Source organism: Oceanicaulis sp. HTCC2633 (assembly GCF_000152745.1).
Lineage (GTDB): Bacteria > Pseudomonadota > Alphaproteobacteria > Caulobacterales > Maricaulaceae > Oceanicaulis.
The window spans coordinates 418,540-533,882 of sequence record NZ_CH672428.1; the positions used below are offsets into that span (position 1 = coordinate 418,540).

97 protein-coding genes, 2 tRNA genes and 2 pseudogenes (2 of these 101 only partly in view) are annotated in these 115,343 nt (G+C 60.4%); 48 read left to right on the forward strand and 53 right to left on the reverse strand.

The genetic code is table 11. The features are described 5' to 3' along the window. The 3 genes from OA2633_RS02130 to OA2633_RS02140 all read left to right on the forward strand — a co-directional run. Nucleotides 1–130, forward strand: partial view of an ETC complex I subunit gene (locus OA2633_RS02130; RefSeq protein ID WP_009800828.1) — the 3' end only. The gene continues 176 nt to the left of window position 1, outside the view; the window shows 130 of its 306 coding nt (coding positions 177–306); its start codon lies beyond the left edge, outside the window; its stop codon occupies nt 128–130. Nucleotides 131–228: 98 nt separating this feature from the next. Next, nucleotides 229–305: transfer RNA gene (locus tag OA2633_RS02135), tRNA-Arg, on the forward strand. A 24-nt stretch (nt 306–329) separates the two neighbouring features. Next, complete coding sequence (locus tag OA2633_RS02140) at nt 330–761, forward strand: hypothetical protein (RefSeq protein ID WP_009800829.1); 432 nt, start codon at nt 330–332, stop codon at nt 759–761. Here the strand turns inward: OA2633_RS02140 and OA2633_RS02145 are convergent. Continuing rightward, the gene (locus OA2633_RS02145; RefSeq protein WP_009800830.1) at nt 758–2,395 is read right to left on the reverse strand and encodes a SulP family inorganic anion transporter; all 1,638 of its coding nucleotides are present in this window, start codon (nt 2,393–2,395) and stop codon (nt 758–760) included. The two genes, OA2633_RS02140 and OA2633_RS02145, sit on opposite strands and share 4 nt — an antisense overlap. A gap of 278 nt (nt 2,396–2,673) precedes the next feature. On the opposite strand from OA2633_RS02145, the gene OA2633_RS02150 reads away from it, so the two are divergent. From OA2633_RS02150 to OA2633_RS02165, 4 genes are read left to right on the forward strand one after another with little or no spacing between them, the layout of a single operon-like run. Continuing rightward, on the forward strand, nt 2,674–3,720 hold the full coding sequence (locus OA2633_RS02150) for an efflux RND transporter periplasmic adaptor subunit (RefSeq protein ID WP_009800831.1): 1,047 nt from the start codon (nt 2,674–2,676) through the stop codon (nt 3,718–3,720). 36 nt (nt 3,721–3,756) lie between these two features. Continuing rightward, nucleotides 3,757–4,449, forward strand: coding sequence for an ABC transporter ATP-binding protein (locus OA2633_RS02155; protein WP_009800832.1), 693 nt, complete (start codon nt 3,757–3,759; stop codon nt 4,447–4,449). Then, the gene (locus OA2633_RS02160) at nt 4,446–5,603 is read left to right on the forward strand and encodes an ABC transporter permease (RefSeq protein ID WP_009800833.1); all 1,158 of its coding nucleotides are present in this window, start codon (nt 4,446–4,448) and stop codon (nt 5,601–5,603) included. The genes OA2633_RS02155 and OA2633_RS02160 overlap by 4 nt, the downstream gene beginning before the upstream one ends. 4 nt (nt 5,604–5,607) lie before the next feature. Beyond that, complete coding sequence (locus OA2633_RS02165; protein ID WP_009800834.1) at nt 5,608–6,783, forward strand: ABC transporter permease; 1,176 nt, start codon at nt 5,608–5,610, stop codon at nt 6,781–6,783. Between the two features lie 19 nt (nt 6,784–6,802). Here OA2633_RS02165 and metC read toward each other — a convergent pair whose 3' ends face one another. Next, nucleotides 6,803–7,948 (reverse strand): cystathionine beta-lyase, encoded by a 1,146-nt coding sequence (metC, locus tag OA2633_RS02170; protein ID WP_009800835.1) that lies wholly within the window; start codon nt 7,946–7,948, stop codon nt 6,803–6,805. Between the two features lie 67 nt (nt 7,949–8,015). Between metC and OA2633_RS02175 the strand changes: the two genes are divergently transcribed. Continuing rightward, nucleotides 8,016–9,077, forward strand: a complete 1,062-nt coding sequence (locus tag OA2633_RS02175) for an amino acid ABC transporter substrate-binding protein (protein ID WP_009800836.1) — start codon at nt 8,016–8,018, stop codon at nt 9,075–9,077. Nucleotides 9,078–9,084: 7 nt separating this feature from the next. Here the strand turns inward: OA2633_RS02175 and OA2633_RS02180 are convergent, their stop codons facing one another. After that, nucleotides 9,085–10,092: a cysteine synthase A gene (locus OA2633_RS02180; RefSeq protein WP_009800837.1), complete on the reverse strand. Its 1,008-nt coding sequence runs from the start codon at nt 10,090–10,092 to the stop codon at nt 9,085–9,087. 140 nt (nt 10,093–10,232) lie between these two features. Between OA2633_RS02180 and OA2633_RS15105 the strand changes: the two genes are divergently transcribed. The 4 genes from OA2633_RS15105 to OA2633_RS02200 are packed head-to-tail and all read left to right on the forward strand — an operon-like array spanning nt 10,233 to nt 13,939. Beyond that, nucleotides 10,233–10,892 (forward strand): cupin domain-containing protein, encoded by a 660-nt coding sequence (locus OA2633_RS15105; RefSeq protein WP_009800838.1) that lies wholly within the window; start codon nt 10,233–10,235, stop codon nt 10,890–10,892. Between the two features lie 21 nt (nt 10,893–10,913). Continuing rightward, on the forward strand, nt 10,914–11,612 hold the full coding sequence (locus OA2633_RS02190) for a DUF6134 family protein (RefSeq protein WP_009800839.1): 699 nt from the start codon (nt 10,914–10,916) through the stop codon (nt 11,610–11,612). Continuing rightward, nucleotides 11,612–13,141, forward strand: coding sequence for a cryptochrome/photolyase family protein (locus tag OA2633_RS02195; protein WP_009800840.1), 1,530 nt, complete (start codon nt 11,612–11,614; stop codon nt 13,139–13,141). The genes OA2633_RS02190 and OA2633_RS02195 overlap by 1 nt, the downstream gene beginning before the upstream one ends. A 9-nt stretch (nt 13,142–13,150) precedes the next feature. Beyond that, nucleotides 13,151–13,939, forward strand: a complete 789-nt coding sequence (locus OA2633_RS02200; protein WP_009800841.1) for an SDR family oxidoreductase — start codon at nt 13,151–13,153, stop codon at nt 13,937–13,939. Nucleotides 13,940–13,984: 45 nt separating this feature from the next. Here the strand turns inward: OA2633_RS02200 and OA2633_RS02205 are convergent, their stop codons facing one another. The 4 genes from OA2633_RS02205 to OA2633_RS02220 are packed head-to-tail and all read right to left on the reverse strand — an operon-like array spanning nt 13,985 to nt 18,897. After that, nucleotides 13,985–15,226 (reverse strand): cyclopropane-fatty-acyl-phospholipid synthase family protein, encoded by a 1,242-nt coding sequence (locus tag OA2633_RS02205; RefSeq protein ID WP_009800842.1) that lies wholly within the window; start codon nt 15,224–15,226, stop codon nt 13,985–13,987. A gap of 47 nt (nt 15,227–15,273) precedes the next feature. Then, nucleotides 15,274–16,095, reverse strand: coding sequence for a DUF1365 domain-containing protein (locus OA2633_RS02210; RefSeq protein ID WP_009800843.1), 822 nt, complete (start codon nt 16,093–16,095; stop codon nt 15,274–15,276). Between the two features lies 1 nt (nt 16,096). Further along, complete coding sequence (locus tag OA2633_RS02215; protein WP_009800844.1) at nt 16,097–17,458, reverse strand: NAD(P)/FAD-dependent oxidoreductase; 1,362 nt, start codon at nt 17,456–17,458, stop codon at nt 16,097–16,099. After that, on the reverse strand, nt 17,455–18,897 hold the full coding sequence (locus tag OA2633_RS02220) for a deoxyribodipyrimidine photo-lyase (protein WP_009800845.1): 1,443 nt from the start codon (nt 18,895–18,897) through the stop codon (nt 17,455–17,457). The genes OA2633_RS02215 and OA2633_RS02220 overlap by 4 nt, the downstream gene beginning before the upstream one ends. Before the next feature lie 122 nt (nt 18,898–19,019). Between OA2633_RS02220 and kdsA the strand changes: the two genes are divergently transcribed. Together kdsA and rfaE2 are read left to right on the forward strand one after the other, a co-directional pair. Further along, nucleotides 19,020–19,880 carry a 3-deoxy-8-phosphooctulonate synthase gene (gene kdsA, locus OA2633_RS02225; protein WP_009800846.1) on the forward strand — a complete coding sequence of 287 codons (861 nt, stop codon included), beginning with the start codon at nt 19,020–19,022 and terminating at the stop codon, nt 19,878–19,880. Nucleotides 19,881–19,897: 17 nt separating this feature from the next. Further along, the gene (gene rfaE2, locus OA2633_RS02230) at nt 19,898–21,364 is read left to right on the forward strand and encodes a D-glycero-beta-D-manno-heptose 1-phosphate adenylyltransferase (protein ID WP_009800847.1); all 1,467 of its coding nucleotides are present in this window, start codon (nt 19,898–19,900) and stop codon (nt 21,362–21,364) included. On the opposite strand, the gene OA2633_RS02235 is transcribed toward rfaE2, so the two are convergent. Further along, nucleotides 21,361–22,515 (reverse strand): DUF3089 domain-containing protein, encoded by a 1,155-nt coding sequence (locus OA2633_RS02235; RefSeq protein ID WP_162010957.1) that lies wholly within the window; start codon nt 22,513–22,515, stop codon nt 21,361–21,363. The genes rfaE2 and OA2633_RS02235 overlap by 4 nt on opposite strands. Before the next feature lie 178 nt (nt 22,516–22,693). Here OA2633_RS02235 and OA2633_RS02240 point away from each other — a divergent pair, with 178 nt between their 5' ends. Then, a complete protein-coding gene (locus OA2633_RS02240; RefSeq protein ID WP_009800849.1) occupies nt 22,694–23,416 on the forward strand; it encodes a DUF502 domain-containing protein in 723 nt (240 codons plus the stop codon). A gap of 53 nt (nt 23,417–23,469) precedes the next feature. Here OA2633_RS02240 and OA2633_RS02245 read toward each other — a convergent pair whose 3' ends face one another. Both OA2633_RS02245 and recG read right to left on the reverse strand, forming a co-directional pair. Beyond that, entirely contained in the window at nt 23,470–23,682 is a 213-nt protein-coding gene (locus OA2633_RS02245; protein ID WP_009800850.1) for a cold-shock protein, read from the reverse strand. 176 nt (nt 23,683–23,858) lie between these two features. Then, on the reverse strand, nt 23,859–25,952 hold the full coding sequence (recG, locus tag OA2633_RS02250; protein WP_009800851.1) for an ATP-dependent DNA helicase RecG: 2,094 nt from the start codon (nt 25,950–25,952) through the stop codon (nt 23,859–23,861). 80 nt (nt 25,953–26,032) lie between these two features. Between recG and OA2633_RS02255 the strand changes: the two genes are divergently transcribed. Both OA2633_RS02255 and mfd read left to right on the forward strand, forming a co-directional pair. After that, complete coding sequence (locus OA2633_RS02255) at nt 26,033–26,356, forward strand: succinate dehydrogenase assembly factor 2 (RefSeq protein WP_009800852.1); 324 nt, start codon at nt 26,033–26,035, stop codon at nt 26,354–26,356. Nucleotides 26,357–26,503: 147 nt separating this feature from the next. Next, nucleotides 26,504–29,992 carry a transcription-repair coupling factor gene (gene mfd / locus OA2633_RS02260; protein WP_009800853.1) on the forward strand — a complete coding sequence of 1,163 codons (3,489 nt, stop codon included), beginning with the start codon at nt 26,504–26,506 and terminating at the stop codon, nt 29,990–29,992. Here the strand turns inward: mfd and OA2633_RS02265 are convergent. Next, nucleotides 29,989–31,224: a diguanylate cyclase domain-containing protein gene (locus tag OA2633_RS02265; protein WP_009800854.1), complete on the reverse strand. Its 1,236-nt coding sequence runs from the start codon at nt 31,222–31,224 to the stop codon at nt 29,989–29,991. The two genes, mfd and OA2633_RS02265, sit on opposite strands and share 4 nt — an antisense overlap. A gap of 102 nt (nt 31,225–31,326) precedes the next feature. Between OA2633_RS02265 and OA2633_RS02270 the strand changes: the two genes are divergently transcribed. The 4 genes from OA2633_RS02270 (at nt 31,327) to OA2633_RS02285 (ending at nt 34,924) form a co-directional block, all read left to right on the forward strand. Continuing rightward, nucleotides 31,327–32,475, forward strand: a complete 1,149-nt coding sequence (locus OA2633_RS02270; protein ID WP_040612370.1) for a CaiB/BaiF CoA-transferase family protein — start codon at nt 31,327–31,329, stop codon at nt 32,473–32,475. 89 nt (nt 32,476–32,564) lie between these two features. Then, a complete protein-coding gene (locus OA2633_RS02275) occupies nt 32,565–33,482 on the forward strand; it encodes a YihY/virulence factor BrkB family protein (protein WP_009800856.1) in 918 nt (305 codons plus the stop codon). An 82-nt stretch (nt 33,483–33,564) separates the two neighbouring features. Next, the gene (locus OA2633_RS02280; protein ID WP_040612372.1) at nt 33,565–34,260 is read left to right on the forward strand and encodes a CoA transferase subunit A; all 696 of its coding nucleotides are present in this window, start codon (nt 33,565–33,567) and stop codon (nt 34,258–34,260) included. Between the two features lie 16 nt (nt 34,261–34,276). Then, complete coding sequence (locus tag OA2633_RS02285) at nt 34,277–34,924, forward strand: CoA transferase subunit B (protein ID WP_009800858.1); 648 nt, start codon at nt 34,277–34,279, stop codon at nt 34,922–34,924. A 77-nt stretch (nt 34,925–35,001) separates the two neighbouring features. On the opposite strand, the gene OA2633_RS02290 is transcribed toward OA2633_RS02285, so the two are convergent. The 4 genes from OA2633_RS02290 to OA2633_RS02305 form a co-directional block, all read right to left on the reverse strand. Then, a complete protein-coding gene (locus tag OA2633_RS02290) occupies nt 35,002–36,387 on the reverse strand; it encodes an L-serine ammonia-lyase (RefSeq protein ID WP_009800859.1) in 1,386 nt (461 codons plus the stop codon). Between the two features lie 2 nt (nt 36,388–36,389). Continuing rightward, a complete protein-coding gene (locus OA2633_RS02295; protein ID WP_009800860.1) occupies nt 36,390–36,656 on the reverse strand; it encodes an Lrp/AsnC ligand binding domain-containing protein in 267 nt (88 codons plus the stop codon). Nucleotides 36,657–36,669: 13 nt separating this feature from the next. Further along, entirely contained in the window at nt 36,670–37,518 is an 849-nt protein-coding gene (gene kynA / locus OA2633_RS02300) for a tryptophan 2,3-dioxygenase (RefSeq protein WP_009800861.1), read from the reverse strand. 106 nt (nt 37,519–37,624) lie between these two features. Further along, on the reverse strand, nt 37,625–38,299 hold the full coding sequence (locus tag OA2633_RS02305; RefSeq protein WP_009800862.1) for a fumarylacetoacetate hydrolase family protein: 675 nt from the start codon (nt 38,297–38,299) through the stop codon (nt 37,625–37,627). 124 nt (nt 38,300–38,423) lie between these two features. Between OA2633_RS02305 and OA2633_RS02310 the strand changes: the two genes are divergently transcribed. Together OA2633_RS02310 and OA2633_RS02315 are read left to right on the forward strand one after the other, a co-directional pair. Further along, complete coding sequence (locus tag OA2633_RS02310) at nt 38,424–39,632, forward strand: NAD(P)/FAD-dependent oxidoreductase (protein ID WP_009800863.1); 1,209 nt, start codon at nt 38,424–38,426, stop codon at nt 39,630–39,632. A 7-nt stretch (nt 39,633–39,639) separates the two neighbouring features. Then, nucleotides 39,640–40,143 carry a hypothetical protein gene (locus OA2633_RS02315; protein WP_009800864.1) on the forward strand — a complete coding sequence of 168 codons (504 nt, stop codon included), beginning with the start codon at nt 39,640–39,642 and terminating at the stop codon, nt 40,141–40,143. Nucleotides 40,144–40,150: 7 nt separating this feature from the next. Here the strand turns inward: OA2633_RS02315 and OA2633_RS02320 are convergent, their stop codons facing one another. The 3 genes from OA2633_RS02320 to OA2633_RS02330 form a co-directional block, all read right to left on the reverse strand. Then, nucleotides 40,151–41,647 (reverse strand): acetyl-CoA hydrolase/transferase family protein, encoded by a 1,497-nt coding sequence (locus OA2633_RS02320; protein WP_371262342.1) that lies wholly within the window; start codon nt 41,645–41,647, stop codon nt 40,151–40,153. Nucleotides 41,648–41,738: 91 nt separating this feature from the next. Further along, nucleotides 41,739–42,440 carry a VIT family protein gene (locus OA2633_RS02325; protein WP_009800866.1) on the reverse strand — a complete coding sequence of 234 codons (702 nt, stop codon included), beginning with the start codon at nt 42,438–42,440 and terminating at the stop codon, nt 41,739–41,741. A gap of 94 nt (nt 42,441–42,534) precedes the next feature. Beyond that, a complete protein-coding gene (locus tag OA2633_RS02330; RefSeq protein WP_040612376.1) occupies nt 42,535–43,965 on the reverse strand; it encodes a DUF1254 domain-containing protein in 1,431 nt (476 codons plus the stop codon). An 84-nt stretch (nt 43,966–44,049) separates the two neighbouring features. Between OA2633_RS02330 and OA2633_RS02335 the strand changes: the two genes are divergently transcribed. Then, the gene (locus OA2633_RS02335) at nt 44,050–44,688 is read left to right on the forward strand and encodes a TetR/AcrR family transcriptional regulator (protein WP_009800868.1); all 639 of its coding nucleotides are present in this window, start codon (nt 44,050–44,052) and stop codon (nt 44,686–44,688) included. 53 nt (nt 44,689–44,741) lie between these two features. On the opposite strand, the gene OA2633_RS02340 is transcribed toward OA2633_RS02335, so the two are convergent. Then, nucleotides 44,742–44,829, reverse strand: a tRNA-Ser gene (locus OA2633_RS02340). A 312-nt stretch (nt 44,830–45,141) separates the two neighbouring features. Here OA2633_RS02340 and katG point away from each other — a divergent pair. The 15 genes from katG to OA2633_RS15705 all read left to right on the forward strand — a co-directional run bounded on the left by katG (nt 45,142) and on the right by OA2633_RS15705 (nt 63,957). Continuing rightward, nucleotides 45,142–47,460 (forward strand): catalase/peroxidase HPI, encoded by a 2,319-nt coding sequence (katG, locus tag OA2633_RS02345; RefSeq protein WP_009800869.1) that lies wholly within the window; start codon nt 45,142–45,144, stop codon nt 47,458–47,460. Nucleotides 47,461–47,599: 139 nt separating this feature from the next. Continuing rightward, entirely contained in the window at nt 47,600–48,193 is a 594-nt protein-coding gene (locus OA2633_RS02350) for a septal ring lytic transglycosylase RlpA family protein (protein WP_009800870.1), read from the forward strand. 55 nt (nt 48,194–48,248) lie between these two features. Further along, the gene (locus OA2633_RS02355; protein WP_050752889.1) at nt 48,249–49,394 is read left to right on the forward strand and encodes a D-alanyl-D-alanine carboxypeptidase family protein; all 1,146 of its coding nucleotides are present in this window, start codon (nt 48,249–48,251) and stop codon (nt 49,392–49,394) included. Between the two features lie 3 nt (nt 49,395–49,397). Then, complete coding sequence (gene tmk / locus OA2633_RS02360; protein WP_009800872.1) at nt 49,398–50,033, forward strand: dTMP kinase; 636 nt, start codon at nt 49,398–49,400, stop codon at nt 50,031–50,033. Next, nucleotides 50,030–51,070 (forward strand): DNA polymerase III subunit delta', encoded by a 1,041-nt coding sequence (locus OA2633_RS02365; protein ID WP_009800873.1) that lies wholly within the window; start codon nt 50,030–50,032, stop codon nt 51,068–51,070. The genes tmk and OA2633_RS02365 overlap by 4 nt, the downstream gene beginning before the upstream one ends. A gap of 6 nt (nt 51,071–51,076) precedes the next feature. Continuing rightward, nucleotides 51,077–51,859, forward strand: a complete 783-nt coding sequence (locus OA2633_RS02370; RefSeq protein ID WP_009800874.1) for a TatD family hydrolase — start codon at nt 51,077–51,079, stop codon at nt 51,857–51,859. Nucleotides 51,860–51,990: 131 nt separating this feature from the next. Beyond that, entirely contained in the window at nt 51,991–52,719 is a 729-nt protein-coding gene (locus OA2633_RS02375) for an MBL fold metallo-hydrolase (protein WP_009800875.1), read from the forward strand. A 618-nt stretch (nt 52,720–53,337) separates the two neighbouring features. Then, a complete protein-coding gene (locus OA2633_RS02380; RefSeq protein WP_162010958.1) occupies nt 53,338–54,399 on the forward strand; it encodes a site-specific integrase in 1,062 nt (353 codons plus the stop codon). Then, on the forward strand, nt 54,387–55,952 hold the full coding sequence (locus OA2633_RS15110; RefSeq protein WP_009800877.1) for a site-specific integrase: 1,566 nt from the start codon (nt 54,387–54,389) through the stop codon (nt 55,950–55,952). Before OA2633_RS02380 ends, OA2633_RS15110 begins: the two co-directional genes overlap by 13 nt. After that, nucleotides 55,949–58,246 carry a hypothetical protein gene (locus tag OA2633_RS15115; RefSeq protein WP_009800878.1) on the forward strand — a complete coding sequence of 766 codons (2,298 nt, stop codon included), beginning with the start codon at nt 55,949–55,951 and terminating at the stop codon, nt 58,244–58,246. Before OA2633_RS15110 ends, OA2633_RS15115 begins: the two co-directional genes overlap by 4 nt. Next, nucleotides 58,243–58,755, forward strand: coding sequence for a hypothetical protein (locus OA2633_RS15120; protein WP_009800879.1), 513 nt, complete (start codon nt 58,243–58,245; stop codon nt 58,753–58,755). The genes OA2633_RS15115 and OA2633_RS15120 overlap by 4 nt, the downstream gene beginning before the upstream one ends. Nucleotides 58,756–59,713: 958 nt before the next feature. Beyond that, nucleotides 59,714–59,911, forward strand: coding sequence for a hypothetical protein (locus OA2633_RS15995; RefSeq protein WP_156776054.1), 198 nt, complete (start codon nt 59,714–59,716; stop codon nt 59,909–59,911). A gap of 65 nt (nt 59,912–59,976) precedes the next feature. Beyond that, the gene (locus OA2633_RS15700) at nt 59,977–61,170 is read left to right on the forward strand and encodes a radical SAM protein (RefSeq protein WP_083783167.1); all 1,194 of its coding nucleotides are present in this window, start codon (nt 59,977–59,979) and stop codon (nt 61,168–61,170) included. Then, nucleotides 61,148–62,803, forward strand: coding sequence for a hypothetical protein (locus tag OA2633_RS16000; RefSeq protein WP_156776056.1), 1,656 nt, complete (start codon nt 61,148–61,150; stop codon nt 62,801–62,803). The genes OA2633_RS15700 and OA2633_RS16000 overlap by 23 nt, the downstream gene beginning before the upstream one ends. Continuing rightward, nucleotides 62,788–63,957, forward strand: a complete 1,170-nt coding sequence (locus OA2633_RS15705) for a JmjC domain-containing protein (RefSeq protein ID WP_083783168.1) — start codon at nt 62,788–62,790, stop codon at nt 63,955–63,957. Before OA2633_RS16000 ends, OA2633_RS15705 begins: the two co-directional genes overlap by 16 nt. A gap of 199 nt (nt 63,958–64,156) precedes the next feature. Here OA2633_RS15705 and OA2633_RS16675 read toward each other — a convergent pair. From OA2633_RS16675 to OA2633_RS15130, 6 genes and pseudogenes are all read right to left on the reverse strand, one after another. After that, nucleotides 64,157–64,252: pseudogene (locus OA2633_RS16675) on the reverse strand (integrase core domain-containing protein); the annotation flags it as partial. A gap of 663 nt (nt 64,253–64,915) precedes the next feature. Then, nucleotides 64,916–65,767: a Fic family protein gene (locus OA2633_RS15710; RefSeq protein ID WP_083783169.1), complete on the reverse strand. Its 852-nt coding sequence runs from the start codon at nt 65,765–65,767 to the stop codon at nt 64,916–64,918. Nucleotides 65,768–66,485: 718 nt separating this feature from the next. Next, nucleotides 66,486–68,636, reverse strand: coding sequence for a peptidase domain-containing ABC transporter (locus OA2633_RS02420; protein ID WP_009800884.1), 2,151 nt, complete (start codon nt 68,634–68,636; stop codon nt 66,486–66,488). A 70-nt stretch (nt 68,637–68,706) separates the two neighbouring features. Further along, nucleotides 68,707–69,951: an HlyD family secretion protein gene (locus tag OA2633_RS02425; RefSeq protein ID WP_009800885.1), complete on the reverse strand. Its 1,245-nt coding sequence runs from the start codon at nt 69,949–69,951 to the stop codon at nt 68,707–68,709. A gap of 768 nt (nt 69,952–70,719) precedes the next feature. Beyond that, nucleotides 70,720–72,978 carry a hypothetical protein gene (locus OA2633_RS15125; protein WP_009800886.1) on the reverse strand — a complete coding sequence of 753 codons (2,259 nt, stop codon included), beginning with the start codon at nt 72,976–72,978 and terminating at the stop codon, nt 70,720–70,722. Continuing rightward, entirely contained in the window at nt 72,948–75,026 is a 2,079-nt protein-coding gene (locus tag OA2633_RS15130) for a hypothetical protein (RefSeq protein WP_009800887.1), read from the reverse strand. Before OA2633_RS15130 ends, OA2633_RS15125 begins: the two co-directional genes overlap by 31 nt. A 567-nt stretch (nt 75,027–75,593) precedes the next feature. On the opposite strand from OA2633_RS15130, the gene OA2633_RS02435 reads away from it, so the two are divergent. Both OA2633_RS02435 and OA2633_RS15135 read left to right on the forward strand, forming a co-directional pair. After that, nucleotides 75,594–76,358, forward strand: coding sequence for a response regulator (locus tag OA2633_RS02435; protein ID WP_009800888.1), 765 nt, complete (start codon nt 75,594–75,596; stop codon nt 76,356–76,358). A 70-nt stretch (nt 76,359–76,428) separates the two neighbouring features. Next, on the forward strand, nt 76,429–77,232 hold the full coding sequence (locus OA2633_RS15135) for a response regulator (RefSeq protein ID WP_256377098.1): 804 nt from the start codon (nt 76,429–76,431) through the stop codon (nt 77,230–77,232). On the opposite strand, the gene OA2633_RS02445 is transcribed toward OA2633_RS15135, so the two are convergent. After that, nucleotides 77,229–77,612: a response regulator gene (locus OA2633_RS02445; protein WP_009800890.1), complete on the reverse strand. Its 384-nt coding sequence runs from the start codon at nt 77,610–77,612 to the stop codon at nt 77,229–77,231. The two genes, OA2633_RS15135 and OA2633_RS02445, sit on opposite strands and share 4 nt — an antisense overlap. Nucleotides 77,613–77,619: 7 nt before the next feature. Continuing rightward, a complete protein-coding gene (locus tag OA2633_RS15140) occupies nt 77,620–79,932 on the reverse strand; it encodes an ATP-binding protein (protein WP_009800891.1) in 2,313 nt (770 codons plus the stop codon). Nucleotides 79,933–80,065: 133 nt separating this feature from the next. Here OA2633_RS15140 and mazG point away from each other — a divergent pair, with 133 nt between their 5' ends. After that, the gene (gene mazG / locus OA2633_RS02455; protein ID WP_009800892.1) at nt 80,066–80,938 is read left to right on the forward strand and encodes a nucleoside triphosphate pyrophosphohydrolase; all 873 of its coding nucleotides are present in this window, start codon (nt 80,066–80,068) and stop codon (nt 80,936–80,938) included. Here the strand turns inward: mazG and hflX are convergent. The 9 genes from hflX to dusB all read right to left on the reverse strand — a co-directional run bounded on the left by hflX (nt 80,935) and on the right by dusB (nt 92,457). Then, nucleotides 80,935–82,266 (reverse strand): GTPase HflX, encoded by a 1,332-nt coding sequence (hflX, locus tag OA2633_RS02460; RefSeq protein ID WP_009800893.1) that lies wholly within the window; start codon nt 82,264–82,266, stop codon nt 80,935–80,937. The genes mazG and hflX overlap by 4 nt on opposite strands. Beyond that, nucleotides 82,263–82,520, reverse strand: a complete 258-nt coding sequence (gene hfq / locus OA2633_RS02465) for an RNA chaperone Hfq (protein ID WP_009800894.1) — start codon at nt 82,518–82,520, stop codon at nt 82,263–82,265. Before hfq ends, hflX begins: the two co-directional genes overlap by 4 nt. A gap of 100 nt (nt 82,521–82,620) precedes the next feature. Continuing rightward, nucleotides 82,621–84,015 (reverse strand): potassium transporter TrkG, encoded by a 1,395-nt coding sequence (locus OA2633_RS02470; RefSeq protein WP_009800895.1) that lies wholly within the window; start codon nt 84,013–84,015, stop codon nt 82,621–82,623. Between the two features lie 4 nt (nt 84,016–84,019). Next, a complete protein-coding gene (gene trkA, locus OA2633_RS02475) occupies nt 84,020–85,393 on the reverse strand; it encodes a Trk system potassium transporter TrkA (RefSeq protein WP_009800896.1) in 1,374 nt (457 codons plus the stop codon). Nucleotides 85,394–85,412: 19 nt separating this feature from the next. Beyond that, on the reverse strand, nt 85,413–86,822 hold the full coding sequence (locus OA2633_RS02480) for a sigma-54 dependent transcriptional regulator (protein WP_009800897.1): 1,410 nt from the start codon (nt 86,820–86,822) through the stop codon (nt 85,413–85,415). A gap of 5 nt (nt 86,823–86,827) precedes the next feature. Then, entirely contained in the window at nt 86,828–89,050 is a 2,223-nt protein-coding gene (locus tag OA2633_RS02485; protein WP_009800898.1) for a PAS domain-containing sensor histidine kinase, read from the reverse strand. A 73-nt stretch (nt 89,051–89,123) separates the two neighbouring features. Beyond that, the gene (locus OA2633_RS02490; protein WP_009800899.1) at nt 89,124–90,395 is read right to left on the reverse strand and encodes a response regulator; all 1,272 of its coding nucleotides are present in this window, start codon (nt 90,393–90,395) and stop codon (nt 89,124–89,126) included. After that, nucleotides 90,395–91,441, reverse strand: coding sequence for a nitrogen regulation protein NR(II) (locus OA2633_RS02495; RefSeq protein WP_009800900.1), 1,047 nt, complete (start codon nt 91,439–91,441; stop codon nt 90,395–90,397). The genes OA2633_RS02490 and OA2633_RS02495 overlap by 1 nt, the downstream gene beginning before the upstream one ends. After that, the gene (dusB, locus tag OA2633_RS02500) at nt 91,438–92,457 is read right to left on the reverse strand and encodes a tRNA dihydrouridine synthase DusB (protein WP_009800901.1); all 1,020 of its coding nucleotides are present in this window, start codon (nt 92,455–92,457) and stop codon (nt 91,438–91,440) included. The genes OA2633_RS02495 and dusB overlap by 4 nt, the downstream gene beginning before the upstream one ends. Nucleotides 92,458–92,627: 170 nt before the next feature. Here dusB and OA2633_RS02505 point away from each other — a divergent pair, with 170 nt between their 5' ends. From OA2633_RS02505 to OA2633_RS02515, 3 genes are all read left to right on the forward strand, one after another. Further along, complete coding sequence (locus OA2633_RS02505) at nt 92,628–92,831, forward strand: hypothetical protein (protein WP_009800902.1); 204 nt, start codon at nt 92,628–92,630, stop codon at nt 92,829–92,831. Nucleotides 92,832–92,944: 113 nt separating this feature from the next. After that, a complete protein-coding gene (locus OA2633_RS02510; RefSeq protein WP_009800903.1) occupies nt 92,945–94,090 on the forward strand; it encodes a bifunctional 2-C-methyl-D-erythritol 4-phosphate cytidylyltransferase/2-C-methyl-D-erythritol 2,4-cyclodiphosphate synthase in 1,146 nt (381 codons plus the stop codon). Further along, the gene (locus OA2633_RS02515) at nt 94,087–94,572 is read left to right on the forward strand and encodes a CinA family protein (RefSeq protein WP_009800904.1); all 486 of its coding nucleotides are present in this window, start codon (nt 94,087–94,089) and stop codon (nt 94,570–94,572) included. Before OA2633_RS02510 ends, OA2633_RS02515 begins: the two co-directional genes overlap by 4 nt. Here the strand turns inward: OA2633_RS02515 and OA2633_RS02520 are convergent. Both OA2633_RS02520 and lipA read right to left on the reverse strand, forming a co-directional pair. Further along, complete coding sequence (locus OA2633_RS02520) at nt 94,564–95,085, reverse strand: type II toxin-antitoxin system RatA family toxin (RefSeq protein WP_009800905.1); 522 nt, start codon at nt 95,083–95,085, stop codon at nt 94,564–94,566. The two genes, OA2633_RS02515 and OA2633_RS02520, sit on opposite strands and share 9 nt — an antisense overlap. Nucleotides 95,086–95,093: 8 nt before the next feature. After that, entirely contained in the window at nt 95,094–96,074 is a 981-nt protein-coding gene (gene lipA / locus OA2633_RS02525; protein ID WP_009800906.1) for a lipoyl synthase, read from the reverse strand. Between the two features lie 124 nt (nt 96,075–96,198). Here lipA and OA2633_RS02530 point away from each other — a divergent pair, with 124 nt between their 5' ends. From OA2633_RS02530 to OA2633_RS02540, 3 genes are all read left to right on the forward strand, one after another. Beyond that, nucleotides 96,199–96,495: an autorepressor SdpR family transcription factor gene (locus OA2633_RS02530; protein ID WP_040612384.1), complete on the forward strand. Its 297-nt coding sequence runs from the start codon at nt 96,199–96,201 to the stop codon at nt 96,493–96,495. After that, nucleotides 96,492–97,088 carry a hypothetical protein gene (locus tag OA2633_RS02535; protein ID WP_040612387.1) on the forward strand — a complete coding sequence of 199 codons (597 nt, stop codon included), beginning with the start codon at nt 96,492–96,494 and terminating at the stop codon, nt 97,086–97,088. The genes OA2633_RS02530 and OA2633_RS02535 overlap by 4 nt, the downstream gene beginning before the upstream one ends. Nucleotides 97,089–97,203: 115 nt before the next feature. Then, a complete protein-coding gene (locus OA2633_RS02540; protein WP_009800909.1) occupies nt 97,204–98,934 on the forward strand; it encodes a S9 family peptidase in 1,731 nt (576 codons plus the stop codon). On the opposite strand, the gene OA2633_RS02545 is transcribed toward OA2633_RS02540, so the two are convergent. The 15 genes and pseudogenes from OA2633_RS02545 to OA2633_RS02615 form a co-directional block, all read right to left on the reverse strand. Continuing rightward, on the reverse strand, nt 98,931–99,437 hold the full coding sequence (locus OA2633_RS02545; protein ID WP_009800910.1) for a DUF6702 family protein: 507 nt from the start codon (nt 99,435–99,437) through the stop codon (nt 98,931–98,933). The genes OA2633_RS02540 and OA2633_RS02545 overlap by 4 nt on opposite strands. After that, nucleotides 99,437–101,878, reverse strand: a complete 2,442-nt coding sequence (locus tag OA2633_RS02550; RefSeq protein WP_009800912.1) for a M1 family metallopeptidase — start codon at nt 101,876–101,878, stop codon at nt 99,437–99,439. The genes OA2633_RS02545 and OA2633_RS02550 overlap by 1 nt, the downstream gene beginning before the upstream one ends. Nucleotides 101,879–101,995: 117 nt before the next feature. Further along, nucleotides 101,996–103,249, reverse strand: coding sequence for a polymer-forming cytoskeletal protein (locus OA2633_RS02555; protein ID WP_009800913.1), 1,254 nt, complete (start codon nt 103,247–103,249; stop codon nt 101,996–101,998). 12 nt (nt 103,250–103,261) lie between these two features. After that, nucleotides 103,262–104,113, reverse strand: coding sequence for a hypothetical protein (locus OA2633_RS02560; RefSeq protein WP_009800914.1), 852 nt, complete (start codon nt 104,111–104,113; stop codon nt 103,262–103,264). Between the two features lie 189 nt (nt 104,114–104,302). Continuing rightward, a complete protein-coding gene (locus OA2633_RS02565) occupies nt 104,303–104,959 on the reverse strand; it encodes a hypothetical protein (RefSeq protein ID WP_156776060.1) in 657 nt (218 codons plus the stop codon). Nucleotides 104,960–105,082: 123 nt separating this feature from the next. Continuing rightward, nucleotides 105,083–106,531, reverse strand: a complete 1,449-nt coding sequence (lpdA, locus tag OA2633_RS02570; protein WP_009800916.1) for a dihydrolipoyl dehydrogenase — start codon at nt 106,529–106,531, stop codon at nt 105,083–105,085. 15 nt (nt 106,532–106,546) lie between these two features. Beyond that, complete coding sequence (locus OA2633_RS02575) at nt 106,547–108,016, reverse strand: alpha/beta fold hydrolase (RefSeq protein ID WP_009800917.1); 1,470 nt, start codon at nt 108,014–108,016, stop codon at nt 106,547–106,549. A 57-nt stretch (nt 108,017–108,073) separates the two neighbouring features. Further along, nucleotides 108,074–109,434, reverse strand: a pseudogene (locus tag OA2633_RS02580) (pyruvate dehydrogenase complex dihydrolipoamide acetyltransferase). A 12-nt stretch (nt 109,435–109,446) separates the two neighbouring features. Then, nucleotides 109,447–109,878: a hypothetical protein gene (locus OA2633_RS02585; protein ID WP_009800921.1), complete on the reverse strand. Its 432-nt coding sequence runs from the start codon at nt 109,876–109,878 to the stop codon at nt 109,447–109,449. Nucleotides 109,879–109,889: 11 nt separating this feature from the next. Next, nucleotides 109,890–111,314 (reverse strand): pyruvate dehydrogenase complex E1 component subunit beta, encoded by a 1,425-nt coding sequence (locus tag OA2633_RS02590; RefSeq protein ID WP_009800922.1) that lies wholly within the window; start codon nt 111,312–111,314, stop codon nt 109,890–109,892. Between the two features lie 5 nt (nt 111,315–111,319). Further along, nucleotides 111,320–112,348: a pyruvate dehydrogenase (acetyl-transferring) E1 component subunit alpha gene (pdhA, locus tag OA2633_RS02595; RefSeq protein ID WP_009800923.1), complete on the reverse strand. Its 1,029-nt coding sequence runs from the start codon at nt 112,346–112,348 to the stop codon at nt 111,320–111,322. A 130-nt stretch (nt 112,349–112,478) separates the two neighbouring features. Next, nucleotides 112,479–112,811, reverse strand: coding sequence for a septum formation initiator family protein (locus OA2633_RS02600; protein WP_009800924.1), 333 nt, complete (start codon nt 112,809–112,811; stop codon nt 112,479–112,481). A gap of 176 nt (nt 112,812–112,987) precedes the next feature. Beyond that, nucleotides 112,988–114,265, reverse strand: a complete 1,278-nt coding sequence (gene eno / locus OA2633_RS02605; protein ID WP_009800925.1) for a phosphopyruvate hydratase — start codon at nt 114,263–114,265, stop codon at nt 112,988–112,990. Nucleotides 114,266–114,435: 170 nt separating this feature from the next. Next, nucleotides 114,436–114,618 carry a 50S ribosomal protein L32 gene (gene rpmF / locus OA2633_RS02610; protein ID WP_009800926.1) on the reverse strand — a complete coding sequence of 61 codons (183 nt, stop codon included), beginning with the start codon at nt 114,616–114,618 and terminating at the stop codon, nt 114,436–114,438. Nucleotides 114,619–114,729: 111 nt separating this feature from the next. Next, nucleotides 114,730–115,343 carry the 3' portion of a CTP synthase gene (locus tag OA2633_RS02615; RefSeq protein ID WP_009800927.1) on the reverse strand. The gene runs 1,015 nt beyond the window's last position, so 614 of the gene's 1,629 nt are visible here — the last part of the coding sequence; its start codon lies off the right edge, out of view; its stop codon occupies nt 114,730–114,732.

The following is a 115,343-nucleotide window of genomic DNA, read 5'->3' on the forward strand; positions in this document are numbered from 1 at the left end:
TGAAGCGGTGTCCTACGCCCAGCGTCACGGCATCGCCTTCCAGGTGCGCGAGGCGCGCGAGACGCCGCGCAAGATCAAGTCCTACGCCTCCAATTTTGATGCGGACCGCAAGGAACCCTGGTCGCACTAGCGGCCGGCTTCGCCGCCTCGGGGCTTGCAACAAAGCCCTATCGCAACGCCGCGTCTTCACAGGGTGCGGCGTTTCGCATATCAGACCCCCTCAAACACGGCCCCGTAGCTCAACTGGATAGAGCACCGGACTTCTAATCCGACGGTTGTAGGTTCGAGTCCTACCGGGGTCGCCATGGGCTGTGGGTCTGGGGGCCGGCATGACAGATGACACGAAGGATGCACCGCACCGCCTGCGGTTCACGTTTCACGAGGATCGCGACATTCTCGAGGTCGCCTATCCGTCCATCATGGATGCGGATGCCGTGGCCGAGGCCATGGGCTACATGAAGACGGGGCGGATTTCGTCTCAGGGGCGGGCGCTGATTGATCTGACCGATGTGGAAGCAATCACCCTGACGTCTGAGGACCTTGTGCGGTTCGCCAATGAGCGCGCACGGGATTTCGGCGATCGCAGCCGCACCCGCCAGTTCAACGCCTTTTACGGCATTTCCGACAGCATCCGCCCGACGCTCGACGCCTGGACGCGTTTCTTCCCCACGGGCGGCGGCCCGGTCGAGATGCGCCTGTTCGAGGCGCGCCACGACGCCATTTACTGGCTGATGGGACGCAAGGCGCAGTCCGAGGGCTAGTGCCCGCCGCCGAAGACTCCCGTGCGCACCGAATAGTCGGCCGCGACCTGATAGTCGGGGTCATCATCGGAATCGATCATCAGCTGACCGGCTTTCTTCAGAAGCTGGTGGCAGTCGCGCGACAGGTGACGCAGGCGCAGCTCCTTGCCCTTGGACTCATATTTCAGGGCCAAGTCCTCGATCGCCTGCAAGGCGGACTGGTCAACCACGCGAGAGCGCTTGAAGTCCACGATCACCACATCGGGGTCATGCTCGATGTCGAACAGCTCGGAGAAATTATCGGTCGAGGCGAAAAACAGCGGTCCATCCAGTTCATAGGTCTTCGCGCCCGGCACGGTGTGGCTGTCATGGGCGGAGATGTGCAGGCGCTTGGCCGACCGCCAGGCGTAGACCAGCGCCGAGACGATCACGCCCGCCACGACGGCCACCGCGAGGTCGTATTGCACCGTCACCACGGTCACCAGGATGATCACCAGCGCGTCCGAGCGCGGGATCTTCAGAAGGATGCGGAACGAGTTCCAGGCGAACGTGCCGATCACCACCATGAACATCACGCCTGTCAGCGCGGCGAGGGGGATCTGCTCGATCAGCGGCGCGGCGAACAGGATGAAGCTCAGCAGGAAGAGCGCCGCCATGATCGCGGCCAGGCGCGTCCGGGCGCCCGATTGTACATTGATCATGGACTGGCCGATCATGGCGCAACCGCCCATGCCGCCAAAGAAGCCGGTGATGAGGTTGGCCGCGCCCTGCGCCACGCATTCCTGGGAGGCTCCGCCGCGCTTGCCCGTCAGCTCGCCTACGAGATTGAGCGTCAGAAGGCTCTCGATCAGGCCGATGGCGGCGAGGATCACCGCATAGGGGAAGATGATCTTCAGCGTTTCGAAATTGAGCGGGACCATCGGGATGTGAAAGCCCGGAAGTCCGCCCTGAATGCTGGCGAGATCACCCACGCGCGGCGCGTCGAGACCGAAGCCGATGACAATGGCGGCGGTGACGGCAATGCCGGCAAGCGGGGCCGGGATCGCCTTGGTGACTTTCGGCAGCCCCCAGATCACCAGCATGGTCAGGCCGGTCAGGCCCAGCATCACCAGAAGCGGCATGCCGGTCAGCCATTCGCCGCCCGCCATGCCATGACCGCCGCTGGCGTGTTCGGAGCCGGGGACCTTGAACTGACCCAGCTGGGCCATGAAGATCACGATGGCGAGGCCGTTCACGAAGCCCAGCATCACGGGCGTCGGCACCAACCGGATGAACTTGCCCAGCTTGAAGATGCCCGCGCCCAGCTGGAGGATGCCCATCAGCACGACCGTGGCGAACAGGTATTCCACGCCGTGCTCGGCCACGAGAGCCACCATGACCACCGCAAGCGCGCCGGTGGCGCCCGAGATCATCCCGGGGCGGCCGCCGATCACCGCGGTGACCAGACCGACGATGAACGCTGCGTAGAGGCCCACCAGCGGGTGGACGCCCGCGACGAAGGCGAACGCCACCGCTTCGGGGACCAGAGCCAGCGCGACGGTCAGCCCGGCCAGGATCTCGGTTTTCAGCCGTTGCGGATCCTTGAGCGACAGGCTGGCGTCATTGCTTGTCAGGGACAGGCGATCGACGAGCGCGTTCAGGGTGGCTTTGACCATGTCAGATCTTCCGGCTGGTGGAGACGAGATTGCGCCAAAGGGTCGCAAGTTGGCTGCGTGCTCTGACACGGGGCTTGCTGCAACGCAACACTTGGCCGGGAATATTTGCTGCTCTTGAACCTGATTTACTCCGGGTGACACCTGTCACTAACGCAGACCGGCCGGGCGATCGTATCCATGAGGCAAGGGATGAGCGACCGGACGCGTTCGATTTCGCGTTCGCCTGTTCCATGAAGTGATACACTGCTCGCGCGAACAGCGCACAGGGGGCAAGACGCATGACTGACCAACGCACCGAGCAATTGCACTCGCTGACGATCGACCGTGGCGAGAGCGGCGGAGACGGATCAGGAGGACCGGGATGGGCGGCGCTGTTGATCGCCATCGTCCTGGCGGGGGGAGCCGGCGCTGGTGCGGCCTGGTTCCTGATTCCGCGCCCCGAAGCGGCGCTGGTCGTGCAGGCCGAGCGTCCCGCGCCCTCTCAAGGCGCACAAGCCGAAACCGCCAGTTCAGCCAGCGTCGCGCCCGCCGCGCGTCCCGCCTCAAGCTCGGGACTGGTGGCCTCCGGCTATGTGGTCGCGCGGCGTCAGGCGACGGTGTCCGCCGAGATCACCGGGCGCATTCGCGATGTCCTGATCGAGGAGGGCGCCGTGGTCGAGCAGGGCGAGGTCCTGGCCTATCTCGATGACGATCGCGCCCGGATTGATCTCGATCTGTATGAAGCTCAGGAATCCGCGACCCGAGAGCGCGCCCAGTCGCTCGCCGCCCAGCTCAATGAGGCGCGCACCGTTCTGGAGCGCACGGAACGCCTGATTGAATCCGGCTACGCCACGGATTCCCGCCGCACCGCCGAGCAGGCCCAGGTTGACAGCCTGCGCGCCCAGCTCAGCGCTGCGAGGGCGGATCTGGCGGCGGCCGAAGTCCGCGTGCGCAGCCAGCGCGATTATGTGGATCGTCACATCGTCCGCGCGCCCTTTGGCGGCGTGGTCATCGCCAAGAACGCTCAGGTCGGCGAGATCCTGTCGCCGGTATCCGCTGGCGGCGGCTTTACCCGGACCGGTATCGCAACCCTTGTGGACATGGAGAGTCTCGAGCTCGAAGTGGATGTCAACGAGGGGCAGATCCAGCGAGTCAGCGCGGGCCAGCGGGTCGAGGCCATCCTCGACGCCTACCCGGACTGGCGCATTCCCGCTCATGTGGAAGCTATCATTCCGACAGCCGATCGCGCGCGAGCGACCATTCGCGTCCGCGTGGCGCTTGGCGAACGTGACGCGCGCATCCTGCCGGACATGGCGGCGCGCGTGACCTTTCTCGACGACAACTGAATCACCGATCCCAGCACAAGGCGATAGGGACAGATCATGACCGACGTGCTTTACGAACTCACCGATCTTTCAAAGAAATATACGCGCGGCAAGGAAAGCGTCGCCATCTTTGAAGATCTGACCATGACCATCAATCGCGGCGATTTCATCGCGATCATGGGGCCGTCAGGCTCGGGCAAGACAACCTTGCTGAACCTTTTGGGCGGCATCGACAAGCCCTCGGGCGGGCAGGTGGTCTGCAATGGCTTGAGGATCGACAATCTCAGCCAGGCCAGGCTGGCCAAATGGCGCTCAAGCCATGTGGGCTTCATCTTCCAGTTCTACAATCTGATGCCGACGCTGACGGCGGCCCAGAATGTCGAGCTTCCCCTGCTGTTGACGAAGCTGTCGGGCAAGGAGCGCAAGCGTCGGGTCCAGACCGCGCTGGAAGTGGTCAAGCTGGCCGAGCGCGCCAAGCACCGCCCACGCCAATTGTCTGGCGGCCAGCAGCAGCGGGTCGCAATCGCCCGAGCTCTGGTGGCGGACCCGGATGTGCTGCTGTGTGACGAACCGACGGGTGATCTGGATCGTGCGACCGCGGACGAAATCCTGGAAACGCTGCAGCTTCTGAACTCGGAGCTGGGCAAGACCATCGTCATGGTCACCCACGACCCGGCGGCGGCGAAGTATGCCCGACGCGAACTGCACCTTGATAAGGGCCGCTTTGTGGAAAGCGGAGCGATGGCATGAATGACCTCACGCTCATACGCAAATCCCTGTTCAGGAAGAAAACCCGCGCGATCCTTCTGATCCTCTCGATCATGACGGCCTTCCTGATCTTCGGCGCACTCGCCTCGATCGACCGGGTGCTCAATTCTTCTGAAGAACTGTCCCGGGCGGACCGCCTGGTGACAGTGAACAAGATCAACTTCACCCAGACCCTGCCTTACGCCTATTGGGGGCGGGTTCAGGGCGTGGACGGCGTGCAGGCCGTCACCCATGCGTCCTGGTTCGGCGGCTATTTCCAGGATGTGCGCAATTTCGTCCAGGCCTTCGCCGTGGATATGGACAGCTATCTAGAGGTCTATCCCGAACTGGAAATCACGGCCGATCAGCGCGCCGCTCTGGCGGAACGCCGTGATTGCGTGGCGGTCGGGGCGGATCTCGCGGAGCAGTATGACTGGAATGTGGGGGACCGGTTCCCGCTCAGCTCGAACATCTGGCGACAGGATAACGGCTCGAGCGCCTGGGATGTGGAGGTCTGTGCGATCATGACCATCACGGGTCAGGATCTGCCAACCAACTATCTGCTGTTGCAGTATGATTATTACAATGAGGCGCTGGCGTTCAATCGCGACCAGATCGGCTGGATGATCATGCTGACGGGTGATCCCGGTCTCAATGACGGCGTCTCGCAGCGCATTGACGAGATGTTCGCCAACTCACCGGCGGAAACCGAAACCACCACCGAAGCCGCTTTCTCCCAGGCCTTCGTCGAACAGTTGGGCAATATCGGATTGATCCTGTCGCTGGTGGTCAGCGCAGCCTTCGCGACCATTCTGATGATCGTGGGCACGACCATGGTGATGGCCATCAACGAGCGGACCAAGGAAGTGGGCGTTATGAAGACGCTCGGCTTCTCCTCCTCGCGCATCTTCACCCATGTCCTCTCGGAATCGGTCCTGCTCAGCCTTGTGGGTGGCTTGTTGGGACTGGGGCTGGCTGTCCTGCTGCTCGGCGGCATAGCCCAGGTCGCAGGCGGGCAATTGCCCGGGCTCGGCGTGGGGCGCGAGACCTGGATCCAGGCGCTCGGTCTGATGCTCGCCTTCGGCCTGGTGACGGGCTTTGTGCCGGCGTTGAACGCCATGCGTCTGAAAATCGTCGACGCGCTCGGGAAGGAGTAACCCCATGTTCTCTCAAATTGCAGCGGTCACCTCGATCAATCTGCGCTCCATCCCGCAACGCTGGGGCATGTCGCTGGCGACCATCCTGTCCATTGCGCTCGTTGTCGGCGTGCTTCTGGGCTTCCTCGCCATGGCCAACGGCTTCCGCGCAACGGTCAACGGCACGGGTTCGGAAAGCATTGCGGTCCTTCTGCGCTCGGGCTCCCAGGCGGAACTCAACTCCGGCTTCGGGCGGGATACGGTGCGCCTGATCGAAACAGCGCCCGGGATCTCACGGGATGCGGACGGCGCCGCCATCCTGTCCGCCGAACTCTATGTCATCACGGACGCCACCAAGCGCTCGACCGGCAATGACGCCAGCCTGTCCCTGCGGGGCGTGGATGAAATGGCGCCGCGACTGCGGGAGAATTTCCAGATGGTCGAGGGCCGGATGTTCGCGGAAGGCTCGAATGAAATCATCGTGGGCGAAGGCGTCATCCGGGAATTCTCGGGCTTCAACCTGGGAGAGACGATCCGCATGGGCCCGAATGAATGGCGCGTGGTCGGCGTGTTCTCGACCGGCGGCTCGGTGTTTGACTCTGAAATCTGGGCCGATGTCGGCACAGTTCAGAACCTCTACAATCGCGGCGCCAGCTATCAGTCGATCCGGGTCCGGCTGGACGGTGAGAACGGTTTGTCAGAGCTCCAGGCGTACGCCGAGAACGAACCGCGGCTTGATCTGGATGTGACCACGGAGAAGGAATTCTTCGCCCAGTCTGCGGGCGGTCTGTCTAACCTGATCATGTATCTGGGCTGGCCATTGGCGATCATCATGGCGGTGGGCGCGCTCGCCGGCGCCTGGAACGCCATGTACGCCTCGGTGGACTCCCGGGTGCGGGAGATCGCCACGCTCCGGACGCTCGGCTTTTCCGGCTTTGCGGCCTTTGTCGGCACGCTGGTGGAATCGCTGATGCTCGCCTTCATTGGCGGGCTGGTGGGCGCACTGATCACCTATTTCGTCTTTGACGGGGTCAGCGCCTCGACCATGGGCGGAAGCTTCACCCAGGTGGTCTTCTCCTTCGCCGTGACGATCCAGTCGGTGATCAGCGGCGTGATCCTCGCCCTTGTCGTCGGCCTGTTCGGCGGCTTCTTCCCGGCATTGCGCGCCTCACGCGTGCCGCTGCTGGAAGTTCATGGCTAACCCGTGCGGGCGGGCCGGCTCAGCCCAGGGCTTGAGCCAGGTCCGCCCACAGGTCTTCCGCATCCTCAAGGCCGACCGACAGGCGTAGAAGCGCGCCTTCGGCCTGCCACGCAACAGCTGTTCGACGGATCTGCCGATCACAGGGCAGGATCAGGCTCTCATAGCCGCCCCAGCTGAAGCCCAGCCGGAAGAGATGGCAGGCTTCGGCCATCGCCTCGCTGTCCCGCGCGTTCACGCCATCAAGAACAAAGGCGAAGCAGCCTGATGCGCCCGTGAACTGGCTGTTGAACAGGGCATGGTCCGGATGGCTTTGAAGGCCGGGGTGGAGCACCCGCGCGATCTTGGGATGCGCTTCAAGCTGTCTGGCGATATGAAGGCCGGATGCGCCGGAGCGCTCAATGCGCAGGAGCAGGGTGCGCAGGCCCCGCAGGCACAGATAGGCGTCATCGGGTGAGACATGGCCGCCAAAAAGAACATCCTTGTCCTTGAGACGCGCCGCAGACTCGCCTCTCGCCGCCACGGATCCCATCAGGAAGTCGGAATGTCCCCCGGCGTATTTCGTCAGCGCCTGAGCCGCGTAATCAACGCCGAGCTCGAGCGGGTTCATCAGTACGCCCGCGCTCCAGGTATCATCGATGACCGTCGCCACGCCCGCCTTGCGGGCGGCGCCGGCGATGGCGGGAATGTCCTGCACCTCGAAGGTCAGCGAACCTGGGCTTTCGAGCAGGACGACGGCGGTCGGCTTGTCGAGAAGCTCTGCGACGCCAGCGCCGATGCGGGGGTCATAATAGACCGGCGTGACGCCGTAACGAGGCAGTTCCTCATCACAGAAGCGCCGGACCGGACCATAGGCGGAGTCGGTGATGAGCGCCTGCATCCCGGCCGGATTCTCGGGCAGGGCGGTCCGAAGCGCCAGGATGACGCTGGCGAGACCGGACTGGGCCAGCGAGACGTGATCCGCGCCGTACAGCTCACCGATCGCCTCGCGCAACTCCATGTTCGGGCTCAACCCGCCGCGTCCATAGTGCCGACGGGGCGGTGTAGGGTTGTACAGCTCCGCCGTCGTGGGCGCGACCACGGTGGACGCGCGCTCGATTGGCGGGTTCACCAGATCATCGTTGCGGCGGGGCTGTCCGGAATGGATCAGTCGGGTGTCGCGTTTCATGTCGACGCGCTCCCTTCTCTTCGTTACATCTGAGGCTTGGATTTCAGCATGTAAGGCGGTTGGACCGATGACGCCAGCGTCTTTGTTCGACCTGATGGACCCCCGGCGCCTCGCCAAGGGCGCTGCGGCGTTTGCATTGGGCTTCACGGTTTCACACAGTGATCTGGACAGCGTGACCTCTCATATGGACGAGGTGCAAAGGCGCGGCGTGCTCAGATGCGGCGTTGATACGGGGCTGGTGGGCTTCGCCCAGACCGATGAGACGGGGAGCTGGAGCGGCTTCGAGGTGGAGTTGTGCCGGGCCTATGCCGCCGCCTTCCTCAACGATCCTGATCGCGCCGAGTTCATTCCCACCACGACGCTGGATCGGTTCCGCGCCGTACGCGAGGGCGAGGTGGATATCCTGCTGCGCAACACCAGCTGGACTTTGTCGCGGGCGACTTTGCAGGGCGTGCGCTTTGCCGGCATCTATTATTATGACGGGCAGGGCTTCCTCACTCCGGCGGATCTCGGTCTGACATCCGCCCAGGAATTGAGCGGCGCGCGGATCTGCGTTCAACCCGAGACGACAAGCGCGCTCAATCTTGACGACTACGCTGAACGCTACGGGCTCGATTTCACAATCGTCTCAGTTGAGACGGTTGCGGATGCGCGCACAGCCTATGAGGCGGGTCAGTGCGATGCCTTTACAAGCGATGTGTCGCGGCTGGCCGGTTTCCGCCGCTCTCTGAGCGAACCGGATCGACACATGGTTCTGCCCGACGTGATCTCCAAGGAGCCCCTGAGCCCTGTCGTGAGGGATGATGATGACGCATTCGCCATGGCCGTGGAATGGGTGCTGACCTCCCTGATCGCTGCAGAGGAGTATGGCGTCACCCAAAGTCAGGCCGCCAGTGCGGACCAGACGTCGAGCCGTCCGGAAGTCCGCAGGCTTCTCGAGGTTGATGAAGAAGTTGCCGCAAGCCTAGGCCTTGAAAACGATTTTGCGCGACAGGCCATTGCTGTGGGCGGTCATTATGGCGAACTCTTCGAGCGCAATCTGGGCGAAGCGTCACAGCTGCAACTTGAGCGCGGCCTGAATGCGCAATGGAAAGAGGGCGGCCTGCTGTACGCGCCGCCGGTCCGCTAGCGCCGACCTAGTCCAGCCAGGGCGGGGTCGGCAGGCCTTTCTCGCGCAGGAATTCAGGGTTGTAGAGCTTGGACTGATAGCGGGATCCGTGATCGCACAGAATGGTCACGAGGGTGTGGCCCGGCCCCATCTTGCGCGCGAGGCGCACTGCGCCAGCGATGTTCACGCCGGCTGACCCGCCCAGGCACAGACCTTCCTCCATCACGAGATCATAGAGAATGCCCAGCGCTTCCTCATCTGGAATGCGGAAGGCTTCATCGATCTGCGCGCCTTCGAGATTGGCGGTGATCCGGCTCTGTCCGATGCCTTCGGTGATGGACGTGCCTTCGGCCTTGAGCTCGCCATGCGCGTAATAGCCGTAAAGCGCCGCGCCGCCCGGATCGGCCAGGGCGATGGTCACATCTTGGTTCTTCGCCTTGAGCGCGTCCGACACCCCCGCCAGCGTGCCGCCGGAACCGACCGCGGCGACAAAGCCGTCTACCTTGCCGCCCGTCTGCTCCCAGATCTCCGGCCCGGTGGTCTCGGCATGGGCGCGACGGTTGGCGGTGTTGTCAAACTGGTTCGCCCAGATCGCGCCATTCGGCTCGGTCTTGTTCAGCTCTTCGGCCAGCGCGCCGGAATAGCGCGCATAATGGTTCGGATTGGAATAGGGGACCGCGTCCACTTCGATCAGTTCGGCGCCCATCAGGCGGATCGCGGCGGCCTTCTCGCGTGATTGCGTGCGCGGGAAGACGATGACCACCTTGTAGCCGAGAGCCCGACCGACCATTGCGAGCCCGATTCCGGTGTTGCCCGCCGTGCCTTCGACAATCGTGCCGCCGGGCTTGAGCGCGCCGCTGGCTTCCGCCTCGCGGATGATGCCCAGGGCGGCGCGATCCTTTACCGAACCGCCGGGATTCATGAATTCCGCCTTGCCCAGAATCTCGCATCCGGTTGCGTCAGAAACCTTGTTGAGGCGGACGAGCGGCGTATCTCCGATCAGATCGATGACAGAGCGGGCGGGGCGGACAGTCATGGCGGGCCTCATCTGATATTATGAGCCCAAGTTAGGAGCTGGTCGGGTCAGCTGCAATCAGTCACCGCCCACTGGATGCAGGCGTGATCCAGTTTGCTGCGGCGCACGTAGGATATCTCATGAAGACTGGAGTGCCGTGAATGCACATGCTTGACGCCCCCTGGATGGTCGATGTGGCCAGTGGCGCCGCCCCGAAGGCGGTGCAGGTCCTGGCTGCCTGCCACGCCGAAATGAATGCTGACGCTTTCCGCCTGCTCAATCAGGCTGAACAGGTCATGGGCTCCTTGCTGGAAGACACCGAGCCCGTCGCGCTCCGTCCGGGTGCGTTCGAGGCGATCAGCCGTGAGCTGGGCGGGTTCCAGGATGCGGTCGAGACCAAGGCCGAACCTCAGCTTGAAGGCCTTTTCAATCATTTGCCGACAGCGCTTCGGTCGGTCCTGGACCATCACCCGCACCCGATCTGGATGAACAAGATTGGCGGCGTCCAGGAAATGCCGCTCGAGACGCTCGAGGAAGAGGGCGTCCGGGTCCGGCTCCTCAGCCTGCCTCCCGGGCGCGGCGTTGCAGAGCATACCCATGAGTCAGAAGAGCTGACGCTGGTTCTGCAAGGCGGCTTCAATGACGGACACGCCGACTATTTCCGGGGCGATGTCTGTCACGCCAGTCCGGAGCTGACGCACAATCCGCGTGCGCATGAAGACGGACCCTGTATCTGCCTGACGGTGGAAATGGGGCGGCTGAAGTTCACCCATCCCGTGATCGCCATGGCGAACATGATGCTGGGCTGGGACCGGTCCTGAACCCAAATGAAGGAGAACGGCATGTTTCGGAGCCTGATCTTGGCGGCGGCAGCCGTCGCCACCTGCACGCCACTGGCCTTTGGCGCTTTTGAGGACGGGCCGGTCATGCCGTTGCCCGATGCGGGCGAGCGCATTGTCTTTGACGTCTATCGGAACGGGGACACCCGCTTTGGCACGCACGCGTTAAGCTTCACTCAGGACGGCCAGGACCTTCTTGTGAATATCGACATCGAATTGCGCGCCGGTCTCGGTCCGGTCACGGTTTTCCGATATGAGCACCAATCCACGGAACGCTGGCGCGAGGGTCAGCTCGTCGGGCTCGTGTCGGAAACCCTGAAGGACGGCGACACCTATGAGGTCTCCGCGCAGAGCTCGGGCGAGGCTTTGGACGTTCAGGGCATGGCACCGGAAGACGGTCCGATCTCGCTGGAATTGCCGCTCTCCATCCTTCCAAGCTCGCACTGGCACGGCTATCGCCCTGGCGAATATGACATTCTGAATACCGAGTACGGCAATGAGCTGGATGTCACGGTCGAATACCTCGGAGAGGAGATGCTGGAGGCGGACGGCGAACGCATCCCGGCCCGTCGCTATCGTCTCATCAGTGATCTGACTGTCGACCTCTGGTATGACGAGAATGGCCGTTGGGCCGGATGCGAGTTCGAGGCTCGGGGCCAGACGGTCCGTTATGTGCGTCGCGCTGATCCGCTGGAAGGCTGATGCCTGCTCTGCGTCTGGTGCTGGGCGACCAGCTGACTCCTTCCATCGCCAGTCTCGCGGATTATGAGGATGGCGATCTGATCGTGATGGCGGAAGTGGCTGAAGAAGTCAGCTATGTTCCTCATCACCGCAAGAAAATCGCATTCCTGTTCTCCGCCATGCGCCATTTCGCCTCCCGACTGGAAGGGGGCGGCAAGTCGGTTCGATATGTGCGACTGGATGACCCGGACAATACCGGGTCTCTCAAAGGCGAGATGGAGCGTGCGCTCAAGGCGGGCGCCTTTGACGAAGTCGTCGTTGTCGAGCCCGGCGAATACCGTCTCAAGGCCGAATTTGAACAATGGGCGGACACTTTCGATGTGCCGGTCCGGATGCGCCGGGATGACCGGTTCATCTGTACGCTCGACCGCTTCAACGCCTGGGCGGAGGGTCGGAAGCGCCTGACGATGGAGTATTTCTATCGCGAGATGCGGCGCGAAACCGGCCTGTTGATGGACGGTGACGAGCCGGAAGGCGGGCAGTGGAACTTCGACAAGGACAATCGCAAGGCGCTGCCGGATGAGCTGACGCCGCCTGAGCGCGCCTTCATCGAGCCGGACGCCTTGACCCGCGAGGTCCTGGCCCTGGTCGAGGCGCGGTTTCCGGACCAGTTCGGGGATCTTGAAGCCTTCGGATATGCGGTGACCCAGGAAGACGCCGCGGCCCAGCTCGACTGGTTCATTGAAAACGGTCTGCCCTGCTTTGGCGATTATCAGGACGCCCTGAAACAGGAAGAGGCCTTCCTGTTCCATTCGGTGCTGTCGCTGTATCTCAATTGCGGCTTGCTGGACCCGCTGGAAGTCTGCCGCAGGGCTGAAGCCGCCTACAAGCAAGGTCAGGCGCCGCTGAATGCGGTTGAGGGCTTCATCCGTCAGATACTCGGATGGCGCGAATATGTGCGCGGCGTCTACTGGCGTTTCATGCCCGATTATCTTGAACGCAATGCGCTTGAGGCCAAGCGCAATCTGCCGGATTTCTACTGGTCAGCGGACACGGATATGGCGTGCGTGCGTGATGTCATCATCACCACCCGCAAGCATGCCTATGCGCACCATATCCAGCGTCTGATGGTGACGGGCAATTTCGCCTTGCTCGCCGGCGTCGACCCCAAAGCGGTCAATGAATGGTATCTGGCGGTCTATGCCGACGCCTATGAATGGGTCGAGGCTCCAAACACACATGGCATGGCGCTGTTTGCAGACGGCGGGCTGATGGGGACCAAGCCCTATGCAGCGTCCGGCAGTTATATCAACAAGATGAGTGATCACTGCAAGCAGTGCAGCTATGCGGTGAGCAAGAAGAACGGCCCCAAGGCCTGCCCGTTCAATTATCTCTATTGGAACTTCCTGATGGAGAACCGGGATCGGCTAGAGGGCAATCACCGTTTGTCCATGATCTACAAGACGTTGGACCGGATGAGTGACGAAAAGCGTGCGGCGGTCCGCGATGACAGCCAGCGTTTCTTCAAACGGATCGGCATTGAGCCATGAGGATTTGTGATGAGTGCGCCTGAACCTGCGAAACCCTCTGATGGCGTGTGCTGGCTGACCGGGGCCAGCTCCGGCATTGGCGAGGCCCTGATCGCTGATCTCGTTAAAGAGGGTTGGCGGATAGCAATCTCGGCCCGGAGTGAAGACAAGCTCAAGGCGCTGGCGGACCAGTACCCCGGCTTTGTGTTCGCTTATCCCGTCGACATCACCGATGACGCTGCTGTCGCCCGGACCGTTTCGAAGATCGAAACGGATCACGGTCCGATCGCCCGTGCGATCCTGAATGCGGGCGTCTATCTTTCCATCAACGCCGAGAGGCCCAACTTCGACGATTACGCCAAGACCTTTGATGTGAATCTGAAGGGCGCGGCCGCGTGCATATGCGCGCTGACGCCGCTCATGTGCGAGCGTCGATCCGGTCAGATCGTCATCGTTTCCTCCGCCACCGCTTTCGGCGGCATGCCGACCTCCACCGCCTATGGCGCAACCAAGGCCGGGCTCCTGAACATGGCGGAAGGCCTCGCGATCGAGCTGCACCGTTATGGCGTTCACATCCAGTGCGTTACGCCGGGCTTCGTCGATACGCCCGCCCAGGATGACAATGACTTTCCCAAACCCTTCATGGTCAGCGCCGAAACCGCTGCGGCACGCATCTGCAAGGGCATGCGAAAGACGGGCTTCGAGATCACATTCCCGCGCCGTTTCACCTGGGCCTTGAAACTGATCTATGCGCTGCCACGCGACTGGCACATCGCGCTGGTGCGCAAACAGACCGGCTGGAACAAGCCGCCAGAATGAGAAAAGCCCGCTCTCGAGCGGGCTTTTCCTTATCCGGTAACGCGCCTAGCCTCGTGACAGCGTGAACTGGCCGACATCGATCCGGCCGGTGCGGAACCCCGCCTCGCAATAGGCGAGGTAGAAATCCCACATGCATTTGAACCGGTCATCAAAACCCATGGGTTTGATGGTGGACCAGGCGTCATTGAACCGGTCTTTCCAGACCTTGAGCGTGTCGGCGTAGTCGAGCCCGAACTGATCGGTCTTGACCAGTTCAAGGTCTGCGGTGCGGAAGCAGTCTTCCAGCTTCTCCACGCTGGGCATCATGCCGCCCGGGAAGATGTAGCGCTGGATGAAGTCGGCGCGCTTGGAATAGGTGTCGAAGAGATCATCCCGGATTGTGATGATCTGGAGCCCGGCCTTGCCGCCCGGCTGGAGAACGTCCGAGACCTTGGAGAAGAAGCTTGGCCAGAATTCCTGACCCACCGCTTCAAACATCTCGATCGAGGCGACCCGGTCATAGGTTCCGGTCTCGTCGCGATAATCCTGAAGCTTGATCTCGACCTTGTCGGACAGGCCCAGGCGCTCCATGCGCGCGATGGCGTAATCGCGCTGCGCCGGCGACAGGGTGAGGCATGTGACCCGTGCGCCGATTTCGCCTGCGGCGTATTCGGCGAAGCCGCCCCAGCCGCAGCCGATTTCCAGCACGTGATGCTCCGCCTTCAGGTCCATGGAGCGGGCGAGGGCGGCGTATTTTTCGGTCTGCGCGTCCTTGAGGGCCGTGACGCCGCCGGTAAAACGCGCCGACGAATAGGTCATCGTCTCGTCCAGCCACAGCGCGTAGAAGTCGTTGCCGAGGTCGTAATGGGCCTCGATATTCTTGCGCGCTTGGGTTTTCGTATTCGCGCGGCTCAGATGATAGAGCCAGTGGAAGAAGCGCGTGATCGGTCCGCCGCGTGTAATGTGCGCCATCTCGTCAAGATTGGCGGAAAAGACGGTCAGGACTGCAGCGAGATCCGGCGTGGTCCAGTCACCATCCATGTAGCTCTCTGCAAAACCCACATCTCCGCCAGCGATCACCTTGCGAACAACGGAGTAATTGCTGAGCTCCATGACCGCATCAGGGCCGGGTCGTCGCCCCTCGAACTGGATCGCGCGGCCGTCCGGCAAGCGAACGGTCAGGGTTCCCACCTTCAGCTTGAGCAGCATGCGCAGGGTCAGACGCACCCCGCGCGGCACACCCTTGAGGCGGTCGATAACAGCCGAAGAATCAGCCCGCACCAGCGGGTCGGCGGCGAAGTCGGTCATTGGCGGCTCCGTCGGTTACGCACTCGCGTATAACGTTAAGTTTACAATTAATTCCGTCCGACGCCAAATCCAGAGCGATCCGAACGGGAAACGGGACGGGCTGTGGACGCTTCAGGGTGAGAGGCGTCACGGCTGTGATAGACCGCGCCCTTGATCCATAAACGCAAGGCTTCCCAGTGGATGGCCAGGATGGTCTTGAGGCTGGAGAAGGGCTGGGTCACGAATAGTTTCACAAGGCGAGAAGAAGTCAGCGCCTCGCGTTTCATCGCCATGGTCGCGAGGAAATCCGGACCTTCATCACGCTGTTTGAAGATGGTCAGATGAAAGCGATCGCCGGGCTCGCGCAGGGTGAACTCATAGCGTCCCGCCCGGTCAAAGAAGGGCGAAACGTGAAAGACCTTATCCGCGTCATGGGTCTGTAGGTCGCCCGGTTGGGCCTTCGCCACATAGCAATGGCTGTCGCCGAACGTGTTGTGGACCTGATAGATCACACCCTTCAGCCGTCCATCAGGGCTGCAGGCGAAATAGATCGACAGCGGATTGAACTGATAGCCGAGCACCCGAGGTGCGCTCAGCAGCGTGATGGTGTCGGATTCGGTCAGTTCAATCGCGTGTTCGGATAGAAGCCGCCGCGCCCAGCCTGACAGATCACCACCATCGCGCGGGCCATGATCCCGGGGCTCGAAGCTGAAGAGATTGAACCGACCGATCGAGAAGAGCCGGCTCAAACGACTGGCCTCCGGCAAGCGGTCCAGATCCAGCAGGATCGACCCCAGCCGGTAGCTGAACCGGTGCAGGAAAGGCGCACGGCGCTCGTGCACGGTCTTGCCGATGTATAGCGCGCCAGGAGGGGGAGCGGCGACAGCCATATTACTCGGCCGCGACATGGGCGGCGGCGGGTTTGCAGGGGGCGGGGCGGGCCCAGTGTCCGCCGTCCACATCGCCTTCGACGAACGCCCAAGGAATCTGGCCGCCCAGCCTCAGGGCCACGCGAAGGCCGGAGCGGAAACCGTCCTCATGGAAGCCATAACCGAGCCAGGCGCCGGCGAACCAGGTATGGCGCACGCCCTGGATTGAATTGAAGATCCGTTGCGCGGCCAGCGCCGGCGCATTGAATTGCGGGTGATCGTACTGATAGCGCCCGAACACCGTCTCCTCGCGCGGCTGGCGCACCGGGTTCAGCGTCACGAACAGCGGCCTGTCGGACCGGATGCCCTGCAATCGATTCATGTCATAGGTGACCGCCGCTTCTTCACCCCCTTCGCGCAGATAGGTCCAGGCGGCCTGCGCGCCCTTTCGGGCTGGAGTCAGGGTGGTGTCGCAGTGCAGGACCGCTTCGTTAGCGCCATAATGGATCGCGCCCAGCATCTGACGCTCGTTCTCGTCCGCGTCCGAAAGCAGGCGCAGCGCCTGATCGGAATGGCAGGCGAGGATGACTTCATCGAACTGATGGCTTTGCCCGGTCGCGTCGGTGACGGTAACGCCAGTCGCATCACGGCGAACGCTGACAGCCTCGCTGCGGAAGGCGACACCCGCATCGTGAAGATCAGCTTCGATCTTGCGCACATAGGTTCGGCTGCCACCCTTGACCGTATGCCATTTGGGACGCTTGGCGTGCATCAGACGGTGGTTCTTGAAGAACTGCACAAAGGTCTCGGCCGGATAATCGGCCATCGCATGTTCGGAGGTCGACCAGATCGCCGCGCCCATGGGCAGGAGATATTGCGTGCGGAAGGCCTCGCCGAGTTTCAGCTTGTCGAGATACTGGCCCAGGCTCAGCCCCTCGAATCCACCCGCTTCCAGGTCGCGTTGCGCCTGACGGTTGAAGGTCAGGATATCGCGCAGCATGCCCATATAGCGCAGATTGAAAAGGTTGGCGGGGTCCGCAAAGAGACCGGACAGCCCATTGGAAGACCATTCAAATCGGCGATCCAGGCTGAAGCCGAAACTCATATCGGTCTGGAAGCTCTCGATGCCCAGATGCGCGAAGAGGGCGATCAGATTGGGATAGTTGAGCGGATTGAAGACGATGAATCCCGTGTCCACATCGATCTCGGCGCCATCGTAATCGATGCGGACGGTATTGGCGTGGCCGCCGAGCCGGTCGCGTTTTTCGAACACGGTGACGTCATGGACATTGCGCAGCGCCCAAGCGGCGCCGAGACCGGACACGCCTGCGCCAATGACGGCGATGCGGGCAGGCGAGTTGAGAGAGGTCAAATTGGGGCTCATCCGGCGTCCTTGATCTTTTCAAATGCGGCGAGGGCGCGCTTGCGCGCTTCACCATGGTCCACGATCGGCTCGGGATAGGTCTCCCCTAAGGTCACTCCGGCTCGGGACAACACGGATTTCTCTGCCGTCCAGGGCGCGTGAATGACCTTGTCGGGCAAATCCGCAAGCTCTGGTATCCACTTACGAAGATAGTCGCCCTTCGGATCAAACTTTTCCGACTGTCCGACCGGATTGAAGACGCGAAAATACGGCGCGGCGTCCGCCCCCGAGCCGGCGGTCCATTGCCAGGATGCCGCATTGCTGGCGAGATCGGCGTCCACGAGCGTATCCCAGAACCAGTCCTCACCGCGACGCCAGTGGATGAAGAGGTCCTTGATCAGGAAGCTTGCGACAATCATGCGCACGCGATTGTGCATCCACCCCGTCGCCCACAGCTCGCGCATGCCCGCATCCACGATCGGATAGCCGGTCTGGCCCTTTTGCCAGGCTTTCAGCTTGTCCTCACACTCGTCCCATTCAAACGCGTCGAACTTGGACTGGAAGTTCGCTTCGGGCAGATCAGGGAAGTGATAAAGCAGGTTGTAGCTGAACTCGCGCCAGGCGATCTCGCTGAGATAGGTGTCCGCGCCGCCCGTTCGGGCATGATCGGATTGCTTGACCGCATGCCAGACCTGGCGCGGGCTGATCTCGCCGAAATGCAGATGGGGCGACAGCCGTGAGGTGCCGCTTTGACCGGGCAGATCGCGCCGGTCGGAATAGTCAGAGACTGCAGCCTTGAGAAACTGTCCCAGCCGGCCATGGGCCGCCGCTTCGCCCGGCGTCCAGTTCTCCTGGAGGCCGCCGGACCAGTCCGGTTTCGTGGGTAGAAGGTCCAGATCATCCAGCGACAGTCCGCCCTCATGGGCGTGAAGCTGCAAGGCGTCCGGCCGACCTGTTGGTTCTGCAGGCGTGTGATCGGCTTTCAGCGATTTCCAGAACGGGGTGAAGACCTTGTAGGGATTGCCTGTTTTTGTGGCGATGTCCCAGGGCTCCACGATCAATGAGCCATTGAAGGACCGCGCCCTGACGCCACGATCCTTGAGGGAAGACTTGATCGCTTCATCGCGCTTGCGCGCCCAGGGTTCGTACAGCCGGTTCCAGAAGACCGTGTCCGCGCCCGTTTGTTCGATCAGCGCATCCAGCTGTTCCTGCGCCTCGCCCTTCATCAGGGCAAGCTCGCCGCCCAGCTGTTGAAGGTCGGAGGCAAGTGAGGCGAGGGAATGATGAAGCCACCATCGGCTGGCGCCGCCGGGTCTCCAGTCGCCGGGAGCGTCATCATCCAGAATGTAAACTGGGATCACAGGCGCGCCGGTGGCGGCTGCGGCCTGAAGCGCGGGATTGTCGGCCAGTCTGAGGTCCTGTCGAAACCAGACAATGACGGGCGGGTTCGGATCGGCCATGGGTGTGAATGCATGCCTTCTGGGACGAGGGATGGTGTCAGGCTATACGGCGCCTTATATCCTTTGGATCAGGATGCGACGCAGTCGCCCCAGGACCAAGCGCCAAGTGGAGACGCTTTCTCATGAATCCGAACACTGTCGTTGAAATTCCGCTGCCTCATGGCGGCGTGCTGGAAATGGGCAATGAGAAGCCTCTGACCATCATCGCCGGACCGTGCCAGCTGGAAAGCCGCGAACATGGCCTCGAGGTCTCCCAGGCGCTGAAGGAGATCGCGGACCGGACCGGCGTGAAGCTCGTCTACAAGACCTCGTTCGACAAGGCGAACCGCACCAGCCTGTCCGGCAAGAGGGGGCTTGGTCTGTCCGCCTCCATGGATGTGTTCAACGAGATTCGGGAGACCACCGGCCTGCCGCTGCTGACCGACATCCACACCGAGGAACAGTGCGCGATTGTCGCCGAGGCCGCAGACATCTTGCAGATCCCGGCCTTCCTCTGCCGTCAGACCGACCTTCTGATCGCTGCGGCGAAAACCGGCAAGGTGATCAATGTCAAGAAGGGCCAGTTCCTGGCCCCGTGGGACATGCCCAATGTGATCGGCAAGATCACCGGCGCGGGCAACGCCAATGTCATCGCCACCGAGCGCGGCGCCAGCTTTGGCTACAATACTCTTGTCGTGGACATGCGCAGCTTCCCGATCATGAAGCAGACGGGCGCGCCGGTCGTGATGGATGCGACCCATGCGGTGCAACAGCCGGGCGGTCAGGGCGGCTCGTCGGGCGGTCAGCGCCAGTATGCGCCGCATCTGGCGCGCGCATCGGTGTCTCTGGGCATCGCAGGCGTCTTCATGGAGACCCACCCGGACCCGGATAATGCCCCGTCAGACGGCCCCAACATGATCCCGCTGAACCGTTTCGAAGAAGTGGTGCGCGATCTGATGGCCTTTGACGCGCTGGCCAAGTCCAATCCCGTCATTCAGCTCTAATCGCTCAGGAGAGCGTCATGTTGCGTGAACGGGCCGCGCATATCCTGGCCGCCATCCAGAACCGCCGCGCCGTCGTGCTGGGCGATCTGCTGTATGACAGCTTCGTTTATGGCGATACGCATCGGATTTCCCGCGAAGCGCCAGTGCCGATCCTCTCCGAGAAGCGCCGGACCGCGATGCTGGGGGGCGCGGGGAATCTGGCGCGCAATCTGTCCAGCCTGGGCGGTGAAGTGCGACTGATCTCGGTGGCGGGCACGGATGCGGATGGTGAAGCCGCAGTCGAGCTGGTCAAAGCCGCCTGTGGCGATGCGGACGGCGTGGTGCGAACCTCAGGCCGTCCCACCCCGTCCAAGATCCGATATGTCTCCAACAACCAGCAGATGTTCTGCGTGGATCGGGATCCGGGCGCGGCCATAGACGCCGAGACGGAGCAGGTCTTGTTGGCTCGCATCAAGACAGCCCTTCAAGACTCTGACATTCTTATTGTTTCAGACTATGGGCGAGGCGTCATCACGCGCGATCTCGTCCAGGCGGCCATTGCTCTGGCGCGCGAGGCCGGAAAGCCAGTCAGCGTGGATCCGCGCGGTTCTGACTATTCGCGCTATGACGGCGCCAGCATCATCAAGCCCAATGCGGGCGAGCTGGAAGCGGAAACCGGACTGCCTGTCCGCTCTGATGAGACGGCGGCGGATGCGCTCATGGCCCTCAAGACCAGCCTGGCGCGGACCGATGCGGTCATGGTGACCCGAGGCGGGGCGGGCATGACGCTTCTGGATGAAAACGGAGCGGTGCATCATCACAGGTCTCGCCCCCGCGAGGTCTATGACGTTTCCGGTGCGGGCGACACGGCTCTGGCCGGCCTGTCGCTGGCGATGGCGGCGGGCGCGGCCCTGAAGGATGCGATGGCCTTCGCCGATCTCGCTGCGGGCGTCGCGGTCGGGAAACCCGGAACAGCAACCGTGTCCCCTGAAGAAGTGCTCGACGCCGCCGAAGCCGGGCAGGAAGCGCCGGACTGGCGCATCATGTCCCGCCCGGCCATGGCGAAGCTCTCGCACGAATGGCGTCAGAACGGCCTGAAGGTCGGTTTCACCAATGGCTGTTTTGATCTGCTGCATCCTGGTCACTTGTCGGTGCTGCGCCATGCCGCCTCGGTCTGTGACCGTCTGATCGTAGGACTGAACGCCGACGCCTCGGTCAAGCGACTGAAGGGCGAGAACCGTCCCATCAATGACGAAATGACCCGCGCCACCATGCTGGCCTCGCTCGAGATGGTTGACCGGGTCGTGATCTTCCAGGAGGACACGCCCGCCGCCCTGATCGAGGAGGTCGCGCCTCATGTCATGATCAAGGGGGCAGACTATGTGGCGGAGGAGCTTCCGGGCGCGGACTTCATGCGCAGAAGCGGCGGCGAGATCGTGCTCGCGCCGCTGATGGATGGTCTCTCCACCACGAACATCGTCAACAAGCTTCGAAACGAGCGCTAGCCGTCAATCGGCGTGATCGGGGCGGTCTCGACCTCGACCGGGGCATCAAGCGGCGGCGCATATCGCGCTTCGTCCGCCAGGATCGCCTGCAGCGTGTCCAGACGAGACTGCGCATTGGCGCGAATGTCCATGTAGAACAGGTTCGCAAGACGCACACGACGATCCTCCGCCAGACGTCCGGGACGACGCAGAGCGCGGGCGCGAGGCTGATCGATCATCAGAAGCCCGCCCTGACATTGCGCGCCGGTCTGGTTCGTCATGGGCGAGGGCGCATCACTGAGGCTGAGCTCCGCCGCCGCAGCAGCCCCCTTGTGCAGGCGGGCCGGGGCGTAGTCCTCATTCGCCGTCCAGAGGACGGGATTGACGCACAACAGGGCGCGATCCTCGATCGGGCTGATCTGCCCCTGTGCATCAATGGCGCGCGAGCGCAGGGTTATGGCTTCGATCCGGCCTGTCTCTTCAGGGCGGACTGCAATCCAGCCGGTCAGGCATCGCGCTTCAGCCGGATCGGTGCAAACCGGTATGGTCGACAGCGGACCGGCCAGAAGATCGAGCGGCGTGGGCGCCTCGATGATGTAGGCTGCGATCAGGCGTCGACGCACGTCCTCATCGGGGGCGACGCGCCGGGCGAGCACATCAAGCCCGATCGCGCCGCCCTGACCGACGCCCACCAGGAAGAAGGGCTGTTCGGGATCAAGCTCACGCAGGAACTGCGTAAAGGCGCGCTGAACGTCCGATTGCGCCAGCTCGCGCGCCAGCACGGAATCCTCACGATTATTCATGAAGGTGTAGAGTGAGGCCTGGCGATAGCGCGGGGCGTAGAGCTGGACATCCTCCACGAGGAAGGGCGCTGCATAATTGGGCAGGATGATCTGCGCCACCTCCACCGCTTCCTGCGGACGATCATAGGGCGCGTTCCAGTGCGAACCGCCGTCATAGGTGGTCGGGTGAATGAAAAACACGGCCGGATGGCCTGCTTCATCGCCAATCCGCACCTCCGGGCGCGCAGCCCAGGCATCGTCCTGAGTGTAATCCGGGGCCGGCGGACGGTCATAGGTCTGAAACGGCACGCCGGGGTCAAGGAAGGTCTGGAAGATCTGATCGCGCATGATCACGGCGCTGAGCGCCACAAGGGACATGAACACGGTCACAGCGGTGATCAGGCCCCAACGGAGCCAAGCGGAAAGAGGGAGGTTGAAGGGGCCGGTCATATGCACACTCTTACGCCTCATGGGGGAGGAACAGCAAGGGTCCGCCTTGATTCTGCTCCTGTTCACAGGCATTTCAGTCAGGCGTCTGATTTGGGCGCTCTAGATGGAGTGACGCCCCGTGCTTCGCTGGCTCCGCAACCGCTTCCTGACCGGCGTCGTCGTCGCCGCGCCGATCGGCATCACCTTCTGGCTGATCTACAGCTTCGTCACGTTCGTGGACCGGGTCATCAAGCCCCTGGTTCCCGCACGCTACAACCCTGAAAGCTATCTGCCTTTCGCCATACCGGGCATGGGCCTGCTGATCGCGGTGCTGGGTCTGACCCTTCTGGGCGCGCTTGCGGCGAACATCTTTGGCCGCAGCCTGCTGGATCTGGGCGAGCGCGTCCTGAATGGCGTGCCGCTGATCCGCAACATCTATGCGGCTCTGAAGCAGATCGTCGAAACCGTGTTCCAGGGCCAGCAAAACTCGTTCAAGGAAGTGGTGCTGGTGGAATACCCCATGGCGGGCAGCTATGCGGTGGCGTTTGTGGCCTCGGCCGGGCGCGGCGTGATCCGTTCGGTTGTGGGTAAGGGCGATGAAGTGATCGGCGTGTTCATTCCGACAACGCCGAACCCGACTTCGGGCTTTCTGCTCTTCGTGCCGCGCTCCAAGGCCATTCCGCTCGATCTCACCGTGGAAGAAGCGGCCAAGCTGATCATCTCCTTTGGCATGGTCACGCCGGACCGTCTGCCAGACGGGGCGATTCCGCAGGCCGAACCGGGCAAGGCGGGCGCAGGCCTGATGCCCGATGACACGCCGCCCTCTGATCAGACCGATGAGGAGTCGGACACCCAAGCATAGAAAAACCCCCGGGCGTTGGCCCGGGGGTTTTCTCTGATCGGATGAGGATCAGATTAGTCGGCGTTCGCCAGCGAACCGGCAGAGGTCTTGCCGCTGCGCTTGTCCACTTCTTCTTCGAAAGAAATGCGTTGGCCTTCTTTGAGCTCGGGCATGCCTGCGCGCTCAACGGCGGAAGCGTGCACGAACACGTCCTTGGAGCCGTCGTCAGGCTGAATGAAGCCGTAGCCTTTGGTGGAGTTGAACCATTTCACAATGCCGGTAGCCATTGTTGAGTGTCCTTTTGTAGACAAGAATTAAGCACCATAACCCCCGAGTGGAGCTGTGGCGGACATCGACATGTGGAGGGAGTGGAGTTCAGCGCAAAGCGCTAGTGACCGAAAACCTGGCCATAAATCGATTAGCGGCGTTCTAGCAGAATTTCAGACGCTTCACCAGCGTTATCTCATCCAGACCGCATCAGGCGGACGCCCTCATCGCGTTCGAACAGGTATAGCAGGGTGCGCAGGGCTTCTCCGCGCTCGCCAGCAAAGACCTCCTCGCGCGCCGTTTCGTACTGGGCGGCGTCGCTGGCGAGCTCCAGAAGATCGGCATGAGCGGCAAGATCGGCGATTCGGTAATCCGGCAGGCCTGACTGTTTGAGACCCAGCGGGTCGCCCGAGCCGCGCAAGCGCCAGTCTTCCTCCGCGATGACAAAGCCATCATCGGAACTGCGCATGATCTCGAGTCGGGCGCGCGCCGTCTCCCCAAGCTGTCCGTGATAGAGCAGGAGGCAGGTTGAGGGCTTGTCGCCTCGGCCAACGCGTCCGCGCAGCTGGTGCAATTGCGCCAGGCCAAAGCGCTCGGCGTGCTCGATCACCATGATGGTGGCGTCAGGGGCGTCGACCCCCACCTCAATCACTGTGGTGGCCACCAGAACATCGATTTCACCCGCCCGGAAATCTTCGGCCGCCTTCTGCTTGTCTCTCGCCGGCATCCGTCCATGGACGAGACCGATGCGGGCCTCGGGCAGCATCTCACTCAACATGTGATGGCGCGCCTCGGCGGCGGCCAGATCAGACACATCGCTGTCTTCAACAAGCGGACAGACCCAATAGGCGCGCTCCCCCTTGGACAGGGCGCGTTTCAATCCTTCGACAATCTCATGGAGCCGCTCGCCCGAGACGACGCGGGTGTCGGGCGGGATGCGGCCCGCCGGTTTTTCATCCAGACGGCTGACATCAAGATCGCCGAATGCGGCGAGGGTCAGGGTGCGGGGGATGGGGGTTGCGGACATGGCGAGCACATCCGGGGCGCGGCCCTTCATGGTCAGCTTGCGGCGGTCAGAGACGCCGAAGCGATGCTGCTCGTCGATCACCACAAAGCCAAGGTCAGAGAATTCGACGCTGTCCTGAAAGAGCGCATGGGTGCCGCAGATGACCTGGGCGTCGCCGGAGGCGATCTGAGCCTCGATCTCCTTGCGCGGTTTGCCCTTGTCGCGGCCGGTCAGGGCGACGACGGAGACGCCCGCCGGTTCCAGAAGGGCGGTCAGCACCTTGGCGTGTTGGCGGGCGACGATTTCCGTGGGCGCCATCAGCGCAGTCTGCACCCCCGCCTCGGCGGCGTGGGCGGCGCAGAGCGCGGCGACGAAGGTCTTGCCGGAACCCACATCACCATGAACGAGCCGCATCATGCGCTGGCTTGAGTCCATATCGGTCTTGCAGGCCTCGAACGCGCGCATCTGCGCGCCGGTGGGGGTGAAGGGGGCGTGCTCAAGCACCTTGACGACGATCCGGCCATCGCCCGACAGGGGCCGCCCCTTGCGGGCCTTGCGGTCTCGTCTTGCCAGCTTCAGGGCGAGCTGATGGGCGAAGAGTTCATCAAAGGCGAGGCGTTTGCGAACAAGGGCGCTCGGTTCGAGATCAAGGCCTGATTGCGGGGCGTGCAGTTCCAGAAGCGCCTCGCGCCAACCGAGCCAGCCTTCGCGCGCTTTGAGCGGCGCGTCGATCCATTCAGGCAGGTCGGGCAGGGTGGAGAGCGCCTCGCGCATGGCCTTGCGCATGACATTGATCGAAAGCCCGGCGGTGAGCGGATAGACGGGCTGAAGCAAGTCCGCGTCCTCGACCTCTTTGGGGTCCGCGATCAGGTCGGGATGGACGATCTGAATCTCGCTGGCGAAACGTTCCGCTTTGCCCGACACGATCCGGCGCGACCCCTCCGGTAACATGCGGCGCAGATAGTCGGATTTGGCGTTAAAGAAGATCAGATGCAGCCAGCCCGTCTCGTCGCGCATCCGCACCTTGTAGGGCTGCTTCATCGTCGGGCGGGGAATGTGCGCCTCCACCTCCGCCTCGATGGTGACCAGCGTCTGCGCGCCGGCATCTCCGGCATCGGAGATCGACACCCGGTGCGTGCGGTCCACCAGACCCGTGGGCGCGGTGAAGACCAGATCCTTCACCCGTGGCCCCGCCACCTTCTCCATCAGGGCCGCAAGCCGCGGCCCCACGCCCTTGAGCGTGGTGAGATCAGCAAACAGCGGGAAGAGCGATTGTGGGCGCATGGCGCTAGCATCGCCCGTCAACTGGATTCGGGAAAGTCTCGCCCTTCACCCGTCCGCACCCGCGCGCTATATGCGCTGTCATGAGTGATAATCCGTTTTCCGATCCGAACACGCCCATTGATCCGCAAGACCGCCTGAAGCGTTTGACCTTTCGCGCCTGGCGGCGGGGCTTCAAGGAGGCGGACCTGATCATGGGCCGCTTTGCAGATACGAAGCTCTACTCGTTGTCGGCGGAGGAAGTGGACGAGTTCGAGCGTCTGCTCGATGCGCCGGACACCGAAGTCTATGGCTGGATCTGCGGCACCATCGAGACGCCGCCGAACTATGAGGGGCCGGTGCTGGACGCGCTGAAAGCCTTCGACTTTGAAGCGCTGGCCGATCAGGGCGACGGTCCGTCGAGCTAACACAACACACCGCGTCATCCTGACGAACATCAGGACCCAGTAGGGACGCGGCATGGGTCCCGGATGAAGTCCGGGATGACGACCCAGAGAACCAATCACCCCCCGTCATTCTGGCGCGGGGGCGAAAGCCTATGAGGACGCCTCGACGTGGATGACTTCAAGACGCTGGCCCAGTCGCCCCACTCGCTGACCGTTTGCGGCGCGCCGGAAGGCTTTGACTCGCTGATCTTCTGCGACGCCTTGCGCGCACGCGGCGGGGTGGGGCTCTACATCGCGACCGACGAAGCCCGCGCCAGCGCCTTTGCGGCGGCGGCAAGGTTCTTTGCGCCTGACCTACCCGTGCTGCGGCTTCTGGGTTGGGATTGCCAGCCCTATGACCGGATAAGCCCCAGTCCGCGTACGGCGGCGCGTCGGGCCGGGGCGCTGCATGCGCTGGCCCAACGGGACGCCTCGGACAACAGTCCGCTTCTGGTGATCTCGACGGTGTCGGGTGTCATCCAGCGCTGCGCGCCCAAGGCGGCGCTGTCCGGCGGCGGTCTAAGCGCCAAGCCGGGCGGGGTGCTCGATTCAGAAAAGCTCAAACAGCACCTCGCAGAGAATGGCTATGTACGCACCGCCACCGTCACCGAACGGGGCGATTACGCCGTGCGCGGCGGTGTGATCGACGTCTTCCCGGCGGATGCGGAAGAGCCGGTGCGGCTCGACTTCTTCGGCGATGTGCTGGAAACCGTGCGCGCCTTTGATCCTGAGACCCAACGCACGACGACGCAGCTGAAATCAGTCAGCTTCTCACCGGTCAGCGAGATCGTTCTGAATGCGGACGCCATTTCGCGCTTCCGCTCAGGCTTTTTGAAGAATTTCGGCGCGGTCGGCTCGGGCGATCCGATCTATGACTCTGTTAGCGCGGGGGCGCGCCCGACCGGAGCGGAACACTGGCTGCCGCTGTTTCATGAGCGGCTCGATACGGTGTTTGACTATGTGGGCGAGGGCGCTCTGGTTGGCCTTGACCCGTTGGCCAAGGACGCGCTCGACGAGAGGCTCGCCCAGATCCGCGACTATTACGAGGCCCGTCAGCTGGCGTCGAAATCCGGGGCCGGGGCCATGGGCGCGCCCGCCTATCGCGCGCTTGAGCCGCAATCGCTGTATCTTGATGAAGATGAATGGGCCGTCCAACTCGGCCAGCGCGCCACGCGTCGCTTCACCGCCTTTCACGAAGCGGGCGATGACGTCATCGACATGTCCGGCAAACAGGGGCGCAGCTTCGCCGCGGAACGCCAGGCCGATCAGAACGTCTTTGAAGCGGCCAGCAAGCACGCCGTCACGTTGCGGTCTTCAGGCAAGCGCGTCCTGTTCGCCAGCTGGTCAGAAGGGGCGTCTGATCGTCTGGCCAGCGTGCTGTCCGATCATGGCCTGAAACCCATCATGGCCGCCGATGACTGGCGCGCCGTGAACAAGATGAGCGGCCAGACGATCTCCCGGATCGTGCTGCCGCTGGAACATGGCTTCGAGACGTCGGATTTCGCGATCATCGCCGAACAGGATGTCCTGGGCGACCGTCTGGCGCGGCCACGACGCCGCAAGAAGTCCGCAGACGTCATCGCCGAGGCGGGCGCACTGACGCCGGGCGATCTGGTGGTTCACGCCGATCACGGTCTGGGGCGTTATCTGGGCCTGAAAACCCTGTCGGTGGGCGAAGCGCCCCACGATTGTCTGGAGCTCGAATACGCCGGGAAGAGCAAGCTCTACCTGCCGGTGGAGAATATCGAACTTCTGTCGCGCTATGGCCAGGACAGCGAAACCGCGCAGCTTGACCGTCTGGGCGCGGGCGCCTGGCAGGCGCGCAAGGCCAAGGCCAAGCAGCGCCTGCGCGACATGGCCGATCAGCTGATCAAGATCGCCGCCGCCCGCAATGCCCGCGACGCCGAGATCATCACGCCTCCGAGCGGGCTTTATGACGAGTTCGCCGCGCGCTTCCCCTATGTGGAGACGGACGATCAGCTCAACGCCATCGATGATGTCTTTTCCGACTTCGCCAAGGGCCGGCCCATGGACCGGCTGATCTGTGGCGATGTGGGGTTCGGCAAGACCGAAGTGGCGCTGCGCGCCGCGTTCGTGGCCGCCATGAGCGGACGTCAGGTGGCGATTGTCGCCCCGACCACGCTGCTGGCGCGTCAGCACTTCAAGACCTTCGAGGAACGCTTCAAGGGCTGGCCGGTGAAGGTGCGCCAGCTCTCGCGCCTCGTCTCGACCAAGGAAGCCACCGCCACCCGCAAGGAGTTGGCGGATGGCACCTGCGAGATCGTCATCGGCACCCACGCCATTCTCGCCAAGACCGTGAAATTCGCCGATCTCGGGCTCCTGGTGATCGACGAGGAGCAGCGCTTTGGCGTCAAGCACAAGGAGCGCCTGAAGGAGCTCAAGACAGACGTCCATGTGCTGACACTCACGGCGACACCCATTCCGCGGACGCTGCAACTGTCCATGGCGGGCATTCGCGATCTGTCGATCATCGCCACGCCGCCGGTCGACCGTCTGGCCGTGCGCACCTATGTGACGCCGTTTGACAGCGTGACGGTGCGCGAGGCCCTGCTGCGCGAACGCTATCGCGGCGGGCAGAGCTATTATGTCGCTCCGCGTATTTCCGACCTTGAGGATATCGCCAGCTTCCTGCGCGAGCAGGTGCCCGAAGTGAGCTTTGTCATCGCCCATGGCCAGATGGCGGGCGGGCAACTCGAAGACATCATGACGGCCTTCTATGAAGGGCGGTATGACGTGTTGGTCTCCACGACCATCGTGGAATCCGGCATCGATATTCCGACCGCCAACACCATGATCATCCACCGCGCGGACATGTTCGGCCTGGCGCCGCTCTATCAGCTGCGCGGTCGGGTCGGTCGGGCCAAGGCGCGCGCCTATGCCTATCTGACGACGCCGGCGAACCAGAAGCTGACCGCCACGGCGGACAAGCGGCTCAAGATCCTGCAATCGCTCGATAGTCTGGGCGCAGGCTTCACTCTGGCCAGCCATGATCTTGACCTGCGGGGCGGCGGCAATCTTCTGGGCGAGGAGCAATCGGGCCACATCAAGGATGTGGGCGTGGAGCTGTACCAGTCCATGCTGGAAGAAGCCGTGGCGAGCCTGCAGGGCGATATGAGCCTTGAGGAGCGCGACTGGTCGCCCGCCATCAATGTGGGCGCGGCGGTGCTGATCCCCGAGGACTATGTGCCCGATCTGGATGTGCGCATGGCGCTTTATCGCCGTCTGTCGTCTCTGGACACCAAGCAGGAGCGCGAGGGCTTTGCGGCCGAGCTGATCGACCGCTTCGGCAAGCTGCCCGATGAAGTTGAGAGCCTGCTGCAGGTTGTGGCGCTTAAAGCCCTGTGCAAGCGGGCGAATGTCGCCAAGCTCGATGCCGGTCCGAAAGGCGCGGTCGCGACCTTCCGCGAGCATGGCTTCGGCGATCCGGCGGCTCTGGTGGAGCTGATGACGAAACGTCCGGCCGACTACAAGCTGCGGCCGGACAACACGCTGGTTCTCAAGGGGGACTTCCCTGAGCCCATGGATCGTCTGAAAGGCGCGCTGCGTCTTCTGGCGCCCGTGGCGGACGCCGCACGGAAAGCCAAGGAGGCCGCCTAGCCGGTCTTGGCGGAGCTGAAGGGCAGGACGTTCGACCGGCGCACCATCTGCTCGATCAGCGCGTCGGCCTGGGTTTCGCCTGCGGCGTCCTCGATGGAGGGGGTCAGTTCGAGCCGGAAGGGCTTGAGCGGATCCGCCCCTTCATAGGCGGTGCACTCGGCGATCGCGGAGACCCGGTTGGACACCATTTTCGCTTCGGTCTGAGGCGTGCTGGGCAGGGCGATGAGGAAGCGGTCCCGGGCCAGGCGCACCACGAAGTCCTCGGCGCGCACGCAATGGCGCAGCATGCCGGCAAACTGGTTAGTCGCCTTGGCGAATCCGTTCGCCCCGGCGTCTTGAGGCGCGCTGACGCCCAGCATGATCAGGCTCATCGGCTCGAGACGCGCCGCGGCATGGTCCATCAGGCTTTGAAGATGCACGCGGCCGAAGCGTTCATTGTAGAGATCTGACTCGGTATCGAGCAGGCTGGGCAGGCGACAGGCCTCAAGGCGGGCCTTGGCGAGACGGCGGCGTCGACGTTCGGACGCCAGCGCCATCACGCGATCACGCATTTCATCATTGCTGGCGTTGTCCGACAGGATGTCGGACGCCCCGCGGGCAAAGGCTTCATCCGCGCCCGCGTAATCGGTGTCCGCGGTCAGAAGGATCGCCGGCGTGTGATAGAGCCGGGTGTTGCGGCGCATGGCCGAGCACACCGTATGGGCCAGACCGGCGTCCGGACGCGTATTCAGGATCACCGCGTCAAAGGTGCGCTCGTGCAGGTAATCGAACGCATTGAAGGTCGAGAACGCTGCGATCGTCTGGATGCCGGCGCGCGACATCGCAAACTGCAGTCGCATGAAGGACGGGCCGGGCGCGCCCACGAACAGCACCGTGGAGTCGTCCTGGTTCACGGGCACGGGCGCGGGCTGATAGCCGGCTTCCTGCGCGCTTTTCAGACGCAGTTGGGCTGTGTGTTCCAGGACCTTCAGACGCGACAGGGCGCGCAGACGCGACGCGATCTGGATCGGATGCGCATTGTCGGGAAGGCGAGCAGCGACGCCCTCGGCCGCATGGCCGCCAATCGCCAGATGCAGGATTTCAGAAGACAGATCAGAACTGACGGAGGCGAAGCTGACGACGGCCTCACAGCCCGGTTCGATATGACGCGCGACCTGAAACCCCATTTGAGCCAAATGCTCAGCGGTTTCCTGCGCCCTGGCGTCATCGCCCATGACTGCAATGGAAAACATCCGCCCCGTCTGCCCCCCTCGACCCGAGGCGACAAGATTGTGTCGTTCTGAGTTCAGTGTCAAAACTTTGATTCCTGAAATTGTCACAAAGCGATTTTGCTCATGCCGACCGATACGAAAGCACAAGGCCCTTTGCGTGGCGTTAAAGTCCTGGAATTTGTTGGACTGGGCCCCGCGCCCTTCTGCGCGATGCTGCTGAGCGATCTGGGCGCGGAGGTGGTGCGCATTGATCGCCCCCATGCCGGGGGAGGAGGCCCTGCCGAAGTGCTGGCGCGCGGACGGCGTTCTGCAGCGTTCAATCTCAAGAGCCCAGGCGCGGTCAAAGCCTGCCTGAGCATGATGAAGAGCGCACATATCGTGCTTGAAGGCTATCGGCCCGGTGTGATGGAGCGTCTGGGGCTGGGCCCCGAAGAGGCGCTCAAGGCCAACCCGGCGCTGGTCTATGGCCGCATGACAGGCTGGGGTCAGTACGGCCCGCTCGCCCATGCCGCCGGTCATGACCTCAATTATATCGCGCTGACCGGCGCGCTCGACGCCATCGGCCCGAAGGACAAGCCCGTGCCGCCCGTCAATGTGGTGGGCGATTTCGGCGGCGGGTCTATGTATCTCGCAGTGGGGGTTCTGGCGGCGCTGCACCATGCGCGCACGACAGGCGAAGGACAGGTGGTGGACGCCGCCATCGTGGACGGGGCGGCCCATCTCATGGGCGCGGTCCATCAGCTCGACGCCATCGGCATGTGGAGCCAGCCGCGCGGGGAGAACCTGCTCGATGGCGGCGCGCCCTTTTATGACGCCTATCGCTGCGCGGACGATGCCTTCGTGTCCATCGGCGCGCTGGAGGGGGAGTTCTTCCAGCTTCTGATCGACAAGCTTGGCCTGTCTGATCACCCCGCCATGCAGGCTCAGTATGACGCAAAGAGCTGGCCAGCCATGCGCCAGACCTTTGAAGAGACCTTCGCCAGCCAGCCCCAGGCGCACTGGATCGATCTGCTGGACGGAACCGACGCCTGTTTCGCGCCCGTGCTGGATACAAAAGCCGCCGCTGAAAACCCGCACATGAAGGCGCGCGGGGTCTTTGTGGAGGTGGAGGGCGTGCGTCAGGCGGCGCCCGCGCCGCGCTTCTCGCGCACGCCCGGCGCGATCCAGAGCGTGGCGCCCGTCCCCGGCGAGCATACCGAAACCGTGCTGAGAGACTGGGGCTTTTCGGATGCAGAGATTGCAAACCTGAAAAACGACGGGGGATTAGGCTGACAGCCTGGACCAAGAAGGGCTAAACAGACGCGACTCCAGGCGATCGGCGCCCGGAGCCGTGTCTCACACAGGTCTGAACGCTGCGCTCCATGTCGCTGATCAAGCTGAAATCCCTGATCCGCCGCGCCTGGGACATTCCAGCGCTCAAGGTCACCGTCCGCGCAATCGATCGCATGATGGCGCGCGAGGTGATGCTGTTTGCGGGCGGGGCCGGATTCTTTGGCCTGTTGGCGCTGGTGCCCGCCGTGCTGGTGGCGGCGTCGGTCTATGGTCTTGTATTTTCGGAGGATGACGCCGTTGCGCAGGTGGCACGCTTGCAGGTGACAGCCGTCCTGCCGCCCTCGGCGCATACCTTCCTGACCTCGCAATTGTCCCAGCTCGCCGGCTCATCCAACACCTCCCTGACCGTGCAGGGCGTGATCGCGCTGTTCATCGCCTGGTTCGCAGCGGCGCGCGGGGCCAAGGCCATCATTGCAGGCCTGAACCAGATCGCGAGGCGAGGCGATCTGCGCAACATCCTGCACTTCAATCTGCTCGCCATGGGCGCGGTGATTGCGGGCGGGGCGCTGCTGGTCATGGCCAATCTCGCCATCCTGACCATTCCCAACATGATCCGACCGGCCCTGCGGATGCTGGGCAGCGATGCGGCCGATTTCGGCGCCAGCCTGATCAATGAATGGTCAATCTCCTATCTGGCCATGCTGACCGCCCTGTTGCTGCTATACCGGTTCGTGATGCAACGGGCGGGCGAGACCAGCTGGACGGCCTCCTTTATCGGCGCGGCGACCGCGGCCACCATCTGGCTCATCGCCTCCAAGGGTTTCACCCTATATGTGGCGACAATCGTGAACCCCAGCACATACGGACCGCTGGGCACGCTGATCGTCTTTCTGTTATGGGTCTACTGGACCTCCTATGCGGTCTTTTTCGGCGGCGCTCTTGGCGTCGAGATTGACCGTCACCGGGGCGAGGCGCATCCGGACCAGAAGCCCCCGACAACGGAATAGGGGCTGGTTTTCAGTCTGGAAACGGCTATAAACCGGACCAAATTAAACGAGCGTTGAATTATTCAGGGAAGGAGACGGCGCAGTGGCGGACAAGGTCTACCCAGACGCAAAAACGGCCCTAGACGGGCTCACTTTTGACGGCATGACCGTAATGGCGGGCGGCTTCGGGCTGTGCGGCATTCCGGAGAACCTGATCACGGCGCTGCGCGACAGCGGCGCCAAGGATCTGACCGTCATCTCCAACAATGCAGGCGTGGATGATTTCGGTCTCGGCCTGCTGCTTCAGACCCGTCAGATCAGGAAGATGGTCTCCTCCTATGTGGGAGAGAACAAGACCTTCGAGAAACAATATCTGAACGGCGAGCTGGAGCTGGAGTTCAACCCCCAGGGCACGCTGGCCGAGCGCATCCGCGCTGGCGGCGCCGGCATTCCGGGCTTCTATACCAAGACGGGCGTCGGCACGCTGGTCGCTGAAGGCAAGGAGCACAAGGAGTTCAACGGCGAGACCTATATCATGGAAACCGGCCTTGTGGCCGACATCTCCATCGTGAAGGCCTGGAAGGCGGACAAGGCGGGCAATCTCGTCTTCCGCAAGACCGCACGGAACTTCAACCCGATGATGGCGACCGCCGGCAAGGTGACCATCGCCGAGGTCGAGGAAATCGTCGAGAACGGCGAGCTGGACGCCGATCACATCCACACGCCGGGCATTTTCGTGCAGCGCCTTGTCCAGGGCACGTTCGAAAAACGCATCGAGCAACGCACTGTGCGCGCCTAAGCGGGAGGATCGAAGAATGGCTTGGACCAGAGAACAACTGGCTGAACGCGCGGCGAAAGAGCTGCAGGACGGCTTCTATGTGAACCTCGGCATCGGCATCCCGACGCTGGTGGCGAACCACATTCCCGACGGCATGGACGTCACCCTGCAGTCGGAAAACGGCATGCTGGGCATGGGTCCGTTCCCGACCGAGGACGAGGTGGACGCCGACCTGATCAATGCTGGCAAGCAGACCATCACCGAGCTGAAGAAGACGAGCTATTTCAGCTCGGCCGACAGCTTCGCGATGATCCGCGGCGGCCACATCAACCTGTCCATTCTGGGCGCGATGGAAGTGTCTGAAAAAGGCGACATCGCGAACTGGATGATCCCGGGCAAGATGGTCAAGGGCATGGGCGGCGCGATGGATCTCGTCGCCGGCGTGCAGCGCGTGGTGGTGATCATGGATCACACCAACAAGGCGGGCGAGACCAAACTGCTCAAGGAATGCTCCCTGCCTCTGACCGGCAAGGGTTGCGTGGACCGCGTCATCACCACGCTGGGCGTATTCGACGTGGTCGAGGACGGCCTCAAGCTCGTCGAACTGGCTGACGGCGTGACCCTTGATGAGGTCGCCGAGAAGACCGAAGCCAAATACACGGTTGCGGACGGTCTGGCGGCTTAAGCGGCTGACCTCTCTGAAAACAGAAAACCCCGGGGCACGCACTCCGGGGTTTTTTGTTCGTCAGGACTGAAAAGAGATCAGCACACCGGCACGTTCACCGCGAGACCGCCGGTGGAGGTCTCCTTGTACTTGTCATTCATGTCCGCTGCGGTCTGGGCCATGGTCTCGATCACCTGATCCAGTGACACCTTGTAATCGGCATCCTGGCTCATCAGAGCAAGGCGCGCGGCGTTGATCGCCTTGATGGCGCCGATGGCGTTGCGCTCGATACAGGGGATCTGCACCAGCCCACCCACCGGATCGCAGGTCAGGCCCAGATTATGCTCCATGGCGATCTCGGCGGCGTTCTCGATCTGACGGTTTGTGCCGCCCAGCGCCGCGGCCAGACCGCCCGCCGCCATGGAGCAGGCGACGCCGACTTCACCCTGGCAGCCGGCTTCGGCGCCCGAAATGGACGCGTTCTGCTTGTAGAGCGCGCCAATGGCGGCGGAGGTCAGGAAGAAGCGCGCAATGGCGTCCGGATCATTGGACCGTCGATGATGACGATCATAATAGCGCAGCACCGCAGGAATGATCCCCGCCGCGCCATTGGTGGGCGCGGTGACGACCTTGCCGCCCGCCGCATTCTCCTCATTCACCGCCATGGCCCAGAGATTGACCCATTCCATGGAGGCGAGGGGGTCGGTCTCGGCGCGCGCGGCTTCCGCCATCAGTTTTTCGCGCATGACCGGCGCGCGGCGCTTCACGTTGAGACCGCCGGGAAGCACCCCGCGCTGCCCCAGACCGCGATCAATGCAGCCTTCCATGGTCTCGGTGACCCTTGCGATCCAGCCGCGCACCTCGCCCTCCTCACGGAAAGCGATTTCATTGGCCATCATCAGCTCGGGGATAGTCAGGCCTTCGCGATCACAGATCTCCAGAAGCTCATCGCAGGAATTGAACGGATAGGGTTCCCCCTTGAGCGCCTCGGCCGCAGAGTTGCGGCCCGCCTCGGCTTCATCAATGACGAAACCGCCGCCAATGGAGTACCAGATTTCTTCGCGCAGGACTTCACCTTCCTTGTCAAAGGCCATGAATTTCATCGCATTTGAGTGGAAGGGAAGGCGTTTCTCGCCCCGGAACAGCAGGTCGTGTTCCCGGTCGAAGTCGATCTCGCGGCGGTCCAGCAGTTTGAGGGTTTTCTCGGATGTGATGCGCTCGATCCGGGCTGGCAGGGCATCAGGATCGGCGCCTTCAGGCGTCACGCCTTCCAGACCCCACAGGATCGCCTTGTCAGTGGCGTGGCCCGAGCCCGTCAGCGCCAGCGAGCCATAGGCTTCCGCCTGCACACGCGCGACCTTCTCAAGGCCATGCTCTTCCTCCACGCGCTCGAGGAACAGCCGCGCCGCCTTCATCGGGCCCACCGTATGGGAGCTCGAGGGACCAACGCCGATCTTGAAGAGGTCGAAAACGCCAAAATGCATGATCAGTCGAGCCCTTGTCCGCGATCAGGCGTGAAGGCGTTGAAACAGATCAGGGTCTGGGTGTCCTTGACCCCGGAAATGGTCTGGACGGATTTGTTCACGAAGCGGCCGATATCGGCGTCATCTTCAACCGCAAACTGGGCCAAGAGATCAAACTCGCCGGACACCGAATGCACCTGACGCGTCTCGCTCACCGTGTCCACGATCGCGGAGGCGACGTCATAGGTGCGACCCAGCTCGCATTTGATGAAGATGTAAAAGCTGCGCATGTGCGCCTCCTGATCAGAGTTGGGTGCGGACGGTCCAGAGTTCCGGGAACAGACGCAGATCGAGCGCCTTGACGAGATAACTCACTCCGCCCGAACCGCCGGTGCCGCGGCGGAAACCGATGATACGCTCGACGGTCTTCATATGGTTGAAGCGCCATTGCTGGAACTTTTGTTCCAGATCGACCAGCTTTTCCGCAAATTCATAGAGTTCCCACCAGCGCGCCGTGTCGAGATAGACCTCGCGCCACATGGCTTCGATCTCGGCGGACGGTTCGTAGGATTGCGACCAATCGCGGTCAAGTTGGGCTTCAGGCACCTTCGCGCCCTGACGCGCGGCAAGCTTGAGCGTCTCGTCATAAAGCGAGGGCGCATGAAGGGCCTGGGTAACGGCCGCATGCGCTTCGGGTTCATTGGCGAAGACGCGAGACAGGGCTGCGTTCTTGTTGCCCAGACGATATTCGAGAATGCGGTATTGATGGCTCTGAAAGCCCGAGCTTTGCCCCAAAGCGTCGCGGAATTTCAGGTAATCGGCGGGCGTCATGGTCGATAGCACCGACCAGGACTGGGTCAGCTGTTCCTGGATGCGCGCGATCCGGGCGAGCATCTTCATCGCCGGACGCACTTCATCGTTCTGCAGATGGGCAAGGGCGCCGTCGAGCTCGTGGAGGCATAGCTTGAGCCAGAGTTCTGACGCCTGATGGATGATGATGAACATCATCTCGTCATGCTGATCGGTCAGCGGCGCCTGGGCGCTGAGCACCTGTTCGAGTCCCAGATAGCGGCCATAGGAGAGGCCCTTGTCGGGATCCCAATGAATGTCCTCGTCCTGGAGATCGACCGAGGTCTTGAACTGCTCGCTCATGACTTGTCCTTTCGCACCGCCCCGCATGTAGACAGGACCGCGCAGACGGGCAAGCCGCACGGCCTGTCTTCGCCAGAGCCGCATAAGGCGGAGCGCTTTGACCCGGTCAGACCAGGGTGAAGCGAAGGGGAGGCAGATTTGAAACGACCGCTTCCACCTGGTCCCCCGGCATCACCGGCCCAACCCCCGCCGGCGTGCCGGTATAGATGAGATCGCCCGGCTCAAGCCGGAAAAGGCCTGACAGGTGTGACACCACTTCGGCGCTTGACCAGATCATCTGTTCGAGATCGCCTGTCTGGCGCGTCTCACCATTGACGCTCAGGCTTATGGCGCCGCTTTCCGGCGCTTGCCCGGGACGGATCAGGCCGATGGGCGCAGACTGGTCAAAACCCTTGGATGCGTCCCAGGGCCGCCCAGCCTTCTTGGCCTCGGCCTGAAGGTCGCGCCGTGTCAGGTCCACCCCTGCGGCTGCGCCATAGATCAGCATCTTCGCCCGTTCCGGGCTCAGATCAGTCCCGCCGGCGCCCAGCGCCAGAACCAGCTCCACCTCGTGATGAAGGTCCTGCGTGGCGGGCGGGTAGGCGACTTCGGGGCGCGTTGCGACTGCATCGCGAGGCTTGGAGAAAAAGAACGGCGCCTCGCGATCCGGGTCAGCGCCCATTTCACGGGCATGGTCGGCGTAATTGCGCCCGACGCAGTAAATGCGCCTCACCGGAAACTGACCACCGCCTTCCACCGGCACCATCGTTTCAACCGGCGGATTGATCACATAAGCGGTCATGACGAGGCTCCTTCACGTCGGGATTCGCTGACAGTTTAGGCAGGCCGCGCTTGCGTGGGAATGCAGGCTGTCCTTATTACGCTGCGCATACCGTTTTCGTTCCCCTGCCTTGAGCGGACGCCAGATGACCCAGTCCAAGATTTATGACGCCGTGGTTCTGGGCGCAGGCGCAGCCGGACTGTTCTATGCGGCGCAGGCGGGCGCTCTGGGTCTGTCGGTCCGGGTTCTGGATCATTCGAGCAAGCCCGCCGAAAAGATCCGGATTTCCGGCGGCGGGCGCTGCAACTTCACCAATCTGGGCACAAAGGCGTCGAACTTTCTGTCGCGCAATCCGCATTTCGCCAAGTCTGCGCTCGCCCGTTACACGCCCACCGATTTTCTGGCGCTCATGGAGCGTCACGGTCTGAGCTGTCATGAGAAGACACTGGGTCAACTCTTCTGTGACCAGAAGTCCGGCGCGATCATCCAGATGCTGCTCGACGAGATGGAGAGCGTCGGCGCGGAGCTCAAACTGGGCGTCGAGATCAGGCAGGTGCGCCATGCGGACGACGCCTTTCACCTCGAAACCTCACAGGGGCCGGTGAACGCCCAACGCCTGATCGTGGCGACCGGCGGGCTGTCCATCCCGAAGATCGGTGCCAGCAGCTTCGCCTATGATCTGGCGCGACAGTTCGGCCATGAGGTGATCACCCCCGAACCGGCGCTGGTGCCGCTGACCTTTGAGGGTCAGATCAAGGAGCAGTTCGCTAGCCTGTCCGGGGTCGCGACGCCCGTCATCGCACGCGCAGGGCAGGGGCGGTTTGAAGAAGCCATGCTCTTCACCCATCGGGGCCTGTCCGGCCCGGCGATCCTGCAAGTGTCTTCCTACTGGTCACCCGGCGAGGAGATCGGCATTGATCTGTTCGCCGGTCAGTCTGGCGCCGATCAGCTCAAGGCGCTCAAGCGCGACATGCCGATGAAATCGCTGAGCAAAGCGCTGGAAACCCTGCTGCCCAAGCGCCTTGTCGACTATATGGCGCAATCCGGTCTGATGCCGGACTGGCCCCGGCTGGCGGATGTCTCCCATGCTGATCTTGAAGCGCTCGCAAGAACCTTGTCCGACTGGCGCCTGAAGCCTGCGGGTACGGAAGGCTGGCGCACCGCCGAAGTGACGCGTGGCGGCGTCGACACGGATGGTCTCTCATCGAAGACGATGGAGAGCCGTATAGTTTCAAACCTTTATTTCATCGGAGAATGCGTCGACGTTACAGGCTGGCTGGGCGGCTATAACTTCCAATGGGCCTGGGCGAGCGCCTACGCCGCCGCACAGGCCAGTTTTGAAAGCCAATACTGAGGCTGTCATGCGTCTTCGCCAGATCGCCGCCGCGCTGCTTGCGCTCTCCGCCTTCAATCTCTGTCTGATGATCCCGGGCGGCCCGATCGAAGCCCGCGACTTCAGCGCCTATCCGGCGATCGTGCTGGCAGGGTTCAATATCTTCCTGACCGTGCTGGGCCTGGGCAGTTTCATCCTCGCCTGGTTCATGGGATTTCGGACCTACAGCAAGGGCTTGCTCGCGGGGCTGGCGGGGCTTGGATACTTCGTGGTCTACGCCATCGATCTGGGCGACCTCTTCCCGGTGTCCCCGGTCGCCATGCCGCACAATCTGTTCGTGCTGGAATGGCTCGGCCTCGTCCTCTCGGTCCCGCTGATCATCGTCGCGGTGCGGCTTGTAATGGTCGCGCAGGGCGGTGAGAGCCCCGAAGCGCAGCCCGCAATCACCCTGTCGCGCCCGCTGGTGATCGCGCTTGGCGGGCTCGCGCTCGCCATTGTGGTCTTCGCGACCTATGCCGCGATGTCGGGCTGATCGTAGGTCAGTTCATCCGGCCGGTTTCGGTCAGGCGAACATGCCAGGACAACGCCTCTTCGAGCACATGAGGCGTATGTCCGCCGCGCTTGAGCGCCCGGTCGTAATAGTCCTGCAAATGCTCGCGATAGGCGGGATCGGCGCAATTGCGGATGATCAGCGGCGCGCGCTCACGCGGGGCGAGGCCGCGCAGATCGGCCAGTCCGTGCTCGGTGATCAGGATGTCCACATCATGCTCGTTATGATCCACATGGCTGACCATGGGCACGACCGAGGAAATGCCGCCGCCCTTGGCGGTCGCCTTGGTGACGAAGATCGACATATGACCATTGCGGGCGAAATCGCCTGATCCGCCGATCCCGTTCATCATCTGCGTGCCCGCCACATGGGTCGAGTTGACGTTGCCGTAGATGTCGAACTCGAGCGCCGTATTGATGCAGATGATCCCGAGGCGCCGCACCACCTCGGGGTGGTTGGAGATTTCCTGCGGGCGCAGGATCAGCCTGGACTTGTAGCGCGCAAAGTCCGCCATCACCTGATGATAGCGGTCCTTGGACAGGGTGAAGGAGGAACCCGAGGCGAAATCGAGCTTGCCCGCATCAAAGAGATCGAAGGTGGAATCCTGCAGGACCTCGGAATACATCTTCAGATTATGAAACGGGGTATCGATCAGCCCGTGCATCACCGCATTGGCGATATTGCCAATCCCCGCCTGTAGCGGCTGCAAGGTCTCGGTCAGCCGGCCCTGCTTGACTTCATGCTTCAAGAGATCCGTGAGGTGACCGGCAATGGCGCGCGTCTCGTCATCCGGGTCCGCGACCGGGGCGGAGCTGTCGAGCTTTTCGGAAATGACGATGGCGGCGATCTTCTCGGGATCGATCGGGATGAAGGGCATGCCCACCCGGCTCTCGGGCGAGACGATGGGAATGGGCATCCGCACCGGTCGCCGAGTGGGTATGAAGATGTCGTGCAAGCCTTCAAGATTGTGAGACTGGGTGAGGTTGATCTCCACGATCACCTTCTCGGCGAGGATGGCGAAGCTTGCCGAATTGCCCACCGAGGTAGTCGGAATGATCCCGCCTTGCTCGGTAATCGCGACGGCCTCGACAATCGCCACATCCACCGGGCCGAGCTGGCGCGTGCGCAGCATCTCGACGGTTTCAGACAGGTGCTGATCGACGAACATCACCTCGCCGGCATTGATGGCCTTGCGCAGCGCCGGGTCCGCCTGAAACGGCATGCGCCGCTTGAGGACGTGCGCCTCCATCAGGGATTTGTCGAGATCATTGCCGAGTGACGCGCCGGTGATCAGGCTGATCTGCAAGGGATGCGTCTTCGCCCGTTCGGCCAGCGCCATGGGCACCGCCTTGGCTTCACCGGCGCGGGTGAAGCCGCTCATCCCCACCATCATGCCGTCCTTGATCATAGCGGCGGCGTCATCGGCGCTGACAATACGGCCCATCAGGTCGCGGCGGCGGACGCGGTCTTCATACATGTCAGTCATCCTTGAAGGCGGGCAGGGCGCAAGCGCCTGACTTCCATACCTGAAGCGGGCTGTGAAGCGTGGCTCCATGCCGCAGCGCGCACCGAGGGCGCTAAACCACGGCCCCAAACATCGCGCCAATGCCCGCCGTCAGCGCCATGGCGAGCGCCCCCCAGAAGGTGACGCGCACCGCCGCCTTGGTGACATTGGCGCCGCCGACTTTCGCGCCGACACCGCCCAAAAGAGCCAGAAACACCAGGGAGGCCGCGCTGACGCCCGCGCTAAGTAGCTGGGCCGGCATCAGAAGAACCATCAGCAAGGGCAGGGCTGCGCCCACCGCAAAGGTCGCCGCCGAGGTGAACGCCGCCTGGATCGGGCGCGCCGTGTTGATCTCGGATATGCCCAGCTCCTCGCGGGCATGCACGCCGAGCGCATCCTTCGCCATCAGCTGGTCCGCCACCTGAAAGGCGAGGCCTTCCTCAAGGCCGCGCTCCATATAGATGCGGGCCAGCTCCTCACGCTCGAATTCTGGCTGATCGCGGAGCTCGGCGCGTTCGCGCGACAGATCGGCTTTCTCGGTGTCAGACTGGGAGCTGACCGAGACATATTCCCCGGCCGCCATGGACATGGCCCCGGCGACGAGACCCGCCACCCCGGCGATTAGGACATCCGACGTCGCCGCAGACGCCGCGCTGACCCCCACAATCAGGCTGGCGGTGGAGACGATGCCGTCATTGGCGCCCAGCACCGCGGCGCGCAGCCAGCCGACACGGGCGACGAGATGGTGCTCGGCGTGTTGGTGAAGTCGGGACATGTCACCCTCCGATTGTCAGATTTCACCAGACTAACGGTCGTCGGGTCTTGCTGAAACGGAAAGTGAGAACTGGAGGCTGAGGCAATTCGTCCTGTCAGTGGATGCGCTCTATAGGCGGCACGGACCAGCTGCCAACGATCACGGCCTCTTGAGGCTCATAGGTACGGAAGATGGCTTCAAACTTGCCCGCAGGCGTGGGGATCCAGACGATGCCGTCAGAGGTTGGCCGCTCACGAGACAGCTGAAGAACAATCGAGCCGTCTGCGGCGCGAACAAGGTCTGAGGAGCCAGAATTGATGGAGTGCCGGTCGAGCGGCGTCTCATAGAAGAAGAGGCGACCATCTGCATCTGGCTCGTAAAGACTGAGCGACCAGAAGGCCTCAACCGGAACCCCCTCTGATGGGATCACCATCTGATAGGTTTTGGCGCCATTGAGCTCTTCGCCCGCCTCATCGGTTTCAGTCCGGAAGTATCGCGCATCTTCAGTCCTCAAGGCGCCAAACCCGATCAGCGCGATGGCGGCGCGCACCACATCATTCTCGCCATAATCGCCCAGGGTGACAGGCGGCGTGTTCCAGCCCATCCGGCTTTGTGTGCGTGACAATCCCTGCCGTACACGCGGCAGGGCGCGGGGCAGCCAGCGAGACCAGGCGAGGCGCGCGCCCAGCGACAGATCCTCCCAGGCATTGATGCGGCCGGGAACGATGCCTTTCCTGACAAAGTGCGCGGACCGCTCCACTTGAGGATGACCGGGCGAACGCCCCAGCACTTCATTGGTCAGCGCCAGAAAGCTTTCAGGCTCCATGTCCGCAGGTGCGCGCGTAATGAAGCGGCGGGGCTGGACCTCGGGATCAACCGGCTCGACAGAGATGCCGCTCTGCACCTGCCGCGCAGCCTCCAGATCCTCAACGCCCGCCACGAAGGTGCGCGCAAGCAACCAGGCGTCATTACTGAGCATCCGGATCACGAAAGGTCCGTCCTCAAGAGGACTGTCAGGTCCGATGATCAGATACTCGCCCGGCGCGCCTTTGCGGCCATGGGCGCCAACCATGCGCTGGTCGGTGAACATATCCATAAGCGCGATGGACAGATAGCGTTCGCCATGCTCTGACACGATCAGCCGGACCGGCGTTTGGGACAGTTCCAGCACCGCCGATGTGTAAAGCGTGTCATTGTTCGGCGCGGTGACAGAGCGGATGCGTTCGTCGGCGAGATCACGCACATGGATATGGCGATTGATCAGCACGTCCGCGCCGCCCGCCCGTTGCGCCGCATCCGCCAACGCCTCTTCGGAGATGAGCCTGTCCCCGACATGGATCTGACCGGAGAGGGCCTGCATGGAGCGCGCAAATTCATAGGGGCCGAAAGCGTAGAAGAAGGCTTCCACGACGGTGCCGTCGAGCGCGCCCGTCATCTGGTCAGTGCGGGAATCGGGGTCAAAGTCTGGCGCACAGGCGCTGACGCCCAGTAGTCCAAACGCTGACAGATTATACAGCGCTGCACGACGGGTGAGGGATGGTCGCATGGTATTCACCCTTTCTCAGGCGCCTGCCTTTAATGAGGAAACGATTCCATATGTACACTCGTACATATGATTGCGGAGTGAAAGATGCGTCAAGAGAACACGCCCCGACGGCGCGGACGTCGCAGAGCGGACGCGCCCGATGGCCGGGAGGCGCTGATCCGGGCCGCCACGCGACACTTTGCAGATTTTGGATATGAAGCGGCGGGGCTTCGCGCGATCGCGAAGGCCGCGAATGTCGCGCCCAATCTGGTGGCCGTGCACTTTGGCGGCAAGGAAGGCCTCTGGCAGGCTTGCGTGGACTCGTTCGGTCAGATGCTGGAGGGCAAGATTGCGGCGCTTCAGGCTCTCGCGGCTGACGAGCAGATGAGTGCGAGAGATCGTCTGGAGCTGATCATCCGCATGACCGCTTCATTCTATGATCAGAGCGCCGATGTGCGCGGTTTCATTGCGCGCGGCAGCCTGGAGCCCGTCCCCAAAGGCCAGATCATCGCCGAGCAATTGTTGCAGCCGCTTTATGAAGCGGCGCGCCCGCTGATCCAGCAAGGCATCGACGAAAAGATCATACCGATCCAGGACCCGGCGCTGGTCTTCGTGATGATCAACGCAACCCTGGGCCAGCCCGATCGCATGGCCACAGCGCTCGCCGTGCTGTCGCCTGATACGCCGAGAGATCATGTATCCGAAAGGGTCGGCGAGGCGCTGACCAGACTGCTTCTGAACTAGGGAGAAATCGCAGGGCTCGCGGTGCAACTCGGACAAAGCAGGGCTCTGTCTGGTGGCGGAGGGGGAGGGATTCGAACCCCCGGAACCTCGCGGCTCAACGGTTTTCAAGACCGCCGCAATCGACCACTCTGCCACCCCTCCGTCACATCCGTGTTTAGCCCGGAGACAGGTGAGGGCACAAGCGCGCCCCGCTGACGCCTTGCAGTCGACGCGGCTCAAAATGCTGCACTGCCCCATAAAAAGCATTTATCGCTGCCATCAAAGCAATCATTTTGACGAAAAAACGGCGCACCCTGTACAAACTGTAATCATGGCGCTCTCGATACAGGCATAGAGCGTTCCCTGTCTTTGTTTTCGCCAGAGCTCTGGCATGACTTCACATGCCCCTCATGTGCAGGCGGGAAAGCTGTGCCTGAACAAAAGCGCATATCTTTGTTCAGGGAGACTTCCGATATGACTTGGATCAACAAGGGCTTACTTCTGACGACCAGCGCCGTGATCGCACTCAGCGCATCCGCCTGCGCGACGTTTCCGGGCATGGGCATTCAGGGCGAACTCAACGACACCTCGCGTGAGGTCGCTCAAACTCAGGACTATCAGCGCCCCGCCATGGGACATGGCGTCCAGGAGCCGCGTCCCAACTCCGCCTGGTGGCCCGATCAGCTCGACCTGACGCAGTTGCGCCTCAATGAGACGACCCGATCCAATCCGCTCGGAGAAGACTTCGACTACGCGGCCGCCTTCCAGTCTCTCGATCTTGAGGCGGTGAAATCAGACCTGCGCGCGCTCATGACCGACTCCCAGGACTGGTGGCCGGCTGACTGGGGGCATTACGGTCCCTTCTTCATTCGCATGGCCTGGCACAGCGCCGGCACCTATCGCACTTTTGACGGTCGCGGCGGCGCGGGCGGCGGCCAGCAGCGGTTCGAACCGCTCAACAGCTGGCCCGACAACGCCAATCTTGATCGCGCCCGGCGTCTGCTCTGGCCGATCAAGCAGAAATACGGCGCGAACATTTCCTGGGCGGACCTGATGATTCTGGCCGGCACGGTCGCAATGGAAGACATGGGTTTTGAAACCCTGGGCTTCGCCGGCGGGCGTGAGGACGACTGGCAGGCCGAGCTTGTCTACTGGGGCGCCGAGGAAGAATGGCTGGGCAATGAGGCGCGCTATGAGGGCGGCGAACTCGAACGTCCGCTGGCGGCCTCGATGATGGGCCTCATCTATGTGAACCCGGAAGGCCCGAACGGCGTGCCGGATCCGCAACTCGCCGCGAACGCCATTCGCGACACCTTTGGCCGCATGGCGATGAATGACGAGGAAACCGCCGCGCTGATCGCCGGCGGCCACACCTTCGGCAAGGCCCATGGCGCCCATAGCCCGGAAGAATGCACCGGTCCTGAACCGGCCGCCAACGGGGTCGAGGCGCAAGGTCTGGGCTGGGACAATTCCTGTGGCACGGGCAATGGCGCCGACACGGTGACCTCCGGTCTGGAAGGCGCCTGGAGCGCGGCGCCCACCATGTGGACCATGCAGTATCTGGAGAACCTCTATAATTTCGAGTGGGTCCAGAGCCGCAGCCCGGCGGGCGCGATCCAGTGGATTCCCGCCAATGCCGAAGAGGCGATGATCGTTCCGGACGCGCACAATCCGGACGAGTATGAGACCCCGATCATGTTCACCACGGACCTGGCGCTCAAGGTCGATCCGGCCTATCGCGAGATCACCACGCGCTTTTTGGAAAACCCTGAAGAGTTTGAAGCCGCCTTCGCCCGCGCCTGGTTCAAGCTGACCCACCGCGATATGGGGCCGAGCGCACGCTATCTGGGCGCGGACGTTCCTGATGTTGAATTGCTCTGGCAGGACCCGGTTCCGGCGGTGGATCATGCCCTGATCGATGAGGGCGATATCGCCGCACTCAAATCGGCGATTCTCGATACCGATCTGAGCAATGCCGAGCTTGTGCGCACGGCCTGGGCGGCGGCGTCCTCCTATCGGGACACCGATATGCGTGGCGGCGCGAATGGCGCACGCCTGCGTCTTGATCCGCAGCGCAGCTGGGCGGTCAACAATCCCGCCGAGATCAACCGTGTTCTTGCCGTGCTGGAAGGCATTCAGCAGGACTTCAATGACCGTCAGGCGGATGATGTTCGCGTATCCCTGGCCGATCTGATCGTCCTGGGCGGCGCCGCCGGCATCGAGCGCGCGGCGGAACAAGCCGGTCATGACATCACCGTGCCGTTTGCACCGGGGCGCACCGACGCGTCCCAGGAACAGACCGATCCGGACTCCTTCAGCTATCTTGAGCCGCGGGCGGACGCGTTCCGGAATTATTACGACCCGGCCAACCGCCGCTCACCGTCCGAACTGATGGTGGATCGCGCCGACACGCTGTCGCTGACCGTGCCTGAAATGACGGTGCTGCTGGGCGGGATGCGGTCGCTGGGCGCCAATACCGGCGGGGCCGAGCATGGCGTGCTGACCGATCAGCCGGGCGTGCTCAGCAATGACTTCTTCGTCAACTTGCTGGACATGAACACGGTCTGGCGTCCGACGAGCACTGAGTATGTGTTCGAAGGCCGGGATCGCCAGACGGGTGCGGTCAAATGGACGGCGACGGAAGCCGACCTCGTTTACGGCTCCAACGCCGAACTGCGCGCCGTCGTCGAGGTCTACGCCTTTGAGGGTGCGGAAGAGCGCTTCGTCGAAGACTTCGTGGACGCCTGGGTGAAGGTGATGCGGCTTGATCGCTTCGACCTTGATCGGTCCTAGCGTCCGCTTCCATCTGACCTGATGGGCAAGGGCCGCGGTTCCAAATCGCGGCCCTTGCTGCATCCATGCCGCCTGCGACACGCACTTTCGCCACACTTGGCTTGAATTACACTGGCTCCCAGCGAACCAGGGTCCGTGCATGTCCTTCACGAAACTGCGCCTGCTGCATTCAGGCCTCGCCATTCTGACCGTCCTCATCCTGGCCGGCTGTACGGGGCAGCCGCCTCAACAGCCGCGTCTGGGGCGTCAGGCGCCAGCCGTTCACCCCGCGCCGCCTCCGCCCGTGTTCACACCGGATGAGGATACGCCGCGCAGCGTGGAGACGGGGCTCGCCAGCTGGTATGGGCCGGGTTTTGAGGGTCGCCAGACAGCGAACGGCGAAATTTTTGATTCTACACAGCTGACTGCTGCGCATCGCACCATGCGACTGCCCAGCCGGGCGCGGGTGACGCGTCTGGATACGGGCGCCAGCATCATCGTTCGGGTGAATGATCGCGGCCCATATATCGACGGCCGCCTGATCGATCTCAGCCACGCCGCCGCGCAAGCCCTCGGCTTCACCGATGACGGGCTTGTGGAGGTGAGGGTGGAGGGTCTGGGTCCGGCAGATCGGCGTGACCGCGCCGCGCCGCCCGTCTTTTTTGATCCTGAAACCGGTCCGCCCGGAGATCACACGCCGTCTTTCACCCAAAATCTGGACGCCACGCTTCAGCCAAGTTCCGATGAAGGCTAGGGTGTCCGCAACCGCCGCCGATTCCGCTTCAACCGCCAATCCCGGGACCCTCATCATGCGTCGACTGCTCTGCCTGCTCGCCCTGATCACTGTCAGCCTGTCGCCGTCCGCGATGGCGCAGAGCGCGTTTGACACGCGCGCCTCCCACGCCGTGATCCTGGATTACGAGAGCGGGGACGTGCTGTTCTCCAAGAATGGCGAGGAGCCGATGCCGCCGGCCAGCATGTCGAAGCTGATGACCGCGCTCATGGTCTTCGAGGCTCTCGAGGATGGGCGGTTCACGCTCGACACCTCCTTGCCGGTCAGTGAGAACGCGTGGCGGCGAGGCGGGGCGGCCTCGGGGTCCTCCACCATGTTCCTCGATGTGAACTCCCGCGCCGAAGTCGGCGATCTGATCCGGGGCATCATCGTGCAATCAGGCAATGACGCCTGCATCGTGGTGGCGGAAGCGCTTGGCGGCACGGAAGAGAACTTCGCCCAGATGATGACCGAGCGCGCCCATGAGCTGGGTCTTGAGAGCGCCAGCTTCGCCAACGCGACGGGCTGGCCCGATCCTGATCACCGGATTTCCGCGCTGGATCTTGCGCGCCTGGCCCGCCACATCATCGAGACCTATCCGCAATACTATGACATCTATTCGGAAACCGAGTTCACCTATAACGGCATCCGTCAGTATAACCGCAACCCGTTGCTGGGCGTGTTTGACGGCGCGGATGGGCTGAAGACCGGCCATACCGAGGAATCCGGCTATGGCCTTGTCGCCTCGGCGGAACGCGACGGCGAGCGTCGGATCGTTGTTTTCAACGGCATGGACTCCAATCGCGCGCGGGCGGATGAATCCGAGCGCCTGATGCGGGCTGCGTTCTCAGAATTCTCGACCGTGGACCTTGTCGAGGCCGGCGAGGTTCTGGGTGACGCCGAGGTCTATCTGGGCGTGGCCCCGCGTGTGGAGCTGCGCGCCGCTGAAAACCTGTCCTTTGGCCTGCATCGTCGCGATCGCGACGGCGTCACCGCCGAACTGGTCTATCAGGCGCCCCTGCATGCGCCGGTTCAGGAGGGGGACATTGTCGGTCAGCTGGACGTCACCTTGCCCGATGGTCGCGAGATGAGCGTGCCGGTTGAAGCCGCCCAGTCTGTCGCCCGCAAGGGCGCGATGGGCCGGGCTGGCGCGGCCTTGGCGCGTCTGATCCGTGGCGGTTGATCCATGACCCAAGGTCGTTTCATCACGCTGGAAGGCGGGGAGGGCGCGGGGAAGACCACGCTGGCCAAGGCCTTGTCTGAGTCCCTGGAATCGCAGGGCGTCAGAACCCTGATCACGCGAGAACCCGGCGGCACGCCCAATGCCGAAGCCCTGCGCAATTTGCTGGTGGAGGGTGATACCGAACGCTGGTCCGCCCTGTCTGAAACCCTGTTGTTGTATGCCGCGCGCGTTGACCATGTGGAGCGCCTGATCCGGCCCTCCCTCGATCAGGGCATCTGGGTGATCTGTGACCGCTTCTCGGACTCAACGCGCGCCTATCAGGGCGCTGCGGGCGGCATGTCGACGGCGCAGATCGATGAGATCGACCGCGCCAGCATGCATGGTTTTGGCCCGGACCTCACCTTTGTCGTGGATCTTGATCCTGAGACCGGCCTTGAGCGCACGCGTCTTCGCGGCGAAGGCGCCACGCGCTTCGAGCGCAAGCCGGCCGCCTTTCACCATGCTCTTCGCGTCGCCTTTCTGGATATCGCACGCGCGGCGCCAGAGCGCTGCGTGGTGCTTGATGGCGCCATGCCGGCGGATCAGGTTGCGACATCGGCCTTCGAGATCCTGACCCAACGCCTCGGAGCGCTGAAGTGAGTGGCGAGGATCGCCCAGAAGCGGACCGGGAAGGGGGGCTGCCCCACCCTCGTCGCGTCTACGACCTGTTCGGACAGGATGCGGCGCTCAACGAGGCCGAAGCCGCGATCAGCAGCGGGCGCATGCATCATGCCTGGATGGTGTCGGGGCCCAAGGGCGTGGGAAAGGCGAGTTTCGCCTACCGTCTGGCCCGACGACTGCTGGGCGCCCGGGCGACTGACGAGGCGGGACTGGCGAGCGATCCGGACGATCCGGTCTGCCGCCGGCTTGAAGCGCTGTCGCATCCTGACTTCCTTCTGATCCGTCGCCCCTATAACGACAAGACCGGCAAGCTGAAGGGCGAGATCCCGGTCGAGGAGGCGCGTCGTGCGCCGGAATTCTTCTCCAAGAGCGCCAGCGGCAAGGGGTGGCGGGTCTGCATCGTCGACAGCGCAGACGAACTGAACGTCAATTCCGCCAATGCTTTGCTGAAAACTCTTGAAGAGCCGCCTCAGCGAGGCTTGCTCATTCTTATCGTGAATACGCCCGGGCGCCTGCTCCCGACGATCCGATCGCGCTGCCGTCGTCTGATCCTTCGCGCGCCCAGCATTGAAGCCACGACGCAATGGCTCATGGACCGCCACCAGATGAGTGCTGATGAAGCGCAGCGCGCCGCAATGCTGGCGCAGGGCGCGCCGGGCCGTGCGCTCGCTTTGGCGGAAACCGATGCGCCCGCCTTGATGGCCACCATCGATACGGCCTTGTCCGGTCTGCCGCGCCTCGATCGCGCGGCCATCGCACAAATCGCCGCCTCGGCTACGCGCAAGGGCGGGGAGCAAATCAAACCGATCACGCTCGATTTTCTGGTGGCGGACGCTCAGAACCGCGCCCGCGCCCTGGCGCTTGAAACCGGCGGTGCGGACAGGGCGGGCGCCTGGGTGGAGGCGGCCGACCGCCTGACCCGTCTGGCGAGAGAGAGCGAAACCCTCTACCTCGACCCGAAACAGACACTCTACGCCGCATTCGGGCTGATGCAGGATGCGGCCCAAGCGGACTGAGACCTGATGCTGATCGACACCCATATCAATGTTCATGGCGAGGATTACGCCAACGATCTGGACTCCGTTCTGGACGCCGCTCGGGATGCGGGCGTCTCTCCGATGATCGCAATCTGCTGTCGCCTGCATGAATTCGAGCAGGTCGCCGCCATCGCGGAAAAGCATGACGACGTCTATTGCACCATTGGGGCCCACCCGCATCACGCCAAGGACCGGCCTGACATCACAGCCGATGAACTGCTGGACATCGCCCGGCATCCCAAGGTCGTCGCCATTGGCGAGACCGGACTTGATTTCCATTACAATTACAGTCCGGCCGAAGATCAGTATCCCTCACTGCGCGCGCATATCGAGGCGGCGCGTCGCGCTGATCTGCCGATCATCCTGCATTGCCGGGACGCCGATCAGCAGATGGCGGAGCTTCTTGAGGACGAAATGGGGAAGGGGGCGTTCCGGCCGCTTCTGCACTGCTATACCGGGGGCTCCGAGCTGGCGCGACGCGCGGCCGCGCTCGGCGCCTATTTCTCCGCATCGGGCATCATCACTTTCAAGAAGGCCGAGGATGTCCGGTCCGTCTTCCGTGACATCGTGCCTGAGGACCGGGTGATTGTGGAGACGGACTGCCCGTATCTGGCGCCTGTTCCGCATCGGGGAAGGCGCAATGAACCTGCATACTTGCCACATGTTCTTGACAAGCTGTGCGAGGTGAAGGGCTGGTCATCCGAGGAAGGTGCCGAACGCACCACGCAGGCGGCTCTGCGTCTGTTTGACCGGATCCGCATCGCATGACGTCGGGCCCGGTGATCAGAGCCCGCATCCTGGGCTGTGGATCATCAGGCGGCGTGCCGCGCATTGATGGAGACTGGGGGGCGTGCGACCCCAGGAACCCGAAAAATCGACGGTCCCGCTGTAGCTTGCTAGTGGAACGCGCACACAGCCTGGAGGCCCTCAAGGCAGGCGAAGCCACGCGCTTGCTGATTGATACATCTCCGGATTTACGTGAGCAGATGCTCTCGGCAGGCGTCACCAGCATTGATGGCGTCGCCTTTACGCACGCCCATGCGGATCAGGCGCACGGCATTGATGACGTCCGGGCGTTTGTCTATCGACGCGGCGCCCGGCTCGACGCAATGATGAATTCGCAAACGCAGTCGCTGTTGCGCGCGCGCTTCGGCTACATCTTTGAGACGCCAGAGGGCTCAGGCTATCCGCCGCTCATGCGGGATCATGGCCTTGAAGCGGGCCAGACCGCCAGCATTGACGGTCCGGGCGGTAAGATCGAACTTTCGCTCTTTGATGTGGTTCATGGACGGGAACCGTGCAGCGGCGTTCGCATCGGGCCGCTGGCTTACACGCCGGACGTGAACGGCCTCGACCAGAAAGCCATGCAGGCGCTGTCAGGGACAAGCCTCTGGATCGTGGACGCACTGCGTGACAAGCCGCATCCCAGTCACGCGCATGTCAATCTGGCGCTCGACTGGCTGTCGCAGATCAAGCCCCGGCTTGGCGTCCTGACCAATCTTCATATCGATCTTGATTACAAGGACCTCCTGGAACGCCTGCCAGAGGGCGTCAGGCCGGCTTATGACGGCCTCCAGATAATCCTCGCGCCGTCAGATGGCGCCTTGATTGATCTGAGCCGCATATAATCCAAATTTTTTCTCATAATATATCTTATGCGCAGGCCCGGTACTTTCAAAACTGGTGCATTGACTAAACTCCTTCCCGATCTTCTCGCTATCGCGTTTCAAATCAACGAAACGCGTGATCCATGAATTGGGAATCGTGTGAAGACACTAGATCACGTATTATGCGTGACGAAAGATCTCAATAAAAACATACCTCATTCTACAGCCATCACTAATATAATTCAAAATGATCGACAAATTGTCGAAAACAGGCCGAAGCAAGTTATTAGGAAAAGGGATGGAAATCACCACTACACAATAAAATTGGTGCACTAGAAGTGATATGAATTTCAGATGAGGCTTTTTATAATACTGATTCTATTGCATGATCAGGTCTGCCCTTGACGCCGCATAGGGCTTGCTCACCGAAACAGCCATCTTCAGTTTTGCCTTATGTCGCTCTGCCAAGCTTCCCGTGCACAGCTTCCATCATTTCTTGCTGGCCCATACCTGGTTCACCCCAGAACGAGCACCCCTCGTTATTGGGCAACCATCTACGCTCTCAGAAATTGGTCCGGGAACGCTCAATCGACGATCAGGAAGAAATTGCGGGCAATTGAGAGGCTCTACAATTTCGCGATGGAGCTCTACGGCTATGATGTCTTGGACCGTTTCATCGCGAGCTTGGCAACCGATGAGCTAGATCGCACTCTTGAGGCCTATTTCATTGCCGAGCGAAACCGAGCCGCTCGCTCCGGCGCAGACATCAACCGCGCTTGGCGCACCACCAGAGACTTTATTCTCGAGACGCTCCAGGATCTGTCGCATACATCAAACGATAAAGCGAAGCTGCACGAATTATCGTCTCACATAAAACGCTGGGAGCTGAGATATAGAAACCTCTCTCCGAATCCGATTCCGAAAAGAATCCATGTCTTACGTGCCCTGCCAGCACGGGTGATTGAAGAGCTCTACACACTCTTTAAGCCCGATAGCCCGGATAATCCGTTTCGCTCAGAGCCGCAACGCTGGCGTAACATGGCGATCCTCCTTTGCCTGCTGCATCAGGGCCTAAGGAGGAGCGAGGCGCTCCTTCTGGCGGCCGATGCCGTCAAAACCGGAACCGACGAACGCACGCTCAAACCTCGCTACTGGATGAACGTCCAGAACCAATTTGAAGACGAAGATCCGCGCTATTGCGACCCGCCTTCAATCAAGAACTCTCAGAGCATCCGGCAGATACCGCTGTCGCGTGAAGTTGCTGAATATATTGATGCCTACGCTACGAACTATCGAGGACGGTCCCCTCACCCTCAGCTATTCCTCAACAATCGTGGCGCCCCTCTAGGCGTCAGAGGGTTGGGTCGTATTTTCGATCGCGTATCAACGCTGTTGTCAGACGACGCCAAGCAGGCGCTTCAAGAAAATCTTCGTCGGCCGCGCATCAGCGCTCACGATTTCCGTCACACCTGCGCAGTGATCCGGCTCGCTCACTTCCGAGCGCATGGGAACGACGAAGACGACTCTCTGGCTCAGCTCCGTGCTTTCTTCGGCTGGACCTACACCTCCAACATGCCTCGGCTGTACGCCCGCGCTTATTGGGAGCGCCAGATCGAAACGGTTTGGAACGACGATTTCGATGCGCACGTAGATGCGCTCAGAACCATTGAACCGGGTGGGTGGAAAGAGTGTCTCAGCTAGACTTCGACTTTGGACCAAACGGGCGCTCCAAGGCTCTTCCTGCAGATGAAAACGTCAGGCATGTCGCCGATGCGTTGGGCGCGCTCCCGAAGCACGTCCGATATTTTGACGAGTATGAAGAGAAAATTCGAACGATCCACACGGAAGAAGATGTTTGGCAGATCGAGGCAAACGGCAAAGCGATTAGGGTCGATTTCTCAAACTTCGACGGGCCGTTCAGGACCATCTTAAAGCACTTTGGAGCTCACCGGCTTCAGAAAAACGCAATTACCGGGTGTATCCATCTTGTGACTCTTGCGACTACAGGAGGCATCCAGTCACATTTGATTGCGCACGCTTGCACAGGACCCAACGAGGGTCTCGAATTCCTCAGCATTGGATACTTCGCTAGAGCTAAGCAAGTAACAAACTCATTTTATTTTTCGACCGGTAAAGCGCTCCTCTATTTCTTTAGCGATCTTAGCCTAGCTGGCTGGGAAGAAGCGCACTCCAATATTCTCAGGACCGTAAGGTCGCCGATTGCGAGTTCCAAACATCGGGCAGTACGTGACGGCTCGGCGATTCTAACGTTCGAAGAAGAACGCAAGGTGATTGATCACCTAGACGAACTCAGCGCGGCGATACGGCAAGGGGATGAGACGAAGCTACCAACAGAGATCCTCCGCGACTCCGCCATCCTCATGCTTTGCTTTCAACACGCAATGCGGCCTATCCAGATTGCGAACAGGAACGTGGCCCACGTTCGCGTTAGAGAAGCGGAGGATGGACAAGCTATTGTCCACCTGACTTTTCGGTACGCGAAACAACGAACGCGTCAGAAAATTCAGGAACAAACCAGAAAGATCAAACGCGATTGGGCTCCCATTCTGGTCGCCTGGCTTCGCCGGCGTGAGGAGCTCGAAGGCAGCCTCCGCCTGGACAGGGCTGAGTCGCTCTTCGGTGTACCGCCTCAGGAAGTTACTCGGATCGTCAGAGGCCTCACTGAGGCCCTCACCGGTATCCGCAGAACACCCTACCAGCTTCGACATACGGCAGCCCAGAGAAAGGCAGACGCTGGATGTTCCAGGCTCGAGCTGGCTGAGTTCCTGATGCACTCCGATATCGATACGGCCGATGCTTACATCGAGATGAGCCCGACCCAGGCGGAGAAAATCAATGCAGCCTTGGGCCTGTCTCCCCTCTTTCAAGCGATCGACGCATCCCTGAAGTCCAAGAGCGTGGACCTGGAGGAGCTAAACAAACTCCCCGAAGACCAACAGGTCTCAGGCGCGCCACACGGCCATCTGATCGCCGGCATCGGCGGCTGTGCGATCGGTCAGTCCTTCTGCCCTAAAACACCCGCCCTCGCCTGCTATGATTGTCACAAGTTCATGTACTTACGCGAGATTGAGGTTCATCGCACAGCGCGCGACTCAATCCGAAAAATCGTCGGCGAGTTCATAGACACAAACAAGGGAGACAAGGTCACTCCCGCTTTCGGCCAGCTTCGGCGCGTTCTTGAGACCGTCGAGTCGATAATTTCGGGTCTGGAAGGCTCGGAGGCGGGCCAATGACCCTTATATCGTGCCATCCAGCGTTCGATCGCTTCCTTGAAAGCTATAAGAGCATCGCGAAGGCAAATGGTGTGTCCTGGCACACGCCAACCGACGAAGCCGGACAAATTATCAAGGCGTTCAGATGGGATCTCAACGAAATCACTGGCGCTCCTAAACCGCCAGCTTTTTACCTGAAGGACCTAGGCACCGACCTAGCCACGCTAAAGGCGCTGGCATCTGGAAATCCCGAGCAAAATCACTCACTGGAAAAGATCCCTCTGTCGGATGGTTGGGCTGACCTGATCAAAGCTCTCACGATCCGCTCTTTGTTCGAGTTACGGAACAGCGCTCACTATACTTGTAATGCTATCGGTCGTTCTGTGAGGGCCCTTGCGAGCTGCTGCTCTGGAAGTGAGCCTTGGGAAATAACACGCGAAGATGTTGTGCGCGCCCTCGGTGTGCTCGAGAAAATCGACAAGAACCAAAAGCTTAAATCTTTGGCGGAGGCGCAAGTTGTAATTTTCGACACCCTTGGCCTTTCCGCCCACTGTCCGCTTAATCGGAAACGATCTTCGGGACAAAGTCGCAATCGGGACACTACCATTATTCGTGCGTCGATTGATGATCGACGTAAAGGGGATCGCCTGCCGGGCGCGACGGAGTTCTGGGAGCTTTTGCGGATCCTTCTGGAGGAACAACCCCTTGGCTCATACGACGCAGTTCGCTTCTTGGCGGCCGAACTACACCTCCTCATGGGCTTGAGGGTCGGGGAAACTGTGACTGTTCCGGTTGATCCGCTTGTCAGCCAATCCTACTTCGACCCTCGTGGTGGGAAGCCTTCGCTTATTGGAGGAGTCGATCGCACTCTTTTCCTGCGTCACTTCGCAGAAAAACAGGAGCTAAGCGACCATACTGGGGCGATACATGCCGAAGCCACCACGTCCGTGTTGCGTCTGTTTGAACAGCGGATTTCGGAGCTCGTCGAAACCGCCACCAGGATGACCGCGCCGCTAAGGCAGAGACTCACCTCCCAGCTTAAAACAGGCCGCATTCTTCCAGAATTTGAGCTTGATGAGATTGTCTCACTTGAAGATGTCTTCACGCAGCTAACAGGGAACCCGTTCGGGCTTGATGGTGCGTTCAACTTGGACCTGGCGGAGAAATACCGAGCCACATTCGATGTCGAAGTGCTTCACGAAATCCGTGACTATCAAGCTCGGCTGAAACGAGACAGAGCGAACTATACCCAACCGCTGCGGACATTTTTCGGACGGAAGGAAAATGCATGGATCCCGCGAATACTAATCGATCCAGCAGATGCGAGCCGACGCCTTATCAATGTCCGCATCCCTATCGGTGAGCTTGAGCGACAAATCCGACTGAACATACCCACCAAGCTCAGCGACACAGAACCTTTCCCGCTTGAGGGAGGCCGTGAACTCAAGGCCGACCAGTCCCTATTCCTTGTTCCCAAGCGGGCGCTGATTGAAGGGAGAAACGGTGGGGTTTGCGACATTACCAGGTACGCGTTCGTAGGGCGGCTAACACCTTCTGACCTCGGGATGGCTTTTGGAACCCAGAAAGTTGGGAAGGGCGCCAGCCAGTCGTTCTATGCGAAGTACGGGAAGCCAGAGTTTCGATCTCTCAACTTCAAGAGCCACTCCTCGCGTCACATGCACAATAACGAGCTGTTCGCGGCCGGTGTCGCCGATACGATCATCACCAACCGCTTTGGCCGAAAAAGCGTCGCACAAAGCCACGAATACGACAGCCGAACTCTGGCCCAGGAGCTCGACGCCATGGAGCTGCCAGACGGTTCGGAAGATCTACTGACGGGTCCGGCGCGCGACGCTTTCAAGCTGATCAGCGCCGGCCGCGCACAGGGCCCGATTGCCGATGAGTTCCGGCGCATTCAGGAAGCGGAAGGTGATGAGGCCGCAATCGTTTTCCTCGCCACAGAAGCCGACGGCATGCAGATCACGCCCTACGGCCTGTGCATGAATTCCTTCGTCGTGGAGCCCTGCCCTAAACATCTTGAGTGCTTCAATGGATGCTGCCACCTCGTGAGAACAGGATCGGCTCTAGAGGAGCGACAGCTCGACAAGCTCGCCGGCCGATACCGCACCCTGCTCAGCACCATTGATAAACACCCTGGCACGCAGGCCTCGAAAGCGGCGGCCCGCCGCCAGGCCGAAGAGCGCCTGACGGCCATCGAGCAAGCGCGCGGCGCCGCACCGGGCAAGCAAGTGTTTCCGGACGGCCCGGATCTGGGCAAGCGCTATGGGGAGAAGAAGATCGAGGGCCTGCTGTGACGGTCGGCATCTCCCCTTCCCCGTTTGAAGCGCCCTGCCCGGAGCTGGGCGCCGTGTGCCGAAGGCTTGCTGAACAAGGGCGTAAGATCACCCTGCGCGCCGCCGCGGCGGAACTGGGCGTCGCGCACACGACCCTCTCTCGTGACGCCGCAAAACGGCTTCAGCTGGGAGAATGCCAGAAGCTTGCCGAAACGGTCCTGCGCATCGCTCGGAACAACCGGGGGCGGCTCGGCGTCGAAGAGAGCGAGATGCTGGCCGAAGCAAAGCGCAAGATCGCCAAACTCGAGGAACAGAACGCTCTTCTCATCGCCTCCCATCAGGCGATGATCATGGCCGTTGGTGAACTTGGAGGCATGCGCGCCTGGCGCCGGTTCTTCGAGGATTATCAGTCAATTGTCGATCGACTTGTGGATTACGGAGCTATCCCTCAAAGGGCCAAAATCATTAATTTCGCTGAGAGATCTGCGAGTGTGAGAAAAGACCAAGCTGGCGATCAGAACACTGAATAATCATAATGAATCCAGAGGCTTGAAGTCGGCTTTCAATGCAAAACCGGTTTCATCGGTGTTTTCTCACACATAGAGCCCCAAAAGGCCCGGCCTGGCAACTCATTGCATAGCATGCACTTTTTGACATTCTGGGGATATCTGACATAAAGCGTGTGTGCCGAGAGCGATGAAAGACGGCACACCAGCCCTAAGGGTGCCCGCGGTGCGCGGCGGAAACTGGTATTCGCGCGATCTTAGGATCAGAGACGGGCCCTGCGGGGCCCGTTTTTCTTAGCGCCTGCAATTAAAGGTATTCAGCTCCGCTTTGGCGTAGGAGCGGACATTAGTTCACTCCTCTCAGGATATGCTAATCCCGTGCACCAAGTATAGGCAGGGGCACCCGGCCTCGCGACAAGTATTATAGAAGCCACCTTATCTCTCGCGATGGCATCAAAATAGAGAACCCTAGCCGTAGTAGAGAGCACTCGCTAGTATTGGATGGCCCCACTCTGCACAACGTCATAGCCAGTCTACATAATCACTCCGACACCCCACTGACATGATCACTGAAGGCAAAATCCAGCTACAGACCATACATCGCTGAGACTCAGAAAATTCAAATCTGTCAACGTACGGTTGAATGGTTAGAGGTGCCGCATATGAATCTTTGAATTTCATCTCGGGCTTCTCACTAGAGTAAACATGTAGGATGGTACAGACACGTATTAATAGTAGCCCTTAAATTGCAAGCCCTAAACTACAACTATGGGTTTGCATTTGTAAGCAATTTTCTCCGTATGGGGTTGATGCTTAGCAATGGCTGTGCATATCTTATATGGCGTGAGAGCGCATTAACTTTCAACTTATGGCTAGCAGGCGTGTTCGACTTTTAGCTATTGAAAAGATCAACATGCATCGGATTAATGAGTAACGCCCTCCTATCCGGATAGATCTGCAGCCAGCTTCTAAGGAGTAAGTAGTGTCAGATCCTAGAAAAGAACAGATCGAAGAGAACCCGGTGAGCGATGAATACGCTGGTGAAGAAATTCCCGCAGAGCTTTTATCAAAAATTGCCGGTGGCTATGATACGGAAAATGGCGGTGGGGATGGTTGGGACGGTCCCAGTAACAACACCGCGTCAAACGGTGCCTACGCAAAGGCCTGGGGAAGAACCTAAATAATAAAGCGAGGCAGTGTCCCTTAATCCAGGCACATTGCCTCGCCACTCAATTGGTAGCCCATATGAATAATGAACGAAATATTTTACAGGCTGTTCTCAAAGTAAGCGAGCGCTGTAATATCAGTTGTACTTACTGCTATTTTTTTAATGGGGCCGATAATAGCTATAGTGATCACTCTGCAATTATTTCTGAAAGTAGCGTTGATGAAGTGTGTTTGTTTTTAAGGCAACAAATAGAAGAGCTTGATCTGACATATGTTACAGTCGCACTGCATGGCGGAGAGCCGCTGCTTATGAAGAAGCAACGGTTTGAATCAATGCTAGAGAAGTTGTCTACATGTTCTGACAAAGTTGACATAGAGTTTTATCTCCAAACAAATGGCATGCTTTTGGATGAGGAATGGATAGCGTTATTTTCGAGATATAAAGTTAGGGTCGGTATAAGCCTCGATGGCAACAAGGAAATTAATGACCGTCATCGCATAGACAAAAAACAAATTGGCACATATGAACGTTCAATTTCAGGCTTGCGATTAGTTCAAGCTGCAATTTCAGAAGGCAAGCTTCCCGAATCTGGGATCTTGTGCGTAATCAATCCAGAAGTGGATGGTGGCTCAACCTATCGTCATTTTGTTGATGATCTTGGTGTCAAGAACTTAGATTTTTTACTACCAGACGAATCTCATGATACATTCAACACTGCTAATAGCGGTAAGTATGCTAACTTTCTAGTATCTGTATTCAGGGAGTGGGTGGCTGACAATAATCCCAATATATCAATACGGTTCCTAGAGTACCATTTACACTTATTGACTAGAAATAAGGCGGATCGAAGAATACAGCGTGATTATGATGCTAGTAAGTACATAGTTACTATTAGTTCAGATGCGACGATTGCACATGATGATATTTTTCGAAGCATGAATCCGAAAATGTTTACAAATTTATTGCATGTAAGTGAATCATCTATATCAGAGCTTTATCTATCCAGTGATGGAAAGCAAATAGACGCCGCGCATAAGACCTTACCAGATGATTGCACAGGTTGTATTTGGTCTGACGTTTGTCGCGGTGGGTATCATCTAATCCATCGATACAAAGAAGGCTCTTTATATAATAATAGATCAGTCTACTGTCACGATATAGATATAATTCTAGGCACAATGGTAAATACAATGAGCAAAGCAGGAGTACTACGTAAAGAGCTTCTCGAAGAGTTTAGTGGAGTAATTAATGATAAAATCGTCCTTACTTAAATTTTTTCCCTTCATATTGATTAGTTATGCCACCATTCCTATCAGTGAAGCGAATGAAAATCCTTACGTTGAAATCACGGTTAATCAGAATTCTGATGCATCATGGATCGTAGATCTTGTCATACCTAATGATAATTTAGGCTTACTTGAGCTGAGGGAGATGCGTTATACGCATGAAAATTGTGAGCCGATAGAATATAGCCTTATTGAATATAGTGGCGCTGAATACAACTCAGAACATTCTACAGAATCAAGAATGTATTTTAGTCCTATCAATCAAGAAGCGCTACGTATATCCTATCTTGTAACTGCTCAGGAATATAGGGGAAGTCATTCTATCGATTCGATGTCGGGGTGCAGTTCCCTAATGGACTTTGGTGAATATTCACTACTTGACGGCAAAGCTTTGTTGTTGGCTTTACGCCCCTTGAATATGGAAGGCGTTCCATATCGTTTTGGTGACACCAGATTTACATACTCGAGTGAATTTGAGGAACCTTCGTATCTATCAGACGGAAGCTATGAAGGTAATAATTCTTGGATTTTTAATAGGGCAGATGATCTTTGGTTCTCATTTTTAGCTGCAGGAAATTGGGAGTCGAAAATAATTGAAATTCAAGATGGTCCCACCTTGAGTTTAGTGTATGCAGATCAAGTGTCGAATGAAGCTTCAGAGTTAAGCACCTTAATCACTGATACTTTTGAGTCGCTTGAAGATCGATGGGGTAATGCGGAAGTTGACACATACTCAGTCTTAATTTCACCTCCAATTTTAGACGCGGGAAGTTTTGGTCAATATACCGGACTTGCTAACCCTAATTCTTCTGCCATTCATCAGGGTGTCGGTCTAAATAAACGGCACTTGATGACACTCATCGTGCATGAAATCGCTCACCATTGGATGCCACGTCTGCTAGGAATGGTAGATCAGGACACTTGGATTGGAGAGGGATTAGTTGAACTTGTAACATACATAGAACTAGTCAAAATGGGCTATGTGGAAGAAGATTTTTTGGTGAGCCGAATTAATCGATCTATATCGAACCTTCAATCAAATTATGAAGTATCGCAACTTGACTATGACTTTGGTATCATTTCTTGGATTGCTGCAACCCAATTCACAAATACAGACCTAACTGGTGACCGGTTTGACAACCTAATTGAAGCACTAGAAGAAGAATCGGAACAGACTCTTACTTCTGACAGATTCTGGGGGCACTCAGAACTACCGACTATAGAATTCAATTCTGAAGATAATAGTATTCTGATCTCGCATCTTCCTTGTCAATTCAGCATCAACGGTAGCGAATATGAGCTGATAGAACACGCTTGGCCGACATACGAGAGGGGTTTTGTTTTATCCAATACGGTGCCGGGTCTTATAGAAAGAATCATCCCTGGAAGCGCTGCTGAAAGAACAGGTTTAAATAGTGATGACACGATTTTTCTAATCGATAGCTTTGGTTATGGTGACATCCATAACTCAGTTATTATACATTATTCTAGAGATCAGCATACTAATTCAGTTGCTTATCTTCCTATTGGTGATCCAGGGCCAGTTGTATATCCTCAGTACGTCTCATCCCTAATGGCAGATCTATATCAAGAGAGTCAAAGATGCACAAATTTGTAGATATTATTAAAGGTACATCAAAAGAAGAATTCTTCGAGAAATACTATGGACAGCGCCTCCTTCGTAGTCATTTAGGTATTGAATCGGTATTGACCCTGATTGATTGGGATAAATTTAATTCATTGCTCGACATTACTACAGTGCACAATGGAAAAAACATTGGTTACTCAAAAAGTGGGGAGGCTGAATTTAATCCTTCTAGTATATGGCTCCAAAATGGAAAGCTGTCCTCGCAAGAAGTGAGCAACTTAATTTCCACCGGCCACACGTTTATAATTAACTCTATACATACACGGTTAAATAGTTTCGACTCCCTAGCAAATGATATGCAATCTGTATTCAGGGAGGACGTCAATTTCAATATTTACCTATCCCAAAAGCCTGAAGTCGGTTTTGGTCTCCATTGGGATGATCATGATGTGTTTGCTATACAGGTTTATGGTCGAAAATATTGGAAAGTTTTCGGCTTTAGTGAACCCCATCCCCTCGAAAGGAAAAAGGGAAAACAATTTAAAGAACATATAGAGCCAATTTGGGAAGGCTATCTAGAGCAAGGCGACTGTTTATATCTTCCCAGAGGCATGTGGCATTCAGTAGTTTCTACAGGCATACCGTCCATGCATATCACCTGTGGGGTGAACGGCTTCACATCTATAGACATCTTAAATTGGATGGTTGCTCACGCCAAAGATTGTGATCTTCTAAGAAAGGGCATTGCTCCGAATTGCTTGGATTTTAAAGATACATCAGATGCCATTCAAGATTGGGTATCTGATTTTCTCAAAGACAATCCAGTAGAGCGCTATTGGGATGATAAACAGGCTCATAGATCACCTAGATCTATAGCGAATTTTCCATCTTCTTTAAATGTAACGTGGACCAGTAATAGCGACGCGTGTAAAATACGTTACATGGGTCCCGAAAACCCACTTACTTGGAACTCTGACAATTCCACCTTTGTTGTCATTAATGGTAAGGAATATAAATTCGACTTGGATATAAAACCACTTGTTGATCTAATATTTGAGAATATTGAACATGATTCAAAGCAAATTCTTAATAAGGCGGATGATATAGGTGCTTCAGATAAGCTATTAGAATTACTAAAAACACTAGAGTACGATGGTGTTATTTCTCGTGTGAATTATGAATAGTCATATATGTGACACTCATTTTTACCCCGCTTTGCGAGAGTCTTAGGGTGATTTGAGCCCTCTTTGATTACAGTACAAGAGGCCATGGCGCGAAGCCTTGACAGAGCTGGGCGCCCTGCCCGGAGGTGAAGATCAGGCAACGATAACCCACAGGCTTCATCCAGCTGAGCTGCGAGTGACGTCAAGTCCGCCGTTAGCCGCTCAGAACGGGTCTCGCTTGCGGCAGCGAGAGGAAGAACGCCTCATTGAGATGCTCGCGACGGAGCCTGCCATTGAAGCTTTCCACAAAGTCATTCTACCAGCGCATCCAGCTAGATGGCGACACGATCGCCAGATGGCTAGGGTTAGGCGATTAGGCAAAGTCTTTCGCGTGTGCAGTCATCAATCACCGCCAGTATCCTGAATCAACCTCCGTCGGTGAGCTGTTTGGTGAGGGTCCACAGGCATCTGCGTCTCGATCACGCGCCACGCCCGCCGTCTGTTCATCTCGAAGACCATCCGCAGATGCGCCAGAGCTTCGCGTCAAGCCGCGGCACCACCACGTCTTCCCAAGAGCTCTTTCAGCACTGTGTTATCCGGCATTCCTTTGGCGAGATGCAACTTCAGCTAGCTATTCTCTTCCTTGAGCACCCTAGCCGTTTGTCCACTGACGCACCTATCCCGGCGAATTTGCACTTCCGCCAAAGGCGTTACCGCCTCCTGCACGCGCAGGACAGCAATGACCTGTAATACGATAAAAACGTGAACGCTGCATCGCTCATCCCTTATTTCGGCCAACCCCTCCCCTTCCCTGGAGGAGTTTCAGGGTTTCACTTCATTTTCCACAATGGCGTGAAAATCAAAACTGCAAAAACATGTTCCTACAAGATCGTTACAATCTGCTGCGCTCAATCATAAGATAAGTTCTGCAAAAGGTAGTGGATTCATATTTCTGAAGGTGATTTTGTTTTTACTTAAATCAATCATCATATTGGTTTATATATTTGAGATAGTTGTGATATTTTACTATAATATCCATAATAGTGCCGGCAAAATATTCCCAATTGTTTTTAATGTATAAATTCAGATATGACTTTAATAATTCACCTGAAAATAAATACTGCATAGGGCCCAACGGGAGTGATGGCTTCGCGATAATATCATAATTCATCAGGTCTATTATAAAAAGTGCTCTTGCGGTTCTTCCGGTACCATCCAAAAAAGGATGGGTTGTGTTAAAGTCAGCAAATCGCCGAATTGCCCAAAGAAGTGGGGTGTGATAATCTGATATCTGGCGATTTTCACGTATAAAGAGACAATCCTCTATCTCCGATGTTTTAGGATATACAACTCTATACCCTCCAGGGCCACGGCTGGTCTGGGCACGATTCGTTCGAAATTGTCGCTCTGAGCCGTACAGCCAGCTGCCGAGACCTTCCATCGCTTCAACACCTCCAGCTCCTGGTGTGAACGCATTGCGATAGGCGTGCACGATGGCTTCTGTGCTGGGTCTAAGAAAAAATCGCCTCAAGCTTGGACCGCCCCCCTCTATTTTAAAGTATTTAGAGCGAATAGATTTTATGTCATGCTCCAACTGATACGCGAGACGCAATTCCAATCCGAATACATCTTCAGTATTTTTCCAAACTAGATCGCTCTCACAAAGCATGGACTGAACGGCGAGAGAGCGCTCAACAAGTCCTGGTGATGAGACATCCGGCAGGGCACTAATCCGGACGTGATGTTCATCTCCTTTCAAGATATATGTCTTGGGAGCAACTCTATCAGTTTTAGAGTATGATTCCCTATCAAACCCGCTTTCTGACATCATCTATCACCTAATTTCTTACCGACAATGTAGATGATCACCTCGAATGGGCGTATCGCCTAATAACTCCTTCAGAGTCGAGCAAGTCGGAATCCGGACAGTATCGCTATAACTATTATTATCCACCATTTTAGCTGAACTTAGAAGTATGATCGCATCCAAAATTGCGAATGGCTTCCTCTATAATTCGATGAGATAGCAGCCGCACCCAGCGTTTCAGTCCAATTAAATGCAACCTACAATAGCTCATGATTGTCAGCTCTCTATTCAGACTTTTAGGCAGGTAAAGATCAAAATGCTCCTCATGCTAAGTACTAATTTTTGTCTCTAATACAGTTCCGATAAAGGCTCAAATGAATGCGATGATCCCAAAACATACTTAGTCTCGAGCATTTTCTCGAAAGCGCCACTGACTGACGTTTCAAAAAATACTAACTGCCGAAACGCCGCGCTTTCTGGCCACATTACCCTCGCGATTGACTATTCCAGACTAGGCGACCAACACACCGACGTTCGCTCATCCAAACGCTTAAGGTTTGATGTCAGATGATTTTTCAGGCGAGAGCCTTCGGTCCCACATTGCCCACCATCGGTTCGCCTACGCTTCACATATGAGGACATGGCCCTTCCCTTGTTCCCCCTTGCCCGTATGACAAGACGGCCCAAGGAATATCGAGCCCCCCGTTTCAACAAAGCGTGCATAAGAATCTCGACGAAGATTCTAATCTGCGTTCTTGCTGGTTCTCTTACTCGTCATGACCGAACGGTCGATTAGATGGACACGGCCGCCGACTATAGTCACCACCCGGTCCGCCCGTTCCACCAATGCGGGTCGATGGGCCACGACGATGCGGGTGATGGGCATCTGGCTGATAGAGTCGGCGATGACATTCTCAGTCGCAGGATCGAGATTGGCAGTGCCCTCGTCCAGGATCAAAATCCTGGGATCGCGATAGAGAGCCCGGGCCAGAAGCACGCGTTGCCGCTGTCCACCCGACAGGGCGGAGCCCATATCGCCCACCAGCGATAGGAACTGCATAGGCATGGCGGCGATTTCATCATGGATGCGTGCGGCATGGGCGGCCGCATGAATCCGCTCCATATCCATATCGGGATCAAAGAAGCTGATATTATCCGCAATGGTGCCGGAGAGCAGCTGGTCATCCTGCGCCACCACTCCCACCTGGGCGCGCCAGCGCCGCCAGCCGATTGTATTCGCAGGCTTTCCATCCAGAAGGATCTCGCCTTCATCAGGTACATAAAGGCCCAGCATGAGTTTGAGCAGCGTAGACTTCCCGCCGCCGGAGGCACCAGTTATAGCAACAAATTCACCCGCCCTCACGTGTAGATCTGCGCCAGACAAGACGGGACGATCCCCGGCACCGTATTTGAAGACCACATTGCGGGCCTCGATCTCGCCTGTAATGTCCTCGAGTATGCCAGTCTCCGCACCAAGTGTTTCATCGCGTTCCGTATGGACAATGTCGCCGATCCGTTCCAGGTGCAGGCTTAGAAGGCGTAAATTAAACGCCTCGTTGATCAGAGCCATGACCCGGTCGGTAAATGTCTGGCGGAAGCTGAGATAGGCGAACAGCATGCCCACTGAGAAGCCATCGCCCGCCAGAATCATCTGCCCAGCCAGGTAAACGACAAAGATGGTCTGAATCCCTGCAATGCAGGTCTGGAGTGCATTGCGGATGATCTCGAACCGACTCAGCGAGAACTTCCGGTTCACCGTATAGGCAAACAGATTGCGCCAGGTACTCTCGCGTTCACTTTCTCGACCCATCAGTTTGAGTGTGCGCGAAGCGCGCACACTCTCGATCAGATGGCTTTGCTCCTTGGCCTGAGCGACGATGGCTTGTTCACTCCGTCGTCGCACCACCGGGTAAAAGGAAAAAGTGATGATCACGCTCAGCGCCAGAGCGACCAGAACCACCATCGTCAACGTGACCGAATAGAAGAATAGAATCACCAACGCGACCAACGCCATGACCCCGTCGATCAACGCAGTCGCTGCGCCCCGGGTTAATACATCCTGGATGGGCCGGGTCGACTGCACACGCGAGAGAATGTCACCCACGTGGCGCTTTTCATGAAAGCTGATTGGCAGGCGCAGCAGATGACGGACCATATTTCCGATCATCTGGAAGGTCATCAATTGCCCCACGACCTGCAGGGCATAGGCGCGCAAGGCGGTCAGCCCTGCCTGCAGGATCATCAGGGAGCCAAACCCAAGCGCAAGAACCGCCAGCAGCCCTGGATCACCGCGGGCGATCGCCTCGTCGATCACCAGCTGGATGTAGAAGGGCGCAGCGAACACCGCCACCTGCAGCACGGCGGACAGGACGATGATTTGTCCGAAAGAGGCCCAGAACCCCTCCATTTTAGACCACAGGCTAGTTAGGTGTGTGGATTGGGTGGCGCTTACGGGCTCGAATTCGTCCGCAGGGGTCAGTTCAAGTACCACTCCGGTGAAATGCTTAGAGGCCTCTTCAAAGCTCAGCGTCCGCTGCCCCATGGCCGGATCATGCACGGTGATGGACTTCGGCGTTGCCTTGGCTAGGACCACGAAATGATTGAGGTCCCAGTGCATAATAGCGGGCGTGCGCACCTTGCTCAGCGCTGCCAGCTCCACCTTCAGCGCCCGTGTTGCGAGCCCCAGCCCGTCGGCCATGGTCATCAGGGTTCGCAGGCTGGCTCCGGAGATGGACAGACCGGTGCGCTGGCGCATACCGTTGAGATCCACATCATGACCGTGCCAGCGTGCCACCATGGTCATGCAGGCCAACCCGCATTCGGCCGTTTCGGCTCCCATGATGATCGGTAGTTTGCGACCCTTGAACAGGTTCAATGCATCGTCTCGGGTCACGCGCGCCTCTGGGGAAATTGGCTGCCTGATTCAGGCTTTGGTCTTGCAGGCTTGAAACCGTACGCCATCCTTACCCCCTGCGTCCGGCTGCGAAGAGCGGATCGAAAAGCCATTCGATCAAACTGCGCCGGTCAAGAATTATATCAGCGTTTAACAGCAGGCCCGGCTGAAGCGGAATGGTCTCGCCATAGGCGTCGACCTCTGCGCGTTCTAGCATCGCCTCCACCCGAAAAACCGGTTCTTGCAGGTTGAGGCCGGGGATGGCAGCCTCATTCGGGGCTAGCACGGTACGCGAGATGGCGGTGATGGTGGCCTTACCCGAGCCAAAGCGCTGATGAGGATAGGCCTGATACATCAAGCGGACATCCTGTCCTACATGAATGAAGCCAGCGGCTCGGGTGGGTAAATAGAGCTCGGCTACTAACTCTCCATCCTCGGGCATCAACACAGCGACGGTCTCGCCCGGCGCTAGGGTCTGGCCTTGCCGTACGGGCAGGGCCGCTACCCGGACATCGGCCGGGGCAGTGATGACGCCCTCGTTGCGGGCGCTTTGCGTTGTGATGCGCTCATCCAGTGCTGCGCGTACGGAGGCTGCGCGAGCGCGCTCGGCTTCGATCTGCAAGGGAAGAGATTGAAGCGCAGCGCGAACTTCAAGAATCTGACGGGAGATCGTGGCGTCGTTGCGTTCCAGCGCGGCCAGCTCCTGGCGCGCGGCAAGCGCCATGAGACGACGGTCATCGAGCTCCCGGCCCGACATATAGCCTCGCTCTGATAAGATTACCGCGCGCTCTATCTGTTCATCGGCGAGTGTGATGCGTTCGCGCTGCAAGCTGATCTGGCGCGAGAGCCCGGCCCGCTCGGTCATGAACCCGTGCAACGCGCCTGTAAGCCGGGCTTCATCCTGTTCCATGCGGGCGATTTCAGCATTGGCACTGCGCTCGGCGGCATCGGTTTGTGCTTGTAGTGCGCTCATCACGCGTGCGCCCGATGCACCGTCCAGCGTGTCGGTATCGAGCCGCAAACGGGCGAGCGGGGCACCGGCGGACACGATATCGCCTTCCTGCACTAAAAGAGCCTCGATCTGGCCGCCTTGCAGGGCCAGGGCCCTGATCACGCCTTGGTCGGGTGTCAGCCAGCCCTGCACCATTTCCTTACGCGAATAGCTTGCAGTACTTGCGAAGATCACAACGCTGGCGATGGTGAGCGACGCAATCGCGATCAGAAGCTTTAACGGCAAAGGCAGAGCTAGAACCACTTCACCATCCAGCCGTTGCGTTGCGTGCTCCATGGCCTCCTTATGAAACAGGTTGGACATAGATCCTGCCCTCAAATTAGAATCTGAAACAGGAAACCACATTCCCGTAAAAGGTTTTTAATTATAATAATTTCCCTCATGAGGGGAGCGCAAGTGCTAATGTGTCAACATGGATATCACTTGCCCCAAGCCCATCGCCGCGATGACCTAGGAGTATTAAAGTCCCACGGACGATACTTTGCTGGCGTGACATCAGAACCAGAACTGGTTGATTATGATCTCTCTACCGTGGCTTCTTGATGGGCGTCACGCGATGAGATGGTAAGACTCGCCTATGAAATAAGCCTATTCCTAGCTTACGCGCTCTGCACCGTCGCTTCCAGGAATTACAGTTTACGAAAGGTTCAGAACGTTCTGGCCACAGCATCGTTGGGATCTGAATCCCGATGACGAAGATCTTAGCCCTGCTTCGAAAGAGAACATGTCGCTGACCCGTCCAAGTGTCCCGCTCGCGCACATGTAAGACGAAGACTGCGTCAAATGCTGCGAGAGGATCGCCCACTGCAAAGCCCGCGAATGGTCGCTACCGGGATCTGCCAGTTAGGCGCAGGAGGGGACGTAAAAACTAGCGGGTACTTGCGGCCCTAAATATGTTCATCTTAACGCGCAATCCTATCGGCAACACGACTCCAGATGGCCGTCTTTAATTACAGAATCACGGGCAAGCGGTCTTTGTGGAGAGCTCAGAGCCAGAAACCGACGGCAAATCGATGTTTCAAGTCTTGAGGTCCGGCATACTCGAAAAAGCATTACCGCAAATCTGCCCCGCTACGGCTTCAGCGCTTCGCGTTGCGCACGCGCAGTGAGATCAATGCCCAAGACCTTGACTGCGTCGACACCAAGCATTTCACGCGCCAGCGTTTCCCCTAAGGTTTGAAGCCTCTGAACCAGTTTTGCAAAGTCGACCACTTCACCTCCTGGGATTCGCCAGGTGCTTTGGCGACCCTGATTCACTAGAACAAATAGCCCCATCGATGAGTGACGATCTCTGAGATAGTCTCTGCAGAGCTGGTTCTCCAAGCGCTCAAAAAGTTTGGAGCCACTCCACTTCTCAGCCAATTTAAGTTCAATCGGAACTGGGCCATCAAAACCTGTCCCGAAGAAGCGAAGGTCAATGCGCTTCGCGTCAGCAAGCTCGTCCTCATTCGCAATGGTGTAACGACCGTTCGCACGCCGTCGAAGCTCCCAGCTAAGGAAATTTCGCATTTCTACTTCCTGCTCGATCTTTAAAAGAGTCGTTGCGACGCTGCTGTCACCATCTTCAAGGTCGGCTTTAAGGTCGGAGAATCTATGGACCGCCAGGTCAAATAGCTCCTGGTGATTTTTCGGTGTCCGTTCCTGTTCGCGATGAAATTCCAACACCTGCTTTGCTGACCACTTTTGTCCCTCCGCGTCCGTTTGCGCCTTTCTTCTGGCCTTTAAGAGATACCAAGAGCGAGCCGAGTCGTGAGGATGCTCTCGTGACAGCAAGTGCAAGGCAGAGAACGCGGCTTTGCCGGGTATCTCTTCAAGAAGCGATGTTAGGCGGTCTCTTGCGTTCTGGGCGTTGTCACGGAGATTTGGCGTGTAGACGCCCTTACCGACCCGGTCGATATCATCCTCTATCCGCACAATGGAATGGACTATCTCTATCAAGCGTTTGAGATGGACAGGCTCTCTAAAGGCATTCCGGGCGCTGATCCCAGAACTATGATGACTTCCAACCAGTCGTGTGATGAATCCCATGACAAGTTGCAAACCATCGTCATCGGCAAAGCTAGGCAGTCGGTCTTCTAACGCCTCAAGTGCCTCCTGCGGTGCGACGCCTGCCCAGGTCGCGAACCAAACAGCAAGATTATCGATCCGGACCAGTGTCCGGGATTTACGCGCCGCAAGCCGTGCGATTTCATTTGAGCTGATAGAAGACCCGTTGATGATTTTGTGCAGCTTCTCAAGCGACTGAAGATTATCAGGTTCTCTCCGGAGGCGTTTGAGCATGGGGGGGGCTACGCGGTCCCATAGCCATTGACCACTCCAGCTTACGTCATACAGCAGGTAGTGGAGTTCACGGTCTTTGGTCGCTTGGTCGAGCTCGTAATTGATCTCTGTAAGCACAAGTGTCGTGATCAGATCAGGGAACCGCTGAAAGACATGCTGGAGCCAATACGGGAAGCCGTTGAGTTCCTTGACGGCGTAGCGGAAAGCAATCCCCGCTTCGGCTTCCGTGAGATTACTAGCCCAGTCTTTCGTTTCGCTGGCTTCGATACCCAAGCCAACCATGCCGAGTATGGTCGAGAATGAAATGCTATTGGCGGGTGCGCCTTCTGAGACTAGCTTTGGCGAATTCTTGCGCCAGTAGGCTACCACGCCATCGCGGAAAGCTCGCGCGACCTCGGCACCTAACTCAGGTTCGAGAACGTTCCAGTCGGAATAAGTGTACTGGTTCCGATCCTCACTTAGACACCGAAGACGTTCGTACACATATTCTTGCGCATTGCTGACCGCAGTTGGATCGTCAAATCTGGGATTTCTAAGGTGATCAACATTCTTTGAAAGCCAGTCCCGCCAAGACCTGTGTGCTTCGTCTCGTTTGCGTTCCCGCTCTCGCTGGCTACGCTCGTAGTCGCGCTCCGACTGCTTATGTTTGCGTCGGGTAGAGTCAACTGGGGGGTGCATCAGTTTGCCGAGCTCTGCTTCCAGCGCGCCATCTCCGCTGGCGACTCGCCAAAGCGCTTTCCGATCTGCTGGTTTTCGACCTGAGTCCACATAGATGCTGAAGGCAAGGGACAGGGCGACAAGTTTGTCGTCCAGAAGATCACGCTCCCCAATCATTTGGACGGTCCGCCCGAAATCCTTCGTGTCGAAACGCGCAAATGACTTCCAGTAGCCACCTTGAATGAAGTGGGTGAGGCGTCGCCCCTCTTTTCGATCCAACGCGCGCTCGCGCCCGATATCTTCCCAGAAAATCGCGTCATTTAGCTCAGACCAGGAAGGCACTGATTTCGAGAGGTGGCCCTTCAGGTCGCGCAGACCACCGGCTTCATACAACCGGCCCGCTGAGACTTTCGGAATAGTCCCAGGAGGGGTTGGGCGAGGACGCTGGCGTGTTGGCTATCTACCAGCCTTGAAAGGCCTGCTGCGGTGGGTTCTATCAGCCATGCATACTGTTCGGAGACCTCGCAACCATATCGGTCAATAAGCGGTTCCTTTTCCAACAATGCGGCTAGGCAAGTCAGCATCGTAGGGAGATCGTCGATAGCCAGGCGATCGACGAACCCTGTCACCGCGTCGTCAAGTTCGTCCGCCCTGTGCGGGTTAGCGTCTGCAACCTTTCTGAGACACTGATCCAACCAAGCAATACTATGCTTAGTGGCCGGGGCGCGAAAAAGTAGCTGGGACAACCAGTCGCGCTTTAGTGGGGCGTTTTCTGCCGCAAACGCCGTCCTGATGGTGCTCAAATCCTCTGGGCTTGCGACCGCTTCAACCGCCCGAAATGCGGCGATCCGGAGGTGCTTTTCGCTTGCAGGGTTCGACGCAATGGCAATGGCTTCTGATGCCGCGCTGCCCAACTCGCCCTGCCAGATCATTCGGACGAGGAAGCTAAGGACTTTGGGGTCATTCTTGTACTGCTTGATAAGCTGCTTGATGTCGTCGGTGACATCGTCAGCAGCGAACCTCTGTACAGCCGCATAGTCGGTGACTGAGTGGTTGGATTTGTTCTCTGCAAGCCGCTCGCATACAGACCGTAAAAGTCGTCGCCGGGCTTCAGGCGCGAGCTGGCTAGGGTCGCCGCCCTCAAATAGCACCTCGGGTTCGATCCGTTCGACGCGGTCCCGAATTCTCTGATCAAATATGGCTAGCCAAGGCAGGACCAAACGGAGCCGGGGTACAACCACTTCGAGCCCGTACTGGGTCCGAAAGAAGAGCTGTTCAATGGTCTGCCGCGAGGTCGGCTTTGCCAGAAGATCTCTGAACCAGACTGCAGCCAGGTATTCGCGGACGGATCGGTGGTGAAAGCGAACGGTCCCATAAATAGCTTCGTCAAACACTGGGCGCGCCAGCAGAGCCGCGATGTCAGTGGCGTTCCAATCCGGAAGAAGATCACGGGCCGACAGGCCCGCCTCAGAGGACACGCCGTCGGGAACCTGAATATTGGGCTCCGCGGTGAGAACCGAAGCGCCAGCAAGACGGCACGCCGCCTCCTTAAGTCTCACGAGCTGGATTGGTCTGGCCTCATCCCGCGTCGGGTCCCGCTCGGCCAGACGTCTATCAACGCTCGCCTCAATGATTTCGAGCCTTGAGCCAATCTTTTTGTGTTGCGACCAGAAGCCGACCAGTTCCTCAAGGTCTTGTGGCCTGGAAGTGAATGACCAAGCATCAGCGCGCTCTACGGCTTCCAGAAATTCACGAGTGTCGGAAATCCCCCGAGCCTGCAGGAAGGCCTCGACCTGACTACGGTTAAGGTCATTCAGGGCTACAACAAGGAATGATGAATTGGCGTCTGCCTGAGGTTTGCTCTCTTGCGCTTTGCCGGTGCCTGACGCCCCATCATCTGGTGCTGTCTGGATGGGGGCGAACGGGATCTCCTTCGCGCATAAGGCTCGGTCGGTATTGGGCCTCCAGGCAGAGGCGCGCCCCGTTATAACCACATGTAGACGCTGTCTAGTCGACGCTACTTTGCGACCGATCCGCTTGATCGCTTTTTCAAAGTCCCCCGGATCACGGAGGCGCGCTTCATCAACCGAGTCGAGAAAAAGCCACGCCTCGTGGTCTGCTGCCAACCAAGCCTCAAAGTCCGTTAGGCTACCTTCTTCAAAAGCGATTTCGTCGATTGCGTCAGTTAAATGCTCAAGCCGCAGGAAGAATGCGCTCTTGCCCTCGCTAATCAGGCGCTTGGCCGCATTCCTGATCTCTTCAGTTTTGCCGGACCCTGCCTCGGACAAAATGATGACACGTCGATGCGTGAGAAGGTCAGACCACTTTTTGTAATTTGAACGACCGAGGAGGGCGAGATACTCGGATTGATCATCATCGACGTCTCCGAGCTCGCGGAATGTTCGATCAAGATCGATGAAATAGTCTTCTGAGGGGCGCATGGGATGTCTTATGGAAGGGATATTTTACCTTCAAGGGATTCGGCCGAGGGTGGGAGCCCGTTGGCGGAAATGGCATCTCGAACATAGGAATATACGGGCAGGAATTGACCCAGCCCCCTGATCCGGGCCGGAGGTTCTGAGGGCCTGACCACGGTTGGTCCGCTATCGGGATTTTCCGGACAAAGATTTTTACTGAACCGTTTTCCGCCTACGGCGGTTGCGCTCACCCACGCCGCGAAGCGCAAGCGCTTCACAGCGCGGCCGAGCACTCTGAACAACGAGACCGAAGAGTCACATCCCAGGTTTTTTTCAGTCCGGACGGGACGCACCATTTTTGATGAAATGACCGCGCACCAGTGATCTAGCGACGTGCACACGGATCAGCTTGTTAGAGCTGAATGTTTTGCCCGCACCATTCCGCGAAAGTTCCGCCTTTAGTACCTTTCTCGGCAGGTCTCACTGGCCCGCATTGGTGACAAACTTCAAATTAAACACGTTTGTTATCTTGATATTCTCAACCCGCCCCTCACACTCCTGAATAAGTTCACTGAGTGATGGAGGCGATTCATGCCGACCTCGACAGATCTATCGGACCTGCGCCGCACCTTCCTGAGCCGGGCCCATGACGACATCCAGGCCTTGCACGCCCGCCTGCAGACCGATGGAGGATCTGACGTTGATCCAGATTTGCTGGATGACGTCGCGAGGCTGTCGCATCGACTCCTGGGGTCGTACGGATCCTTTGGTTTTCCAGCCATGGCTCGCAATTTCGAGCTCATCGAGGAGGTCGCCCTCACCCAGCTTTCTTCGGACCTTGATGCTCGCCCCGCATTGAAACAGACGCGCCTGCCGGACATGATCGCCGACATGCTCGATCAGGCGGGCGTGCTCAGGGATCTGGGCTATGAGCCTCGTACCGAAGACCTGTCAGTGTCGCCCCTTGTGGACCCCAGGGACAACAAACGCATTCTCTTTGTGGATGACGACACCAATCTTCATGGCCTCGCTGAGATGTATCTCAAGGAGGAAGGTTATTCTTCAGTCATTTACGAGACATGCGCCAAAAACGCGGTCGAATACCTCAGCGCGCATTCCGTCGACGCCATAATCTGCGACTGGCAGCTTGAGGGCGACAATGGTCTCGACCTGCTCAGGAAAGTTCGCTCGGGCGGCTTGCAGCCCTCACGGGAAACGCCGTTCATTTTCATGACCGTCCCCTCCTCAAAGCAGGCGATCGAACGCGCCGGCCTGTACCGGCCGGATGGCTATCTCCTCAAACCCTTTGACGCGCATCGCCTTCATGGCGTTCTGGGGCGCGCGCTCGCGAACTGATCGGACACGGTGGGTAACGATTGCAATAGAACCCTCGCATAGAGTGGGCCCAGCCTTAACGGAGTCCTGTATGCCCAGCGCAAACCCGAGACGTGTCGTCGAACAGTTCTGCAACAGGTTTCCAGAACAACTTGCCGCCTTGACCCGGATCATGGGTGATGACAAGGCATCCCAATTCGAGCTCAAGCAGAACCTCAAATCTCTACATACGGAAAGTCACCGTCTGAAAGGCGCTGCGTACTGCATGGGATTTCCGATCCTGGGGGCGCAGTTCTTCAAGCTGGAACAGGATGCGGATGAGCTCCTGCAATCGAAACAGGACATCACGCCGAAGCGCATGGAGCGCATCTATGTCAGCTTGAGCAAGATTGCGAAACTGCGCAGCTATGTCACGGCCGACCATTCCAAGCTGGTGCAAAGTTTTGAGAATCCAGCGCCAAGATCCTATGGGGATGACCAGGCCGATGCTCTTCGAAAGCTCCTGAAGGTTCAACGCATCCTCTTTGTCGAGGACGATATATCCGTGCGCAATCTCGTGCGGGAACTTCTGACGGATATCGGCGTCGGCGAAGTTCGCATGGCGAGTTCGGGACAGGAAGCCTTGGCGCTGATGCGCACCTACACGCCGACCATGTTGCTTTCTGACTGGTACATGCAACCTGTAGACGGCTTGTCGCTTCTCAGGCAGGTGCGCTCTGGTCAGACCCGCCTTCCCAGCCAGACCCCCATCATCTTTCTGACGTCAGAGAACAACGCCGAGAAAATTCACTCCGTGATCCGGAACGGAGTCGATCATGTCCTCATCAAACCCTTCAATCGGGCTGTGGTCATGCGCGCCATCAGCCGGATCGCCCAGCAACAACGTCCGCACTAGCCGTCCAGACCTTCCCAGATCTTCAGCAAGCTCTCCGGCAAAGTCATCGGATCGAAAGGCTTGACGATGACCGACTGGGCGCCCGCGCTGATATAGGCGTCAAGTTCATGGGATTGCGCCTTGGCCGTCATGAAGATCACGGGCGTGTTCATGAGTTCCGGCTTCTGTCTGAGCGCCGCCAGAACCTCCAGCCCATTCATTCCAGGCATCATCATGTCCAGCATGATCAGCTGGGGTTCGTCTTGCCCAAGCCTGGCGAGCGCTGTTGGCCCGTCCTCGTAAAGCTGCACGCTGAAGCCGCCGATCTCACTGAGCGACATGTTCAGGATCATCCGGATATCCGGATCATCCTCGACACACGCGATCCTCTTGAGCGTCATCCGATGATCATCCGATCTGGGTCTGGAGGCTGATGAAGTCAGTCGTCTCGTCGACGAGGGGGTCAACGGCGACGGCGTCAACGATCGGAAGCAGGATATGGAAGACTGTCCCCTCACCGACCTTGGTGTCGAAACTGATCTCCCCATCAAAGGCTTCAACGAGGTTCTTGGTGATATTCAGGCCAAGGCCATTCCCGCCGACGCGACGTGTGGTCGAACTGTCAGCCTGGGAGAAGCGGTCAAAGATGCGTGGCTGGAATTCTTCCGGAATTCCGGGGCCATTGTCGGCCACGGAGATCCGGATATGGCCGTCCTCAAGCCTGCGCGTGAGAATTGTCACGGTCTCTCCGGCCGGGGAATATTTCGCCGCATTGGACAAGAGATTGACCAGCGCCTGGGTGAAGCGTGACACATCCAGACGGACGGGCGGGTCATCGGCCTTCAGGTCGAGCACGAATTGGACATCATGCTCCTCGGCCAGAACGCGATGGCTTTCCACGACATCCTGCACGAGGTCATCACAGGGCACCTCTTCCATCCGGTATTCCAGCTTGCCGGCGGCGATCTTCTCAAGATCGAGGATGTCATTGACCAGATGATGCAGACGGTCACAGCTACGTTGGGCCATATCCAGCAATGTGGACGCCTTCTGGTCATCCTTGAACTTCGCCTGCAGGCGTGCCTGAAGCAGGCTCAAGGAGCCCAGCATGGATGTCAGGGGCGTTCTCAGCTCGTGGTTCACCGTGGAGACAAACTCGTCCTTCATCACCTCCATCTGCTTGCGCGCTGAAATATCCCGGATCATCAGGCCGAAAAGCTTGCCGTCAGCCCTCTGAACATCACTCAGGGTCAGCTCGACAGGCAGGGGCTCAGCATTCTTCATGCATGCTTCCGCCTCGAAGGTTTCACCCACCAGATGCTGCTCGATGAAACACGAGATCTTCCGGACAGCTCCCTCACGCTCCTGCCGGACGCCATCCGGCAGCAGGACTGAAATATCCTGGCCGATCAGCTCGTCCTCTGCATATCCGAACATGACTCTTGCGGCTGGGTTCAGGGACTGAATGGATCCGTCCGGCCGCATCAGGATCAAGCCATCGATGATGTTCTCGAATGTATTGGCGCTCAGCTCATTCTGCTTGAGGGCCTGCGTCATCTCCATGAAGGCGCGACCCAGCTCGCCGATTTCGTCATTATTGCTGAAACTGATCGCTATGGGTTCCCGGGACTGGCCATAGGTGAGCACGGCCTCGGTCAACTCTCCCAGGGGGCGGGTCAGGCTGGTGACGAAGAGCAAAGACCCAATCGCGGTCAGCACCACCAGGCTGACCGCTAGCAACATGGATTGCTGGCGAATGGCGTAGGCGCCCTGCATCAGCGCTTCGTTCGGTTCGCCAACCAGAATCCGGAAGATCAGACCGTTCCCGCCACCCTCACCGGCTTCCAGGGTGTGGAGGACATAGGTGTAACCGTCGACGTCCTGAAGCGCTTCGGCATCCAGACTGAGGAGTTCAGGCGGCTCGAAGCCCGCCTGGAAGGCGAACTCATTGCGCACCACGCCCTGGTCCGGAAGGTAATGGATGAAATTGTCCTGGGAATCCGAGATGTAGACTTCATAGTCCGGCGCGGCCTCTAGCAGCGCCTCTTCCATGATCACGCGTATGTCGGAATTGATCACGATGATCCCGAAAGGGTCGCCTTCGGGCGTCCGCACAGAGACGATGGTCCTCACCGTTGGCGTCATGTCCCCGCTGGGACCGCCAAACTCGCGATTGACCGTAATGGGAGAGGTGTAGATGGCGTCCTGCGGCGTCATCAATCCAGGCTGGAAATAGAACTCCTCTCCCTTCCTCTGAAGCTCCTGCGCATCAACGATTTCATACCCTTCGGCCAAACGGTTGACGCGGACGATCTCTCGCCCGCCATCTTCTATGCCAATAAAGCGGATTTGCGTGTATTCACGCTCAACCTCGAGATGGGACCTGAAGATGTCCGCCAGTCTCTCCCGCCAGGTCTCGAGCGTGCTGCCATCATATGGGTCGACGCCATTGTTGGCTTTTGCCCGTATGATGCCCTCGATGGGCGGCGTATTGCGGATGATGAAGGCCTGATCATTCGCAATCTGGAACGCGCTTTGTATGTGAGCGGCGACCACGCGGGTCTCGGCATGCAGCTCCGCGCGCGCCGCGGTCCGGCTCATCGAACTGGCCTGGATAAAATTCGCAAATCCCACAACCATGGCGACGGAAACCGTCACCGTGACCACAAGGATGAGAATCTTGGCGCGAAGGGAGACAGTTGTGAGAATCGTGATCTCCATAAACACAACCAATGAATGCGATCAGGTTCGGCTGTGCAACTGAAAAAACAATGAACCATCAAGCGCGTTTCCGGCACCCCTTCCCCAAGGACACCGACTTCCCTTATTCAGCAGGGAATCTGTTTTCACCCGAATGCGCTGGATGATGATGACCGATAACCCCGACACTGCAGCCTGCTTTCCCTATCGTGATCGCGAGGCCATCGACTCAAAGCCGGTTGGAGCGCTGGATCGTTTGCTCGCCATCATGGACAGGTTGCGCGATCCCGACGGCGGTTGCCCCTGGGATATCGAACAGACATTCCGCACCATCGCCCCCTACACGATCGAGGAGGCCTACGAAGTCGCGGACGCGATCGAGCGCGAAGACATGGCTGAACTCAAGGACGAGCTCGGCGATCTTCTCTTCCAGGTCGTTTTCCATAGCCAGATGGCGCAAGAGGAAGGCCTCTTCCGCTTCGAGGACGTCGCCGACGCGATTTCAGAGAAGATGTTGCGTCGCCATCCCCATGTCTTCTCGGATGCGGATGCGCGGGACGCCCAATCCCAGATCAGCGCCTGGGAGGCCCAGAAAGCAGAGGAACGCGCGGCGAAGGCCGATAAAGACCCGTCTGTGCTGGCCAATCTGCCCGTCGCCCTGCCCGCCTTGTTGCGGGCTGAGAAACTCTCCAAACGTGCGGCCCGGGTCGGGTTTGACTGGCCGGACATCGATCAGGTTCTGGACAAGATCGAGGAAGAATTGACTGAAGTCCGGGAGGCCATCGCCGAGGACGACCCGGCGCATATTCACGAAGAGATCGGAGATCTCCTGTTCGCGGTTTCCAATCTCGCGCGCAAACTCCAGCTGGATCCGGAAACCGCACTGCGGGACGCCAACGCGAAATTCGAACGTCGTTTCCGCGGCGTGGAAGCGCGTCTGACCCGCGAAGGCGAGAGTGTTCAGGAGGCAGACCTTGAAACCATGGAAGCCCTGTGGCTCGCGGTCAAAACCGAGGAGCGGTCCTAGTCAGCCAGGCTGTCAGCCTCTTCGAAAACGCCATAACGCTGGTTGAATCGGCCGGCGTCCGCTTCACTCAGGCGCACATGCACGCTCACCACGCCCGTATCGCGATCTGTGGTCTCTGACAGGATCGCGCCATGGCGATGCACAAAGGCCAGCGCTTCCGCATCAGACGGGCCGAACTCCAGGCGCAGGGCGACATCATCAACGGACAGGGCCAGTTCGACCTGTTCCAGAAGCGCGTCAACGCCCGCCCCCGTCACGGCGGAGGTCACGATGCTGACAGGCCCGTTATCCCGCTTGGGCAGCTTGGCGCGCCAGACCAGCTCTTCATGATCCTCAGCAGACAGCTGATCAGCCTTGTTCCAGGCTTCAATGACGTGCTGGTCTGCTTCTGCTCCGGCGCCCAGGGCGGCCAGGACCGATTCCACATCCGCCTTGCGGCCTTCATGGTCGGGATCGGCCATGTCGCGCACATGGATGAGTACATCCGCCTCGATCACCTCTTCGAGTGTCGCGCGGAACGCTGCAATCAGCTCGGTCGGCAAGTCCGTGATGAAGCCCACCGTATCACTCATCAGGACGCGGCGGCCTGAGGGCAGTTTGACGCCGCGCACCGTGGGATCCAGCGTTGCGAACGGCATGTCCTTGGCGAGAACCTGTGCGTCCGAGAGCAGGTTGAAGAGGGTCGACTTGCCCGCATTCGTGTAACCGACAAGGGCGACTGTGGGCCAGGGCGCGGTCTGGCGCTTCTTGCGGTGCAGGGAGCGGGTGCGCTTGACCTCGTCCAGCTCGCGGCGGAGCTTGGCCATCTTGTCCGCGAGAATACGACGGTCCGTTTCGATCTGGGTTTCCCCCGGACCGGCCAGGAAGCCGCGACCGCCGCGCTGGCGCTCAAGGTGGGTCCAGGTGCGCACAAGGCGCGAGCGCTCATACGCCAGGCGCGCCAGCTCGACCTGCAATCGGCCCTCGCGCGTTTGCGCGCGCAAGCCGAAGATCTCGAGGATCAGACCGGTCCGATCAATCACCTTGGCATTGAGCTTCTTTTCCAGATTGCGTTGCTGGATGGGGCTCAACGCAGCGTCAATGATGACGACCGTGATCTCGGCGTCTTTCACGCGTTCAGCGATCTGCGCGATCTTGCCGGTGCCGAAGAAGCCGCTCGCCTCAACACGGCGCAGCGGCTCGATGCGGGCTTCCGCCGTGACCAGATCCAGAGCTTGCGCCAGGCCAATGGCCTCTTCCAACCGCGCCTGAGCGCGATTGGCGTCCGTCCCCGGATATTGCGGAGAGAGAACGAGTGCGGTTTGCGGCGCGGGCTTGCGGTCGATCAATCCTCGGCGTCTCCTTCGGCCTCGTCCTTGTCAAACAGCTGGACGGGCTGGCTTGGCATGATGGTGGAAATGGCGTGCTTGTAGACAAGCTGGATCTGGCCTTCGCGGCGAAGCAGAACGCAAAAATTGTCAAACCAGGTGACAACGCCCTGAAGTTTTACGCCATTGACCAGAAAGATGGTGAGAGGAGTCTTGCCCTTGCGAACCGTGTTGAGAAAAACGTCCTGCAGGTTTTGTTTCTTATCGTTAGACATCGGCCTTATCGCACTTGAATTCCGGCGCAATCCGTGCGCCCCCTCAGTTAGGTAAACATACCTTGGCCTGGCTGCAACAGGATTGCCTGTCAGCGCTCAGTCAGTCACGTGCGAAGATGACATAAAACGCGGCGGCCGCAGCCAGCACTTCCAGCCGTCCCAGCACCATGATGAACCCGGATACCGCCAGCGCTGCTGGCGGAAGCGCTGCGTAATCAACGCCTGCCAGCGGTCCCGCATTCACAAGTGAAGCCGTTGACACCATCCAGGCCTGTTCAAAGGTCACTCCAGCGGCGCCAAGCGCCACGGCCCCGAGTCCGAGCGCGGCCGGATAGGCCAGCGCGTACACCCAGACGCCGGCGAGCGCCGAATCACTGACAGGCCGACCAATGAACCGGGTCCGGACCGCAGCGGACGGATGGCTGAGAGAGGAGAGCTCGCCTCCCGCCCGGCGCAGCAGGAGCAGGATGCGCGGCATCTTGATGCCGCCGGAGGTGGAAATCGTCGATCCGCCCGCCATGGCGATCAGCACAAGCAGGGTCAGGGGCAGAACCGGTGCGGCCTGGGTCTGGAACCCGGCTGTGGTCACGGCGAACACCATGTTGAGCGCCCCGGAAAGCGCCTGTCCCGGGTGACCGCTCACGGCCAGATAGAGCGCCGCGCCGAGCCCAAGCACCAGGATGGCGCGCAACTCTCCGCTCCCCCGGCTGATGCGCCTGCGGGATGCGAGATCATACTGCACCGCCATGTTCCAGGCGCCAGACAGGCAGATCAAAGCCAAGACGCACTGGGCCAGGGGCGACATCCACAAATCAAGCGCTTCGGACCGCGGCGTCAGGCCCGCAGTCGCAAGCCCCGACAAGGCCAGGCACAGGCTGTCATAGGGCGGCGTGCCCAGCAGCAGCAGCAGCATGAACCCTGTCAGTGTCAGGCCCATATAGATCGCGCCGAACCGGCGCAGCGCCCGTCCGAAATTGGTGAAGAGATCGGCGTGCTCCACGGTCAGCAGATAGGTTCGTCGCAAGCCCACGCCGCGTCGGTCCAGCGCCGCAAAGACGGTCGCCGCCAGAACCAGACTTCCAAGACCGCCCAGCCAGGCCAGCACGCAGCGCCACAAGGTAATGGACACGCCAGCCGCTTCCGGGCTCAGCGTGATTGCGCCAGTGGTCGTCAGCGCCGAGAAGGCCTCGAACACGCCGCGAGGCAAGGAACCCGTCGCCGCGACAAGGGGCGGCGCCGCCAGCAGCGGCGACAGCAACCAGCCAAACAGGGCGAGACGCAGGGCCGCACTCGCTCCGGCCGGGCTGTGCACCTTGCGCGTCCCCGCCAGCGTGACCCCGCCCAGGAAAACCCCCAGCACCACCGTGACCGTGAAACCGCGTGCAATGTCGGCCCGACCTTCCAGCCCTGCGAACAGAATGAAAGGGGCGGCCGCCGCACTAATGAACAGAGCGCACCAGGCCAGGGCCCGAAAGAACCGGGGCGACCACTTCATGGGTCTAGAAGTACTCGAGACTGACGCGGAACAGCTGTTCGACCTTGGGCACCGAGGCCTTCAGCGCAAAGAAAATGACCCGGTCATTTTCCTGGATGACCACCGAATCGCCTCGGAAATAGACATGCTCCCCACGCACCATGGCGCAGATCGCGACGCCTTCTGGCGGTTCGAGCGTGCTCAGGTTCTGCCCCACAAGCGGGGAAGTGGACAGCGTCACGCCCTCGAGCGCTTCAGCCATGCCGTCGCCCATGGTCTGCAGGCCGGTAATGCGACCCCGCCTGATATGCTGGAGAATTGTGGAGACCGTCACGGCCCGCGGGTCGATCATCACATCCACATCCAGCGCTTCCTGAACCGGGTGGAAAGCCTGATTGTTCACAAGGCAGAGAGACCGCGCTGCGCCCTCTTTCTTGGCCATCACGCCGCTGAGCAGATTGACCTTGTCATCATTGGTCAGGCAGAGCGCCAGTTCAGCGTCCTCGACCCCGGCTTCACGCAGCACGTCCCGGTCCAGACCATCCCCGTGCAGAACCACGGTCCGCCGCAGGGCGTCCGCCGCATGCTCGGCCTGGGCCTTGTCGCTCTCAATCAGACGCACACGCACGCCGCCAACGCGTTCCAGAGCCTTGGCGACGTAAAGCCCGATATTGCCCGCGCCGATGATCACGACACGTCGGGCGCGCGGCGCCGAGCGGCCAAACACGTCCAGAGCCCGCTTCACATGACCCGCCGCCAGGCTGACATAGATATCATCTCCCGGCATGAGCGGATCATCGTCCTGGGGGATGAACAGGGTCTGGTCGCGCTGCACGCCCACAATGTCGAAACCGAGATCAGGGAACAGCTCGGCCATCTGCGCACGGGTGCTCGCGGCGACCGGAGACTGCTCATCCACCCTCAGACCGAGCACCTGCACCCGACTATTGGCGAAGGGAGCCGTGGCAAAGGCGCCGGGCGTCTCCAGTCGCTGGAGGATCGAACGGCTCACTTCAAGCTCGGGCGAGATCGTCACATCGATGGGGAGCGCGCCTGAAGAGAAGAGATCTCCCCAGCGTTTGTCGAGATAGCTCTGGGCGCGGACCCGGGCGATGCGCGTGGGCGTATTGAAGAGCGAGTGGGCGACCTGACACGCGACCATGTTGGTCTCATCCGAATAGGTCACGGCCACAAGAAGGTCCGCGTCCCGGATACCCGCTCGATCCAGAACGTCCGGATGGGAGCCATGCCCCACCACGCCGCGCACATCGAGATCGGTGGTCACCTTGTCGATGAGCTCGCGCGACCAGTCCACGACCGTCACCGCGTTGCCTTCAGAGGCGAGCTCCCGGGCGATGCCGTAACCCACACGCCCTGCCCCGCACACAACAGCTTTCATAGGATGATTTCAGCCGGGCCTAGCCGGCGTCCTCTGTATCGATGTCATCGCCCTTGCGGTTCAGGCTGCCGACGCCAAGGGTTTTGAGTTTCCGGTGAAGCGCGGAACGCTCCATGCCGATAAAATTGGCCGTACGCGAGATATTGCCCCCGAACCGGTTGATCTGGGCCTTTAGATATTCCCGTTCGAAATTCTCACGCGCATCCCGCAAGGGCAAGGCGATCATGCGCTCTGCATCCAGCCCGGTCTCGGTGCTGGCCGAACGCCCTGCGACTTCGGACGGCAGCGAGTCCAGGGTCACCGGCTCATCCGGAGATCCGGTCGCCAGGATCAGCAGGCGCTCAACATTATTGCGCAGCTGTCGGACATTGCCCGGCCAGTCATGCGCCTGAAGCGCCGCCATGGCGTCATCGCCGATCCGGCGCATGGGCAGACCGGACATGGCGGTCAGGCGCTCGAGGAAGTGATTGACGAGCAGCGGGATATCCTCGCGCCGCTGAGAGAGCGACGGAACGTCCAGCGGAACGACCGCGAGACGGTGATAGAGATCCTCGCGGAACAATCCCTGGGAGATCATGCCCTGCAGGTCCCGGGCTGTGGAGGACAGGACGCGGACATTCACCTGCACATCCTGAGCGCCGCCAATCCGACGAAACCGTTGCTCGACCAGCATGCGCAGGAGCTTGGCCTGGGTCGCCACGGGCATGTCGCCCACTTCATCAAGGAAAAGCGTCCCGCCATGGGCCTGTTCGAGCAGCCCCACCCGGTCCACGCCGCTCTCGGTCTCGGCGCCGAACAATTCGGCCTCGACGCGCTCTGGCGACATCATGGCGGCGGAGACCGGAACGAACGGTCCGTCTGACCGGCCGGACTGGGCATGGATGAGACGGGCGATCAGTTCCTTGCCGGATCCCGAAGGCCCGGAGATGAGGACACGGGAATTGGTCGGCGCCACCCGATCCACGGTCTGACGCAATTGAACCGCAGCGGCGGATTCTCCGATCAGATCGTTGTGGATTTCAGACTTGGCGCGCAACTCGGCATTCTCGCGACGCAAGCGGCTGGCTTCAAGCGCCCTCTCAACAGTCAGGAGCAACTTATCGGACTTAAACGGCTTTTCGATAAAGTCGTAAGCCCCTTTCCGGATCGCAGCAACCGCAGTTTCAATCGTGCCGTGCCCAGAAATCACCACGACCGGAAGGTCCGGCGCCACGCGCTTGATCTCGGTGAGAAGCTCAATTCCATCCAGTCGGCTGCCCTGAAGCCAGACATCCAGAACCGCCAAAGCGGGTTTGCGATGCCGCACCGCCTTGAGCGCCGTGTCTGAATCGCCCGCATAACGCGGCTCATAGCCTTCATCTTCAAGAAGTCCGCCGATGAGCTCCCGGATATCGGCTTCATCATCAACAATCAGGATGTCGAGCGACATTGCGTTCAAGCCTCCGCCTGCGCCGGATTGTCCGGCGCGTCCGTCTCGGGTTCAAGCAAGGGAAAGACCAACCGCACGACGGCGCCGCGCTCCAGATCGGGACGATCGTCGAGCTCCAGTCGACCGCCATGGTCTTCCATGATCCGCCGCACAATGGCGAGACCGAGACCCGTCCCCTTTGCGCGCGTGGTCATATAGGGTTCCGTCAGCCGGGCCCGGTCATGCACAGGCCAGCCCAGGCCGTTATCGTTGATCTCAATGATCGCCTGGCTGGAGTCCGCGCCCACGGAGACGGCGATCCGGCCGCCCGCCTTCGAGCCGTCCTCCTCCATGCGCGCCGAAACGCTTTCAGCGGCGTTCTTAAGCACATTGGCGAGCGCCTGTCCCACCAGTCGGGAATCGCACTCGATGGTGATCGGTCCGCCCTGAATGGTCAGCAGCACCTGCAGATCCGGCGACGCCACCCGCTGGGCGAACACGCAGGAATTGGCGATGTCCACAAGGTCGGAAACTTCCATCTTCGGCGCGGGCATGCGGGCAAAGGCCGAGAACTCGTCCACCATCCGGCCAATATCGCTGACCTGGCGCACGATGGTGTCGACGCACTTGTCGAATGTCTCAAGGCCCTCTTCGTCGATCTGCTTGCGATAACGACGCTTCAAGCGCTCCGCCGAGAGCTGGATCGGCGTGAGCGGGTTCTTGATCTCGTGAGCAATGCGGCGCGCGACATCGCGCCAGGCGGCGCTGCGCTGGGCCGCGACCAGGCGGGAGACATCGTCAAAGGTGATCACCACGCCGCCATCGTCATCCTGGGCGGCCCGGACACTGAGATTGACCGTCGAGACGCCCTCTTCCGTGATATCCAGCTGACGCTCGGCGATCTCGTCCGGGCGACGGTGGACGGCGAGGAACACCTCGGCGAAGACAGGCAGGACCTGATCAATCATTTCTCCGACCAGAACCGAAGGCTCACGCCCCAGAAGCTGGGAGGCCGAGCGGTTCACCAGCGATATCCGGCCGTCCGGCTCGAGACCGATGACGCCGGCGCTGACCCCGGTCAGCACCGCCTCGATGAAGGCGCGACGGCGTTCGGATTCCGCGTTCGCCTCCAGCAGGGCGCTCCGCTGGCTTTCCAGCTGACGCGTCATCCGGTTGAAGGCGCGGCTCAGAGCCGCGATCTCGTCATTGTCGCGCGCCACCTGAACCCGGGCGCTCAATTCGCCACGACGCACCAGCTCGGCCGCCGCCACCAGACGACTGACCGGCGAGACCACCTGCGCGGCCGCGCTGAGCGCCAGCCAGACCGCGCCCAGGAAGACCAGAAGCGCAGCCAGCGCATAGACGAAGAAGAAGCTGATGCGCATCTGCTGCTCGCTGGCGACCGCATCCCGGAAGGAATGGGTGGCTTCCTGCGCAGCGACCAGCAGGGAGAAATCCACATAGACCAGCGAGTAGAGATAGGCGTCATCATACTCGGACATGCGCAGCAGAAGGCGGACATAATCCGGACCATCCTCTCGCAGCACAGGCGCGGAAACGCTGATATCGCCTTCATTGGCGATTTCAAGCATCTGCTGGGAAGGCGCGCTGAACGGCGGGGTGTCAGGCGCTTCCTCGCTTCGCGCCAGGATCGTCGCCTGGGAGTCGATGACATAGACGACCGGCAGGTTGCGCACGCGCGCCTGCGTGGTCAGATATTCATTGTAGCGGATCCTTTGGTCCTGCAGTGATTGCACGGCATCGGGATAGGACAGGTCCTGCCGCATGCCCCGCATGTGCGAGCCCGTGCCTTGCAATGCGACCTGAGGCCATTCATTGCCCAGATCCGCCGTGGTCTCGACCAGGGTGTTGATCCGCTCGGCAAACCAGAATTCCACACCCCGATTGAGCACAAGCGCCTGAAATCCCGCCATGAGAACGGCCGGCACCACAGCCGCAACGGCGAACAGGGTGATGAAGCGCACCTGCAGTCGCGGGGTCGCGGAAGCGCCGTTCTTGGCGCCGCGCAACTGCTCCATGACCCGCAAATATACGGCGATCGCCAGCACGCCGAGAAGCGCCGCGATCAGAGCCATGAGGGTGATGAATCCCCATCCCCCCGGCCCGAACCGGCCTTCATTGAAAACGGCGAGGAGGCCGAGCAGAACCACGCCCAGCGTCGCGATTGCGAAGCCAAGCAGGAACAGCGTCGATTGTCTCCAAGCTGGATTGCCCGCAAACTTCGGCAAGTTGCGCGTCTCCTCACATCCCCTCGGCGAACAGATTGGCCCAGATGTGACGGAAATTCAACGGGTGTGACTTCTAGGCCTCATGCGGGTCGGATTCCAGCGCCGCCAGACGCCGTGTCAGCGTGTTTCTGTTTAGGCCCAACAGCTTGGCTGCGTCCTGCCTGACACCCTGAGTGGCGTCGAGGGCTGCGGAGAACAATCCGCGGTCCACGGCCAATTGCGCCTTCTCGCTGATTTCGGTCTCTCCCTGCGCCAGACTAGCGCCGAAGAATCGCGCCGCCGCCTCCGTCAGGTCAGCGGCGGGATCACGTCCCGAGAATTCCTGGATCGCGGCTTCGATCTCGGCGACGCGCAAGGGCCCGCGCGCGCCTTGCATGCTGAGATGAAGCGCAACGCGTTTCATCCCCAGAACCTCATCCGCCCAGACTTGCGCATTGATGTATTGACGGACTTCTTCATCCATTTCGCGCGCCGGCGATTGTTCGGCCAGAAAATGCGCAAACAGAAGCGCCCGGTCTTCTCCACGTTCCCTGAGCGGGGGCAGCTGGACACGACCGATCGCCAGATGAGACAGCAAGGCTGGCCGCATGTGCCGGGCGATTTCAGGCGTGGCTGTGGCAAGGATCCTCGGTGAATCCCCCCTTGGATTCTCAAGGGCTTCCTGAACCCAGTCCTGGGTTTCATCATCCCAGGCGTCGGCGCGGCGCAGGACGAGCGCGCCGCCCGCCGCCGTTTCCAGCAAGCCCGCGCCCTCACGCCGCATGCGGGCCGGACCGGCTTCAATCACAGGGCCGACCACGCCTGTCTCAGAAACGAGCACACGGGCGCAATGCGCCCGACCGCTTCCCTCGGGTCCTGTAAACAGAACCGGAGAGGCCGTGCGCGCCAGTCGCCCCAGAGCGCGAAAAGCTTCCTGCATGGCGGGCGAGCGTCCGACAAGACCGCCGAAACCGGGAGCGGCGGATGACGGGAGGGACGGCCCCACATCCTCCAGCGAACGTTTAATGACCGCCACCATGTCATTAAGATCAAATGGCTTTGGCAGATATTCGAAAACGCCAGCCTTGCCGGCCTCGATGGCGGTGCGCGCCGTGGTCTGGGCGCTCATGATGATCACCGGGATATCGGGGCGCACACGCGTGACCTCGTCCAGGCGATCCAGGAAACTCTCGCGGCCGAGCAGGACATCCGCCAGCAGCACATCCACTTCCCGTCGGACCAGGCGCTCGAGCGCTGCGTCAGTCGAGGCGGTCGCACGCACTTCAAACCCGGCCCGCGACAAGGCTTTTGCGATCACCAGCCGCAGGGATTCATCATCTTCAAGTATCAGGACCCGATGGGCCATCAGCCGTCCTTACGCTCTATGGGCAGATAGAAGTGAAACACGGTCCGTCCTGGACGCGTATCAAACTCGACCCCGCCATTGAGAAGATCCGCCACCCGGCTGACAAGCGCGAGCCCCAGCCCTTCGCCTGCGGGCTTGCCTGTGACGAAAGGATTGAAAATCGCGTCTCGCAACGCATCGTCCACCCCCGGGCCGTCATCCTCGATTGCAATCTCGAGTCTGGCGTCCGGCGCCGGACCGCCGGGACGCGGCTGGCGATAGCGTGTGTAGACCTTGACGCGCCCGCCGCCCTGGCTGGCGGCCTCCCCGGCATTGATCAGAAGATTGAGCACAGCCTGGGACACCAGGTCCCGGTCAGCGCGCGCATCCGGCAGGGAGGGGTCAAAATATTCCAGCCAGACCACTTCAGGGGCGGCCGAAGCCCGGGCCGAACGCACCGCTTCACGCACGAGCGCGTGAAGATTGACGCGCCCCAGACGCGGCGGGCCGATATCGCCAACCCGACTCCAGCGTTCCGCAATGCGCCGCGCCCGATCAAGCTCGGTGATGATCAGCCCGGCCAGCTCCCGGCTCTCCTCATCCTCACCTTGCGCAATCAGCTGCGCCGCGCCCCGGGCGCCGGCCATGGGATTCTTGAGTTCGTGTGAGAGCAGCATGCCGAACCCGGCCGCAGCATTCGCCGCAATCTCACTGCGCGCCCCGCCGCCCGATTCCGGCCAGGGGCGCAAACAGACGCACACACCGCTCTCATCCGGAGACGCATCCACGGATATGCGCAGGGCGCGGTCCTCGACACCTACAGGCAGGTCATGCGCATAGACCGAACGGCTTTCCTCAAGCGCCCGGCGCGCCAGTTCTGACGCCGCCTGACCAACCGGGCCGGCCTCGTCCAGCCGCTTTCCCAGGAGACGTTTGCGTGATTGCCCGAACAGGGTTTCCGCCCGCAGGTTGGCGAAGATGATTTCACCGGCATCATCAAGAAGAAGAAGCGCCACCGGCGCGGCTTCGGCCGCCCGCTCCGAGAATGACGGCGTCGTCCCGCTCACGCTGCGCTCTCTTGCGCGCTGGAGGCGAACGCCATCAGCGCAGCCTCGGCTTCGAGCCGGTTCTGAGCACGGCACAGTCGCCCGCGCCATTCACGCGCCGCCTCCGGTTCAGGGATCGCCCAGTCCACGAAGCTGGCGAAGTGTTTGCGCATTGTGCGCACGCCCAGATGTTCGCCGTAGAGCGTTACGCTGTCCGCCAAAGCCTGACAGAGGGCATCAGCTCCCACCCTCAATGAGGGCTCCTTGAAGGCTGCGCCGTCACACAGCACATCCGCAATCGCTCCGGGCAGCCAGGGCCGCCCCTGAGACGCGCGCCCCACCATCACGCCGTCTGCGCCCGAAAGCCGCAAGGCCTCGCGCGCCTGCTGCGGGGTCTGGATATCGCCATTGACCACAAGCGGTATAGAAACGGCGTCCTTGACGCGCGCAACCGCCGACCAGTCGGCCTTGTCCTTGTAAAATTGCTGCCGCGTGCGTCCATGGACCGTGACCATCTGCACGCCGGCCGCTTCCGCGCGACGCGCCAGTTCCGGAGCATTCAGGCTGTCATGGTCCCACCCCAGTCTCATCTTCAGAGTCACCGGGACGGACACGGCTTTCACCGTGGCTTCAACAAGCGTCAGAGCATGATCAAGATCGCGCATCAGGGCCGAACCGCTCAACCCGCGCGTCACTTGCCGCGCCGGGCAGCCCATATTGATGTCGATGATGTCAGCGCCCACTTCTTCGGCGAGACGGGCTCCCACATCCATCCAGTGCGCTTCACGCCCTGCAAGCTGAATCACATGAGGACCGCAATCTCCATCCGCCCGCATACGCCGGATGACGTCTTCCCGCCCCTGAGCCAGCGTTTCACAGGCCACCATCTCGCTCACAACCAGCCCCGCCCCAAACCGGTGGGCCTGCTTTCGGATGGGCCAGTCGGTCACGCCGGACATGGGCGCCAGCAGGACTGGACGCTTCACATGAATGGGTCCGATGTCAAAGCCGGACAGGAGGGTCTGAGCGCGCGTCATTCCTCTGAAATACCGTGTCTGCTGCTCCTCTTCCAGAGACCGAATGAATTAACGCCCGATCCGGGACACGGCTGGGTTAGCACCGGATCGAATTTCTCCCATAACGGGATTGACTCCAGGCCTATGCGTTCTCACGGTTGAATTCCGTATCCATTTGAAGGAGTAAAGTCATGCCATCCATTCGTTTCATGCTTGGCGCTGTCGCGCTCGGCGCATCCGCCCTGCTGGCGACGCCGGCCGCCCATGCCGACACCATCCCTGAAGATGCTGTGGTCCTCTCCTGCACCGAAGTGGCTGGCTTCTGGAGCGTCCGCATCTTTCATAACGGCATCATCTATGACGTCTTCAGCGATTATTGCCCGCTGAACCCCTGACCGGACTGTCTTGCTGGCTTGCGCCGGTTCGCCCGGACTGAACGCCAGCTAGACGGAATGGTCTGAATTGCCTATCGCTGCCATGGTGAAATCAAGGGAATAAGCGCCACGCCATGGCCTACACAGCATGCATTGTCGCCGCCGGTCGCGGAGAACGCGCTGGCGGCGGCGCGCCCAAACAGTTCCGACAACTGGCTGGACATCCCATGCTCGGATGGAGCGTGAAGCGGTTCGCCGCCGACCCTGCCTGCGCGCAGATCATCATTGCGCATGCGCCAGGCCAGGCTGATCAGGTCCAGGCCTGTCTGGACGGCGTCAACGCCGAACTGGTCGAAGGCGGAGACACCCGGACTGGCTCCGTGCGCAACGCCCTCGCCCTCGCCCGCGCGAGCCGCGTGCTGATCCATGATGCGGCGCGCCCCATGCTCTCTCAGGCCGTCATCGACCGTCTGATCGAAGCGCTCGACACCCATCACGGCGCGGCGCCGGCCCTGCCCGTCACAGACGCGCTCGTGCGATCAGACGACAGCGGCGTGCAGGCGGTGAGCCGGGATCTGCTCTACCGGATGCAGACGCCGCAGGCTTTCAGAACACAAAGCCTGCGTGAGGCTTTCACCCGCGCCCAATCCGATTATCCTGACGAGGTCTCGCTGGCGCGAGCCTTTGGTCTGGACGTCGCTCTGACACAGGGCGAGGAAGCGAATTTCAAGGTGACCTACCCGGAGGATTTCAAACGCGCCGAACAGTCTCTCGCTCAGGCTGCGCCAGGGGGCGCGCCATCGGTCTCGGTCACCGGTTCAGGGTATGACGTGCACCGGATGACGGCGGGAGACGGGGTCCATCTGTGCGGCGTCTTCATCGACTGCCCCTATCGCCTGATCGGTCACTCCGACGCGGATGCGGGGCTGCATGCGGTAACGGACGCACTGCTGGGCGCGGCGGGTCTGGGCGATATCGGCGATCACTTTCCGCCTTCAGACGACCAATGGAAGGGCGCGGATTCGGCCATGTTCCTCGCCCACGCCGTGAAAATCGCCGCCCAGGCTGGCGTACGGCCCGTGCATGTGGATGTGACGCTGATTTGCGAACGCCCCAAGATCGGGCCTCACAAGGCAGCCATGAAGGCTCGCGTCGCCGAGATCATGGGTCTTGATCCCAAACGGGTGAACATCAAGGCGACCACCACCGAGAAGCTGGGTTTTACGGGCCGCGGCGAAGGTCTCGCGGCGGAAGCCGTGGTGACGGGGCTCGCGTCATGAGCCCGGCCAACAGTTATGCAAAGCAAGTGATCGAGCTGGCGCGAACCCGCGGCGTGAAGATCGCCACGGCGGAATCATGCACGGGCGGACTAATCGCCGGCGCACTGACCGACATTGCAGGGTCTTCAGCCGTCGTCGATCGTGGCTTCGTCACCTATTCAAACAGCGCCAAGATGGAGATGCTCGAGGTCTCGCCAGAGACATTGCAGGCCTTTGGCGCTGTGTCCTCGCGAACGGCTCAGCAAATGGCGGAAGGCGCGCTCGCGCACAGTCAGGCCAGCCTCACGGTCTCGGTGACGGGCATTGCAGGCCCTGGCGGCGGGAGCGCAGACAAACCTGTTGGCCTTGTCTGGTTCGGCCTTGCCCAGGCGGGAAAACCGACGCGGACACTCAGCCGCAAATTCGGAGATGTGGGGCGGGACCGGGTGCGCGCCCTCACCGTAGAGCAGGCGCTCAGGCTGTTGATCGACGCCCTAGGCTGACGCCCCTGACGGTTCCGGCAGGGCGGCCAATGCCGGCCCCAGATCAAACTCCTGTGCGCCCACCTGCTGATAGCGGTTGGCGGCTTCATCCTCAAAGGCGCTGATCAGATACCGGATCGCCCGGCTGCGATTGCCATCGAGCAACATCTGAAGGACGGGGTTCTTGAAGCCGTAGCGGATCCAGAAATCCACCAGCGTCGAGCCGTCTTCCAGCTCATGAAAGCGCCAGTGATTGGCCAGATCATGAAACGGACCGGACAGATAGGTCACGTCGATCGTGCGCGCGGACTTGTCCAGCGTCACACGCGTGGTGAAGCCCTCGCGCACGAACTTGAAGCGTATCCGAGCCTCGGCGACGAGCTCTCCGACACCGTCCCTGACGTCATCCTGCGTGATGCGCATGGCGGTGATCGGCTTGATGAAATCAGGATAGCGGCGGACATCGCTCACCAGCTCGAAGAGATCATCGGGCCGGTAGCGCAAGCGCATCCGTTCGACGTGTTCGGCGCTCATGGAACTCTCTAGACGGATTTGCCCGACGCCAGCGCGGCTTCACGCGCGGCGCGCATGCGCTCGAAATCATCTCCGGCGTGATAGCTGGAGCGGGTGAGCGGGCTGGCGGAAACCATCAAGAACCCCTTGGCGCGGGCGATGGTCTCATAGCTCTTGAACTCTTCCGGCGTGACGTAACGGTCGACAGCCGCGTGCTTGCGGGTCGGCTGCAGATACTGGCCAATGGTCAGAAAATCGATGCTGGCGGACCGCATATCGTCCATCACCTGCATCACTTCTTCCTTGGTCTCTCCAAGGCCGACCATGATGCCCGACTTGGTGAACTGGCTTGGGTCGCGCTCCTTCACCCGTTCCAGAAGGCGCAGCGAATGGTAATAACGCGCGCCCGGACGGATGCTCAGATAGAGCCGCGGCACGGTTTCCAGATTGTGATTGAACACGTCCGGTTTGGCGTCAATCACCACTTCCGCCGCACCCGGCTTGCGCAGGAAGTCCGGCGTCAGGATCTCGATCGTCGTGCCCGGCGCGGCCTCACGGATCGCCCGGATCACCTGGGCGAAATGTTCGGCGCCGCCATCTGACAGGTCGTCACGGTCGACCGAGGTGATCACGACGTGCTTGAGACCCATCGTGGCGGTGGCTTCCGCCACCCGGCGCGGTTCATCAGCATCCAGCGCGTCGGGCAGACCCGTCTTCACATTGCAGAAGCTGCAGGCGCGGGTGCAGGTCTCGCCCATGATCATGAAGGTCGCGTGCTTTTGCGACCAGCACTCACCGATATTGGGGCATCCCGCCTCTTCGCACACCGTGACGAGGTTGTTCTCCTTGACCACATTGCGGGTCTCGGAGAACACGCCGCCGGCGGGCGCCTTGACGCGAATCCAGTCCGGCTTTCGCAGAACGGGCGTATCCGGACGCTTTTGCTTTTCCGGATGGCGCGCGGCGCGAGCGTCGAGCGCGGCGGAGCGGGATGTAATCAGATTGACCATAGGCCCCAAATAAGCCTCCCCGCCCCCTGCATCAAGCGTCGTGACAGCGCACCCGGGGTTATAGTTAGACAGATTTCTAATTATTCGCTTGCCATCATTTCGACGATTAGCTAATCGTCTATTCATGAGCACGATATTCAAAGCCCTTTCAGACCCGACTCGTCGGCGCGTCCTGGAGCTCTTGCGAGAGCGGCCCATGACTGCGGGCGACCTCGCGGCCGAGTTCGACGTCTCCAAGCCGACCATGTCGGCGCACTTTGCTGTGCTCAAGGAGGCCGATCTGGTCGAAGCCACAAAATCGGGAAAGACCATCACCTATCGCATCAAGCTCAGCGTGCTTGAGGACGCGCTTCTGGGTTTCGCGAAAGCCTTCGGACTGGGCGCAGGCCCGACCGCGACTGACAAGGAGGAGCCTAAATGAGCGATGCTCCCGCTAAGAACACCTTGATGTTTCCCCTCATGATCGTGATCGCCGTTCTGGCGCTCGCCCTGATCATGATTGTCCGTGAACCCGGCCTCGCCTGGATGTTCGGGCTGGCGGCGATCTTCCTGCCGGGCTGCTGGATCCTGATCGAGAAGCTCCGGTTTGCATATCCGCTGAGCGAAAAGAGGCTTGAGGAACGCGCCCTGATCCGTCGTTCCATCGGCCTTGCGGCCCTGATGATCGCCGTCGCTCTCGGCATGACCGTCATCTACACCTCGGGCCTTGCGTGGGTCACCGATCAGTTCGAGCAACGCTCGACCGGGATCGTGTTCGCCATGCTCTTGATCGTCGTGGGCAATATCATGCCCAAGACTCCCGTCCCGCTCTCCGATGATCCGAGTGCGAGCACCCAGCGTCAGGCGCAGATGCGCACCACCGGCGTCTTCATGGTGGTCTCGGGCCTTCTGTACGGGCTTGTCTGGGTGTTCGCGCCACTCGACCTCGCCAAGCCGCTCTCGCTGGGCGCCCTGTTTCTCGGCGTCGCTCTCATGATGCTGCGCATGGTGCTTCTCGCCCGGCCCCGCGCCTGATCCGGGGGCGCAAGCCCCCCATTCTTCTTCCCTAAGGACAAACCGGATTCTGAACGGCGCGAGTCGCCGAACGGGAAAGCCGTGTCCAGAATCCGACATAGAGGACAATCCCGACATGCCCCCAAGACCTTCAACTCCCTTCACGATCCTGGCCGGAGGATTTCTGATCCTTCTCGTCACCTGCCTCGCCTCCGCCCAGACGCCTGACGATCGGTTGGGACCCTGGCGCGCGACCCTGGAGACTCCCGGCGGCGATTTGCGCCTGCAGGTAACGGTCTCCCTGAACCAGAACGGCGAGCAAACCGCGGTTCTGGAAAGCCTTGACCAGGACCCCGGACAGGATATCCCGGTCAGCACGGTCACCCTTGATGCGGACCGCTTCAGCTTCTCCATCCAGCAGATCAGCGCGCGGTTTGATGGCGAATGGAATGCGCAGACTCAAAGCTATGACGGCGTCTTCAGCCAGGGCATGCAGATCCCGACCCGCTTTGCCCGCCCTGCTCAATCACAGGCCGTTTTCATGCCTGAGCTAGATGGAATGTGGGAGGGCCATCTTGATCGCGACGACACCCGGCTCGAGTTCACGCTCGAGGTTCAAACCGGGGAATCTGGCACGCAACTCGCACTGAACTCCATCACCCAGGGCGTCTATGGCATCCCCGTCACCGGTCTCGCCCGGACAGGATCGTTCATCGAGTTCACGATCCCGGCCGCGAATGTCACTTACACCTTTGAACGGGATGCCGACACGCTCAACGGGCAATGGCGTCGCCCGGGCTTTGAGGATGTTGATGTATCCTTTGTACGCATCGCCAGCGAGATAACCGGGCCGAATCGCCCGCAAACCCCGCAGCCCCCCTTTCCCTATACAGAACTCGATGTACGCATCGACAACCCCGATGCGGAGGGGGTGACGCTGGCCGGCACGCTGTCCGTGCCCCAGGGCGAAGGTCCGTTTCCTGGCGTGGTGCTGATATCGGGGTCTGGCCCGCAAGATCGCAATGAAACCGTCTGGACGCATCAGCCCTTTGCTGTGCTTGCCGACTACCTGACCCGTGAGGGCATAGCCGTGCTGCGCTATGACGATCGCGGCTTTGAGCAGTCCTCAGGGGATTTCGCCAGCGCCACCTCCTATGACTTCGCCTCGGACGCTGAAGCTGTCGCCGCCTTCATGCGTGAGCGGGCCGATATCCGTTCTGTGGGCCTGATCGGCCATAGCGAGGGCGGTCTGATCGCACCTGTTGTCGCGGTCGAGGATCCGGCAACCGCCTTTATCGTGCTTCTGGCGGGTCCGAGCACGCCGGGCCATCAGTTCGTGGTCGATCAGATGGTCGCCAACAATGTCGCCATGGATGTGGATCCGTCCGTGATCGCGGCCCGGACGCAGGTCCTGCAGAGCGTGACCGACGCCGTCAGGAACGCCGCTTCGGCAGAGCAGGCCCGGACGGCGCTCGAAGGCCTGTTGACGGATGACCGGCTGGCGACCCTCGAAATCACCGCCGATCAGAAGGCAATGTTCATTCAGCAGCAAACCCGGGACTGGTATCGCGCCCTTCTGGAGCACGATCCGGCGCACTGGCTGTCACAGATGGATCAACCGGTTCTGGCCCTGCAAGGCACGCTCGATCTTCAGATCGTCGCCGAGCCCAATGTGTCCGGCCTTGAGGCGGCTCTGGGCGATCACGACGATGCCCGGATCGTCGTTCTGGAAGGACGCAATCACCTCTTCCAGAAGGCCGGCACGGGCCTGATCGCGGAATACGCCCAGATCGAGGAGACCATGGACCCTGAGGCCATGGCGATCATCGCGGACTGGATCAACGCCCGCTTCGGCGCGGAACGCTAGAAGCGCGCCCGGCCCGGCGCACGGTTGTCCGGTCCCTGGGTCAGGGACTGGACATCCTCGCCCAGACGAACATTCGTCAGATTGGACTGGCTGGGCAGGTAATCGACCAGCAAGCGATTGTCGATGATCACCGAACTGCCCGGTTCAGGCGCTTCAGCCACAAAATAGAAAAAGGTGAACTCGCCATCGGGCTCGGCGCCGACAAAGCGCAGCGGCAAGGGCCCCTCGCCTTCAACCCGCATGGAGAACCGCGCCGCCGCATATGCGCCCAGGCGCAGCAGACCCTGACGGGTTTCATACAATTCGGTGTCGTCGATGGCGTTGAAATCGATCGCCGGATAGAGGTCGTGCATGAAAAGCCGATGCACGACTTCCAGCTCGCCCGTGACGTCATTGACCGATATGTCCGTCAGTCCGGCGTGAAGCCTGTGGGCGTAAGCGGAACCGGCCGCTGCGCAGAGCGCAACGGCCAGAACCAGAAGGCGGAGGACGCCGCGACCCATTACTGGTCCCGTGTCCGGATGCTGTCGCGCTCGACACGCAGATCCATGTCATCCATCAGCGAGGAAGACCGCGAGGTGTCGCGATAGACCTCAAGACGGCTCGGCTGGATTTGCGCCGGATAGTAATTGTCCGTGCGATCCGCATCAGCCGTTTCCAGATGCGGATCGAGCTCCACGGACACGACCTGTTTGTCGCTGATATAGCGCCAGATCGCGGAATCCGGATTGAAGCGCCAGATTTCCGCCGGGATCCGGACTTCGTCCGTGCTGCCGTCCGCGAAGGTGAATTCGAGGATCACCGGCATCACGACGCCGCCCTGGTTCTCCAGGTTCACGAAGTAGACATAGCCGTCATAATCCAGCGCATCAGCTTCATGCTGGGGCAGATCGCCATTGCGCAGCTCTTCATAGGCTTCGCGCTGACGGTTGGTGATCACATGAGGGTCATTGGCCGAGTAGAAATCCTGAACCTCGGGATTCTCGGCTTCATAGAAAGCAAGGCCCTCATCGATATTGTTCTGCAGCGTGGTCGAGTTGGCGCCATCCGCCTCCCGCTGACGATCCAGCGGATTCTCGATCTCCGGGTTCTCGGTGTTCACCGTGCCTTCGGTCACCGAGGTGATGGCGATATCCACATGGTCGGTGGAATAGAACCAGCCGCGCCAGAACCAGTCGAGATCCACGCCCGAGCTTTCCTCCATGGTGCGGAAGAAGTCATACGGCGTCGGACGCTTGAAGCGCCAGCGCTGGGCGTATTCGCGGAAAGCGCGATCAAAGAGCTCGCGGCCCAGAACCGTCTCGCGCAGCACCACAAGGGCGGTCGCCGGCTTGCCATAGGCATTGTTGCCGAATTGCGGGATGGAATCAGACTGGGTCATGATCGGCACCTGGTTGGTGGAGACCATGTAGTTGGCGATCAGGTCCGGATCACCGCGGCGCACCGGATAGTCCTCGGACCAGCGGCGCTCGGCCTGGAATTGCAGGAAGGTGTTCAGGCCCTCATCCATCCAGGTCCATTGGCGCTCGTCGGAGTTCACCGTCATCGGGAAATAGATGTGGCCGATCTCATGGATGATCACGCCGATCAGGCCGAACTTGGCGCGGCGAGAATAGGTCAGCTCGCCATCGTCCCCGATCACCGGACGGCCATAGCTCGCGCCGTTGAAGGTGATCATCGGGTATTCCATCCCGCCTTGCGGACCGGAAATCGACTGTGCCGTCGGATACGGATAGGGGAAGGAGAATTCGTTGTAGACGTCGATCGTGTGCTCGATGGCGCGGGTCGAATAGGTCGACCACAGCGGCTCCGCCTCATTGGGGTAGAAGCTCATCGCCATGACGCGATCCGGGGCCTGACCAGCGCCATCCTGCTCAACGCCCACGGCGTCCCAGATGAATTTGCGCGACGTCGCCCAGGCAAAATCACGCACATTCTCGGCATGGAATTCCCAGGTCGCAGTGGAGCGGGTGCCCCGGCGTTCATTGGCGCGCGCCTCGTCCGGCGTGATGATGAAGACCGGCTCTTCCGCGGTCGCGGCCTCTTCGAGGCGCTCGCGCTGGGCTTCGGTCAGCACCTCCTCGGGATTCTGCAGTTCACCCGTCGAGGCGACCACGAAATCCTGCGGCACGGTGATGGAGACGTCATAGTCGCCGAACTCGAGCGTGAATTCGCCACGCCCCAGGAAGGCCTTGTTATGCCAGCCTTCGTAATCGGTGAAAGCGGCTGCACGCGGGAACCACTGCGCCATCTGATAGATGCAGTCGCCGCCCTCGCCGTCCTCGTCAAAGCATTCCCAGCCGGAGCGGCCGCCAATCACCGCGGTCTCGATCAGCACATGATCCCAGTTGATGGTGAAGGTGACCGAATCACCGGTCTCCAGCGTTTCCGGCAGGTCGATCCGCATCAGCGTGTCGACGATCGTGTAATCCAGCGCCGTACCGTCTTCGAGCGTGACCGACTGAACGTTGAAGCCCAGACCGTCTTCCTCAAGTCGGCGTGCGCGATGCAGCGTGCTGGCCGAAACGCCGTCCACAGAGGCTGCAGCCCCGGTCCGCGCATTGGCGCGAGAGGCGCCGCCCACGGTTTCCGTCATCACCGCGATGGAATCCGGCCGGAAGCGATTCTGGTCCATCAGGAACCAGAGGTAATCGAGCGTGTCCGGCGCATTGTTGGTGTAGGTCACCGTGGCCGAACCGGTCAGCACTTTGGAGTTTTCGTCGAACGCGACGTCGATGTCGTAATCGACCTGTTGCTGCCAGTAATCCGGACCCGGCGCGCCCGTGGCGCGACGTTCACGATTGGGCGTCGGCCAATCTTCATCCTCCAGCTGGCGGAAGGCGTCACGCCAGTTGTTGGTGGTTTGACGGATAGGATCAGCAAAGCTGGGCGCACTGATCACCAGTGCGACGCCAGCCGCCAGGGCGACTTTGATCAAGGACATGAGCGCTCCCCCGATTGAAGCATGTCTGCGGCTCTATGACCGCTTACGAACAAAAAAATCCCGGCCAACCTACAAGGTCGACCGGGATCGTAACAGGGTAACGCTGTACTTATTTCATTACACTGCGTCCATGTTCTGGGCCGGTTTCGTGCGCGAGAACAGGGCGATAGTCCAGGCGCCCAGACCGATGCAGAACACGATGGTGCTGATCAGCCAACCCAGCAGCGGGATCACGGACAGAAGACCGATCACCAGCAGAGCCGCGAGCATGGAGCCGGCCCGCAGTCCGAAGCGCGCTGGTTCGCCGGAACGGTTCATCACCAGATCCCCGATCACGATGCCGCCAAAGACATAGGACAGGAACAGCACGATCGGCAGGGCGAAGATCAGCAGGAAAGCAAGCGGAATGCCGATCACGGTCGCCAGCAACAAGACGAAGAGCGTCAACGTCAGCACCGGCAGAACCGCCAGAACCACGAGGCCCAGAAGGCCCGACAGCCAGGGCTGGCGACGGAAGGCGCTCGCAATGCCCGCAACGCCTTTCGGGCTGGCCAGGGACACCAGAAGACCCAGCAGGAACGCGCTGGCGGTGAACACGCCGCCAAAAGCCCAGGGCGACGGAGCGAACCCGAAATCGTCGATGCCGATATTCACATTGGGATGATCGAAGTCGGAATCCTCGTCAAAGTCGTATTGCTGATAATCCAGATCGCCGACTTGCGCGCCTTCAGCCACGGACGGCGGCTTGGGCGACCGGATCGTCACCGGACCGGTGAGCACGGCGCCGCTCTCGATCACCACGTCGCGGGCGCGGATATCGACCGGGCCCTCGATGGTTCCGGAGATCACCACGTCACGGGCATGAATCTCCGCGCCCTGCTCCAGACGGCCTTCCATGTAGAGCTCGCGCGCACCGATCTCGGTCCGGCCTGAGACGATGGCGTCCGGCGTGATGATCACTGTCGCGCCCGCCAGCGCCGCGTCGCCGGCGACCGTACCGCTCAGCGTCAGGTCGGCGCCCGCCGCATCCAGATCATTGAAGATGTCTGCGCCGATGCGGATGTCCGCGCCAGCAATCCCGACCTCGCCGTCAATGGCGCCGTCAATCTCGATATCAGCCGCAACGATCTGGACCTCGCCTTCCACGGTGAGGTTCATGCGCACATCCGCCGCAAACACCGTCAGATCTCCGCCGACCCGGCCTTCGCCCACCACATCGGCGGCAAGCACCAGAACATCATCGTTCTCATCCAGCGACAGATTGAGATCGCCGCCGATATACTGACCGGCCTGGGCCGCGCCACTGGCCGCGCCGCAGAGCAGACCTGCCACCAGCAGCGACCCCATGTATTTTTTCAGAGACTTGAGCATCAAACCTCTCCTTTACGAGTTGCGTTCGCAACGCTGGCCATTACGGGCCGTGAAACGGATGTCGTGCGCCTGTGCGCCATTGAGCAGTTCGGGGGGCGAGTCAGCCATCACATCAAGCTGGCCATCGACCTGACCGCGGATGACGACACGACGCGCGCAGATGAATCCGCCGACCGAGTCGCTGTTGAGTTCGACCAGGCCATCCCGGGAGGACAACCGGCCACGGCCCGGATCCACATTCAGGATCATCGGCGCCTGCAATGCGCCATTGATCCGCGCCGTCCGGGCGCTGAGATCAAGCGGGCCGGAGACCACGCCCTCAAGCTCGAAATCGGCCGCATTGGCGATCAATGATCCCTGGATGCGGGCATGACGATCAATTTCCAGATCGGCGGCGGAAATCTCGATATCCGCAAAGTCTCCGGACAAGACCGCATCCGCCACCTGGGCGCCCAGATGACCGCTCACGCGACCGTCAAAATGCAGGTCGGCGGCGCGGATCTGCATGTTCTCGCCAGCACTGCCGCGCCAGCTCACATCCGAGGCCGTCAGACTGACCGGTCCATCCACATCACCGGAAAAGGCGATGTCTGCGGCGGTGACGGACAGCGCTCCGGCATGCAGCTCGCGCGCTACGAACTCGGCGGCGCTGACCCGCAGCCGACCGGCGACCTCGCCGGACACGCGCACATCTGCGCCCGTCAGACGGAAATCGCCCTCTTCGTTCAGAACCGCAGTGAAATCCCCGCCCTGCAGGCTCTGTTGGCCGCTGGTGGCGTAGGCAGGCGTCCTGACCGTAACGTCGATGCAGCCGGTCAGCGCCAGGACGCTGGCGACCGCAGTGGTGAGAAGGAGACGTGTCATTTCGGGTTCCCCGATATTTCTTATATGACCAACCTTATCGAAACTCGATATCATATCGAAACTCGATAAGGAAGCGGAATTTTTCGAAAAACGATAAATTTTTTGATCAAGGCGCTCGAAACTTAAGCCCATAAAGAAAAAGGCGGCCCGCTTCGCGGACCGCCCCTCACCGTCAGTTCGTTGGAGTAATCAGTATTCGCGGCAGCGTTCGCCGTCGCGCGGCGTGTACTCGATCATCTCCGGCGACAGCCCCGAAGGCAGGTCGGGCCGGGCATCAGCGCGCACGCGCAGGACATCGCCCAGAGTGGCGCCCCTCTCTATGATCACTTCGTGAGCGCAGACATCACCACCTGCAGCCAGATGCCCGTCAATTACCAGACGTGAGCGATCCGAACGTTCCCGCCCCAGAAAGTTTCGGTCCCGACCGGCGCCGGCGAAATAGACCGGCGCGGCATGGTCTCCCTCCAGGGTCATGGCGCCGGCGTTGGCGCGCAGGGTCTGGGCGTATCGCCCCTCAAGACGGGCATTGCCGGCATTCACTTCAACCGGCCCCAGATAGACGCCGCTCAGCTGAGCCGATCCGGCGTTGATCTCGCTGGCGCCCGTGACCTGACCGTCGATTTCCACGCTGGCGCCGTTCGCTTCCAGATCACCGCCAATGTCAGCGCGGACATCCACGGAGGCTCCGTTCATCTCAACCCAGCCGCCGACCCGGCCTTCGAGGGTGATGGCGGCGCCATTCATTTCGACATTGCCGTCCGTATCGACGGACCGGCGCCCCGCCAAACCATCAAATGTCGTGGTCGGCCCATCAGACGCCTGCACGCATCCCGTCAGTAGCATCACGCTCAAAACAGCGCCTAAACCCGTCCGCATCATCGCGTTTCTCCCATATCCGACGCCGCCCGAAAGGGCGGTCTCACACCCTAGATGCCGCCGGATACGGTTTCGGATGCAAGGTGCGCAGTCCTAGCTGTTCAAGACGCGTCCATACGCATCCAGCACGCTTTCCTTCATCATTTCACTCAGGGTCGGATGCGGGAAGATGGTGTGCATCAGCTCTTCCTCGGTGGTCTCAAGCCCCATCGCCACCACAAACCCCTGAATCAGCTCGGTCACTTCCGCGCCCACCATGTGCGCCCCCAGAAGCTCGCCGGTCTTCTTGTCAAAGATGGTTTTGACCAGACCTGTATCCTCTCCCAGCGCAATGGCCTTGCCATTGGCGGCGAAGTTGTAGCGCCCGACGCGGATGTCGTAGCCCGCCTCCTTGGCCCTGGCTTCGGTCAGGCCCACCGAGGCGACTTGCGGATTGCAATAGGTGCAGCCCGGAATGTGATTCCTGTTCATCGGGTGGACGCCTTCCACGCCGGCGATCTTCTCCACGCAGATCACGCCTTCATGCTCGGCCTTGTGCGCCAGCATGGGCGGACCGGCCACATCGCCGATCGCATACAGGCCGTCCACATTGGTGCGTCCATAGCCGTCGATCACCACACAGCCCCGATCGGTCTTCACGCCGAGATCCTCAAGGCCCAGATTTTCTATATTGCCCTGAACGCCCACCGCCGAGATCAGGCGATCCGCCTTGATCGTTTCGGTCTTGCCGTCCTGGGTCTGCACATGGGCGGTGACAGCGTCCTTGTGCTTGTCGACCTTGGAGATCTTGGCGCCGGTGATGATCTTCAGCCCACGCTTTTCGAGCGCCTTGCGAGCGATCTTGGAAACCTCCGCATCCTCGACCGGCATGATCTGGTCCATCAGCTCGACCACGGTCACATCCACGCCCATGGAGAGATAAAAGCTCGCGAACTCGATGCCGATCGCGCCCGAGCCCATCACCACGAGGGATTTGGGCAAGGTCTTGGGCTTCATGGCCTCGAAATAGGTCCAGATCAGCTCGCCATCGGGCTCGATCCCCGGCAAGGCCCGCGGACGCGCGCCCGTGGCCAAGATGATATGCCTGGCGGAATACGTCCCCTCGCCCAGCGTGTTCTTGGGCGCAGGATGCTGAGGCTCCACGGCGGGCTTGGAGGGTTTCGACACCTTGATCTCGCCCGGCTTGGTCAGCTTCGCCTCGCCCCAGATGACGCTGATCTTGTTCTTCTTCATCAGCATGCCGACGCCGCCGTTGAGACGCGCAGACACCTTGCGGGATCGGTCCACGACCGCATCCACATCCGGCTTCATCTGCCCGTCGAGCACCAGGCCATAGGCATTGGCGTGGTTGGCGTGATCGAGGATTTCCGCCGAACGCAAAAGCGCCTTGGTCGGAATACAGCCCCAGTTCAGGCAGATGCCCCCGAGATGCTCGCGCTCGACAATAGCGGTCTTGAGCCCCAGCTGCGCGGCCCGGATCGCGGCCACATAGCCGCCCGGACCCGAGCCGATCACGATGACATCAAAGCTGTTTTCCGACATGGGGCTCTCCCGAAACTATGAGGGGCGCATCGCCGGATCGAGCGAACAGCTCGCGGCGGGCGACTGGGCAATGAAAAAGGCGTGCAGGCTCTGCTGCACGCAATTCTGGGCGAAGAACCACACCGCATGCGGCGCATCTTCGACCACGGTGAGATGCACATCGCCGCCGGCTTCACGCATGTCAGCGATATGGCGACGCGCACCCTCGATATGGGTTTTGGGATCCAGGTCGCCGTGCAGCACGAGGATCGGCGGCAGGTTTTCATAGGGCGCGTCAAAATAGGCGTCGCGCTCGTAAAGCGGCATCTGGGTAAAGGTCTGAACGGTGGTCAGGCTGGACGTAAAACCCATCCCGGCCTCCTCGCGCGCCACATCTTCTGCGGTCATGTCGGGACGGCGATTGGTTTCGGATTCCCCGATCAGACCTGCAAGCGTGATCGAGAAGGCGGCGTCAGGATACTCCGACACGGCCGCGAACAGATCAAAGGCGGGCGTCACCTCGGTCTCGAAGAAACCCGGCAAGGCTTCAGGCGTCTCGATCGCCAGCACCAGAGCGTCGGCGATCAGCGCGCGACTTTCCGGCGTATCGAGCATCATGCCGAGCGCGTGCTTGAGATTGCCGCCGGGAACATATTCAGCCAGGTCTTCACGCTCGCCCGCATCAATCTCGGTGATCAGCTGAGCAAACGCCGCCTCGACCCCGCCCTCAAACCGGGCATTGCAGGCGGCATCCGCCGCGCAGCGCGCAATCACCTCTCGGCCCACTGCATCATAGGTGTGAGAGCGATGGCTTAGATCGTGCTCAGCATCATCCAGTGTGGGCACGAGCGAATCGAGCACGATCCCGTCCACAGAGACCGTGCGCAGCTGAGTGAACCGCATGGCCAAGCCTGTGCCGTAGGAGACACCATAGACATAGCGCCTCCCCTCGCCGCCAAGCGCGTCGATCAGATGATCCAGATCCTGGGCGCCATTGGTCATGGAAAACGCTGCGCTGCGCTCGGAATTCCGCCAAATCTCGCCAAAACATGGTCCGAACTCCTCGCCCGCAAGCGCGGTTCCGGCAGGGCTATCGGGTGTTTCTCCGGAACAAAGCCGTGTTGATTGTCCCGTGCCGCGGTGGTCGGGAATGAAGACGTCATAGCCGGGGAACGCCGTGCGGAAGCCCGCAATCTCGGTGTAATAGCTCTGCCCGGTCTCGCCCGGCCCTCCCGCCAGCATCCAGATCTCGCCCACACGCTCACCCAGAGCCGGAAACTTGCGCACGAAGAGATCAACATGGCCCGCGCCCGGTATTCCAGGATGAAGCGGCGCCTCAACCATTGCGCACAAGCTGCCCGACAGCTCAGCGAAATCAGAGGCATCCTCACAGCGCGCAAACGCCATCTCCTCGCCCGTCGGCGCAGGCATGGGAGCGGAGGTCGTGGCGCAGCCCGCAGCGAGCAGCGTGAGCGAACTGGCGAGGCAGAGATGGGACAAGCGCATGATCTTCTATCCTTTGGAGTTTTCGTCTCTTCCAAGGATGCAGGCGCGCCGCAGCGCTTACATCAGCATGGTCATCGGATCTTCGATGAAGCCCTTGAAGGCGGACAGCCAGCGTGCGCCGTTCGCGCCGTCCACTACACGGTGGTCACAGGTCAGCGTCACCGTCATCACGGTGGCTTTGGCCAGTGCGCCATCGGTGATCACCGGGCGCTCCTCCCCCGCGCCCACGCTCAGGATCATGCCCTGGGGCGGGTTGATGATGGAGGAGAAGGACGAAATCCCGAACATGCCCAGATTGGACAGCGAGAAGGTGCCGCCCTGATATTCCTCGGGCTTGAGCTTGCGGTCGCGCGCGCGGGTCGCAAGGTCCTTCATCTCGGTGGAAATCTGCGCCAGGCCCTTCTGGTCGGCGTCCTTGATGATCGGGGTGATCAGACCGCCCTCGATCGCCACGGCGACGGATACGTCGGCATGCTTGTGCATCGCGATGCGGCCATCCTCGATCCAGCTGGCGTTCGCTTGCGGCACTTTCTTCAGCGCCAGACCGGACGCCTTGATCAGGATGTCATTGACCGACACCTTCACGCCTTCAGGCGTCTTGGCGTTGATCTCCTTGCGGAATTTCAGCAGCGCATCGAGGCGACAATCCACATTGAGCGGGAAGTGCGGGATATCACGGAAGCTCTCCGACAGGCGTTTGGCCGAGATCTTGGTGATATTGTCCGCCTTCTTGATCTCATAGCGGTCCGCGCTGATGCCGTACTGGGCCAGCGGTTCGTTCTCATCGACCGGTTTGGAGGGCTGGGATTTCGGCGCCTCGGATTTCGCGGCGGCTTTGTCGTCCGCCTTGCCGACGCCTTGCTCCCTGGCTTCTTCGATATCGCGTTTGACGATCCGGCCCTTGGGACCCGAACCATCGAGCGCCTTGAGATCAAGCCCGGCATCTTCGCCATGCGGCGCGCCAATGGTGACGCCTTGATGCGCTCGCCATCGTCATCGGACGGAGCGGCCGGGGCTTCGGATTTGGACTTGGAGCTTGAAGCGGGTTCGGACTTGCTCTCCGACGCCTCGCCTTCGCTCTTGGGCGTCTCGTCAGACGACTTGGCGTCAGCATCGCCCGAAGACGCGCCTTCGGCGCCCTTGGGCTCATAGCCCTCCAGTGCGCTCTTGTCCTCGCCGTCTTCGAGCAGCAGGCCGATAGGCGCGTTCACTTTCACGCCTTCGGTGCCTTCTTCGACCAGGATCTTGCCGATCACGCCTTCATCGACGGCTTCGACTTCCATCGTCGCCTTGTCGGTCTCGATCTCGGCGATCACATCGCCGGAATTGACCGTATCGCCTTCTTTCACCGTCCATTTGGACAGCGTGCCCTCTTCCATCGTGGGCGACAGGGCGGGCATCAGGATTTCGATGGGCATCAGAAGGCTCCGTCAGGCAGATCCGCTGGTCTGCGCTTTCGAACGCAGTGTCGAGCGGGCGAAAAAGGTCAAGAAGAACAGCGCGATGTAGACGACTACCAAGGCCCCGTTCATCGAATTCTGGATCAGCTCGTCAATGCCGGTAAGGGCATTGTCCAGCGCCGCCTGCCCGGTGGGCGAGAGGCCGACTGTCTGATCAAGCTCGATCAGGGTCTGGACAAAGCCGTCATGAATGCGTTGCGAGCCGTAGGCGACGCGCCCGAGAAAGGCGAGCACCAGGGTGAGAAAGAAGAAGGAGAAGAGCCTGAGCCCGAAGCCGGCATGACGCAGGAAGACCCAGACCGCGACGACATAGGCCGACACCACCGTGAAGAAGACCTGGACTCCGTTCAGAAGGATGTCCTGGTACTCCACCATCTGTTCGATGACGTCAGCCTCGGTCATGACGGTGGTCCCTACTCCACGTAGCACACCTGCTTGGCGGCCTTGATGATGTCCTCAACGCCCGGCAGCGACAAGGCTTCAAGGTTGGCGGCATAGGGCAGCGGCACGTCTTCCTGGAAAACCCGGGTCGGCGGCGCATCGAGATAATCGAACGCATCCATCGTGACCCGCGCAGCGATTTCCGCGCCGACGCCATGCTGGCCCCAGCCCTCTTCCGCGCAGACGATGCGATTGGTTTTCTTGACGGACTGAATGATCGTGTCGGTGTCGAGCGGACGCAGGGTGCGCAGGTCGATGACCTCGGCCTCGATGCCCTCTTCAGACAGCTTTTCAGCCGCTTGCAGCGCAAAGCCGACCATGCGCGAATGCGCGGTGATGGTGACGTCAGAACCCTCACGGCGCACTTTCGCCTTGCCGATGGGCAGGACGAAATCATCCATGTCGGGGATTTCAAAGGTCTCGCCATACATCAGCTCGTGTTCCAGGAACACGACCGGGTTCGGGTCGCGGATGGCGGCCTTGAGCAAGCCTTTGGCGTCCGCCGCATCATAGGGCGCGATCACTTTCAGGCCCGGCACATGGGCGTACCAGCTCGAATAGTCCTGGCTGTGCTGCGCCCCAACGCGTGACGCCGCGCCGTTGGGGCCGCGGAACACGATGGGGCAGCCCATCTGACCGCCGGACATGTAAAGGGTCTTGGCCGCCGAGTTGATGATGTGGTCAATCGCCTGCATGGCGAAGTTGAAGGTCATGAACTCGACGATGGGCTTGAGACCGCCAAAGGCCGCGCCGACGCCGAGACCGGCAAAGCCATGCTCGGTGATCGGGGTGTCCACGACGCGCTGGTCGCCGAATTCCTCAAGCAGCTCGCGGGTCACCTTGTAGGCGCCCTGATACTGGGCGACTTCCTCGCCCATGACGAAGACAGCCTCGTCCGCACGCATCTCCTCGGCCATCGCGTCGCGCAGGGCGTCGCGGATGGTGATCTCTTTCATCTTGGTCCCTTCGGGGATGTCGGGATCAGAAAGGGTCTTGCCCTTGGGCTTTTGCGGCGCGTCGGCCTTGTCATCGGATTTGGACTTGGACTCAGATTTCGCCTCGTCTTTTTTCCCGGGCGAGGTGTCATCCTTGGAGGCTTTGGCGTCGGCGTCATCCGCTTCAGGGTCATAGCCCTCAAGGGCGCTGTCATCTTCACCCTCTTCAAGGAGGATGGCGATGGGCGCGTTGACCTGAACGCCTTCGGTTCCCTCATCGACGAGGAGTTTGCCGACCCGGCCCTCTTCAACGGCTTCGACTTCCATCGTCGCCTTGTCGGTCTCGATCTCGGCGATCACATCGCCGGAATTGACCTGATCGCCGGGTTTGACGGTCCATTTCGCCAGCGTCCCTTCTTCCATGGTCGGAGACAGGGCAGGCATGAGCACTTTGATAGGCATGTGACTTAACCCTCGATCAGAACGTCGGTGTACAGCTCGGACGGATCGGGTTCCGGGCTGTCCTTGGCGAAGTCGGCCGACTTGTTGACGATGGCCTTGACCTCTTTGTCCATCTCCTTGAGCGCGTCCTCGTCTGACCAGCCCTTCTCCAGGATGATCTTGCGCGCCAGGTCGATGGGGTCCTTGTGGTCGCGAATGTCGTTGACCTCGTCTCGGGTGCGGTATTTCGCCGGGTCGGACATGGAGTGACCGCGATAGCGATAGGTCTTCATCTCAAGGATGAACGGCCCCTCGCCAGAGCGCGCATGCTCGACGGCGCGCTTGGCGGCGTCATAAACCGCGGTGACGTCCATGCCGTCCACTTCCTCGCCCGGAATGCCAAAGGACGCGCCGCGCTTGTGAAGATGGGTTTCAGAGCTCGCGCGAGCCACGGAGGTGCCCATGGCGTACTGGTTGTTCTCGATGATGTAGACGACCGGCAGGTTCCAGAGCTTGGCCATGTTGAAGCTCTCATAAACCTGGCCCTGATTGGCCGCGCCGTCGCCGAAATAGGCCGCGCAGACCTTGCCGTTCTTCTTGTACTTGTTGGAGAAGGCCAGACCGGTGCCGATCGGCACCTGGGCGCCGACAATGCCGTGACCGCCAAAGAACTGCTTGTCGCGGGAGAACATGTGCATGCTCCCGCCCTTGCCCTTGGAATAGCCGCCCTCACGTCCGGTCAGCTCGGCCATCACCCCGTTCGGATCCATGCCGGTGGCCAGCATGTGCGCATGGTCACGATAGCCGGTGATGACCTGGTCGCCTTCTTCCAGCGCGCCCTGCACGCCGACCACGACCGCTTCCTGGCCAATATAGAGGTGACAGAAACCCGCGATCAGGCCCATGCCGTAGAGCTGGCCCGCCTTCTCCTCGAAGCGGCGCATCAGCAGCATGTCCTTGTACCAGCTCATGAGCTGGTCCTCGGTCACATCAGGTTTGTTGTTGCGCGCAGAGGCGGATTTGCTCGCAGCGCCGGAAGAGCGTTTCGTCGCCATATATTTCACATGCGAACCAAAGGGTTCGCACTCCCTGTTGACGTCACGTCAGCCTTTAACAGGGATGGCGATATGCCGTAAAGCGCATAGATTATGTTGCGCGTGCGAACAATTAACCGTGAACGGAGTGTCAGCCGCCATGATCGGGCTGTGCGCCGCGGTCAATCTGGACGACGATCTCGTCGGGATGCGCGAAGCGAAGCACCGCCCGGGCGCGCTCTTCGAGATAGTCCACATCCACGGCCGCATCCGGGCCTTCCGCCTTCAGACGCGCCACGCGGTCTTCCATCTGTTCGCGGGTTGAGCGCACGTCAGCCAGCTCGGCTTCAGCCGCCGAGATCTGCGCCTGAATGCGCAGATGATTGAGATAGCCCTGCTCGCCATGGAGCGCGTGATAGCTGAGATAGCTGATCACAATCGCCAACCCAATCAAGGGGATGAAGCGCTTCAGCACCTTCATCATAACCCATCCATCCACCGTCCGCCTTTTGCGGATCGTTCGATTGGCAGATTAGGCAAACTCAGTAAAGGAAGCGTTAGGCCGAATCAGAAAGTGCTGATTCGTTCCCGTTTTGCGGGAAACAAAAAACGGCCCGGATCGCTCCGGGCCGTTCTGAAGAACGCATATCCGGCCGCACGCTAGCCGGCGGCGATGGCCGTCCGGCCGGCATAGATGGCCGCATCGCCCAGCTCGGCCTCGATGCGCAGGAGCTGGTTGTACTTGGCCGTACGGTCCGAACGCGCCAGCGAGCCGGTCTTGATCTGACCGCAGTTCAGCGCGACGGCGAGGTCGGCGATGGTGGTGTCCTCGGTTTCGCCCGAGCGGTGGCTCATCACTGCGCCATAGCCCGAACGCAGGGCCATCTCGACCGCATCCATGGTTTCCGACAGGGTGCCGATCTGATTGACCTTCACCAGCAGCGCATTGGCCGCGCCCACTTCGATGCCGTGCGCCAGGCGCTCGGGATTGGTCACGAACAGGTCATCGCCCACCAGCTGCACATCGCCGTCCAGCATGGAGGTGACGGCCTTCCAGCCTTCCCAGTCGTCCTCGGCCATGCCGTCCTCGATGGAGATGATCGGATAGTTGGTGGCCAGCTCCTTGAGATATTCGGCGAACTCATCAGAGGTGCAGGTGCGGCCCGCGCCTTCCATGACGTATTTGCCGTCCTTGAAGAACTCGGTGGAGGCCACGTCGAGCGCCAGGGTCACGTCAGAGCCCGGCTCGTATCCTGCAGTCTCGATCGCCTTCATGATGGCGTCCAGGCAGGCCTCGGCGCTTTTAAGGTCCGGTGCGAAACCGCCCTCATCGCCCACATTGGTGTTCAGGCCATCCGCTTTCAGTTGGGATTTGAGGGCGTGGAAGATTTCCGCGCCGCAACGCAGCGCCTCGGAAAAGGTCGCAAGGCCGGTCGGCATGATCATGAATTCCTGAAAATCGACCGGATTGTCCGCGTGTGCGCCGCCATTGAGGATATTCATCATCGGCGCCGGCAGGACGCGGGCGTTCGCCCCGCCCACATAGCGATAGAGCGGCAGGCCGGAGGCCAGCGCCGCGGCCTTGGCGGTCGCCAGCGACACGCCCAGAAGCGCATTCGCGCCCAGACGCGCCTTGTTCTCGGTGCCGTCCAGCCCGATCAGGATCTCGTCGATGGTGCGCTGCTCGCGCGCATCGATCCCGGCGATGGCTTCAAAGATCTCGGTCTCGACCGCGGTGACGGCCTCAAGCACGCCCTTGCCCTTGTAGCGGTCGCCGCCATCGCGCTTTTCTACCGCTTCGTGAGCGCCCGTGGAGGCGCCGGACGGCACGGCCGCGCGGCCCATGGAGCCGTCTTCCAGGAAGACGTCCACTTCAACGGTCGGGTTGCCCCGGCTGTCGAGGATTTCACGGGCGGCGATATCAACGATGGCGGTCATGGCGCGGAGGTCCTTTTGATCGGATCAAGCCGCGCATCCCCTGCCCGGCTCTGGTGCTTTTGCTGCGCGCTTCATAAACGAGGCATGCAAATGCGAAAAGCCCTGCACCGGGTCCGGTGCAGGGCTTTTTCTGTCAGACTGCGCGCCGCCAATGCGGCGCGGCGTCCGGCTTAGTCGTCCTGGCCGTCCAGGATCTGACGACCGCGATACATGCCGGTCTTCAGATCGATGTGGTGCGGACGGCGCAGTTCGCCGGAATCCTTGTCTTCGATGTACGCCGTCGTGCCGATGGCGTCGTGCGCGCGACGCATGCCGCGCTTGGAGCGGGTGACTTTATGCTTAGGGACCGCCATCGGTCTCTCCTTACGTTCTCAAACGCGAATGACTCGGGATCGCGCAAAGCTGACTTCGCGCGAATGAGCGCCGGGCTATACCGGTTTGCGCGGCCTGATGCAACAGGGCTGTTACACCAGACGACTATGTTCCTTGGCCGCCGCCACAAAGCTTGCGAACAGCGGATGGGGATCAAACGGGCGGGACTTGTACTCGGGATGGTATTGAACGCCGATGAACCAGGGGTGGTCGGCATACTCCACGATCTCGGGCAGAACCCCGTCCGGCGACAGGCCGGAGAACACCAGACCGGCTTTTTCCAGCTCGTCCTTGTAGGCGATGTTCACTTCATAGCGGTGACGGTGACGCTCATGGATCGCGGCCTGGCCGTAGATCTCGCGCACCTTGCTGCCTTCTTTCAGGGCTGCCGGAAACGCGCCCAGACGCATGGTGCCGCCCAGATCGCCGCCGGCATGGCGACGGATGGTCTCGTTATCCTTCACCCATTCGGTGAGAAGGCCCACGAGCGGCACTTTGGGTTCGCCAAATTCTGACGAGCTCGCGCCCTCAAGACCGGCGAGATTGCGCGCCGCCTCGATGACCGCCATCTGCATGCCGAAACAGATGCCGAAATACGGGATCTTGCGTTCCCGGGCGAAGCGCGCCGCCGCGATCTTGCCTTCCGCGCCGCGCTCGCCAAAGCCGCCCGGCACCAGAATGGCGTGCATGTCCTCAAGCTCGATGA

Excerpts from the sequence above, each read along its gene's own strand:
- OA2633_RS15710 (WP_083783169.1), bottom strand. The coding sequence starts at position 65,767 with ATGATGTCAGAAAGCGGGTTTGATAGGGAATCATACTCTAAAACTGAT.
- OA2633_RS02355 (WP_050752889.1), top strand. The coding sequence starts at position 48,249 with ATGCGTCGACTGCTCTGCCTGCTCGCCCTGATCACTGTCAGCCTGTCG.
- OA2633_RS02535 (WP_040612387.1), top strand. The coding sequence starts at position 96,492 with ATGAGCGATGCTCCCGCTAAGAACACCTTGATGTTTCCCCTCATGATC.
- OA2633_RS02285 (WP_009800858.1), top strand. The coding sequence starts at position 34,277 with ATGGCTTGGACCAGAGAACAACTGGCTGAACGCGCGGCGAAAGAGCTG.
- kynA (WP_009800861.1), bottom strand. The coding sequence starts at position 37,518 with ATGAGCGAGCAGTTCAAGACCTCGGTCGATCTCCAGGACGAGGACATT.
- OA2633_RS02520 (WP_009800905.1), bottom strand. The coding sequence starts at position 95,085 with ATGAGCGCCGAACACGTCGAACGGATGCGCTTGCGCTACCGGCCCGAT.
- OA2633_RS02490 (WP_009800899.1), bottom strand. The coding sequence starts at position 90,395 with ATGGCCCATCGGGTCCTGATACTTGAAGATGATGAATCCCTGCGGCTG.
- OA2633_RS02325 (WP_009800866.1), bottom strand. The coding sequence starts at position 42,440 with ATGTCCCGACTTCACCAACACGCCGAGCACCATCTCGTCGCCCGTGTC.
- OA2633_RS02145 (WP_009800830.1), bottom strand. The coding sequence starts at position 2,395 with ATGGTCAAAGCCACCCTGAACGCGCTCGTCGATCGCCTGTCCCTGACA.
- OA2633_RS02275 (WP_009800856.1), top strand. The coding sequence starts at position 32,565 with ATGTCGCTGATCAAGCTGAAATCCCTGATCCGCCGCGCCTGGGACATT.
- OA2633_RS02380 (WP_162010958.1), top strand. The coding sequence starts at position 53,338 with ATGGAGCTCTACGGCTATGATGTCTTGGACCGTTTCATCGCGAGCTTG.
- eno (WP_009800925.1), bottom strand. The coding sequence starts at position 114,265 with ATGACCGCCATCGTTGATATCGCCGCCCGTGAAATCCTCGACAGCCGG.
- OA2633_RS02160 (WP_009800833.1), top strand. The coding sequence starts at position 4,446 with ATGAATGACCTCACGCTCATACGCAAATCCCTGTTCAGGAAGAAAACC.
- rpmF (WP_009800926.1), bottom strand. The coding sequence starts at position 114,618 with ATGGCGGTCCCTAAGCATAAAGTCACCCGCTCCAAGCGCGGCATGCGT.
- OA2633_RS02180 (WP_009800837.1), bottom strand. The coding sequence starts at position 10,092 with ATGACTGTCCGCCCCGCCCGCTCTGTCATCGATCTGATCGGAGATACG.
- OA2633_RS02480 (WP_009800897.1), bottom strand. The coding sequence starts at position 86,822 with ATGTCGCTCGACATCCTGATTGTTGATGATGAAGCCGATATCCGGGAG.
- OA2633_RS02310 (WP_009800863.1), top strand. The coding sequence starts at position 38,424 with ATGACCCAGTCCAAGATTTATGACGCCGTGGTTCTGGGCGCAGGCGCA.
- OA2633_RS02320 (WP_371262342.1), bottom strand. The coding sequence starts at position 41,647 with ATGACTGACATGTATGAAGACCGCGTCCGCCGCCGCGACCTGATGGGC.
- OA2633_RS02215 (WP_009800844.1), bottom strand. The coding sequence starts at position 17,458 with ATGAGCCCCAATTTGACCTCTCTCAACTCGCCTGCCCGCATCGCCGTC.
- OA2633_RS15135 (WP_256377098.1), top strand. The coding sequence starts at position 76,429 with ATGCCCAGCGCAAACCCGAGACGTGTCGTCGAACAGTTCTGCAACAGG.
- OA2633_RS02315 (WP_009800864.1), top strand. The coding sequence starts at position 39,640 with ATGCGTCTTCGCCAGATCGCCGCCGCGCTGCTTGCGCTCTCCGCCTTC.
- OA2633_RS02555 (WP_009800913.1), bottom strand. The coding sequence starts at position 103,249 with ATGCTCAAGTCTCTGAAAAAATACATGGGGTCGCTGCTGGTGGCAGGT.
- tmk (WP_009800872.1), top strand. The coding sequence starts at position 49,398 with ATGACCCAAGGTCGTTTCATCACGCTGGAAGGCGGGGAGGGCGCGGGG.
- OA2633_RS02510 (WP_009800903.1), top strand. The coding sequence starts at position 92,945 with ATGGCCTACACAGCATGCATTGTCGCCGCCGGTCGCGGAGAACGCGCT.
- OA2633_RS02585 (WP_009800921.1), bottom strand. The coding sequence starts at position 109,878 with ATGACCGAGGCTGACGTCATCGAACAGATGGTGGAGTACCAGGACATC.
- katG (WP_009800869.1), top strand. The coding sequence starts at position 45,142 with ATGACTTGGATCAACAAGGGCTTACTTCTGACGACCAGCGCCGTGATC.
- mazG (WP_009800892.1), top strand. The coding sequence starts at position 80,066 with ATGCGCTGGATGATGATGACCGATAACCCCGACACTGCAGCCTGCTTT.
- OA2633_RS02435 (WP_009800888.1), top strand. The coding sequence starts at position 75,594 with ATGCCGACCTCGACAGATCTATCGGACCTGCGCCGCACCTTCCTGAGC.
- OA2633_RS02150 (WP_009800831.1), top strand. The coding sequence starts at position 2,674 with ATGACTGACCAACGCACCGAGCAATTGCACTCGCTGACGATCGACCGT.
- dusB (WP_009800901.1), bottom strand. The coding sequence starts at position 92,457 with ATGACGCGCGCTCAGACCCTCCTGTCCGGCTTTGACATCGGACCCATT.
- OA2633_RS02155 (WP_009800832.1), top strand. The coding sequence starts at position 3,757 with ATGACCGACGTGCTTTACGAACTCACCGATCTTTCAAAGAAATATACG.
- OA2633_RS02295 (WP_009800860.1), bottom strand. The coding sequence starts at position 36,656 with ATGCGCAGCTTTTACATCTTCATCAAATGCGAGCTGGGTCGCACCTAT.
- OA2633_RS15700 (WP_083783167.1), top strand. The coding sequence starts at position 59,977 with ATGAATAATGAACGAAATATTTTACAGGCTGTTCTCAAAGTAAGCGAG.
- OA2633_RS02505 (WP_009800902.1), top strand. The coding sequence starts at position 92,628 with ATGCCATCCATTCGTTTCATGCTTGGCGCTGTCGCGCTCGGCGCATCC.
- OA2633_RS02425 (WP_009800885.1), bottom strand. The coding sequence starts at position 69,951 with ATGTCCAACCTGTTTCATAAGGAGGCCATGGAGCACGCAACGCAACGG.
- OA2633_RS02255 (WP_009800852.1), top strand. The coding sequence starts at position 26,033 with ATGAGTGATAATCCGTTTTCCGATCCGAACACGCCCATTGATCCGCAA.
- OA2633_RS02190 (WP_009800839.1), top strand. The coding sequence starts at position 10,914 with ATGTTTCGGAGCCTGATCTTGGCGGCGGCAGCCGTCGCCACCTGCACG.
- OA2633_RS02515 (WP_009800904.1), top strand. The coding sequence starts at position 94,087 with ATGAGCCCGGCCAACAGTTATGCAAAGCAAGTGATCGAGCTGGCGCGA.
- OA2633_RS02545 (WP_009800910.1), bottom strand. The coding sequence starts at position 99,437 with ATGGGTCGCGGCGTCCTCCGCCTTCTGGTTCTGGCCGTTGCGCTCTGC.
- OA2633_RS02350 (WP_009800870.1), top strand. The coding sequence starts at position 47,600 with ATGTCCTTCACGAAACTGCGCCTGCTGCATTCAGGCCTCGCCATTCTG.
- recG (WP_009800851.1), bottom strand. The coding sequence starts at position 25,952 with ATGCGCCCACAATCGCTCTTCCCGCTGTTTGCTGATCTCACCACGCTC.
- pdhA (WP_009800923.1), bottom strand. The coding sequence starts at position 112,348 with ATGGCGACGAAACGCTCTTCCGGCGCTGCGAGCAAATCCGCCTCTGCG.
- trkA (WP_009800896.1), bottom strand. The coding sequence starts at position 85,393 with ATGAAAGCTGTTGTGTGCGGGGCAGGGCGTGTGGGTTACGGCATCGCC.
- OA2633_RS02470 (WP_009800895.1), bottom strand. The coding sequence starts at position 84,015 with ATGAAGTGGTCGCCCCGGTTCTTTCGGGCCCTGGCCTGGTGCGCTCTG.
- lpdA (WP_009800916.1), bottom strand. The coding sequence starts at position 106,531 with ATGTCGGAAAACAGCTTTGATGTCATCGTGATCGGCTCGGGTCCGGGC.
- OA2633_RS02445 (WP_009800890.1), bottom strand. The coding sequence starts at position 77,612 with ATGACGCTCAAGAGGATCGCGTGTGTCGAGGATGATCCGGATATCCGG.
- OA2633_RS02370 (WP_009800874.1), top strand. The coding sequence starts at position 51,077 with ATGCTGATCGACACCCATATCAATGTTCATGGCGAGGATTACGCCAAC.
- OA2633_RS15140 (WP_009800891.1), bottom strand. The coding sequence starts at position 79,932 with ATGGAGATCACGATTCTCACAACTGTCTCCCTTCGCGCCAAGATTCTC.
- OA2633_RS02600 (WP_009800924.1), bottom strand. The coding sequence starts at position 112,811 with ATGATGAAGGTGCTGAAGCGCTTCATCCCCTTGATTGGGTTGGCGATT.
- lipA (WP_009800906.1), bottom strand. The coding sequence starts at position 96,074 with ATGGTCAATCTGATTACATCCCGCTCCGCCGCGCTCGACGCTCGCGCC.
- OA2633_RS02550 (WP_009800912.1), bottom strand. The coding sequence starts at position 101,878 with ATGTCCTTGATCAAAGTCGCCCTGGCGGCTGGCGTCGCACTGGTGATC.
- OA2633_RS02140 (WP_009800829.1), top strand. The coding sequence starts at position 330 with ATGACAGATGACACGAAGGATGCACCGCACCGCCTGCGGTTCACGTTT.
- OA2633_RS02540 (WP_009800909.1), top strand. The coding sequence starts at position 97,204 with ATGCCCCCAAGACCTTCAACTCCCTTCACGATCCTGGCCGGAGGATTT.
- OA2633_RS02175 (WP_009800836.1), top strand. The coding sequence starts at position 8,016 with ATGACGCCAGCGTCTTTGTTCGACCTGATGGACCCCCGGCGCCTCGCC.
- OA2633_RS02270 (WP_040612370.1), top strand. The coding sequence starts at position 31,327 with ATGCCGACCGATACGAAAGCACAAGGCCCTTTGCGTGGCGTTAAAGTC.
- OA2633_RS02305 (WP_009800862.1), bottom strand. The coding sequence starts at position 38,299 with ATGACCGCTTATGTGATCAATCCGCCGGTTGAAACGATGGTGCCGGTG.
- OA2633_RS02210 (WP_009800843.1), bottom strand. The coding sequence starts at position 16,095 with ATGGCTGTCGCCGCTCCCCCTCCTGGCGCGCTATACATCGGCAAGACC.
- OA2633_RS02205 (WP_009800842.1), bottom strand. The coding sequence starts at position 15,226 with ATGACCGACTTCGCCGCCGACCCGCTGGTGCGGGCTGATTCTTCGGCT.
- OA2633_RS02200 (WP_009800841.1), top strand. The coding sequence starts at position 13,151 with ATGAGTGCGCCTGAACCTGCGAAACCCTCTGATGGCGTGTGCTGGCTG.
- kdsA (WP_009800846.1), top strand. The coding sequence starts at position 19,020 with ATGAATCCGAACACTGTCGTTGAAATTCCGCTGCCTCATGGCGGCGTG.
- rfaE2 (WP_009800847.1), top strand. The coding sequence starts at position 19,898 with ATGTTGCGTGAACGGGCCGCGCATATCCTGGCCGCCATCCAGAACCGC.
- OA2633_RS15130 (WP_009800887.1), bottom strand. The coding sequence starts at position 75,026 with ATGCGCCCCTCAGAAGACTATTTCATCGATCTTGATCGAACATTCCGC.
- OA2633_RS02560 (WP_009800914.1), bottom strand. The coding sequence starts at position 104,113 with ATGACACGTCTCCTTCTCACCACTGCGGTCGCCAGCGTCCTGGCGCTG.
- metC (WP_009800835.1), bottom strand. The coding sequence starts at position 7,948 with ATGAAACGCGACACCCGACTGATCCATTCCGGACAGCCCCGCCGCAAC.
- OA2633_RS02335 (WP_009800868.1), top strand. The coding sequence starts at position 44,050 with ATGCGTCAAGAGAACACGCCCCGACGGCGCGGACGTCGCAGAGCGGAC.
- OA2633_RS02195 (WP_009800840.1), top strand. The coding sequence starts at position 11,612 with ATGCCTGCTCTGCGTCTGGTGCTGGGCGACCAGCTGACTCCTTCCATC.
- OA2633_RS02265 (WP_009800854.1), bottom strand. The coding sequence starts at position 31,224 with ATGTTTTCCATTGCAGTCATGGGCGATGACGCCAGGGCGCAGGAAACC.
- OA2633_RS15115 (WP_009800878.1), top strand. The coding sequence starts at position 55,949 with ATGACCCTTATATCGTGCCATCCAGCGTTCGATCGCTTCCTTGAAAGC.
- OA2633_RS02330 (WP_040612376.1), bottom strand. The coding sequence starts at position 43,965 with ATGCGACCATCCCTCACCCGTCGTGCAGCGCTGTATAATCTGTCAGCG.
- OA2633_RS02290 (WP_009800859.1), bottom strand. The coding sequence starts at position 36,387 with ATGCATTTTGGCGTTTTCGACCTCTTCAAGATCGGCGTTGGTCCCTCG.
- OA2633_RS02245 (WP_009800850.1), bottom strand. The coding sequence starts at position 23,682 with ATGGCTACCGGCATTGTGAAATGGTTCAACTCCACCAAAGGCTACGGC.
- OA2633_RS02530 (WP_040612384.1), top strand. The coding sequence starts at position 96,199 with ATGAGCACGATATTCAAAGCCCTTTCAGACCCGACTCGTCGGCGCGTC.
- OA2633_RS16000 (WP_156776056.1), top strand. The coding sequence starts at position 61,148 with ATGATAAAATCGTCCTTACTTAAATTTTTTCCCTTCATATTGATTAGT.
- OA2633_RS02575 (WP_009800917.1), bottom strand. The coding sequence starts at position 108,016 with ATGCGCTTGTCCCATCTCTGCCTCGCCAGTTCGCTCACGCTGCTCGCT.
- OA2633_RS15705 (WP_083783168.1), top strand. The coding sequence starts at position 62,788 with ATGCACAAATTTGTAGATATTATTAAAGGTACATCAAAAGAAGAATTC.
- OA2633_RS02590 (WP_009800922.1), bottom strand. The coding sequence starts at position 111,314 with ATGCCTATCAAAGTGCTCATGCCTGCCCTGTCTCCGACCATGGAAGAA.
- OA2633_RS02165 (WP_009800834.1), top strand. The coding sequence starts at position 5,608 with ATGTTCTCTCAAATTGCAGCGGTCACCTCGATCAATCTGCGCTCCATC.
- OA2633_RS02220 (WP_009800845.1), bottom strand. The coding sequence starts at position 18,897 with ATGGCCGATCCGAACCCGCCCGTCATTGTCTGGTTTCGACAGGACCTC.
- OA2633_RS15105 (WP_009800838.1), top strand. The coding sequence starts at position 10,233 with ATGCACATGCTTGACGCCCCCTGGATGGTCGATGTGGCCAGTGGCGCC.
- hfq (WP_009800894.1), bottom strand. The coding sequence starts at position 82,520 with ATGTCTAACGATAAGAAACAAAACCTGCAGGACGTTTTTCTCAACACG.